General features: G+C 71.7%; 102 protein-coding genes and 1 tRNA gene (1 of these 103 only partly in view). 43 read left to right on the top strand and 60 right to left on the bottom strand.

The window, feature by feature from the left end:
- Positions 1-111 precede the first annotated feature (111 nt).
- From ACFY0D_RS24805 to ACFY0D_RS24815, 3 genes are all read right to left on the bottom strand, one after another.
- The gene (locus ACFY0D_RS24805) at positions 112-1,203 is read right to left on the bottom strand and encodes an amidohydrolase (protein WP_390800260.1); all 1,092 of its coding nucleotides are present in this window, start codon (positions 1,201-1,203) and stop codon (positions 112-114) included.
- 127 nt (positions 1,204-1,330) lie between these two features.
- Positions 1,331-1,690, bottom strand: a complete 360-nt coding sequence (locus tag ACFY0D_RS24810; protein ID WP_390800261.1) for a hypothetical protein — start codon at positions 1,688-1,690, stop codon at positions 1,331-1,333.
- A 24-nt stretch (positions 1,691-1,714) separates the two neighbouring features.
- Positions 1,715-2,662, bottom strand: a complete 948-nt coding sequence (locus ACFY0D_RS24815; RefSeq protein WP_390800394.1) for a heme o synthase — start codon at positions 2,660-2,662, stop codon at positions 1,715-1,717.
- A 327-nt stretch (positions 2,663-2,989) separates the two neighbouring features.
- Between ACFY0D_RS24815 and tkt the strand changes: the two genes are divergently transcribed.
- The 5 genes from tkt (at position 2,990) to pgl (ending at position 9,776) form a co-directional block, all read left to right on the top strand.
- On the top strand, positions 2,990-5,077 hold the full coding sequence (gene tkt, locus ACFY0D_RS24820; protein ID WP_390800262.1) for a transketolase: 2,088 nt from the start codon (positions 2,990-2,992) through the stop codon (positions 5,075-5,077).
- Positions 5,078-5,112: 35 nt separating this feature from the next.
- Entirely contained in the window at positions 5,113-6,231 is a 1,119-nt protein-coding gene (gene tal, locus ACFY0D_RS24825; RefSeq protein ID WP_390800263.1) for a transaldolase, read from the top strand.
- A gap of 5 nt (positions 6,232-6,236) precedes the next feature.
- Entirely contained in the window at positions 6,237-7,763 is a 1,527-nt protein-coding gene (gene zwf / locus ACFY0D_RS24830; RefSeq protein WP_030720386.1) for a glucose-6-phosphate dehydrogenase, read from the top strand.
- Positions 7,760-8,782 (top strand): glucose-6-phosphate dehydrogenase assembly protein OpcA, encoded by a 1,023-nt coding sequence (opcA, locus tag ACFY0D_RS24835; protein WP_390800264.1) that lies wholly within the window; start codon positions 7,760-7,762, stop codon positions 8,780-8,782. The genes zwf and opcA overlap by 4 nt, the downstream gene beginning before the upstream one ends.
- Positions 8,783-8,993: 211 nt before the next feature.
- On the top strand, positions 8,994-9,776 hold the full coding sequence (gene pgl, locus ACFY0D_RS24840) for a 6-phosphogluconolactonase (RefSeq protein WP_373043064.1): 783 nt from the start codon (positions 8,994-8,996) through the stop codon (positions 9,774-9,776).
- Positions 9,777-9,839: 63 nt separating this feature from the next.
- Here pgl and pgi read toward each other — a convergent pair whose 3' ends face one another.
- The 13 genes from pgi to ACFY0D_RS24905 all read right to left on the bottom strand — a co-directional run bounded on the left by pgi (position 9,840) and on the right by ACFY0D_RS24905 (position 25,633).
- The gene (gene pgi / locus ACFY0D_RS24845; RefSeq protein ID WP_390800395.1) at positions 9,840-11,495 is read right to left on the bottom strand and encodes a glucose-6-phosphate isomerase; all 1,656 of its coding nucleotides are present in this window, start codon (positions 11,493-11,495) and stop codon (positions 9,840-9,842) included.
- A gap of 149 nt (positions 11,496-11,644) precedes the next feature.
- Entirely contained in the window at positions 11,645-11,980 is a 336-nt protein-coding gene (locus tag ACFY0D_RS24850; RefSeq protein ID WP_010352468.1) for an RNA polymerase-binding protein RbpA, read from the bottom strand.
- Between the two features lie 181 nt (positions 11,981-12,161).
- Positions 12,162-12,392: a preprotein translocase subunit SecG gene (gene secG, locus ACFY0D_RS24855; RefSeq protein WP_030009080.1), complete on the bottom strand. Its 231-nt coding sequence runs from the start codon at positions 12,390-12,392 to the stop codon at positions 12,162-12,164.
- 130 nt (positions 12,393-12,522) lie between these two features.
- Positions 12,523-13,299 carry a triose-phosphate isomerase gene (gene tpiA, locus ACFY0D_RS24860; protein ID WP_390800265.1) on the bottom strand — a complete coding sequence of 259 codons (777 nt, stop codon included), beginning with the start codon at positions 13,297-13,299 and terminating at the stop codon, positions 12,523-12,525.
- 6 nt (positions 13,300-13,305) lie between these two features.
- Positions 13,306-14,520 (bottom strand): phosphoglycerate kinase, encoded by a 1,215-nt coding sequence (locus tag ACFY0D_RS24865; protein WP_390800266.1) that lies wholly within the window; start codon positions 14,518-14,520, stop codon positions 13,306-13,308.
- A 131-nt stretch (positions 14,521-14,651) separates the two neighbouring features.
- On the bottom strand, positions 14,652-15,659 hold the full coding sequence (gene gap / locus ACFY0D_RS24870; protein ID WP_081523838.1) for a type I glyceraldehyde-3-phosphate dehydrogenase: 1,008 nt from the start codon (positions 15,657-15,659) through the stop codon (positions 14,652-14,654).
- 232 nt (positions 15,660-15,891) lie between these two features.
- A complete protein-coding gene (locus ACFY0D_RS24875; RefSeq protein ID WP_390800267.1) occupies positions 15,892-18,852 on the bottom strand; it encodes a M14 family zinc carboxypeptidase in 2,961 nt (986 codons plus the stop codon).
- 149 nt (positions 18,853-19,001) lie between these two features.
- Positions 19,002-19,997, bottom strand: a complete 996-nt coding sequence (gene whiA / locus ACFY0D_RS24880; protein ID WP_030009075.1) for a DNA-binding protein WhiA — start codon at positions 19,995-19,997, stop codon at positions 19,002-19,004.
- Positions 19,988-21,052 (bottom strand): uridine diphosphate-N-acetylglucosamine-binding protein YvcK, encoded by a 1,065-nt coding sequence (gene yvcK / locus ACFY0D_RS24885; RefSeq protein WP_390800268.1) that lies wholly within the window; start codon positions 21,050-21,052, stop codon positions 19,988-19,990. Before yvcK ends, whiA begins: the two co-directional genes overlap by 10 nt.
- Positions 21,049-21,996, bottom strand: coding sequence for an RNase adapter RapZ (gene rapZ / locus ACFY0D_RS24890; protein ID WP_351154171.1), 948 nt, complete (start codon positions 21,994-21,996; stop codon positions 21,049-21,051). The genes yvcK and rapZ overlap by 4 nt, the downstream gene beginning before the upstream one ends.
- Positions 21,993-24,002, bottom strand: a complete 2,010-nt coding sequence (gene uvrC, locus ACFY0D_RS24895) for an excinuclease ABC subunit UvrC (RefSeq protein WP_390800269.1) — start codon at positions 24,000-24,002, stop codon at positions 21,993-21,995. Before uvrC ends, rapZ begins: the two co-directional genes overlap by 4 nt.
- A gap of 231 nt (positions 24,003-24,233) precedes the next feature.
- Positions 24,234-25,031: a hypothetical protein gene (locus ACFY0D_RS24900; RefSeq protein ID WP_390800396.1), complete on the bottom strand. Its 798-nt coding sequence runs from the start codon at positions 25,029-25,031 to the stop codon at positions 24,234-24,236.
- 5 nt (positions 25,032-25,036) lie between these two features.
- Entirely contained in the window at positions 25,037-25,633 is a 597-nt protein-coding gene (locus ACFY0D_RS24905; protein WP_390800270.1) for a papain-like cysteine protease family protein, read from the bottom strand.
- A 228-nt stretch (positions 25,634-25,861) separates the two neighbouring features.
- On the opposite strand from ACFY0D_RS24905, the gene ACFY0D_RS24910 reads away from it, so the two are divergent.
- Complete coding sequence (locus tag ACFY0D_RS24910) at positions 25,862-26,794, top strand: hypothetical protein (RefSeq protein ID WP_390800271.1); 933 nt, start codon at positions 25,862-25,864, stop codon at positions 26,792-26,794.
- A 78-nt stretch (positions 26,795-26,872) separates the two neighbouring features.
- On the opposite strand, the gene ACFY0D_RS24915 is transcribed toward ACFY0D_RS24910, so the two are convergent.
- The gene (locus tag ACFY0D_RS24915) at positions 26,873-27,304 is read right to left on the bottom strand and encodes a Rieske (2Fe-2S) protein (protein ID WP_390800272.1); all 432 of its coding nucleotides are present in this window, start codon (positions 27,302-27,304) and stop codon (positions 26,873-26,875) included.
- Between the two features lie 127 nt (positions 27,305-27,431).
- Between ACFY0D_RS24915 and ACFY0D_RS24920 the strand changes: the two genes are divergently transcribed.
- Positions 27,432-28,313, top strand: coding sequence for a carbohydrate kinase (locus ACFY0D_RS24920; RefSeq protein ID WP_390800273.1), 882 nt, complete (start codon positions 27,432-27,434; stop codon positions 28,311-28,313).
- On the opposite strand, the gene ACFY0D_RS24925 is transcribed toward ACFY0D_RS24920, so the two are convergent.
- On the bottom strand, positions 28,303-28,908 hold the full coding sequence (locus ACFY0D_RS24925) for a TetR/AcrR family transcriptional regulator (protein WP_390800274.1): 606 nt from the start codon (positions 28,906-28,908) through the stop codon (positions 28,303-28,305). The genes ACFY0D_RS24920 and ACFY0D_RS24925 overlap by 11 nt on opposite strands.
- Positions 28,909-28,974: 66 nt before the next feature.
- Here ACFY0D_RS24925 and ACFY0D_RS24930 point away from each other — a divergent pair, with 66 nt between their 5' ends.
- Complete coding sequence (locus ACFY0D_RS24930; protein WP_390800275.1) at positions 28,975-29,625, top strand: NAD(P)-dependent oxidoreductase; 651 nt, start codon at positions 28,975-28,977, stop codon at positions 29,623-29,625.
- 104 nt (positions 29,626-29,729) lie between these two features.
- Here the strand turns inward: ACFY0D_RS24930 and uvrA are convergent, their stop codons facing one another.
- The gene (gene uvrA / locus ACFY0D_RS24935) at positions 29,730-32,723 is read right to left on the bottom strand and encodes an excinuclease ABC subunit UvrA (protein WP_390800276.1); all 2,994 of its coding nucleotides are present in this window, start codon (positions 32,721-32,723) and stop codon (positions 29,730-29,732) included.
- A gap of 187 nt (positions 32,724-32,910) precedes the next feature.
- Between uvrA and ACFY0D_RS24940 the strand changes: the two genes are divergently transcribed.
- From ACFY0D_RS24940 to ACFY0D_RS24950, 3 genes are all read left to right on the top strand, one after another.
- Positions 32,911-33,600, top strand: coding sequence for a maleylpyruvate isomerase family mycothiol-dependent enzyme (locus ACFY0D_RS24940; RefSeq protein ID WP_390800277.1), 690 nt, complete (start codon positions 32,911-32,913; stop codon positions 33,598-33,600).
- Positions 33,601-33,609: 9 nt separating this feature from the next.
- Positions 33,610-34,266, top strand: coding sequence for an MBL fold metallo-hydrolase (locus tag ACFY0D_RS24945; protein ID WP_390800278.1), 657 nt, complete (start codon positions 33,610-33,612; stop codon positions 34,264-34,266).
- Between the two features lie 243 nt (positions 34,267-34,509).
- Positions 34,510-35,826, top strand: coding sequence for an MFS transporter (locus ACFY0D_RS24950; RefSeq protein WP_390800397.1), 1,317 nt, complete (start codon positions 34,510-34,512; stop codon positions 35,824-35,826).
- 28 nt (positions 35,827-35,854) lie between these two features.
- Here the strand turns inward: ACFY0D_RS24950 and ACFY0D_RS24955 are convergent, their stop codons facing one another.
- The 4 genes from ACFY0D_RS24955 to uvrB all read right to left on the bottom strand — a co-directional run bounded on the left by ACFY0D_RS24955 (position 35,855) and on the right by uvrB (position 41,903).
- Entirely contained in the window at positions 35,855-36,838 is a 984-nt protein-coding gene (locus ACFY0D_RS24955) for a TerC family protein (RefSeq protein ID WP_390800279.1), read from the bottom strand.
- A gap of 239 nt (positions 36,839-37,077) precedes the next feature.
- The gene (locus ACFY0D_RS24960; RefSeq protein ID WP_390800280.1) at positions 37,078-39,036 is read right to left on the bottom strand and encodes a TerD family protein; all 1,959 of its coding nucleotides are present in this window, start codon (positions 39,034-39,036) and stop codon (positions 37,078-37,080) included.
- Positions 39,037-39,079: 43 nt separating this feature from the next.
- On the bottom strand, positions 39,080-39,658 hold the full coding sequence (locus tag ACFY0D_RS24965) for a TerD family protein (RefSeq protein WP_030762430.1): 579 nt from the start codon (positions 39,656-39,658) through the stop codon (positions 39,080-39,082).
- 88 nt (positions 39,659-39,746) lie between these two features.
- Entirely contained in the window at positions 39,747-41,903 is a 2,157-nt protein-coding gene (uvrB, locus tag ACFY0D_RS24970) for an excinuclease ABC subunit UvrB (protein ID WP_390800281.1), read from the bottom strand.
- A gap of 234 nt (positions 41,904-42,137) precedes the next feature.
- On the opposite strand from uvrB, the gene ACFY0D_RS24975 reads away from it, so the two are divergent.
- The 3 genes from ACFY0D_RS24975 (at position 42,138) to ACFY0D_RS24985 (ending at position 45,271) form a co-directional block, all read left to right on the top strand.
- On the top strand, positions 42,138-43,070 hold the full coding sequence (locus ACFY0D_RS24975; RefSeq protein ID WP_390800282.1) for a glycerophosphodiester phosphodiesterase: 933 nt from the start codon (positions 42,138-42,140) through the stop codon (positions 43,068-43,070).
- A gap of 95 nt (positions 43,071-43,165) precedes the next feature.
- Positions 43,166-43,738 (top strand): methylated-DNA--[protein]-cysteine S-methyltransferase, encoded by a 573-nt coding sequence (locus ACFY0D_RS24980; protein ID WP_390800283.1) that lies wholly within the window; start codon positions 43,166-43,168, stop codon positions 43,736-43,738.
- A gap of 315 nt (positions 43,739-44,053) precedes the next feature.
- Positions 44,054-45,271: an MFS transporter gene (locus ACFY0D_RS24985; protein WP_390800398.1), complete on the top strand. Its 1,218-nt coding sequence runs from the start codon at positions 44,054-44,056 to the stop codon at positions 45,269-45,271.
- On the opposite strand, the gene ACFY0D_RS24990 is transcribed toward ACFY0D_RS24985, so the two are convergent.
- Both ACFY0D_RS24990 and ACFY0D_RS24995 read right to left on the bottom strand, forming a co-directional pair.
- A complete protein-coding gene (locus ACFY0D_RS24990) occupies positions 45,261-45,629 on the bottom strand; it encodes a cupin domain-containing protein (protein ID WP_390800284.1) in 369 nt (122 codons plus the stop codon). The genes ACFY0D_RS24985 and ACFY0D_RS24990 overlap by 11 nt on opposite strands.
- Before the next feature lie 65 nt (positions 45,630-45,694).
- Entirely contained in the window at positions 45,695-46,480 is a 786-nt protein-coding gene (locus tag ACFY0D_RS24995) for a class I SAM-dependent methyltransferase (protein ID WP_390800285.1), read from the bottom strand.
- Positions 46,481-46,562: 82 nt separating this feature from the next.
- Here ACFY0D_RS24995 and ACFY0D_RS25000 point away from each other — a divergent pair, with 82 nt between their 5' ends.
- The gene (locus ACFY0D_RS25000) at positions 46,563-47,495 is read left to right on the top strand and encodes a pseudouridine-5'-phosphate glycosidase (protein ID WP_301371836.1); all 933 of its coding nucleotides are present in this window, start codon (positions 46,563-46,565) and stop codon (positions 47,493-47,495) included.
- A complete protein-coding gene (locus ACFY0D_RS25005; protein WP_390800286.1) occupies positions 47,492-48,391 on the top strand; it encodes a carbohydrate kinase family protein in 900 nt (299 codons plus the stop codon). Before ACFY0D_RS25000 ends, ACFY0D_RS25005 begins: the two co-directional genes overlap by 4 nt.
- A gap of 128 nt (positions 48,392-48,519) precedes the next feature.
- On the opposite strand, the gene ACFY0D_RS25010 is transcribed toward ACFY0D_RS25005, so the two are convergent.
- Positions 48,520-49,167, bottom strand: coding sequence for a uridine kinase (locus ACFY0D_RS25010; protein ID WP_390800287.1), 648 nt, complete (start codon positions 49,165-49,167; stop codon positions 48,520-48,522).
- 93 nt (positions 49,168-49,260) lie between these two features.
- Between ACFY0D_RS25010 and ACFY0D_RS25015 the strand changes: the two genes are divergently transcribed.
- The gene (locus ACFY0D_RS25015) at positions 49,261-50,706 is read left to right on the top strand and encodes a WGR domain-containing protein (protein ID WP_390800288.1); all 1,446 of its coding nucleotides are present in this window, start codon (positions 49,261-49,263) and stop codon (positions 50,704-50,706) included.
- Here the strand turns inward: ACFY0D_RS25015 and ACFY0D_RS25020 are convergent.
- Positions 50,659-50,931, bottom strand: coding sequence for a hypothetical protein (locus ACFY0D_RS25020; RefSeq protein WP_390800289.1), 273 nt, complete (start codon positions 50,929-50,931; stop codon positions 50,659-50,661). The genes ACFY0D_RS25015 and ACFY0D_RS25020 overlap by 48 nt on opposite strands.
- A 271-nt stretch (positions 50,932-51,202) precedes the next feature.
- Here ACFY0D_RS25020 and ACFY0D_RS25025 point away from each other — a divergent pair, with 271 nt between their 5' ends.
- The gene (locus ACFY0D_RS25025; RefSeq protein ID WP_390800290.1) at positions 51,203-51,895 is read left to right on the top strand and encodes a DUF2293 domain-containing protein; all 693 of its coding nucleotides are present in this window, start codon (positions 51,203-51,205) and stop codon (positions 51,893-51,895) included.
- Positions 51,896-51,901: 6 nt separating this feature from the next.
- Here the strand turns inward: ACFY0D_RS25025 and ACFY0D_RS25030 are convergent, their stop codons facing one another.
- Complete coding sequence (locus ACFY0D_RS25030) at positions 51,902-52,744, bottom strand: chaplin (RefSeq protein WP_390800291.1); 843 nt, start codon at positions 52,742-52,744, stop codon at positions 51,902-51,904.
- Between ACFY0D_RS25030 and ACFY0D_RS25035 the strand changes: the two genes are divergently transcribed.
- On the top strand, positions 52,743-53,291 hold the full coding sequence (locus ACFY0D_RS25035; RefSeq protein ID WP_390800292.1) for a hypothetical protein: 549 nt from the start codon (positions 52,743-52,745) through the stop codon (positions 53,289-53,291). The genes ACFY0D_RS25030 and ACFY0D_RS25035 overlap by 2 nt on opposite strands.
- Here the strand turns inward: ACFY0D_RS25035 and ACFY0D_RS25040 are convergent.
- The 3 genes from ACFY0D_RS25040 to ACFY0D_RS25050 form a co-directional block, all read right to left on the bottom strand.
- Entirely contained in the window at positions 53,272-54,477 is a 1,206-nt protein-coding gene (locus ACFY0D_RS25040) for an SWIM zinc finger family protein (protein WP_390800293.1), read from the bottom strand. The two genes, ACFY0D_RS25035 and ACFY0D_RS25040, sit on opposite strands and share 20 nt — an antisense overlap.
- Positions 54,474-57,302 (bottom strand): SNF2-related protein, encoded by a 2,829-nt coding sequence (locus tag ACFY0D_RS25045; RefSeq protein ID WP_390800294.1) that lies wholly within the window; start codon positions 57,300-57,302, stop codon positions 54,474-54,476. The genes ACFY0D_RS25040 and ACFY0D_RS25045 overlap by 4 nt, the downstream gene beginning before the upstream one ends.
- 114 nt (positions 57,303-57,416) lie before the next feature.
- Positions 57,417-58,754, bottom strand: coding sequence for a helix-turn-helix domain-containing protein (locus ACFY0D_RS25050; protein WP_390800295.1), 1,338 nt, complete (start codon positions 58,752-58,754; stop codon positions 57,417-57,419).
- Between the two features lie 176 nt (positions 58,755-58,930).
- Here ACFY0D_RS25050 and ACFY0D_RS25055 point away from each other — a divergent pair, with 176 nt between their 5' ends.
- Both ACFY0D_RS25055 and ACFY0D_RS25060 read left to right on the top strand, forming a co-directional pair.
- Entirely contained in the window at positions 58,931-59,554 is a 624-nt protein-coding gene (locus ACFY0D_RS25055) for a hypothetical protein (RefSeq protein ID WP_390800296.1), read from the top strand.
- A gap of 41 nt (positions 59,555-59,595) precedes the next feature.
- Positions 59,596-59,856, top strand: coding sequence for a DUF6343 family protein (locus ACFY0D_RS25060; RefSeq protein ID WP_390800297.1), 261 nt, complete (start codon positions 59,596-59,598; stop codon positions 59,854-59,856).
- 1 nt (position 59,857) lies between these two features.
- Here the strand turns inward: ACFY0D_RS25060 and ACFY0D_RS25065 are convergent, their stop codons facing one another.
- The 4 genes from ACFY0D_RS25065 to rpsA form a co-directional block, all read right to left on the bottom strand.
- A complete protein-coding gene (locus ACFY0D_RS25065; RefSeq protein ID WP_390800298.1) occupies positions 59,858-60,274 on the bottom strand; it encodes a tetratricopeptide repeat protein in 417 nt (138 codons plus the stop codon).
- A 66-nt stretch (positions 60,275-60,340) separates the two neighbouring features.
- Entirely contained in the window at positions 60,341-60,949 is a 609-nt protein-coding gene (coaE, locus tag ACFY0D_RS25070) for a dephospho-CoA kinase (RefSeq protein ID WP_390800299.1), read from the bottom strand.
- 31 nt (positions 60,950-60,980) lie between these two features.
- Positions 60,981-61,919 (bottom strand): PAC2 family protein, encoded by a 939-nt coding sequence (locus ACFY0D_RS25075; RefSeq protein ID WP_030010960.1) that lies wholly within the window; start codon positions 61,917-61,919, stop codon positions 60,981-60,983.
- A 278-nt stretch (positions 61,920-62,197) separates the two neighbouring features.
- Positions 62,198-63,706 (bottom strand): 30S ribosomal protein S1, encoded by a 1,509-nt coding sequence (gene rpsA / locus ACFY0D_RS25080; protein WP_390800300.1) that lies wholly within the window; start codon positions 63,704-63,706, stop codon positions 62,198-62,200.
- A gap of 353 nt (positions 63,707-64,059) precedes the next feature.
- On the opposite strand from rpsA, the gene ACFY0D_RS25085 reads away from it, so the two are divergent.
- Entirely contained in the window at positions 64,060-64,908 is an 849-nt protein-coding gene (locus ACFY0D_RS25085; protein WP_390800301.1) for a class I SAM-dependent methyltransferase, read from the top strand.
- Between the two features lies 1 nt (position 64,909).
- On the top strand, positions 64,910-67,672 hold the full coding sequence (locus ACFY0D_RS25090; RefSeq protein ID WP_390800302.1) for an ATP-dependent RNA helicase: 2,763 nt from the start codon (positions 64,910-64,912) through the stop codon (positions 67,670-67,672).
- Here ACFY0D_RS25090 and ACFY0D_RS25095 read toward each other — a convergent pair.
- Together ACFY0D_RS25095 and ACFY0D_RS25100 are read right to left on the bottom strand one after the other, a co-directional pair.
- Positions 67,662-68,621, bottom strand: coding sequence for a DUF3068 domain-containing protein (locus tag ACFY0D_RS25095; RefSeq protein WP_390800303.1), 960 nt, complete (start codon positions 68,619-68,621; stop codon positions 67,662-67,664). The two genes, ACFY0D_RS25090 and ACFY0D_RS25095, sit on opposite strands and share 11 nt — an antisense overlap.
- 14 nt (positions 68,622-68,635) lie before the next feature.
- Complete coding sequence (locus tag ACFY0D_RS25100) at positions 68,636-68,776, bottom strand: SPW_0924 family protein (RefSeq protein WP_106971437.1); 141 nt, start codon at positions 68,774-68,776, stop codon at positions 68,636-68,638.
- A 225-nt stretch (positions 68,777-69,001) separates the two neighbouring features.
- Between ACFY0D_RS25100 and ACFY0D_RS25105 the strand changes: the two genes are divergently transcribed.
- Positions 69,002-69,988, top strand: a complete 987-nt coding sequence (locus tag ACFY0D_RS25105) for a hypothetical protein (protein WP_390800304.1) — start codon at positions 69,002-69,004, stop codon at positions 69,986-69,988.
- A gap of 44 nt (positions 69,989-70,032) precedes the next feature.
- On the opposite strand, the gene ACFY0D_RS25110 is transcribed toward ACFY0D_RS25105, so the two are convergent.
- Complete coding sequence (locus ACFY0D_RS25110) at positions 70,033-71,319, bottom strand: lytic transglycosylase domain-containing protein (protein ID WP_390800305.1); 1,287 nt, start codon at positions 71,317-71,319, stop codon at positions 70,033-70,035.
- A gap of 184 nt (positions 71,320-71,503) precedes the next feature.
- On the opposite strand from ACFY0D_RS25110, the gene ACFY0D_RS25115 reads away from it, so the two are divergent.
- Positions 71,504-72,364, top strand: a complete 861-nt coding sequence (locus ACFY0D_RS25115) for a DUF4184 family protein (RefSeq protein WP_390800306.1) — start codon at positions 71,504-71,506, stop codon at positions 72,362-72,364.
- 36 nt (positions 72,365-72,400) lie between these two features.
- Here ACFY0D_RS25115 and polA read toward each other — a convergent pair whose 3' ends face one another.
- Complete coding sequence (gene polA, locus ACFY0D_RS25120; protein WP_390800399.1) at positions 72,401-75,055, bottom strand: DNA polymerase I; 2,655 nt, start codon at positions 75,053-75,055, stop codon at positions 72,401-72,403.
- A gap of 265 nt (positions 75,056-75,320) precedes the next feature.
- Between polA and ACFY0D_RS25125 the strand changes: the two genes are divergently transcribed.
- Entirely contained in the window at positions 75,321-77,606 is a 2,286-nt protein-coding gene (locus ACFY0D_RS25125) for an FdhF/YdeP family oxidoreductase (protein WP_390800307.1), read from the top strand.
- Between the two features lie 54 nt (positions 77,607-77,660).
- Complete coding sequence (locus ACFY0D_RS25130; protein ID WP_390800308.1) at positions 77,661-78,134, top strand: PaaI family thioesterase; 474 nt, start codon at positions 77,661-77,663, stop codon at positions 78,132-78,134.
- A 48-nt stretch (positions 78,135-78,182) separates the two neighbouring features.
- Here the strand turns inward: ACFY0D_RS25130 and ACFY0D_RS25135 are convergent, their stop codons facing one another.
- Positions 78,183-78,428, bottom strand: coding sequence for a HEAT repeat domain-containing protein (locus ACFY0D_RS25135; RefSeq protein ID WP_390800309.1), 246 nt, complete (start codon positions 78,426-78,428; stop codon positions 78,183-78,185).
- A gap of 422 nt (positions 78,429-78,850) precedes the next feature.
- On the opposite strand from ACFY0D_RS25135, the gene ACFY0D_RS25140 reads away from it, so the two are divergent.
- From ACFY0D_RS25140 to ACFY0D_RS25165, 6 genes are all read left to right on the top strand, one after another.
- Positions 78,851-79,261, top strand: coding sequence for a hypothetical protein (locus tag ACFY0D_RS25140; protein WP_390800310.1), 411 nt, complete (start codon positions 78,851-78,853; stop codon positions 79,259-79,261).
- A 541-nt stretch (positions 79,262-79,802) separates the two neighbouring features.
- On the top strand, positions 79,803-81,035 hold the full coding sequence (locus ACFY0D_RS25145; RefSeq protein ID WP_351159632.1) for a branched-chain amino acid ABC transporter substrate-binding protein: 1,233 nt from the start codon (positions 79,803-79,805) through the stop codon (positions 81,033-81,035).
- Between the two features lie 108 nt (positions 81,036-81,143).
- A complete protein-coding gene (locus tag ACFY0D_RS25150; protein ID WP_390800311.1) occupies positions 81,144-82,076 on the top strand; it encodes a branched-chain amino acid ABC transporter permease in 933 nt (310 codons plus the stop codon).
- 5 nt (positions 82,077-82,081) lie between these two features.
- On the top strand, positions 82,082-83,806 hold the full coding sequence (locus tag ACFY0D_RS25155; protein ID WP_390800400.1) for a branched-chain amino acid ABC transporter permease: 1,725 nt from the start codon (positions 82,082-82,084) through the stop codon (positions 83,804-83,806).
- A gap of 5 nt (positions 83,807-83,811) precedes the next feature.
- Positions 83,812-84,870: an ABC transporter ATP-binding protein gene (locus ACFY0D_RS25160; RefSeq protein WP_390800401.1), complete on the top strand. Its 1,059-nt coding sequence runs from the start codon at positions 83,812-83,814 to the stop codon at positions 84,868-84,870.
- Entirely contained in the window at positions 84,867-85,583 is a 717-nt protein-coding gene (locus ACFY0D_RS25165) for an ABC transporter ATP-binding protein (RefSeq protein ID WP_351159636.1), read from the top strand. The genes ACFY0D_RS25160 and ACFY0D_RS25165 overlap by 4 nt, the downstream gene beginning before the upstream one ends.
- A 65-nt stretch (positions 85,584-85,648) precedes the next feature.
- Here the strand turns inward: ACFY0D_RS25165 and ACFY0D_RS25170 are convergent, their stop codons facing one another.
- Entirely contained in the window at positions 85,649-86,302 is a 654-nt protein-coding gene (locus tag ACFY0D_RS25170; protein ID WP_301371781.1) for an ANTAR domain-containing response regulator, read from the bottom strand.
- Positions 86,303-86,401: 99 nt separating this feature from the next.
- Here ACFY0D_RS25170 and ACFY0D_RS25175 point away from each other — a divergent pair.
- From ACFY0D_RS25175 to ACFY0D_RS25185, 3 genes are all read left to right on the top strand, one after another.
- A tRNA-Leu gene (locus tag ACFY0D_RS25175) sits at positions 86,402-86,476 on the top strand.
- A 111-nt stretch (positions 86,477-86,587) separates the two neighbouring features.
- Complete coding sequence (locus ACFY0D_RS25180; RefSeq protein WP_390800402.1) at positions 86,588-87,334, top strand: transcriptional regulator; 747 nt, start codon at positions 86,588-86,590, stop codon at positions 87,332-87,334.
- Between the two features lie 36 nt (positions 87,335-87,370).
- Complete coding sequence (locus ACFY0D_RS25185; RefSeq protein ID WP_390800312.1) at positions 87,371-87,733, top strand: hypothetical protein; 363 nt, start codon at positions 87,371-87,373, stop codon at positions 87,731-87,733.
- A 78-nt stretch (positions 87,734-87,811) separates the two neighbouring features.
- Here the strand turns inward: ACFY0D_RS25185 and ACFY0D_RS25190 are convergent, their stop codons facing one another.
- Both ACFY0D_RS25190 and ACFY0D_RS25195 read right to left on the bottom strand, forming a co-directional pair.
- Complete coding sequence (locus tag ACFY0D_RS25190) at positions 87,812-88,330, bottom strand: hypothetical protein (protein WP_390800313.1); 519 nt, start codon at positions 88,328-88,330, stop codon at positions 87,812-87,814.
- Positions 88,331-88,376: 46 nt separating this feature from the next.
- Entirely contained in the window at positions 88,377-88,832 is a 456-nt protein-coding gene (locus ACFY0D_RS25195) for a MarR family transcriptional regulator (protein ID WP_390800314.1), read from the bottom strand.
- A gap of 63 nt (positions 88,833-88,895) precedes the next feature.
- Between ACFY0D_RS25195 and ACFY0D_RS25200 the strand changes: the two genes are divergently transcribed.
- On the top strand, positions 88,896-89,147 hold the full coding sequence (locus ACFY0D_RS25200) for an EF-hand domain-containing protein (RefSeq protein WP_390800315.1): 252 nt from the start codon (positions 88,896-88,898) through the stop codon (positions 89,145-89,147).
- Positions 89,148-89,209: 62 nt separating this feature from the next.
- Here the strand turns inward: ACFY0D_RS25200 and pyk are convergent, their stop codons facing one another.
- Positions 89,210-90,637, bottom strand: coding sequence for a pyruvate kinase (pyk, locus tag ACFY0D_RS25205; protein ID WP_390800316.1), 1,428 nt, complete (start codon positions 90,635-90,637; stop codon positions 89,210-89,212).
- Between the two features lie 146 nt (positions 90,638-90,783).
- A complete protein-coding gene (locus ACFY0D_RS25210) occupies positions 90,784-91,485 on the bottom strand; it encodes an SIMPL domain-containing protein (protein ID WP_314248932.1) in 702 nt (233 codons plus the stop codon).
- Between the two features lie 127 nt (positions 91,486-91,612).
- Here ACFY0D_RS25210 and ACFY0D_RS25215 point away from each other — a divergent pair, with 127 nt between their 5' ends.
- Entirely contained in the window at positions 91,613-93,421 is a 1,809-nt protein-coding gene (locus ACFY0D_RS25215; RefSeq protein ID WP_390800317.1) for a bifunctional metallophosphatase/5'-nucleotidase, read from the top strand.
- Positions 93,422-93,488: 67 nt separating this feature from the next.
- Here the strand turns inward: ACFY0D_RS25215 and ACFY0D_RS25220 are convergent, their stop codons facing one another.
- The 5 genes from ACFY0D_RS25220 to ACFY0D_RS25240 all read right to left on the bottom strand — a co-directional run bounded on the left by ACFY0D_RS25220 (position 93,489) and on the right by ACFY0D_RS25240 (position 101,201).
- Positions 93,489-94,961: a hypothetical protein gene (locus ACFY0D_RS25220; protein WP_390800318.1), complete on the bottom strand. Its 1,473-nt coding sequence runs from the start codon at positions 94,959-94,961 to the stop codon at positions 93,489-93,491.
- A gap of 89 nt (positions 94,962-95,050) precedes the next feature.
- Positions 95,051-96,460, bottom strand: a complete 1,410-nt coding sequence (locus ACFY0D_RS25225) for a lysine N(6)-hydroxylase/L-ornithine N(5)-oxygenase family protein (protein WP_390800319.1) — start codon at positions 96,458-96,460, stop codon at positions 95,051-95,053.
- Complete coding sequence (locus tag ACFY0D_RS25230) at positions 96,457-97,857, bottom strand: pyridoxal phosphate-dependent decarboxylase family protein (RefSeq protein ID WP_390800320.1); 1,401 nt, start codon at positions 97,855-97,857, stop codon at positions 96,457-96,459. The genes ACFY0D_RS25225 and ACFY0D_RS25230 overlap by 4 nt, the downstream gene beginning before the upstream one ends.
- A gap of 402 nt (positions 97,858-98,259) precedes the next feature.
- On the bottom strand, positions 98,260-100,797 hold the full coding sequence (pepN, locus tag ACFY0D_RS25235; protein ID WP_390800321.1) for an aminopeptidase N: 2,538 nt from the start codon (positions 100,795-100,797) through the stop codon (positions 98,260-98,262).
- Between the two features lie 41 nt (positions 100,798-100,838).
- Positions 100,839-101,201 carry a chorismate mutase gene (locus ACFY0D_RS25240; protein WP_030731629.1) on the bottom strand — a complete coding sequence of 121 codons (363 nt, stop codon included), beginning with the start codon at positions 101,199-101,201 and terminating at the stop codon, positions 100,839-100,841.
- 146 nt (positions 101,202-101,347) lie between these two features.
- Between ACFY0D_RS25240 and ACFY0D_RS25245 the strand changes: the two genes are divergently transcribed.
- Both ACFY0D_RS25245 and ACFY0D_RS25250 read left to right on the top strand, forming a co-directional pair.
- The gene (locus tag ACFY0D_RS25245; RefSeq protein ID WP_390800322.1) at positions 101,348-101,767 is read left to right on the top strand and encodes a hypothetical protein; all 420 of its coding nucleotides are present in this window, start codon (positions 101,348-101,350) and stop codon (positions 101,765-101,767) included.
- Positions 101,764-102,102, top strand: a complete 339-nt coding sequence (locus ACFY0D_RS25250) for a winged helix-turn-helix domain-containing protein (protein ID WP_390800323.1) — start codon at positions 101,764-101,766, stop codon at positions 102,100-102,102. The genes ACFY0D_RS25245 and ACFY0D_RS25250 overlap by 4 nt, the downstream gene beginning before the upstream one ends.
- A 76-nt stretch (positions 102,103-102,178) precedes the next feature.
- Here the strand turns inward: ACFY0D_RS25250 and ACFY0D_RS25255 are convergent, their stop codons facing one another.
- From ACFY0D_RS25255 to ACFY0D_RS25275, 5 genes are all read right to left on the bottom strand, one after another.
- On the bottom strand, positions 102,179-102,556 hold the full coding sequence (locus ACFY0D_RS25255; protein ID WP_390800324.1) for a hypothetical protein: 378 nt from the start codon (positions 102,554-102,556) through the stop codon (positions 102,179-102,181).
- A 62-nt stretch (positions 102,557-102,618) separates the two neighbouring features.
- The gene (locus ACFY0D_RS25260) at positions 102,619-102,870 is read right to left on the bottom strand and encodes a response regulator transcription factor (RefSeq protein WP_390800403.1); all 252 of its coding nucleotides are present in this window, start codon (positions 102,868-102,870) and stop codon (positions 102,619-102,621) included.
- Positions 102,867-102,998 carry a hypothetical protein gene (locus tag ACFY0D_RS25265; protein ID WP_390800325.1) on the bottom strand — a complete coding sequence of 44 codons (132 nt, stop codon included), beginning with the start codon at positions 102,996-102,998 and terminating at the stop codon, positions 102,867-102,869. The genes ACFY0D_RS25260 and ACFY0D_RS25265 overlap by 4 nt, the downstream gene beginning before the upstream one ends.
- A gap of 17 nt (positions 102,999-103,015) precedes the next feature.
- Complete coding sequence (locus ACFY0D_RS25270) at positions 103,016-103,174, bottom strand: hypothetical protein (RefSeq protein ID WP_390800404.1); 159 nt, start codon at positions 103,172-103,174, stop codon at positions 103,016-103,018.
- A 93-nt stretch (positions 103,175-103,267) separates the two neighbouring features.
- On the bottom strand, positions 103,268-104,020 hold the full coding sequence (locus ACFY0D_RS25275; protein WP_390800405.1) for a S1 family peptidase: 753 nt from the start codon (positions 104,018-104,020) through the stop codon (positions 103,268-103,270).
- A 176-nt stretch (positions 104,021-104,196) separates the two neighbouring features.
- Here ACFY0D_RS25275 and ACFY0D_RS25280 point away from each other — a divergent pair, with 176 nt between their 5' ends.
- Together ACFY0D_RS25280 and ACFY0D_RS25285 are read left to right on the top strand one after the other, a co-directional pair.
- Entirely contained in the window at positions 104,197-105,093 is an 897-nt protein-coding gene (locus ACFY0D_RS25280) for a hypothetical protein (RefSeq protein WP_390800326.1), read from the top strand.
- A 111-nt stretch (positions 105,094-105,204) separates the two neighbouring features.
- On the top strand, positions 105,205-105,894 hold the full coding sequence (locus ACFY0D_RS25285; protein ID WP_390800327.1) for an HAD family acid phosphatase: 690 nt from the start codon (positions 105,205-105,207) through the stop codon (positions 105,892-105,894).
- Between the two features lie 96 nt (positions 105,895-105,990).
- Here ACFY0D_RS25285 and ACFY0D_RS25290 read toward each other — a convergent pair whose 3' ends face one another.
- From ACFY0D_RS25290 to hsaA, 5 genes are all read right to left on the bottom strand, one after another.
- Positions 105,991-107,682, bottom strand: coding sequence for an FAD-dependent oxidoreductase (locus ACFY0D_RS25290; RefSeq protein WP_390800328.1), 1,692 nt, complete (start codon positions 107,680-107,682; stop codon positions 105,991-105,993).
- Positions 107,679-108,227: a flavin reductase family protein gene (locus ACFY0D_RS25295; protein WP_390800329.1), complete on the bottom strand. Its 549-nt coding sequence runs from the start codon at positions 108,225-108,227 to the stop codon at positions 107,679-107,681. The genes ACFY0D_RS25290 and ACFY0D_RS25295 overlap by 4 nt, the downstream gene beginning before the upstream one ends.
- Positions 108,215-109,129 carry a VOC family protein gene (locus ACFY0D_RS25300; RefSeq protein WP_390800330.1) on the bottom strand — a complete coding sequence of 305 codons (915 nt, stop codon included), beginning with the start codon at positions 109,127-109,129 and terminating at the stop codon, positions 108,215-108,217. Before ACFY0D_RS25300 ends, ACFY0D_RS25295 begins: the two co-directional genes overlap by 13 nt.
- Before the next feature lie 67 nt (positions 109,130-109,196).
- Positions 109,197-110,057 carry a 4,5:9,10-diseco-3-hydroxy-5,9,17-trioxoandrosta-1(10),2-diene-4-oate hydrolase gene (hsaD, locus tag ACFY0D_RS25305; protein ID WP_390800331.1) on the bottom strand — a complete coding sequence of 287 codons (861 nt, stop codon included), beginning with the start codon at positions 110,055-110,057 and terminating at the stop codon, positions 109,197-109,199.
- On the bottom strand, positions 110,057-111,226 hold the full coding sequence (gene hsaA, locus ACFY0D_RS25310; RefSeq protein WP_390800332.1) for a 3-hydroxy-9,10-secoandrosta-1,3,5(10)-triene-9,17-dione monooxygenase oxygenase subunit: 1,170 nt from the start codon (positions 111,224-111,226) through the stop codon (positions 110,057-110,059). The genes hsaD and hsaA overlap by 1 nt, the downstream gene beginning before the upstream one ends.
- Before the next feature lie 242 nt (positions 111,227-111,468).
- Between hsaA and ACFY0D_RS25315 the strand changes: the two genes are divergently transcribed.
- Positions 111,469-111,753, top strand: partial view of an IclR family transcriptional regulator gene (locus tag ACFY0D_RS25315; protein ID WP_390800333.1) — the beginning only. 585 nt of this gene lie beyond the right edge of the window; 285 of the gene's 870 nt are visible here — the first part of the coding sequence; it begins with the start codon at positions 111,469-111,471; the stop codon falls past the right edge of the window.

Genomic DNA, 111,753 nt, shown 5'->3' on the forward strand with positions numbered 1-111,753 from the left:
TTCCTAGACAGCTCCCACCACACCGGAGGTCTTCGCCATGTTCAAGACCTGCCGAGTGTCAACAACGCTCGTGATCAATACACCTAGGCCGTCTCGCCCGGCCCCTGGCCCCTACCCCCGGTCCAGGCGGTAGACGCGGCGGGCGTTGCCCGCCGCGACCAGGGCGGCCACCCGTTCCGCGTCCCGCCAGGACCAGGAACCCTCGGCGGCCCAGCCGCCCAGCACCCGGCCCAGCGCCTCGCGGAACACCAGGGCGCCCACCGCGTGCAGTTCGGGCAGCTGCCGCCCGCCGCTGGAGAACAGCACCTTCCCGAACGGCGCGATCTCCAGCAGCTCCGCCAGGACCGCCGAGGCCCGCGCCCCGGTCTGTCCGAGGGCCGCGCCCGTATCGGCGTAGACGTGCGGGAAGGCCGCCGCGAGCTGCGCGGTGCGGCGGTGGTGCGGATATCCGCCGAGCAGTACCAGTCGTGTCCCGAGCCCCGCGGTGGCCCGTACGAACCCGGTCAGCGCGGCCGGGTCGGCCTCGCCCGTGTGCAGCTGGAGCGGCAGCCCCGACGCCACCGCGCTCCACAGCAGGTGGGCCAGGAGTACGGGGTCCCGTACGGCTCCGCCCCGCGGCCGCCGGGCCAGCCACCGCCCGGCCGCCCCGCGCACCGCGCCGGGACCGGGCGGCTCGGGTGCGACCGCCGGGGTGTCCGTGCGGGCGAAGGCCGTGGCGCAGGTGAAGGCCGCGGCCCCGGTGGCGGCGTGGTGGACGGCCTCGGCGAGATTGGCGAGGAAGGCGCCCACCGTCCCGGAGGTGTCGGCGACCTGCTCGGCCAGTAACTCCAGCCGGACCGACTCGAAGGCCTCGGCGTCCCCTGCGAGCGCCAGTTCCTTGGGCCCGGTGAGATCACCGGGCACCCCGGTGTCGACCAGGTAGGCGGCGACGCCCGATCCCCTCAGCAGCCGCCGGGCGGTCTCGGCCGCGCCCAGCTCGCGCCGCCGCGCCAGATAGCGGGCGGGGGTGGCGTGCGGCTCCAGCCCCAGCAGCGGCGGGCACCAGCGGCGCACCGCGAAGCCGGTCTGTGTGTCGAAGAAGGTGGTGCCCGCGGCGGGCGGGCCGGCCGAGCGCATCAGCTGGGCCTCGAAAGTGCCCAGGCCCAGCTCCGTACGGAGTACTCCGTGGCAGTACTGGTCCACCAGGCGCGGCGTTTCGATCATCCGGGCATCCCGTTGCGGACGTGAGGAAGGGGCTTCCACACGTCCTAACGGGTGAGCGGGGTGTGAGGTGTTGCTCGGGCTGTTGACCGAGACGGCACTCCCGGGTCCCCGGGACGTTCTCCGGGGCTCAGGCCGGCGGGTTCTCGGGTCCGCCGATCTGGATTCCGGCCATCCGCGTCCACTCGTACGGGCCCGTGCGCACGCGCGCGGCGAACTCCCCGTCGAACTCGTCGTGGAGGGTCAGCGCCGCCTTCTCCGCGGCCAGCTGGGCCACCTCGAAGGTGGGGGCCACCAGGTCGCCCCAGCCGCCGTCCGTCCCCACGAGCACGATCCGGGTGCCGGCCTGGCCGATGTGGGCGAGCTGGCCCTCGGCGCCGCCGTGCTGCCTGGCGAACGCGCCGATCTGCTTGGCCAGCTTCGCGGCCTTACGGTCCTGCTTCTTGTCCGCGGCGCCTGCGGCGGCCGCCGTGTCTGCGGTGTCTCCCATGGAAGCCATGCTACCGGCGAGTAATCAGCGGAGGAAGGGATCCACGGCCACCGCCACGAACAGCAGCGACACGTAGGTGATGGACCAGTGGAACAGGCGCATCTCCTTGAGCTTCGCGCCCGTGATGCCCGCCTTGGCCCGCGCGTGGAGCGCGTGCGCCTCCCAGAGCCACCAGCCGCCCGAGACCAGCGCGACCGCGGTGTAGAACCAGCCGGTGTAGCCCAGCGGGGTCAGCAGCAGCGAGACCGCCACCATCACCCAGCTGTAGAGGACGATCTGGCGCGCCACGGCCCGGTTGCCCGCGACCACCGGGAGCATCGGCACGCCGGCCCGCGCGTAGTCGTCCTTGACCTTCATCGACAGCGGCCAGTAGTGCGGCGGCGTCCAGAAGAAGATGACGAGGAAGAGGATGACCGCGGCCCAGGAGACCTCGTTCCTGACGGCCGACCAGCCGATGAGCACCGGCATGCAGCCCGCGATGCCGCCCCAGACGATGTTCTGGGCGGTGCGCCGCTTCAGCAGCATCGTGTAGACCACGACATAGAAGAGGAGCGCGCCGAGCGACAGCGCCGCCGACAGCCAGTTGACGAGCAGGCCGAAGAAGAGGGTGGAGACGACCGCCAGGGTGAGGCCGAAGGCCAGGCACTCCCGCGGGCTGACCATGCCGGTCACGAGCGGGCGCTGCGAGGTCCTGTCCATCAGTGCGTCGATGTCGCGGTCGATGTACATGTTCAGCGCGTTGGCGCCGCCCGCGGACAAGTAGCCGCCGAGGCAGGTCACGAGGACCAGCCGCAGCGACGGAACGCCCTGCTCGGCAAGGAACATCACCGGCACTGTGGTGATCAGCAGAAGTTCGATGATCCGCGGCTTGGTCAATGCCACGAAAGCCATGACGCGGGTCCCGAGCGGCCGGTGACCGGGGCTCGTCCCGAGCACCCCCGCTGGACGGGATTCGACGGCCGTCACGCACACCCCTGAGAGAGAATCCAGCAAGCTCCGACTCGGACCATTCACAACATGAAGGCCCGGTTAAGGCTTGCGCGTACCACGCCACTGTAGACGTTGCGCTTACGTCGCCCCGCGCCGGGGTCGCCTCGTGTTGAGCCGATCGGACCGTGCATACATACGGGGGACGGGCCTCGCCGGACGCCGGTGCGCGGGTGAACGTGGACCGGCGGCGCGGTGACGGACTGCCTGCACTCGAATAGCTGCACGCCGTTGCGGGGGTAGGCTCGGAATCGCGCCGGTGCACCGTTCGTCACCGGGATTCATACATGTGGAGAGGAGCCCTGACCCACGGTGAGCACCAAGCCGACCACCACAGAGCTCGAGTGGACCGAACTGGACCAGCGGGCCGTCGACACCGCCCGCATCCTGGCCGCTGACGCGGTCCAGAAGGTCGGAAACGGCCACCCCGGTACGGCGATGAGCCTGGCCCCCGCCGCGTACACCCTCTTCCAGAAGGTGATGCGGCACGACCCGGCGGACCCCGAGTGGGTTGGCCGCGACCGCTTCGTGCTCTCCGCGGGGCACTCCTCCCTGACGCTCTACACCCAGCTCTACCTCGGCGGGTTCGGGCTTGAGCTGGACGACCTGAAGGCGTTCCGCACCTGGGGCTCGAAGACCCCCGGCCACCCGGAGTACGGCCACACGGCCGGCGTGGAGACCACCACCGGCCCTCTCGGCCAGGGCATCGCCAACGCGGTGGGCATGGCCATGGCCGCCCGCTACGAGCGCGGTCTGTTCGACCCGGAGGCCGCCCAGGGCGCCTCCCCGTTCGACCACATGGTCTACGCGATCGCGGGCGACGGCTGCCTCCAGGAGGGCATCTCGCACGAGGCGTCCGCGCTGGCCGGCCACCAGAAGCTCGGCAACCTCGTCCTGCTGTGGGACGACAACCACATCTCCATCGAGGGTGACACGGAGACGGCCGTCTCCGAGGACACCCTGAAGCGCTACGAGGCGTACGGCTGGCACGTCCAGCGCGTCGAGCAGCAGGAGAACGGCGACCTCGACCCGAAGGCGCTCTTCGCCGCCCTCCAGGCCGCCAAGGCCGAGACCGGCCGCCCGTCCTTCATCGCGGCCCGCTCGATCATCGCCTGGCCCGCCCCGCACGCCCAGAACACCGAGGCCGCCCACGGCTCGGCGCTCGGCGACGACGAGGTCGCGGCCACCAAGCGCGTCCTCGGCTTCGACCCGGAGCAGACCTTCGAGGTCTCCGACGAGGTCATCGCCCACACCCGCAAGGCCCTCGACCGCGGCCGCGAGGCCAAGGCCGAGTGGGAGAAGGAGTTCTCCGCCTGGCGCACCGCCAACCCGGAGCGCGCCGCCGAGTTCGACCGCATCAACGCCAACGAACTGCCCGCGGGCTGGGAGGACAAGCTCCCCGTCTTCGAGACCGGCAAGGGCGTCGCCACCCGCGCAGCCTCCGGCAAGGTGCTCGGTGCGCTCGGCGCGGTCATCCCGGAGCTGTGGGGCGGCTCGGCCGACCTGGCCGGCTCCAACAACACCACCATCGACAAGGACTCCTCGTTCCTGCCGGTGGGGAACCCGCTGCCGGAGGCCGACCCGTACGGCCGCACCATCCACTTCGGCATCCGCGAGCACGCCATGGCCGCGTCCATGAACGGCATCGCGCTGCACGGCCACACCCGCATCTACGGCGGCACCTTCCTGGTGTTCTCCGACTACATGCGCAACGCCGTCCGCCTGTCCGCGCTGATGCACCTGCCGGTGACGTACGTGTGGACGCACGACTCCATCGGTCTGGGCGAGGACGGCCCGACCCACCAGCCGGTCGAGCACCTCGCCTCGCTGCGCGCCATCCCGGGCCTGAACATCGTCCGCCCGGCCGACGCCAACGAGACCGCCATCGCCTGGCGCGAGATCCTGCGCCGCCACACCAAGGTCTTCGGCAAGGGTGCCCCGCACGGCCTCGCGCTGACCCGCCAGGGTGTGCCGACCTACGAGCGCAACGAGGCCGCCGCCAAGGGCGGGTACGTCCTGTTCGAGGCCGAGGGCGGCCCCGCGCAGGTCCTCCTCATCGGTACCGGCTCCGAGGTGCACCTGGCCGTCGAGGCCCGCGAGCAGCTGCAGGCCCAGGGCGTCCCCACCCGGGTCGTCTCGATGCCGTCCGTCGAGTGGTTCGAGGAGCAGGACCAGGAGTACAAGGACAGCGTCCTGCCGCCGTCGGTGAAGGCCCGCGTCGCGGTCGAGGCGGGCATCGGCCTGACCTGGCACCGCTACGTCGGTGACGCCGGCCGGATCGTCTCGCTGGAGCACTTCGGTGCCTCGGCCGACGCGAAGGTGCTCTTCCGCGAGTTCGGCTTCACGGCCGAGAACGTGGCGGCCGCCGCCCACGAATCCCTCGCCGCCGCCGCGCGCTGACGCCGGTCCGGAACCAAAGTAGGAGATGTAATCCCATGACAGACGCACTCAAGCGCCTCTCCGACGAAGGCGTCGCGATCTGGCTGGACGACCTGTCCCGCAAGCGCATCACGTCCGGCAACCTGGCCGAGCTCATCGACCAGTCGCACGTGGTCGGTGTCACCACCAACCCGGCGATCTTCCAGAAGGCCATCAGCGGCGGCGAGGGCTACGAGCAGCAGCTCACCGACCTCGCGACCCGCAAGGTCACCGTGGAAGAGGCCCTGCGCATGATCACGACGGCGGACGTCAGGGACGCCGCCGACATCCTGCGCCCGGTCTACGACCGCACCGACGGCCAGGACGGCCGCGTGTCGATCGAGGTCGACCCGCGCCTGGCGCACAACACCCCGGCGACCATCGCCGAGGCCAAGCAGCTCGCCTGGCTGGTGGACCGCCCGAACACGCTCATCAAGATCCCGGCGACCAAGGCCGGCCTGCCGGCGATCACCGAGGTCATCGGCAAGGGCATCAGCGTCAACGTCACGCTGATCTTCTCGCTGGAGCGCTACCGCGAGGTCATGGACGCGTACCTGGCGGGTCTGGAGAAGGCCAAGGCCGCCGGCCTGGACATCTCCCTGATCCACTCGGTCGCCTCCTTCTTCGTGTCCCGCGTGGACTCGGAGATCGACAAGCGTCTGGACGCGGTCGGCACCGACGAGGCGAAGGCCCTCAAGGGCAAGGCGGCGCTCGCCAACGCCCGTCTGGCCTACGAGGCCTACGAAGAGGTCTTCGCCACGGACCGCTGGGCCGCCCTGGAGCGTGTCGGCGCCAACAAGCAGCGTGCGCTGTGGGCCTCGACGGGCGTCAAGGACCCGGCGTACAAGGACACCCTGTACGTGGACGACCTTGTCGCCCCGAACACGGTGAACACCATGCCGGAGGCCACCCTGGAGGCCACCGCCGACCACGGGCAGATCACGGGTGACACCGTGCGCGGCACCTACGAGCAGGCGCGCGCCGAGCTCGACGCGGTCGCGAAGCTGGGCATCTCGTACGACGATGTGGTGCAGCTGCTCGAGGACGAGGGCGTCGAGAAGTTCGAGGCGTCCTGGAACGACCTGCTGAAGTCGACCGAGGCGGAGCTTGAGCGCCTCGCCCCCACGGAGGCCTGAACACCTTGTCTGTAAACGGAGCGAACCCGCTTCGTGACGCACAGGACCGGCGGCTCCCGCGCATCGCGGGGCCGTCCGGCCTGGTCATTTTCGGCGTTACGGGTGACCTGTCGCGCAAGAAGCTGATGCCTGCCGTCTACGACCTGGCCAACAGAGGCCTGCTTCCGCCGGGCTTCTCGCTGATCGGGTTCGCCCGCCGCGAGTGGCAGGACGAGGACTTCGCCCAGGTGGTCCACGACGCGGTCAAGGAGCACTCCCGGACGCCCTTCCGCGAGGAGGTGTGGCAGCAGCTCGTGCAGGGCTGCCGTTTCGTCTCGGGCGACTTCGACGACGACGCCGCCTTCGAGACGCTGAAGGCGACCATAGAGGAGCTGGACAAGGCACAGGGCACGGGCGGCAACTTCGCCTTCTACCTGTCCGTCCCGCCGAAGTTCTTCCCCAAGGTGGTCCAGCAGCTCAAGGACCACGGGCTGGCGCAGAAGGAGGGCTCCTGGCGGCGTGCCGTCATCGAGAAGCCCTTCGGACACGACCTGAAGAGCGCCGAGGAACTCAACAAGGTCGTCCACGAGGTCTTCCCGCGCGACGAGGTCTTCCGGATCGACCACTACCTCGGCAAGGAGACCGTCCAGAACATCCTGGCGCTCCGCTTCGCCAACACGATGTTCGAGCCGATCTGGAACCGGTCGTACGTCGACCACGTGCAGATCACCATGGCCGAGGACATCGGCATCGGCGGCCGGGCCGGGTACTACGACGGCATCGGCGCCGCCCGTGACGTCATCCAGAACCACCTGCTCCAGCTGCTCGCGCTGACCGCGATGGAGGAGCCCGGCTCCTTCCACCCCAAGGCGCTGGTGGCCGAGAAGCTCAAGGTGCTGACCGCCGTGGAGCTGCCGGAGGACCTGGGCAAGCACACCGTGCGCGGCCAGTACTCGGCGGCCTGGCAGGGCGGCGAGAAGGTCGTCGGGTACCTCGAAGAGGACGGCATCGACCCCAAGTCGAAGACCGACACCTACGCGGCCATCCGCCTGGAGATCAACAACCGCCGCTGGGCGGGCGTCCCGTTCTACCTGCGGACGGGCAAGCGCCTGGGCCGCCGGGTGACCGAGATCGCGGTCGTCTTCAAGCGGGCCCCGTACCTGCCGTTCGAGTCGGGCGCGACCGAGGAGCTGGGGCAGAACGCCCTGGTCATCCGGGTCCAGCCGGACGAGGGCGTGACGGTCCGCTTCGGCTCCAAGGTCCCGGGCACCTCCATGGAGGTCCGGGACGTCACGATGGACTTCGCCTACGGCGAGTCCTTCACGGAGTCGAGCCCCGAGGCGTACGAGCGGCTCATCCTCGACGTGCTCCTCGGCGACGCGAACCTCTTCCCGCGTCACCAGGAAGTCGAACTGTCCTGGAACATCCTCGACCCGATCGAGGAGTACTGGGACAAGCACGGCAAGCCCGCGCAGTACCCGTCGGGCACCTGGGGGCCGGTCGAGGCGGACGAGATGCTCGCACGAGACGGACGGAGCTGGCGCCGGCCATGAAGATCGACCTCACGGAGACCAACTCCAGCAAGATCAATGCCGCGATGGTGCAGGCGCGCCGGGACATCGGCACGCCGGCCATCGGCATGGTCCTCACGCTGGTGATCGTGACCGACGAGGAGAACGCGTACGACGCGCTCAAGTCGGCGAACGACGCGTCCCACGAACACCCCTCGCGGATCGTCGTCGTCATCAAGCGGGCCAGCCGCTCGCCACGCAGCCGCCGCGACGCCCGGCTCGACGCGGAAGTCCGCGTCGGGGCGGACTCCGGCAGCGGTGAAACGGTTGTGCTCCGCCTTCACGGCGAACTGGTCGACCACGCCCAGTCGGTGGTTCTCCCGCTGCTCCTGCCGGACGCCCCCGTGGTCGTCTGGTGGCCGGACGGTGCCCCCGCGGACCTGGCGGGCGATCCGCTGGGTGCGCTGGGACAGCGCCGGATCACGGACACGTACTCCTGCGAGGACCCGATCAGGGCGCTCAGCGGCCGTGCGGGGGCGTACGCCCCCGGGGACACGGACCTGTCGTGGACCCGGATCACCCCGTGGCGCTCGATGCTGGCGGCCGCGCTGGACCAGCAGGCCCTGTCGGTCGTCTCGGCGACCGTCGAGGGCGAGGACGAGAACCCGAGCTGCGAACTGCTGGCCATGTGGCTGGCGGACCGGCTCCAGGTCCCCGTCAGGCGCACGCTGTCGTCGGGCCCGGGCCTGACGGCCGTACGCCTGTCCACCAAGGACGGCGACATCGTCCTGGACCGGGCGGACGGCGCGCTGGCCACGCTGTGCATGCCGGGGCAGCCCGACCGTGCGGTGGCGCTCAAGCGCCGCGACACGGCCGAGCTCCTGGCGGAGGAGCTGCGCAGGCTGGATCCGGACAACACGTACGAGGCCTCGCTGAAGTTCGGCGTGGCGAGGCTGGAGGCGTCGGCAACCCCGGCGGAGCCCGCCCCGGCCGACCCTCCGACGGAGCAGGCCCCGGATCCGGTTCCGGCTCCGAAGCCCAAGAGGGCCAGGGCCAAGTAGAAGCCCCTGCGGGTCCGTGCTGGGGCTCCGCCCCAGACCCCGCGCCTCAAACGCCGGCGAGGCTGGATGTCCAGCCCGTCCGGCGTTTGAGGACCGGGTCCGGGCAGAGCCCGGGAAACGGCGAAAGGGCGGGGCGGGGACGGCTCCGCGCAGCGGTACCCGCACCCGCATCCGCACCCCCGATCTACCGACAAGGCGGCAGCACATGGGTATGACGACTCCCCAGGTCGTCGTCCACCGGGACAAGGAACTGATGGCCCAGGCCACCGCGGCCCGGCTCATCACGAAGATCGTGGACGCGCAGACGGCCCGCGGCACCGCGTCCGTCGTCCTCACCGGCGGACGCAACGGCAACGGCCTGCTCGCGGCACTGGCCGCCGCCCCGGCGCGGGACGCGATCGACTGGTCCCGGCTGGACCTGTGGTGGGGCGACGAGCGGTACGTCCCCGCCGACGACCCCGAGCGCAACCACACCCAGGCCCGCGAGGCACTGCTGGACGCGGTCCCGGTGGACCCCGCCCGTGTGCACGTGATGCCCGCCTCGGACGGCCCGTACGGGGGCGACGTGGACGCCGCGGCGGCCTCCTACGCGGCCGAGCTGGCGAAGGCGGCCGGTCCGGAGGACCACGGTCCGGTCCCCCGGTTCGACGTGCTGATGCTGGGCGTGGGCCCGGACACGCACGTGGCCTCGCTTTTCCCGGAGCACCCGGCGGCCCGCGAGACCGAGCGCACGGTGGTCGGCGTGCACGGCGCCCCGAAGCCCCCGCCCACCCGGATCTCGCTCACGCTCCCGGCGATCCGGGCGGCCCGTGAGGTCTGGCTGCTGGCCGCGGGTGAGGACAAGGCCGGGGCCGTCTCCCTGGCCCTCGGCGGCGCGGGCGAGGTCCAGGCCCCGGCCGCGGCGGCGTACGGCCGCTCCCGCACCCTGTGGCTCCTGGACCGCGCGGCGGCGGCGAAGCTCCCGGCCGGCATGTACCCCCCGGCCTCTTCCTGACGACGGCCGACGCAGATGGGCCCGCCTCCCGGCACCGGGAGGCGGGCCCTTCTCGTACCTGGGTCAGCTACGGCCGCGCAGCGTGCGGTACGTGGCCACCAGCGCCTTCGTCGAGGCGTCCAGACCCGGCACGTCGGCGCCCTCGCTCAGCGCGGGCTCGATCCGCTTGGCGAGCACCTTGCCCAGTTCGACGCCCCACTGGTCGAAGGAGTCGATGTTCCACACCGCGCCCTGGACGAACACCTTGTGCTCGTAGAGCGCGATCAGCTGGCCCAGCACCGCCGGGGAGAGCTCTCCCGCCAGGATGGTGGTCGTCGGGTGGTTCCCGTGGAAGGTCTTGTGCGGGACCAGCGACTCCGGGGCGCCCTCGGCACGCACCTCGTCCGCCGTCTTGCCGAAGGCCAGCGCCTGGGTCTGCGCGAAGAAGTTCGCCATCAGCAGGTCGTGCTGGGCCGCCGGGGCCGCCTCCAGCTCCGCCACCGGCCGGGCGAAGCCGATGAAGTCCGCGGGGATCACCTTCGTCCCCTGGTGGATCAGCTGGTAGTAGGCGTGCTGTCCGTTGGTGCCGGGCGTGCCCCAGACCACCGGGCCCGTCTGCCACTCCACCGGATTGCCGTCGCGGTCCACGGACTTGCCGTTGGACTCCATGTCGAGCTGCTGCAAGTACGCCGTGAAGCGCGAGAGGTAGTGGCTGTACGGCAGCACCGCGTGCGACTGGGCGTCGAAGAAGGCGCCGTACCAGATCCCCAACAGGCCCATCAGCAGCGGGGCGTTCTCGTGCGCGGGCGCCGTGCGGAAGTGCTCGTCCATGGCGTGGAAGCCGCCGAGCATCTCGCGGAAGGCGTCCGGGCCGATCGCGATCATCAGCGAGAGGCCGATGGCGGAGTCGAAGGAGTAGCGTCCGCCGACCCAGTCCCAGAACCCGAACATGTTGGCCGGATCGATGCCGAAGCCGGTGACCTTCTCGGCATTGGTCGACAGCGCCACGAAGTGCCGGGCCACGGCGGCCTGGTCCCCGCCCAGCCCGGCGAGCAGCCAGCCGCGCGCCGAGGTGGCGTTGGTGATGGTCTCGATGGTGGTGAAGGTCTTGGAGGCGATGATGAACAGCGTCTCGGCCGGGTCCAGGTCCCGCACGGCCTCGTGCAGGTCCGCGCCGTCGACGTTGGAGACGAAGCGCACCGTCAGATCGCGGTCGGTGAAGGCGCGCAGGGCCTCGTACGCCATGGCGGGGCCGAGGTCGGAGCCGCCGATGCCGATGTTGACGACGTTCTTGATGCGCTTGCCGGTGAAGCCGGTCCACGCTCCCGACCTGATCCGGTCGCAGAAGTCCGCCATCTTGTCGAGGACGGCGTGCACGCCCGGGACGACGTCCTCGCCGTCCACCTCGACGACCGCGTCCGCGGGTGCGCGCAGGGCGGTGTGCAGCACCGCCCGGTCCTCGGTCGTGTTGATCTTCTCGCCGCGGAACATCGCCTCGCGCAGCCCGGCCACGCCGGTGGCCTCGGCCAGCTCGCGGAGCAGTGCGAGCGTCTCGTCGGTGACGAGGTGCTTCGAGTAGTCGATGTGCAGGTCACCGACCTGCAGGGTGTAGCCGGAGCCGCGGCCGGGGTTCTCCTCGAACAGCTCGCGCAGATGCGTCTGGCCGAACTCCTCCCGGTGCTTGCCGAGTGCCAACCACTCCGGCGTCCGGTTCAGCTTCGTACGCGTGCCTGCGTTCATCTCGGACATCAACCCACTTCTTCCGTCCTGTCGTGCCCCGCCGACTCCAACTTAAGGGATCACAAGCGGCAGAACGCACACAAAGAGGGCCGGTGACACAGGAGAAGTTCCTGTGTCACCGGGCCTCGTGTCACATGCTTCGGGCCGTCTCAGATCTCGCCGCGGAGCTTGGCGAGCGCCTCGGCCAGGATCGCCTCGCCGTCGGCGTCCGAGCGCCGTTCCCGTACGTACGCCAGGTGCGTCTTGTACGGCTCGGTGCGCGGCGGCGCGGGCGGGTTGTCCCGGTCCTGGCCGGCCGGGAACCCGCAGCGCGGGCAGTCCCAGGTGTCCGGCACCTGCGCGTCGCTGGCGAAGCTCGGCTGCGTCTCGTGCCCGTTCGAGCACCAGAAGGAGATGCGCAGACGGGGCGCGGACTCGCCGCGCTCCGCCTCACCCATCGGCCCCGCTCCGACCCGGCTACCACGGATCGCGTTGCCACTTGCCACGGTCGTAACTCCCTGCGTGATGGTGCCGCGGAAGGTGAGTGGAATTCCGCCGCGGAGCGCCCAAGTCTACGTAAGGCCCAACGCACGTCCACTGAGCGGAGTTACTGATTCCACGCGATGAACGCCGGCCCTCATGATAGGCCGGGCGGTGCCGACCGGACTGCCGGAATGGCCAGAACGGTCAGCTGCTCGACTTCGTCAGCAGGCCGAGCGCGACGATGCACGCGAACCACAGCAGACCGACGACCACGGTGATGCGGTCCAGGTTGCGCTCCGCGACGGAGGAACCGCCGACCGACGACTGCATACCGCCGCCGAACATGTCGGAGAGGCCGCCGCCCTTGCCCTTGTGCATCAGCACGAGCAGCATCAGCAGGGCGCTGAAGACGATCAGGGCGATCGAGAACCCCATAATCACGGCTGATTCCTACTTTCTGGCTTTTTCGGGCTTTCCGGCTTTGCGAGATGTGCACGGGGGCCAGGGGCTGATGCATCAGCCTCTGGCCCCCGCAAGGGTACGACGGATCCGCCCTACCGCATACTCACTGGTCGCGGAAGCGGACGATCTTGACGAACTCGTCCGCGTCCAGTGCCGCGCCGCCGATCAGGGCGCCGTCGACGTCGGGCTGGGCCATGATCGCCGCGATGTTTCCGGACTTCACGGAGCCGCCGTACTGGATGCGGACCTGGTCGGCCAGCTCCTGCGAGTACAGCTCGGCGAGGCGGCCGCGGATCGCCCCGCAGACCTCCTGGGCGTCGTCGGGGGTGGCGACCTCGCCGGTCCCGATGGCCCAGACGGGCTCGTAGGCGATCACGATGGACTCGACCTGGTCGGCCGGGACGCCTTCCAGGCCGCCGTCGAGCTGGCTCAGCGTGTAGGGGACCTGCTGGCCGGCCTTGCGGACGTCCAGGCCCTCTCCGACGCACAGGATCGGGGTGATCCCGTGCCGGAAGGCGGCCTTGACCTTGGCGTTGCAGATCTCGTCGCTCTCGCCGTGGTACTGGCGGCGCTCGCTGTGGCCGACGGCCACGTACGTGCACTTCAGCTTCGCCAGCATCGGGCCGGAGATCTCTCCGGTGTAGGCACCGGAGTCGTGCGCGGAGATGTCCTGGGCGCCGTACTTGATCTTCAGCTTGTCGCCGTCGACCAGGGTCTGGACCGAGCGCATGTCGACGAAGGGCGGCAGGACCGCGACCTCGACGGCGTCGTAGTCCTTGTCGGTGAGGGCGAAGGCGAGCTTCTGGACGTGGGCGATGGCCTCAAGGTGGTTGAGGTTCATCTTCCAGTTGCCCGCCATGAGCGGGGTGCGCGTGGTCATACGGGTTCAGCCCTCCAGGGCGGCGAGGCCGGGGAGCGTCTTGCCCTCAAGGTATTCGAGGGAGGCGCCGCCACCGGTCGAGATGTGGCCGAATGCATTCTCGTCGAAGCCCAGGATGCGGACCGCGGCGGCGCTGTCGCCACCGCCGACGACGGTGAAGGCGCTGCTGTCGAGCAGGGCCTGGGCGATGGCCGAGGTGCCCCCGGCGTAGTCGGGGTGCTCGAAGACGCCCACCGGGCCGTTCCAGAAGACGGTCTTGGCATCGGCGATCTTCGACGCGTACAGCTCGCGCGTCTTGGGGCCGATGTCCAGGCCCTCCTTGTCGGCGGGGATCTTGTCCGCGTCGACGGTCTCGAAGGTGGCCGGGGTCTTGCCCTTGAGGTCCGGGAACTCCGCGGAGACCAGTACGTCGACCGGGAGGACCAGCTCGACCCCGGTGTCCTCGGCGCGCTGCATGTACTCCTTGACGACCTCCACCTGGTCCTTCTGGAGCAGGGAGATGCCGACCTCGTAGCCCTTGGCGTAGAGGAAGGTGTAGGCCATGCCGCCGCCGATGAGGATGCGGTCGGCCTTGCCGAGCAGCTGGTCGATGACGGCGAGCTTGTCGGAGACCTTGGCGCCGCCGAGGACCACCACGTACGGGCGCTCGACCTCGGCGGTCAGCTTCTTCAGGACGCCGACCTCGGTGGCGATGAGGTAGCCGGCGGCCTGCGGGAGGCGGGCCGGGAGGTCGAAGACCGAGGCGTGCTTGCGGTGCACGGCGCCGAAGCCGTCACCGACGTAGACGTCGGCGAGCTCGGCGAGCCGGTCCGCGAAGGCGCCGCGCTCGGCGTCGTCCTTCGAGGTCTCACCGGCGTTGAAGCGCAGGTTCTCGATGACGGCGACCTGGCCGTCGGTCAGGGCCGCGACGGTCTCCTTGGCGGAGGCGCCGACGGTGTCGGTGGCGAACGCGACGTCCGCACCGAGCAGTTCGCCCAGGCGCGCGGCGGCCGGGGCGAGCGAGAACGCCGGCTCGACGCCGGCGCCCTTGGGGCGGCCCAGGTGCGAGGCCACGATGACGCGGGCGCCGGCTTCGGCGAGCTTCGCGATCGTGGGCTGGACGGCGCGGATGCGGCCGTCGTCGGTGATGGTGCCCTCGGCCAGCGGGACGTTCAGGTCCGCGCGGACGAAGACCCGCTTGCCCTTGACGCCTTCGGCGAGCAGTTCATCGATCGTCTTCATGTATTTCTACTCCTTTGAGCCTTCACTCGAAGGGCGAGGAAGGATAACGAGGCAAGCAACAGGGCCCGTGCGGCGCTTCGTCGCGCTGCTCGGACCCTGTGCTTCACATCGTGGTGCCTTGCCCTACGTTTTTAGAGCTGACCGCCGACGAAGACGGTGAGGTCGACGAGACGGTTGGAGTAGCCCCACTCGTTGTCGTACCAGCCGACGACCTTGACCTGCGTACCGTCCTGAACCATGGTCAGGGAGGAGTCGAAGGTGCAGGACGCGGGCCAGTTCACGATGTCGGAAGAGACGATCGCGTCCTCGGTGTAGTCGAGGATGCCCTTGAGCTGCCCCTCCGAAGCCTTCTGGAAGGCCGCGTTGATCTCTTCCACCGTGGTCTCGCGGGCGAGCTCCAGCACCAGGTCGGTCACCGAGCCGGTCGGGACCGGGACGCGCATGGCGATGCCGTCCAGCTTGCCCTTGAGCTGCGGGAGGACCAGCGCGGTGGCCTTGGCGGCACCGGTGGAGGTCGGGATGATGTTCTCGGCGGCGGCGCGGGCGCGACGCAGGTCCGAGTGCGGGAAGTCCAGGATGCGCTGGTCGTTCGTGTACGCGTGGACCGTCGTCATCATGCCCTTGACGATGCCGAAGTTCTCGTCGAGGACCTTGGCCATCGGCGCCACACAGTTGGTGGTGCAGGAGGCGTTGGAGATGACGTGGTGGTTGGCCGCGTCGTACTTGTCGTGGTTGACGCCCATCACGATGGTGATGTCCTCGTCCTTGGCCGGAGCCGAGATGAGGACCTTCTTCGCACCCGCGGCGATGTGCTTGGCGGCGTCGGCCTTCTTCGTGAAGATGCCGGTCGACTCGATGACGATGTCGGCGCCCAGCTCGCCCCAGGGGAGGTTGGCGGGGTCACGCTCGGCGAAGGTCTTGAAGGTCTGGCCGCCGACGGTGATGCTGTCGTCGGTGTGGGAGACCTCGGCCTTGAGGCGGCCCAGGATGGTGTCGTACTTGAGCAGATGCACCAGGGTCGCGTTGTCAGTCAGGTCGTTGACACCGACGATCTCGATGTCCGCTCCCTGCTCCAGGAGCGCCCGGAAATAGTTACGGCCAATTCGGCCAAAACCGTTGATGCCTACGCGGATCGTCACGAACCGATCTCCTCGTTGGTGCGCCGGTAAGAGCGCCGGCGAGCTGTATGGGATGTCCCCGACCGCTTACGACCCTACCTCTCCGTGAGCTTTTGGGTGACATCGGTCGGGGCCTGACACTCCCCCTACTTCCCGGGGGTACTCCCGCGAGGGTCCCGTTCCGGACACGCCGGAACGGGACCTCCGGACTTGGGCCCCCGTCACTCAGGGTGAGTGACGGGCGGGCCTGCGATCAGCGGTGCAGTGTGCGCAGTGCCTTACCGACGAGTAGGGCACGGTCCGCCGCGGTGGGCATGTGCTCCAGGCCGAAGCCCAGCAACACCGTGTCACGCGTGGTGACCGCAGCGTAGGACTTGAACAGTTCCCCGGACTGGGCCCAGTCACCGGGGACTTCGGGACTTCCGGCCGGTGCGGCCTGCGCCGTCCAGGCCCCGAGGGACGTCTCGAATCCCTCGACGGGCTGGTCCGCGCCCTTGACGGAGAGGCGCGCCTCGTCCGCGAAGACGCCGCGGCCGCCCGAGCCCGGGTCCGTGATGGAGGAGAGCGAGAGCTCAACGGTCTTGCCGGCGTAGGCGCTCAGGTCGAAGGAGACCTGCTTCCAGCCGCCGGAGGAACCGGTGAAGCTGTTCCACGTGCCGCTGGTGCCCTGCGGGGTGCAGCCGCCGGCGTCGAGCGTGAGGTAGCGGCGCAGGAACGGGTGTCCGTTCATGAAGAACCCGGCGGCGCACTCCTCCGGGACGGTGGAGCTGCTCAGGCCGCCCGTGTCCGGCAGGGTGGTCCAGTCGTCGCCGCCGGCGGTCCGGGCCTCCAGCGCGGCGTGGTCGTAGCCCTCCTCGACGTTCCAGTTGAGCGCCAGCTTCAGCTGCGGCTGGTCGGCCGCGGTGACCCCGGTGAGGTCGATCGTACGGACGAGGCGCTTCCAGTCGTCGTCGGCGTGCAGGGCCGCGGCCATGCCGGTGCCGGCGTAGGGGGCGTACGGGTTCACGACCCCGGTGAAGGCTCCCGCCTGGGCGCTCTTGAACTGCGGGAACTGCGCGGGCGCCAGGGACTCGGAGGTCACGGTGTACCCGCCGGGGGCGTTCAGCGGGTTGCCCGCGGCGTCCCCGACGTTGCCCCGCGCGCCGTTCAGGGCGCCGGCGCCGGCGAAGCCGGTGGCTCCGGGGGTGCTCGTCCGGCTGTACGCGCCGAGCCAGTACTGGCTGAAGTCGTTGGTCACGGCGCGGCCGACCTGGGCGTTGCCGCCCGCCAGCTCACCGGCCTCGATCAGCCTGCCGCCCTCGTTCAGGAAGTCGCGCACCGCCAGCTGGGTGTCGCCGCCGGGGGTCTTGGCCCCCGTGTAGTGGACGGCCGTACCGAAGTGGGAGAGGACGCCGAGGTGGTGCGGGGCGCCCTGGACGGCGACGTCCCAGACCGCAGCGGATTTGCCGTTGGCGCGCAGGGCGTCGACGTAGGTCTGGGCGTGCTGGGCCTTGGCCCCCTCTTCCGCGATCACCAGGACGTCCGCGCGCGGCCGCTCGGCCACCGTGTACGTGAAGTGCTCGCTGGAGACCTGCTTGCCGGAGCGGTCGCGGCCGGTGAACCAGACCTCGACCTTGTCGCCGGGCTTCGCGCCGTCGACTTCGGCCCGGTACTCGTCGAACCAGTTGTTGTCGTCGCCGCCGTAGACCTCGCCGCCCTTCCAGGGCCCCAGGTCCTCGTCGTGCGTGCGGCCGCCGTTGATCCGGAAGTTGACTTCCTTGTCCTTCAGCGCCTTGCGGGCGGTGACGGAGACCGTCTGGTCCTCGCCGCGGGCGGCGTAGGAGGTGGCGAAGGCGTCCACGGTGAAGTCGGCGGCGCTCAGGCCCAGCGAGGACTTCGGCCGGTCCGGGGTCGCGGCGCTCTCGCCGACGGAGAGGGCGAAGGGGATGTTCTTGGCGAACTCCGCCTGGATGAGTTTCTCGTCGTCCGGGAAGTTGAAGCCGGAGGCGCAGTCCTCCGGCTTCCACTGGTCGTTCGGGTCGCTCGCCGAGGCGGTCTGGCAGGTGGTCATCTCCGGCGTGAACATCATGATGCCGTTGACGTTGGAGGCGTGGCCGTCGGCCTCGCCGTTGGTGGTGTAGAGCTCGGAGGAGACCTGCGGGTAGTAGCCCGGGACGGCGGGGTTCTCCGGGGTGCCGGCGAGCGCCTTGTAGGCGACGTCGTCGGGGGTGGGGGTGGCGACCTGCCAGCCCACGCCGTAGAGGATCAGCTCGGCGGCGGAGTGGTAGTTGACGGCGTACTCGAAGCCGATGCGCTTCTCGAAGCGGTCGAGGGCGACGGTTTCGGGCTCGGAGGAGGCGCTCGGGCCGCGGTAGGTCTCGTTCGACTGGGTCGGCGAGGAGCCCTCGTTGTCGTAACCCCACTTGAAGGCGAAGTTCCGGTTGAGGTCGACCCCGTCGCCGGGGCCGGTCTTCCCGTCGCCGTTGTTGTCGCGCAGGTTCTTGCGCCACAGCCGCTGGCCGTCGGCCGCGTGCGTGTAGTCGTACCCGTCCGGGTTGGCGGAGAGCAGGAACCACAGCTCGCTGGAGTCCACCAGCTTGGTGATCCTGGGGTCCTTGCCGTAGTTGTCGAGGGTGTGGTGCATCAGCCGCCGGGTCATCTCGGGGGTGATCCACTCACGGGCGTGCTGGTTGGACATGTAGAGGACCGACGGCTTGTCGCCGTCCTTGGTCTTCTTGGCGTTCTTGCTGACCTTCAGGGCGAGGATGTCCTTGCCCTGGACGGTCTTGCCGATGGAGACGACCTTGGTGAGCCCCGGGTTCTCCTGCGCGGTCCGCAGGATCTCCTCCTGGAGTCCGCCCTTGCCGCTGTACGGGCGGAACACCCCGTCCCCTGCGGCCTTGGCACGGGCGAGGCCCTGGGCGGGGACCTTTCGCTCGGCCAGCTTGACGCCCTGGGCCGCGAGTTCCTTGGCCTGGCCGCCGCTGAGGAAGAGCTCGACCCGGGCGGTTCCGGTCTCCGGGGCCCGCTCGGTGAGCTCGTGCGCGTCCTGCCCCGCGGCAAGGACGAGCGGGACCTGTTCCCGGGTGATGTCGGCGTCGTAGACCCGTACCTCGTCGGCGCCGGACGCGGCGCCGGGTCCCGGCTGGGCCTGTGCCGCGGCGGGCAGCACGGCGAGTGTGGTTCCGAAGACGAGTGCGCTTGCGGCGAGGATCGATCTCGCGCGGTGACTCATGTGCCCCCCTGGGCGTCGTCTGCCACGAAAGCGTTCGGACGCCAGACTCAAGACCGGCCCATGCTCATGTCAATGGGGCGTGCGGCAAAGGGGCCCGCACGAGTGATCGCGCGAGCCCCTTCAGCCGTACGGGACGGCCTGGGCCGTCTCTAACCGGCCATGTTGTCGGCCATCTCCTCGCTGAGGTCGAGGTTCGACTCGGTGCCCGGGATGCCGAGGTCCTGGGCCCGCTTGTCGGCCATCGCCAGCAGGCGGCGGATCCGGCCGGCGACCGCGTCCTTGGTCAGCGGCGGGTCGGCGAGCGCGCCCAGCTCCTCCAGGGAGGCCTGCTTGTGCTCCATGCGCAGCCGGCCGGCCGCGGCCAGGTGCTCGGGGACCTCCTCGCCGAGGATCTCCAGCGCGCGCTGCACGCGGGCTCCGGCGGCCACCGCGGCCCGCGCCGAGCGGCGCAGGTTGGCGTCGTCGAAGTTGGCCAGGCGGTTGGCGGTGGCGCGGACCTCGCGCCGCATCCGCCGCTCCTCCCAGGCCAGCACCGACTCGTGCGCGCCGAGCCGGGTCAGCAGGGCGCCGATCGCGTCGCCGTCGCGGACCACGACCCGGTCCACTCCGCGCACCTCGCGCGCCTTGGCGGCGATGGACAGCCTGCGGGCGGCGCCCACCAGGGCCAGGGCGGCCTCCGGGCCGGGGCAGGTGACTTCCAGGGAGGAGGACCGGCCCGGCTCGGTGAGCGAGCCGTGGGCCAGGAAGGCGCCGCGCCAGGCCGCCTCCGCGTCACAGGTGGCCCCGGAGACCACCTGCGGGGGAAGACCCCGGATGGGGCGGCCGCGGCCGTCCACGAGGCCCGTCTGGCGCGCCAGCTGGTCACCGCCGGCCACGACACGGACCACGTAGCGGCTGCCGCGGCGCAGTCCGCCCGGGGCCATCACCACCAGGTCCGAGGAATGGCCGAAGATCTCCAGGATGTCCTTGCGCAGGCGTCTGGCGGCGATCCCCGTGTCCAGCTCCGCCTCGATGACGATGCGGCCGCTCACCAGGTGCAGCCCGCCCGCGAACCGAAGGATCGCCGAAACCTCCGCCTTCCTGCAGCAGGTCCGGGTGACGGGCAGGCGGGAGATCTCATCCTTCACCGCAGGCGTCATCGCCATGGGCCGATCCTTCCATGCATCCGAAAAATACGGTCGTACGCGGCGGCCAGCAGCTCCGGGTCGTGCTTCGGAGAGCCGTCCTGCCTGGCCACGGGCGCCAGCTCGACCGCGGCACCGAACCGTTTCGCGGCATCGGTTAGGGACTCGCGGTCGGGCACGGCGGCCTCGTCGGCCAGCACCACGTCCAGGGCGAGTTTAGGGGCGTGTCGGGCCAAAACCTCCAAATGACGCTGCGGAGAGAAGCCCTCTGTTTCGCCGGGCTGCGGCGCGAGGTTCAGCGAGAGGACCCGCCGGGCCTTCGTCTCCATCAGCGCGTCCAGCAGTTCCGGCACCAGCAGGTGCGGAATGACCGAGGAGAACCAGGACCCCGGACCGAGCACCACCCAGTCGGCGTCCAGGACGGCCGCGACGGCCTCCGGCACGGCCGGCGGGTCGCTCGGCACCACCTGTACGGAGAGCACCTCGCCCGGGGTCAGCGCCACCGTGGCCTGCCCGCGGACGGTGTCCACGTCCTCGGGGCGGGCCGGGTCGTGCCCCCTGACCAGGGCCTGCAGCTCCAGCGGCACCGCCGACATGGGCAGCACCCGGCCCTGCGCCCCGAGCAGCTTCCCGACCAGGTCGAGGGCCTGGACGGGGTCGCCGAGCTGTTCCCACAGGGCGACGATCAGCAGGTTGCCGACCGCGTGCCCGTGCAGATCGCCCTCGGACTGGAAGCGGTGCTGGATGACCCGGGCCCAGGTCTGGCCCCAGTCGTCGTCACCGCACAGCGCGGCCAGCGCCTTGCGCAGGTCGCCGGGCGGGAGCACGCCGAGCTCCTCCCGGAGCCGGCCGCTGGAACCGCCGTCGTCGGCGACGGTGACCACGGCGGTGAGGTCACCGGTGATCCGGCGCAGGGCGGCGAGCGAGGCCGACAGGCCCTGGCCGCCGCCGAGCGCCACCACCTTGGGCGTGGCGCCGCGCCGGCGGCCGGAGCGGCCGACGCGGCCCGCGCCGTCCTCGCCCCGGCCCGGGGTGAGGCGGCGCAGGCGGCTCAGCCGCGGGGTCCGTGCGGTCACTCGCGCCCCATGTCCCGGTGGACTACGACGGTCTCGACTCCCTCGGAGGCGAGGCGGGCGGCGAGCTTCTCGGACATGGCCACACTGCGGTGCTTGCCGCCCGTGCAGCCGACCGCGATGGTCACGTACCGCTTGCCCTCGCGGCGGTAGCCGGTGGCGATGAGCTGGAGCAGCTCGGTGTAGCGGTCGAGGAACTCCTTGGCGCCGGGCTGGCTGAAGACGTACCCCGACACCTCCTCGTTGAGCCCGGTGAAGGGGCGCAGCTCCGGGACCCAGTGCGGGTTGGGGATGAAGCGGCAGTCGACGACGAGGTCGGCGTCGACGGGGAGGCCGTACTTGTAGCCGAAGGACATGACGGTGGCCCGCAGCTCGGGCTCCTCGTCCCCGGCGAACTGGGCGTCCATCTTCGCGCGCAGCTCGTGCACGTTCAGGCTGGAGGTGTCGATCACCAGGTCGGCGTCGCCGCGCAGCTCGCGCAGCAGGTCGCGCTCGGCGGCGATGCCGTCGGTGATGCGCCCGTCGCCCTGGAGCGGGTGCGGGCGGCGGACCGACTCGAAGCGGCGGACCAGCGCGTCGTCGGAGGACTCCAGGAAGACGATGCGGCGGGTGACGCCCTTGCTGTCGAGGTCGGCGAGGGACTCGCGCAGGGCGTCGAAGAACTGGCGGCCGCGGACGTCGACGACGACGGCGATGCGGGCCACGTTGCCCTGGGAGCGGGCGCCGAGCTCGACCATGGTCGGGATCAGGGCCGGCGGGAGGTTGTCGACGACGAACCAGCCGAGGTCCTCCAGACACTTCGCCGCCGTACTGCGGCCGGCCCCGGACATGCCGGAGATGATCACCAGCTCGGGGATGGCCGCCTCGGCGGTCTCGCCGGGCTCCGCTGTCGTGCCCGTACTCACCTGTGCTCCGTCTCGGTCGTGCGCGGTCTCGTGCTCGGTCATTGCTCGGTCCCCCGTTCGGACGATGCTCCCGCGGGCGCGGGGGTCTCATCCTCAATGATCTCTCCTGTGGCCGTGTTGACGGCAGGACCAGCGGGAACCGCCTGGGCGAGGGCCGCGGCCACGGTCTCGGCCGTCTTACGGCCTATGCCCGGGACCTCGCAGATCTGGTCGATTGTCGCCTGTCTCAGCTTCTTCACCGAACCGAAGTGCTTGATCAAGGCATGCTTGCGGCTCTCGCCGAGGCCGGGCACCTCGTCCAGCGGGCCGGATTTCAGGCGCTTGCCGCGCTTGCTGCGCTGGTACTGGATGGCGAACCGGTGGGCTTCGTCACGGACCCGCTGGAGCAGGTAGAGGCCCTCGCTGGTGCGCGGGAGCACGACGGGGTCGTCGTCGCCGGGCAACCAGATCTCCTCCAGCCGCTTGGCCAGACCGCACACGGCGACGTCGTCGATCCCGAGCTCCTCCAGGGCCCGCTTGGCGGCGGCGACCTGCGGCTGCCCGCCGTCGACCACGACGAGCTGGGGCGGGTACGCGAACCGCTTGGGCCGACCGTCGTCCTCGGGAACCGCTCCCTCGCCCTCCTCCGCCTCCCACTCGCCGGTCTTCAGCTTCTCCTGGAGGTAGCGGCGGAAGCGCCGCGAGACCACCTCGTGCATGGAGCGGACGTCGTCCTGCCCCAGATGCGATTTGATCTGGAAGCGCCGGTACTCGCTCTTGCGGGCCAGCCCGTCCTCGAAGACGACCATCGACGCGACGACGTCGTCACCCTGCAGGTGGGAGATGTCGAAGCATTCGATGCGCAGCGGGGCGCTGTCGAGGTCCAGTGCCTCGGCGATCTCCTCCAGGGCCCGGGAGCGGGTGGTGAGGTCGCCGGCGCGCTTGGTCTTGTGCAGGGCGAGGGACTGCAGCGCGTTGCGGTGGACGGTCTCCATCAGGGCCTTCTTGTCGCCGCGCTGCGGTATCCGCAGGCTGACCTGGGACCCCCGGCGCTCGGCGAGCCACTGGTTCAGTGTCGGCGTGTCCTCGGGGAGGGCCGGGACCAGCACCTCCTTGGGCACGGCCTCGCCCTTCTCCTCGCCGTACAGCTGCTGGAGGGCGTGCTCGACGAGCCCGGCCGTGTCGACGGCCTCGACCTTGTCGGTGATCCAGCCGCGCTGCCCGCGGACCCGGCCGCCGCGGACGTGGAAGATCTGCACCGCGGCTTCGAGCTCGTCCTCGGCCACGGCGATCAGGTCGGCGTCGGTGGCGTCGGCGAGCACCACGGCGTTCTTCTCCATCGCCCGGCGCAGCGCCCCGATGTCGTCGCGCAGGCGGGCGGCCTTCTCGTACTCCATCTCCTCGGCCGCCGCGTGCATCTCCTTCTCCAGCCGGGAGAGGTAGGTGCCGGTGCGGCCGGCCATGAAGTCGCAGAAGTCCTCGGCCAGTTCGCGGTGCTCCTCGGGGGTGACCTTGCCGACGCAGGGGGCCGAGCACTTGCCGATGTAGCCGAGCAGGCAGGGCCGGCCGATCTGGGCGGAGCGCTTGAACACGCCCGCGGAGCAGGTCCGGACCGGGAACACCCGGAGCATCAGGTCGACGGTCTCGCGGATGGCCCAGGCGTGCCCGTACGGACCGAAGTAGCGCACGCCCTTCTTCTTGGGCCCGCGCATGACCTGGACCCGCGGGTACTCCTCATTGAGGGTGACGGCGAGGGAGGGGTAGCTCTTGTCGTCCCGGTACTTGACGTTGAACCGGGGGTCGAACTCCTTGATCCACGAGTACTCCAGCTGGAGCGCCTCGACCTCGGTGGACACCACGGTCCACTCGACGGAGGCGGCCGTGGTCACCATGGTGGCGGTACGGGGATGCAGGCCGGCGATGTCCTGGAAGTAGCTGCCCAGGCGCTGGCGCAGGCTCTTGGCCTTCCCGACGTAGATCACCCGGCGGTGCTCGTCGCGGAACTTGTAGACCCCCGGGGAGTCCGGGATCTGTCCGGGCTCGGGGCGGTAACTGGAAGGGTCGGCCATGCCAACCACCCTACTTGCGCGGTCCGACAACGCGCCGTAGCCCTCCGGGCTCGGTGTCCGGCTCCGGGCGGTCCGCCGCGCGCGCCTCGCCGGGCTCCGCCCAGACCCGAAAGATCGGGGCTCCGCCCCGGACCCCGCGCCTCAAACGCCGGCGAGGCTGGATCTTTCAGCCCGTCCGGCGTTTGAGGCGCGGGGGTCCGGGGGCGGAGCCCCGTAGCCCCGCGGAGCGGGCTACACCCCCACGGCCCGGCGGCGCCGCAGGAGCAGCAGCCTGCACCCGCCCAGCGCGAGCGCCCCGGCGCCACCGGCCACAGCCGCGACCGGAGTCCCGTCACCCCCGGCCGGGGCCTCTGCGTAGCCGCCGGCCGCGCCGCGCCCGGCGTACGGGGAGCCGGGGAGCTTGTCCCCGTAGGCCCCGGCCACCCGGGCCCGGTAGGCGGCCAGGCTCGTCCCCCCGGCGCCCACGGCCCGCACCGCGTCCTCGTCCAGCGGCAGTACCCGGCTACCCCCGGCCACGTACCAGGCGTCGATCTGCGGCTCCCGGAACACCGTCCCGCCGGGCAGTTTCTCCGCACCGAGCCGGGCGTAGCGGAACTCGTCGTCGCCGGTGGCGATGTTCACGACCTCCCAGCCGGCCTCCGTCCGCGCGGTCCACAGCGCGGCCTGCTGCCCGTCGGAGGAGACGGCCTTGCTGGCAAGGAATTCCAGGCGGGCGACGGGGGCGCCCGCTCTGCCCGCGACGAACTCCGGGGAGAGGTGGTTGACCGGTATCGCCTCGCCCTCGATCCGGGGCTGCGCGGCCGTGAGGGAGACCCTGCCCTCCCGGGCGAAGAAGCGGGAGAGGGTGGCCAGGGTGTCGGGGGCGGTGGCCGCCTGCGCGGCGGCGGCCTTGTTCTCGGCGGTGGCGGCCTGGGGCTGCGGCGCCGGGCCCCCGGGAGCCGCGGCGGCCTGCGGGGCGAGGCCGAGGAGGGCGGTGGTGGCGAGGACCGCGGCTGCGGTGGCGGTGGCGGTGGCGGCGCGCAGGGTCATGGCGGTCACGCCCCGATCCGGTAGAGGGAGTGGGTCCAGGAGAAGGTGCTGTTGTTGACGTACCAGGAGTGCGAGGCCCAGTTGTAGCGGTCGCTGGAGGGCCAGGGGTCGCCCCAGTAGACCCAGTTGCTCGCGGTGTCGTAGCCGTAGACGACGTGCATGTGGCCGCCGCCGCTGGACCACTGGATGCGGGTCTCGACGGGCCGGTTGGCGTTGATCTCGGTCTGGACGGTGGAGTACTGGAGCCAGCCGCTGACGTACGAGCCGGGGTTGATGCCGGCCCAGCGCAGTCCGGTCTGGACGTTGCCGAGAGTGGCCTGGTTGTTGGGGCATTCGCTGCCTTGCTGGCGGTTGAAGGCGGCGTTGCAGAACTGGTTCTGGCTGTAGTTCCGGCCGAACCAGGTGGCGATCGTGTTGCCGCCGGCGGCCCAGCACCAGTTGGTCTTCGTCTGCGCCTGCATGGTGATGTTCAGGCGCTTGGTGGCGAGGGCGGAGTCCGTGCCGGCCTCGGCAGCGGCGGCGGTGCCGGCGCCGAGGGGCAGGGTGAACAGCAGGGCGGTGACACAGGCGGCTGGGGAGTGCCGCCGGTTTCGGTTGCGCATCGCGTTCCTCCCGATGTGGGGTGTGGGGGTGGAGGAGCGCGTCCGGACGCTGTTCAGGAGCATCAGGGAGTTGTCGCGATCAGGTCAACACGCTTCAATACGCGGTGACATTGCTGTGTGAACGGTGGGGCTGCGGTGTGAACGGTTGCTGCCGTGTCACCTGGTCCCCCGGAGCCGCCGCCGCGATCCCCCGCGCCGGCCCGTGTGAACGTTCACGAAGGAGTCGCCGTGCGACCGACCGAGGACACGGCGGAACTCGGCCAGTTGCTGCGCGGCGGCCCCTTCCACCTCGCCCTGCGCGCCGCCCTCGCCGCGCGTGGACTGCCCCTGCACCGGGTGCAGCACCGGCTCGCGGCACAGGGCATCAAGCTCGGCGTCACCAGCCTCAGTTACTGGCAGCAGGGCGCCCGGCGGCCGCGTCACCCGGAGTCGCTGCGGGCGGTCACCGCCCTGGAGCGGATCCTGGAACTGCCCGACGGCGCCCTCCTGCGCCTGCTGGCCGCCGAGGATCCCGGCCCCGGGTCCGCGCGCCCGCCCACCCGCTCGTACCGGGCCCTGTTCAGCCTGGGCGGGACGGTGGAGCGGCTGCTGGACGGGATGGACCTCCCGCCGGACGGCGGGCTGCACTCGGTCGGCCACCACGAGCGGGTCCGCATCGGAGCGGCAGGCGAGCTGCGGGTCCGCGAGTCGCAGCAGATCGTCCGGGCGCACCGCGACGGTGTCGACCGCTACCTGGCCGTCCACCACGGCGACCCCGGCTGCGACGTGTCCCGGATGCACGTGACGGCGTACGAGAACTGCCGCACGGGCCGGGTGCGGTGCCACCCGGAGTCCGGGCTGGTGGTCGCCGAGCTGCTCTTCGACGCGCGGCTGCGGCGCGGGGACACCCACGTCTTCGGCTACCGGATCGAGGACGGCACCGGAGCCCGCAGCGGCGAGTACGTACGCGGGTTCAGCTACGCCGGCGGCCAGTACATGCTCCAGGTCAGCTTCGACGAGGCCGCCCTGCCGGTGCGCTGCCGGCGCTTTGCCCGGGGCGGGCCCGAGGCCCCGCGCACCGGCCTCGTGGACCTGACGCCCAGCGGCCGGCACCGGGCGGTCCACCTGGTGGAGCAGTCGGTGCGGCGCGGAATCCTCGGGATCGCGTGGGACTGGGACTGAGGTCCGGGTGCGGTCCCGGGCGGGTGCGGATGCGGCGGCGCGGCGGGTGCGGGTGCGGCGGCGGGGTGCGGGTGCGGGTCAGCCCGCGACGAGCTTGCCGTTCTCGGCCCGGACCGGGACGGCGGGCAGCGGGGCGGAGGCCGGACCGCGCAGGACCTTGCCGGTCTTCACGTCGAAGCGGCTGCCGTGGCAGGGGCAGTTCCCCTCGCCCTCGACGATCTTGTCCAGGACGCAGCCGGCGTGTGTGCACTGCGCGCTGAAGGCCTTGTACTGGCCCTCCGCCGGGCAGCTGACGATCAGCTTGTTCTCCCGGTACAGCTTCGCGCCGCCCACCGGGACATCGGCCGCGGCGCCGAGGTCCACCGGCGCGGTGGGGGTGGCGGGGGTGCTGCCTCCGCTGTCGGTCTCGGTGGAGCAGGCCGCGAGGGTCGCTCCGGCGCCCGCGGCCCCGGCGAGCGCGGCGGCGCCCTTGAGGACGGTACGGCGGGCGGGCGACTGCGGCGCGGGCATGCGGTTCTCCTGAGGTGCGGGCACGTGGGGAAGGGGTGCGGGGGCGGGGGCGGGGCGCGGGCCGGAACCCGGCCGGGGCACCGGCCCACCCGACGATACCTCCGTCCCATGAGGTAGCTTCCCCCGCGTGATCGTCGTCGGCGGAGAAGCCCTCATCGACCTGGTGCCCGTGGCGCGGCCGCCCGGGGCGCTGCTGCCCCGGCCGGGCGGCGGACCGTACAACACCGCGCTGGCGCTCGGCCGGCTCGGCGCCGAGGTGGCCTTCTGTTCCCGGGTCTCCTCGGACGGCTTCGGGGAGAGCCTGCTGGCCGGGCTGCGGGCCGCCGGGGTGGACCTGTCGCTGGTCCAGCGCGGACCGGAGCCGACCACGCTCGCCGTGCCCTCGCTGGCCCCGGACGGTTCGGCCTCGTACGGCTTCTACGTCGAGGGCACGGCGGACCGGCTGTTCACGCTGCCGCCCGCCCTCCCGGACGGGGTACGGGCCCTCGCGCTCGGCACCTGCTCGCTGGTCCTGGAGCCGGGCGCGAGCGCGTACGAGGCCCTGCTGCGCCGGGAGTCCCGGCGCGGGGTGCTGACCCTGCTGGACCCCAACATCCGGCCGGCGCTGATCGCGGACCCGGCGGCGTACCGCGCACGCTTCCTGGAACGGCTGCTGCCGCACACGAGCGTCCTCAAGCTGTCGGAGGAGGACGCGGCCTGGCTGGGCGGCCGGGTCGGGGACTGGCTGGCGGCCGGACCGTCGGCGGTGGTGCTGACCCGGGGCGCGGCGGGCCTGACGGCCTGGACCCGCGAGGGCGGGGAGTACGCGGCGGCGGCCCGTCCGGTGTCGGTGGTGGACACGATCGGCGCGGGCGACACCGTCAACGCCGCCCTGCTGCACCGGCTCACCCTCGCGCCGGGCGACCCGGTGGACTGGCCGCAGGTCCTGGCCCACGCCGCCCACGCGGCGGCCCTGACCTGCACACGGGCGGGCGCGGAGCCGCCGTACGCGGCGGAGCTCAGCGAATAGCGGCCCAGACGGTGCGGGCCATGGCCGGGGCGAACTCCTCGACGGGCTGGACCACGTGGGCCCCGGAGAAGTGCAGGAAGAAGGCCCGCTGGAAGCAGGCGCCGAGCAGCAGGGCCGCGGCGGCCCGCGGATCGGCGTCGGGCCGCAGCCGGCCGGCGTCGAGCTCGCGCCGCAGCCGGCCGGCCAGCGCGTCCAGCACCACGTGCGGTCCGGCCCCGATCTCCTGGACGCCCTCGCGGTGGCGGGTGAGCAGCGCGGGGTCGGCGAAGAGCGAGGCGGCCAGCGGCATGGCGTCGGCGTAGAAGAGCGAGGCGTGCCGGGCGATCCCGGCGAGCGTCTCCTCGACGCCGCGCTCCCCCGGACCGGCCTGCAGGGCGGCCATGAGCGGGCCGGCGTTGGGAGTGCGTTCCATCAGCACGCGCACGAACAGCTCTTCCTTGTTCGCGAAGTACTTGTAGAGCGCGGCCTCCGAGCACCCGGCCTCCCTGGCGATGGCCTTCGTGGTGGCGCTCGCCAGCCCGACGGTGCGCATCAGCTTCTCGGCGGCGTCCAGCAGCCGCTCGGGGGTGGGGCGGCTTGACTTCGGGGTGAGCATTCACTCACCCTAGCGGAACCAGGGGTGAGTAAATACTCACCCACCTCTCGTCGCGGGGGTATGACGATGAAGATCACAGTGTTCGGGGCCACGGGCGGCGTGGGCCGCGAGGTCGTCCGGCAGGCCCTCGACGCGGGACACGAGGTGACCGCGGTCGTGCGGGACCCGTCGCGGCTTCCCGTTCCCGCCCATGAGCGGCTCCACGTGGCCACGGTGACCGATGTGACCGACGTCGAGGCGGTGCTGCCCGTGGTGAGCGGGCAGGACGCGGTGGTCTCGGCACTGGGCGCGGCGAACAACAAGCAGGCGAAGGCGAAGCCCATCGCGGGCCCGGCCCTGAGCGCGATCACCTCGGCCATGGACCGGGCGGGGGTGCGGCCGCTGTCGGCCGTGAGCGCCGCGCCCGTCGGCCCGCTGCCGGAAGGCGCGGGGATCTTCACCCGCGCCGTGGTCTTCCCGTTGCTGCACCGACTGCTGCGGGACGTCTACGCGGACCTCGCGGACATGGAGGCGGCGATGGCCGCGAGCGGGACGCGGTGGACGGTCGTCAGGCCGCCGATGCTGCGGGACAAGCCCCGCACCGGCACCTACCGGCGCGCGATCGACGCCAACGTGCCCGGCGGCCGGGCCATCCCCCGCGCGGACGTCGCGGACGCCCTCCTGGCCACCCTGACGGACCCGGCCTGCGCGGGCCACGCGGTGGGCGTCGCCTCCTGAGCGGAGCGGACGCGTGAGGGCCCGGCCATGGGCCGGACCCTCCCGTCGTGCGCGAACCCCTACGCGAACCCGTACGCGAACCGAACGCGTACGCGGCTCGGCGGCTACGCCTTGCGCGCCGCGGCCGTCCCCTTCTTGGCCGGAGCCGCCTTCTTCGCGGCGACGGCCTTGGTGGCCGTCTTCTTTGCCGGGGCCTTCTTCGCAGGGGCCTTCTTCGCCGTGGCCCGTACCGGAGACGCCGCCGCGTCCGACACCCGGTCAGCGCCCAGGATGTCCCGCAGGAACTTGCCCGTGTGGCTGGCGCCCACCGAGGCCACCGCCTCCGGCGTGCCCTCGGCCACCACCAGACCGCCGCCGTAGCCGCCCTCCGGGCCCATGTCGATGACCCAGTCCGCGGTCTTGATGACGTCCAGGTTGTGCTCGATGACGATCACCGAGTTCCCCTTGTCCACCAGCCCCGACAGCACCTTGATCAGCTTCGAGATGTCCTCGAAGTGCAGACCCGTGGTCGGCTCGTCCAGCACGTAGACCGTCCGGCCCGTGGAGCGCTTCTGGAGCTCGGAGGCCAGCTTCACGCGCTGCGCCTCACCGCCCGACAGGGTCGGCGCGGACTGGCCGAGGCGGACGTAGCCCAGCCCGACCTCGTTGAGCGTCTTGAGGTGACGCGCGATCGTCGGCACCGCCTCGAAGAAGCCCAGCGCCTCCTCGATCGGCATGTTCAGGACTTCCGCGATGGACTTGCCCTTGTAGTGGACCTCCAGCGTCTCCCGGTTGTAGCGGTCGCCGTGGCAGACCTCGCACGGGACGTAGACGTCCGGCAGGAAGTTCATCTCGATCTTGATCGTGCCGTCACCGGCGCAGTTCTCGCACCGGCCGCCCTTCACGTTGAAGGAGAAGCGGCCCGGCAGATAGCCGCGCACCTTCGCCTCCATCGTCTCCGCGAACAGCTTGCGGACATGGTCGAAGACACCGGTGTACGTGGCCGGGTTGGACCGCGGGGTGCGGCCGATCGGCGACTGGTCGACGTGCACGACCTTGTCGACGAGGTCGTCGCCGTCGACCCGCGTGTGCCGGCCCGGCACCGAGCGGGCGCCGTTCAGCTCACGCGCCAGGTGCGTGTAGAGGATGTCGTTGACCAGCGTGGACTTGCCCGAACCCGACACACCGGTCACGGCCGTCAGCACACCCAGCGGGAAGGACACGTCGATGTCCCGCAGGTTGTTCTCCTTGGCGCCGTGGACGGTCAGCTTGCGCTCCCCGTTCACGGGCCGGCGGATCTCCGGGATCTCGATGGACCTCTTGCCCGAGAGGTACTGCCCGGTCATCGACTCGGTGTTCTTCAGCAGGTCCTTCAGCGACCCGCTGTGCACCACCTTGCCGCCGTGCTCGCCCGCGCCCGGACCGATGTCCACGACCCAGTCGGCCACCTTGATGGTGTCCTCGTCGTGCTCGACCACGATGAGCGTGTTGCCCATGTCCCGCAGCCGCACCAGGGTCTCGATCAGCCGGTGGTTGTCCCGCTGGTGCAGACCGATGGACGGCTCGTCCAGCACGTAGAGCACGCCGACCAGACCGGAGCCGATCTGGGTGGCGAGCCGGATGCGCTGGGCCTCGCCGCCCGACAGCGTGCCGGCGGCCCGGTTGAGCGAGAGGTAGTCGAGACCGACGTCCACGAGGAAGCGGAGCCGCTCGTTGACCTCCTTGAGGACCCGCTCGGCGATCTTCTTGTCGCGGGCGTCGAGGCGCATCCGCCCCAGGAAGTCCGCGCACTCGCTGATCGACATGGCGGCGACCTCGGCGATGGACTTCTCCATCACCGTCACGGCGAGCACGATCGGCTTGAGGCGGGTGCCCTCACAGGTCGGGCAGGGCACCTCGCGCATGTAGCCCTCGAAGCGCTCGCGGCTGGCGTCGCTCTCCGACTCCGCGTGCCGCCGCTTGACGAAGGGCACGGCGCCCTCGAAGGCCGTCGTGTACGCCCGCTCCCGCCCGTACCGGTTGCGGTAGCGGACCTCGATCTGCGTCTTGTGCCCGTACAGCAGGGCCTTCTTCGCGCGGGCCGGCAGTCCGGCCCACGCGATGTCGGTACGGAAGCCCAGCTCCTGGGCGAGCGCGCCGATCAGCCGCTGGAAGTAGTCCTTGGTGTGGCCGAGCGACCACGGCGAGACCGCGCCCTCGTCCAGGGACTTGTCCTCGTCCGGAACGATCAGCTCCGGGTCCACCTCCATGCGGGTACCGATACCCGTGCACTCGGGACAGGCGCCGAAGGGCGAGTTGAAGGAGAAGGAGCGCGGCTCCAGCTCCTCGAAGGACAGGTCGTCGTAGGGGCAGTAGAGGTGCTCGGAGTACATCCGCTCACGCTCGGGGTCGTCCTCGGCGAGGTCGACGAAGTCCAGGATCACCATGCCGCCGGAGAGGCCGAGGGCGGTCTCCACGGAGTCGGTGAGCCGGCGCTTGGCGCTCTCCTTGACGGTGAGGCGGTCGATGACCACCTCGATGGTGTGCTTCTCCTGCTTCTTCAGCGTGGGCGGCTCGGAGAGCTGGATGGTCTCCCCGTCCACCCGCGCCCGGCTGTAGCCCTTGGTCTGGAGATCGGAGAAGAGGTCGACGAACTCGCCCTTGCGCTCGCGCACCAGTGGCGAGAGCACCTGGAAGCGGCTGCCCTCGGGGAGCGCGAGCACCTTGTCGACGATCGCCTGCGGCGACTGGCGCGAGATGGGACGGCGGCACTCGGGGCAGTGCGGCTTGCCGATGCGGGCGAAGAGGAGGCGGAGGTAGTCGTAGACCTCGGTGATGGTGCCCACGGTCGAGCGCGGGTTGCGCGAGGTCGACTTCTGGTCGATCGAGACGGCCGGGGAGAGACCCTCGATGAAGTCGACGTCGGGCTTGTCCATCTGCCCGAGGAACTGGCGGGCGTACGACGAGAGCGACTCGACGTAGCGGCGCTGGCCCTCGGCGAAGATCGTGTCGAAGGCCAGGGAGGACTTGCCCGACCCGGAGAGTCCGGTGAAGACGATGAGTGAGTCGCGGGGCAGGTCGAGCGAGACGTTCTTCAGGTTGTGCTCGCGAGCGCCACGAACGATGAGACGGTCGGTCACGCCGGTCCGCACCTTTCTTGAGAGAGCGGGGGCACGGGCCCCCGTCCCAGGGTATGGGGGGCGCCTCTGCGATGGACTGGGTCCTTGGACTTCCGAGCGTATAGCACGCACATTCGATTTACGGCACTCCGCAGACCGCTTCACCCAATCGTGTGGCCGTGCCCGGTGAGCCACTAGGCTCGCCGTCATGACTGATCATGTGCACGACCTGCGATCTGTACGTGAAGCCACGGACCGGCTGCTGACCGCTGTCGCGAAACTGGACAACGCAGCCCTCGCCGAGGAGTCACACCTCCCGGGCTGGACCCGCGGCCACATCCTGGCCCACCTCGCACGCAACGCGGACGCGCTCGTCAACGTCTTCGAGGGACGCCCGATGTACGAGAGCGCCGCCGCCCGCGACGCGGACATCGAGCGCGACGCCGGCCGGCCCCTGGAAGAACACCTGACGGACCTCCGTGATTCCGCGGCCCGCTTCATGGCCACCACCGAGCCCGACCAGGACTGGACGCGCACGGTCGAGCTGCGCAACGGCATCACCGACCTCGCCGCCAACGTGCCCTTCCGGCGCTGGGTCGAGGCCGATCTGCACCACGTCGACCTGAACATCGGCTACGAGCTCACCGACCTCCCGGACGAGTTCACCGAGCGCGAGATCGTCTTCCTCGCCGACCGCTGGTCCGGGCGCCCCGAGGTGCCGCCGGTGGCCCTCGTCGCCACCGACGGCCGGAGCTGGCGCACCGGCTCCGCCGGGGATCCGGCCGTGACCGTGTCCGGCACCGCCGCGGGGCTGCTGGCCTGGCTGGCCGGCCGCGGCGACAAGGGCGCCTCCCTGACCACCTCGGGCGGCCCCCTCCCCGGGCTCCCCCCGCTCTAGGATCAAGGCATGACGTACACCGGAGAGGTCAAGGTCGGCGGTCCCGCCGACGTGCACGAACTTGCGGACCTGATGATTTCCAAGGTCGCGGTGGGCCCGATGAACAACAACGCCTACCTGCTGCGCTGCCGCGCCACCGACGAGCAGCTGCTCATCGACGCGGCCGCCGAGGCGGGCACCCTGCTCAGCCTGATCGGCGACGACGGCATCACGTCCGTGGTCACCACGCACCGGCACGGCGACCACTGGGGCGCGCTCGCCGAGGTCGTCGCGGCGACCGGCGCGCGCACCCTCGCGGGCGCGCTCGACGCCGAGGGCATCCCGGTGGCGACGGACGTGCCGGTCGCCGACGGGGACACGATCACGGTCGGACGGGTCACCCTGACCGCCCGCCACCTGGTCGGACACACCCCCGGCTCGATCGCGCTGGTCTACGACGACCCGCACGGCCACCCGCACGTGTTCACCGGCGACTGCCTCTTCCCGGGCGGCGTCGGCAACACCCAGGGCGACCCGAAGGCCTTCGCCAGCCTGATCGACGACGTGCAGCACAAGATCTTCGGGCAGCTGCCGGACGAGACCTGGGTCTACCCGGGCCACGGCAACGACACCACCCTCGGCGCCGAACGTCCGCACCTCGCCGAATGGCGCGAGCGCGGCTGGTAGGCACCGCAACGCGTCAACTTCCGGGCGCGACGCACTCCTTCCGGTCGCTTACGGCCGAACCCACGTCCTGAGGGGCGGGGAACGGGTATCTGGTGCGGCATGCCACACGACCCGTCCCCGCCCCTGGCCTCCTCCGCCCCCGAGGCCTCCCCCGGCGCTTCCCCCGCCCCTTTCCCCGCCCCCTCCTGCGCCACGCCGCCCGAGACCCCGCCCGCCGAAGCCGACGGCCCCGCCGGGCCCGGCATGCTGCGGCTGGCCACGGCCTCGCTCGCCGGGACCGCGATCGAGTTCTACGACTTCTTCGTGTACGGGACGGCCGCAGCCCTCGTGCTCGGCCCGCTCTTCTTCCCCTCCTTCTCCCCGCTCGCCGGAACCCTCGCCGCCTTCGGCACCTTCGGCGTCGGCTTCCTGGCCCGCCCGCTCGGTTCGGCGGTCTTCGGCCACATCGGCGACCGCTACGGCAGGCGCCCGGTGCTGCTCGCCTCCCTGCTGCTCACCGGCCTCGCCACCGTGGCCGTCGGCTGCGTGCCCTCGTACGGCTCGATCGGCATGGCCGCGCCCCTACTCCTGCTCCTGCTGCGCTTCCTGCAGGGCCTCGGGCTGGGCGGGGAGTGGGGCGGCGCCGTACTGCTGACCGCCGAGCACGCCCCCGAGCGGCGGCGCGGACTGTGGTCGAGCTTCCCGCAGATGGGCCCGGCGGTGGGCTTCCTGCTCGCCAACGGCCTGATGCTGGGGCTGTCCGCGTCGCTGACCGATGCCCAGTTCACCGCCTGGGGGTGGCGGGTGCCGTTCTGGGCGGCCGGGGTGCTGGCGCTGGCCGGTCTGTGGCTGCGCCGCTCGGTGGAGGAGACCCCGCAGTTCCGGGCGCTCGCCGCGACGGACCGGCGGGCCGAGGCCCCGCTGGCCGAGGTGTTCCGGGGCCACTGGCGGCTGCTCCTGCTGACCGGCGGGGCGCTCGCCGTCGGGTACGCCGTCTTCTACGCGGTCACCACCTGGTCCCTCGCGTACGCCGCCGAGCACCTCTCGGTGAGCCGCACGGCGATGCTGGCCTGCATCATGATCTCGGTCGCGATCAAGGGAATGGTGACCCCGCTGATCGCGATGCTCGGCGACCGCTACGGGCGGCGGCCGCTGTGCCTGATCGGGTGCGCGATCTGCGCGGTGTGGATGTTCCCGCTGGTGGCGCTGTTGCGGACGGCCGATCCGCTGCTGATGACGATCGGCTTCACCGGGGCGCTGCTGGGCATGGTGACGATGTTCTCGGTGGTGGCCGCGTACCTGCCCGAGCTGTACGCGCCGCGGATCCGCTGCACGGGCGCGGCCGTCGGCTACAACCTGGGCGGTGTGCTGGGCGGGGCGCTGACCCCGATCGTGGCGACGGCGCTGGCGGACGGTTCCGGTCCGCCGTGGGGTGTCGCGCTGTACCTGACCGGGATCGCCCTGGTCAGCCTGGTCTGCTTCGCGCTGCTGCCGGAGACCGTTGCGGCGGTCGTGTCGAAGCGGGCGGCCGCGGGCCGGGCGACGGAAACGGGGGCGGCCGAAGCGGCCGCCCCCGTGTAGATCCTTCGATCCGGATCCTTCGATCCGGTTACGCGTCGATGTTCTCCGGGCGGGCGGCGGCCTCGGCCGCCGCCTGCTTCTTCGAGGCCATCAGGCTGGTGATCGTGGTGATGACCAGGACACCGCAGATGACGCCGAGGGAGACCGGGATCGAGATCACCGGGACGTGGACGCCGTTCTCGTGCAGGGCGTGGAGCACCAGCTTGACGCCGATGAAGCCCAGGATGATCGACAGGCCGTAGCTGAGGTGGACCAGCTTCTTCAGCAGACCGCCGATGAGGAAGTACAGCTGGCGCAGACCCATCAGCGCGAAGGCGTTGGCCGTGAAGACGATGTACGGGTCCTGGGTGAGGCCGAAGATCGCGGGGATGGAGTCCAGGGCGAACAGCACGTCGGTGGTGCCGATGGCGAGCATGACGACCATCAGCGGGGTCAGCACGCGCTTGCCGTTGTCGACGATGAAGAGCTTGGTGCCGTGGTAGCGGTCCGCGACGCCGAACTTCTTCTCGACGGACTTCAGGAGACGGTTCTCCTCGAACTCCTCGTCGTCCTCGTCCTTGCGGGCCTCCTGGATCAGCTTCCACGCGGTGTAGATCAGGAACGCGCCGAAGATGTAGAAGACCCAGGAGAAGCTGGCGATGATCGCGGCGCCGGCGGCGATGAAGACCGCGCGCAGGACCAGGGCGATCAGTACGCCGATGAGCAGCACGCGCTGCTGGAGGTGGGACGGCACCGCGAACTTCGCCATGATCAGGACGAAGACGAAGAGGTTGTCGACGCTCAGCGACTTCTCGGTGATGAAGCCCGCGAAGAACTCCTGTGACGCCTGGGGGTTGCCGAAGAACCACAGGCCGAGGCCGAAGAGTCCGGCGAGGACGATCCAGACGACCGTCCAGGTGCCGGCTTCCTTGATCGACACATCGTGCGGTTTGCGGCCGATGAAGAAATCGGCACCGATGAGGAGGGACAGACCGAGAATGGTCGCAGCCCAAAGGGCCCAGGAAACTTCCATGGTGAACACGCCTCCGGCGGATGGCTCAGCACTTCGTCAGCGTCATCGCTGCCGGAGGTCTCTTCCACCCGGGCGGCCTGGAGGCCGTGGGCCGACGCCCCGGGACCGACTGCGTGCATCAAAACCGCAGTGGTCCGTATTGACGGGTACGCCGTAGCAGGAAAGCAGGAATACTCCCCTCCGCACGGACGAGCTTACCCGCCGAAGGCGGTAAAGGTAAAGGGAAGACCAAAGAATGGTCACGGACGGGTAGTGCGCCGGGCCTCCGCCACCCGGTCCAGTGCCTGGTCGAGGACCCTGCTCCCCTGCGGGGGCAGGTCCGGTTCGAAGGTCCAGGCGTGATGGACCCAGGGGTCCGCGAGGTGGTTGTCGGGCACCGGCGAGAGCCGCATCAGGGAGCGCCACAGCGGGTCGAGCAGCGGCCCGTAGGCCGAGGCCTCGTCGCGGTCGGCGACCATCAGCAGGTGTACGCCGACCGCCGCGCCCTCGTCGGCGAGATAGCGCACCTGGGTGACGGCGCGGTCGTCGAAGCCGTGCGGGAAGTCGTGCACGATCAGCAGCTGGTCGGCCGTGTCCACGTCCGGCGGCAGGTCCTCGGGGGCACCGGCCCGCAGCGCCATCTGTACGAGGTCCACCCGCCGGGTCAGCCGTGCCAGGGTCTGGGTGACCCCGGTGGCCCCGGCGGCGGGCGGGCCGGCCAGCACCCCGGCGCGTACGAGCGGCGCCAGGGAGGCGGATCCGGCCCCGGCCGCGTCGATGACGTGCACGGAGAACCGGTCGGCGGGGTGGGCGGCGAGCAGCCGGACCGCCAGGGCGACGGCCATGTCCATGGCGGCGCGGCGCAGCCGGTCGGTGTCCATGGTCATCGCGGCCTCGGAGCCGGTGCGGCCGTTGTCGATCCAGAGTCCGCGCTCCAGCGGGACCCGGCTCAGCATGGGGATGCGCAGGTCGGGCCGCTCGGGCAGGTGCAGGTCCCCCAGGCGCAGGGCCAGCGGGTTCTCCTCGGGCGTGCGGTGACCGTGCCAGACGGGGTTGTCCCAGCGGGCGTACGCGGCCGGCAGCGCGGGCTCGACCACCTCCGACTCGGCGATCAGCTGGGCCAGGTCCCGGTCGAGGACGGCCTGGGCCTGGGCGACGAGTTCCTCGCGGCGGGCCCGCGCGGTGTCGCGGGCGGCGTTCCCGGAGCCGCCGAGGCGGTGGCGCGGGTCGGACAGGGCCTCGTCGAGCTCGCGGTCCATGCGGGAGTCGGCGAACTCGACGGCACTGCGGTAGGCGGCGACCGTGCGGGCCAGGTCCTCGAACATCCCCCAGACCTGGTTGTAGAGCCGCTCCTCCATGGACCAGCCGCTGGCGTCCCCGGCGACGGGCCGCGGGTGCTGTCCGGGTTCCTGCGGCGCGGCGGCCCTCGGCGCGGGCTCGGGGGGCTCGGTGCTGGTGCGGCGGCGCCGCGGGTGGGCGTAGCTGATGGTGGGCGGGGAGCCCGCACTGTCGCCACCGGGCGCGGGGCCGGGCGTACCGGTGTACGGGTGCCCGGAGACGGGGACCGGGTCCGGCGGTTCGGGGGCGGGCGCGGGGGCCTGCGGGGTCTGCGGGGCGCGCAGGTCGCCGACGAGGGTCGGCATGGTCGCGAGGGTGGCGTCGGCCCCCGCGGTACGGGAGGTCGTGCCGAGCGCGGCGGCGGCCAGCTTTGCGGCGGCAGGTGCGGGCAGCCCGCCGTCGGCGAGCAGGGCGCCGAGGCCGTCGGCGTAGCCCTGGCCCACGGCGCGGACCTTCCAGGTGCCCTGGCGCCGGTACAGCTCCAGGGCGACGACGGCCGTCTCGGCGTCGAGCCCCGTCAGGGTGTAACCGGCGAGCTCGGCGCCTCCCGGGTCGGCCACGGCCACGTAGGAGGCCGGTACCGCACCGAAGCGGACCGGGCCGCCGGGCGGGAGGACGAGCAGCACACCGAGCCGGTGGACGTCCGCCGCGACCTCGTCGAGGTCGACGGTGAAGGTGTGCCGCTCGGCGAGCTCGCCTGGCGACTCGATGCCGGGGAGGGACCTGGCGCCCGGGTGGGCGAGGATCCCGTTGCCGGCGAACCGGCCCTGTTCGTCGGCGAGCGAGGCCAGGGTGAGCACGGGCGTGCCCGCCGAAACCCTGATCTCCACCCGGCTCTGGGACACGGGGTGGTTCTGCCCCCGGACCAGTTCGGCCGTCATCGTGCAGCCCCTCCCCCGTGCCTTCTTCTCTTGTCCGGTACTGCTACAGGTGCGGCAGGATCGCCGGCATGAGGTCCTGGAAGGTGCGGCCGTTGGCCGGGTTCCCGAGGGCCGTCATCTGCCAGCCGGCGCCCGCGCGGGACACCTTGGCCATGATCTGCGCGGTGTACTGACCGCCGCCGTCGAGGGTGTAGCGGGCCAGCTCCTGGCCGTTGGTCTCGTCGACGATGCGGCAGAACGCGTTCTGCACTTCCTGGAACGTCTGGCCGGTGAAGGAGTTCACCGTGAAGACGATCTGGTCGATGTGCACCGGCACGCGCTGGAGGTCGACGAGGATCGCCTCGTCGTCCCCGCCCTGGCCGACGCCACCGACGAGGTTGTCACCGGTGTGGCGCACCGAGCCGTCGTCGCTCTGCAGGTGCCGGAAGAAGACCACGTCGACGGGCTGCTTGTCGGCGAAGAGCACCGCCGAGGCGTCGAGGTCGATCTCCCGGGTCCGCGAGCCGAACAGTCCGCGGCGCTTCGCCGCCTGCCAGCCGAGGCCCATACGGACCGCGGTCAGCGTGCCTCCGTCCGCCTTCTGCAGACTGATGGCCTGACCCTTGGTCATGTTGACCGTCACGTACTGTCCCCTCTCCCTGGCCCGCCCCATGACGGGGCGTGCAGCATGTACCTGCGGCTGAGACCCAACCCTACTGACCGGCTCCCGGTCAGGCGAGGCCCGCTTCCTTCATCTGCCGCAACTCCTTCTTCAGCTCGCCCACCTCGTCCCGGATCCGGGCCGCGACCTCGAACTGGAGCTCGGCGGCCGCTCCGCGCATGCGCTCGGTCATCTGCTCGATGAGCGCGGCCAGTTCGGCTGCGGGCCGGTCGGTGAGCACCTCGGCACCCACCGCCCCCTTCGCACCCTTCGCGCCCTTTCCGCCGGTCTTGCCCACGGCTGCCCGGCCGCCGAGCGCCGGGACCGGGGCCTTGGCGCCCTTGCCGTCCTTCGCCTGCCGGTATCCGGTGCCGAGGAGCTCCTCGGTGTCCAGTTCCTCGCGGGCGATGGTGGCGACGATGTCGTTGATCTTCTTGCGCAGCGGCTGCGGGTCGATCCCGTTCGCCGTGTTGTAGGCGATCTGCTTCTCGCGGCGCCGGTTGGTCTCGTCGATGGCCTTCTCCATCGCCGGGGTCATCTTGTCCGCGTACATGTGGACCTGGCCGGACACGTTGCGCGCGGCGCGGCCGATGGTCTGGATCAGGGAGGTCCCGGAGCGCAGGAAGCCCTCCTTGTCGGCGTCGAGGATCGCCACCAGGGACACCTCGGGCAGGTCGAGGCCCTCGCGGAGCAGGTTGATGCCGACCAGGACGTCGTACTCACCGGCCCGCAGCTCGCGCAGCAGCTCGATGCGGCGCAGGGTGTCCACGTCGCTGTGCAGGTACCGCACCTGGATGCCGAGCTCCAGGAAGTAGTCCGTGAGGTCCTCGGCCATCTTCTTGGTGAGGGTGGTGACGAGGATCCGCTCGTCCTTCTCGACCCGCTGCCGGATCTCGTGGACCAGGTCGTCGATCTGCCCCTCGGTGGGCTTGACCACGACCTCGGGGTCGATGAGGCCGGTGGGGCGGATGATCTGTTCGACGAAGCCGTCGCCGCGGGAGAGCTCGTACTTTCCGGGGGTCGCCGACAGGTAGACGGTCTGGCCGATGCGCTCCTGGAACTCCTCCCACTTCAGCGGCCGGTTGTCCAGGGCGGACGGCAGCCGGAACCCGTGGTCGACCAGGGTGCGCTTGCGGGAGGCGTCGCCCTCGTACATGGCGCCGATCTGCGGCACGGTGACGTGCGACTCGTCGATGACCAGGAGGAAGTCCTCCGGGAAGTAGTCGATGAGGGTGTTGGGCGCGGAGCCGCGCTCGCGGTCGTCCATGTGCAGCGAGTAGTTCTCGATGCCGGAGCAGGACCCGATCTGGCGCATCATCTCCAGGTCGTACGTGGTGCGCATGCGCAGCCGCTGCGCCTCCAGCATCTTGCCCTGCTTCTCCAGCTCGGCGAGGCGCTCGGCCAGCTCCGCCTCGATGCCGCGGACCGCCTTCTCCATGCGCTCGGGGCCGGCGACGTAGTGGCTGGCGGGGAAGACGTACAGCTCGCGGTCCTCGCTGATGACCTCGCCGGTCAGCGGGTGCAGGGTGGAGAGGGCCTCGATCTCGTCGCCGAACATTTCGATGCGGACGGCCAGTTCCTCGTAGACCGGGAAGATCTCGATCGTGTCCCCGCGCACCCGGAAGGTGCCGCGGGTGAAGGCGACGTCGTTGCGCGTGTACTGGATGTCCACGAAGCGGCGCAGCAGCTGGTCCCGGTCCGTCTCCTCGCCCACCTTGAGGGAGACCATCCGGTCGACGTACTCCTGCGGGGTACCGAGGCCGTAGATGCAGGACACGGAGGCGACGACGATCACGTCGCGCCGGGTCAGCAGCGAGTTGGTGGCGGAGTGGCGCAGCCGCTCCACCTCCTCGTTGATCGAGGAGTCCTTCTCGATGTACGTGTCCGACTGCGGTACGTAGGCCTCGGGCTGGTAGTAGTCGTAGTACGAGACGAAGTACTCGACGGCGTTGTTCGGCAGGAGCTCGCGGAACTCGTTCGCCAGCTGGGCGGCGAGCGTCTTGTTCGGCGCCATGACCAGGGTGGGGCGCTGGAGCTTCTCGATCATCCAGGCGGTCGTCGCCGACTTGCCGGTGCCGGTCGCACCCAGCAGGACGACATCCTTCTCACCTGCACGGATGCGCTTCTCCAGCTCGGCGATGGCCGCCGGCTGGTCGCCGCTGGGCTGGTAGGGGCTGACGACCTCGAAAGGCGCCACCGTGCGTTCGATCTTCGATACGGGCCGCATGGGTCAACCGTACGACCCCCCACTGACACTCACGCGCCCCCGCGGGCCGGCGGCGCGCTCCGGACGCTCCCGGCCGCCCGGGCCGCCGTCATTCGTTCTGGTCCGTTTGTCGTAGTTCGGTGGCGGCTCAGTGATCTTCAACCCCATGATCGCGGTGAAGTGCATCGCCACAACGTCTGCCGCTCCGCACCCGTCTGACGCAGGAACAGGGCTCACGACCCGAGGAGAACGCACATGTACGTCCGACCCGCCGCCGCGGCCGCCGCCGCATTCCTGGGCTTCACTCTCACCCTGCTGGGCGGGACGGCCTCGTACGCCGCCACCGGTCCCGGATCCGCCACCGGCACGGGCACCGGCACCGGCACCGGCACCGGCCGGGCCGCGCTGGGGGGCCCTGTCGTGTACGCCCACCGAGGGGCCTCCGCCTACGCCCCGGAGAACACCCTCGACGCGATCGACCTGGCGATGCAGATGGGCTTCGACTGGGTCGAGAACGACGTGCAGCGCACCAGGGACGGCGTGCTGGTGGTGATCCACGACGACACCCTGGCCCGGACCACCGACGTCGAGCAGCGGTTCCCGAACCGCGCGCCCTGGAAGGTCCAGGACTTCACGGCGGCCGAGATCGCGCAGCTGGACGCGGGCAGCTGGTTCGGCGCCGAGTACGCGGGCGCCTCCGTGCCGACCCTGCGGCAGTACCTCGACCGGGTACAGCGCAACCGGCAGCGCCTGCTGCTGGAGATCAAGAAGCCGGAGCTCTACCCCGGGATCGAGGAGCAGACCCTGAAGGTGCTGGACGAGGCCGGCTGGCTCGACACGCGCCACGTCGCACAGCGCCTGGTGGTGCAGAGCTTCAGCGCCGACTCCGTGCGCATCGTGCACGGGCTGCGCCCGGACCTGGTGACGGCCTTCCTGGGCACCCCCACCGTGGCGGACCTGCCGCGCTACGCGGAGTTCACCGACCGCATCAACCCGTGGCACACGACGATCTCGGCCGACTGGGTCTCCGCCGTGCACGGCCTGCGCGGCGCCCACGGCAAGGCCATGGAGGTGGACACCTGGATCGTGGACGACGCGGCCACCGCCCGGAAGGTGCAGGCCATGGGAGTGGACGGGATCATCACCAACGCCCCGGACGTGGTCCAGGACGCGGTCGGCGGGTTCTGATCCGCGCCTGCGTCAGGGCGGGCGGGCAGGCGGGCGATGTGGCCGAGATCCACAACCGTGACCGCTGTGTCGGCGGATGGTCGTACCGTGGACGAGTGGACAGCACCGAGCGGCCCCGCGGGCCGCACCTCGAATGGACCGTCGTCGCCGGCGACGGCGTCCTCGGCGGGCCCCTGCTCCTGGCCGCGACCCCGGAAGGTCTGGTCCGGGTCGAGTTCCATGCCGAGCCGGACCGGGTCGACAGGATGATCGGCCCGCTCGTCTCCCGGCTCGGCGCCGACGCCCGGCGCCCCGCGCCGGGCGAGGAAGCGCTGCTGGCCGAGCCGATACGCCAGCTCACCGCGTACTTCGGGGGGTCGCTGCGCCGCTTCGAGCTGCCGCTGGACTGGCGCCTGAGCTCCGGCTTCAACCGCCAGGTGCTCCAGGAGCTGGACCGCTCCGTGCCCTACGGATCGGTCGTCGGCTACGGGGAGCTGGCAGCCCGCGCCGGACAGCCCGGCGCCGCCCAGGCCGTGGGCAACGCCATGGGCTCGAACCCGCTGCCGCTGGTGGTGGCATGCCACCGGGTCGTGGAGAACGACGGCGGCATCGGCGGATTCGGCGGCGGGGTGGAGACCAAGCGGCAGCTGCTCGCGCTGGAGGGAGTGCTTCCGCAGCCGCTGTTCTGAACGGGGCCCTGACCTGCGGACCCGTCCCGCGGACCGGACTGCGACCGGACTGCGACCGGGCTGCGAACCGGGCTGCGGACCGGCCGCGGACCGGCCGGGCTCCGGCACGGTTCCGCCGGGCGGTAAGGGCTGGCACACTGCGGCGGTGACTACTCCTGCCGCCGCTCCCGGCCTCCCCGCGTCCTCCGCGCCCCGTGTCACGCACCCGCGAAGCCGGTGTACGCCGTGACCGCCTCGCCCGGTACCGCCCGGCCCGTGCGGCCCCTCGGCCCGCCCGAGCTGGCCCGGCTGCAGCGCCGCACCTCCCGGGTCCTCATGGCCGGGCAGGCCCTCGGCGGCCTCGGCGTGCCGATCAGCATCGCCCTGGCCCCCGTACTCGCCACCGAGGTCAGCGGCACCGAGGCGCTGTCCGGCGTCGCCTCCACCGCCGCGGTGATCGGCACCGCCCTCGTCTCGCTGCCGCTCGCCGCGCTGATGAACGCGCGCGGCCGTCGCCCCGGACTGGTCCTGGCCTACGGGATCGGCGCCGCCGGAGCGGGCCTGGTCGTCCTCGCCGCCACGATCAAGAGCTTCCCGCTGCTGCTGCTCGGCATGGCCGCCTTCGGCGCCGCCTCCTCCGCCAACCTGCAGGCCCGGTTCGCCGCCGCGGACCTCGCGGCCCCGGACCACCGTGCCCGGGCCATCTCGGTCGTGGTCTGGGCGTCGACCGTAGGCGCGGTCCTCGGGCCCAACCTGTCCGCACCGGCCAGCCGCAGCTTCGCCGGCACCGCGATACCCGAGACGGCCGGCCCGTTCGTATGGGCCGCCGCCGTCTTCCTGCTCACCGGCACACTGATCGCCGTGTTCCTGCGACCCGACCCGCTGCTGACGGCCCGGGCGCTCGCCGCGCCCGAGGAGCAGACCCGCGAAGGGCGCTCGCTGCGGGCCGGCTTCGCCGCCGTGAAGGCCTCGCCGCGGGCCCGGCTCGCCCTGCTCACCGTCGCCGTGTCGCACACCACCATGGTCTCGATCATGGTGATGACCCCGATGGACCTGGGCCACCACGGCGCCGGCCTGGAGCTCATCGGGCTGGTGATCAGCGGTCACATCGCGGGCATGTTCGCCTTCTCCCCCGTGATGGGCTGGCTCGCGGACCGGCTCGGCCGGCTCTCCGTGATCGGCCTGGCCGCCGGGCTCCTGTCCCTCGCCGCGCTGCTCGCCGGAACGGCCGGGCCCAGCCACGGCCGGAGCGCGCTCGGCCTCTTCCTGCTCGGACTCGGCTGGTCCGCCGGGATGGTGTCCGGCTCGGCCCTGCTGACGGACTCGGTGCCGCAGCCCGCGCGGGCCGCCGTACAGGGGCTGAGCGACCTCACCATGAACGCGGCCGCCGGCGTGGGCGGAGCGGCCGCCGGGCTGATCATGTCCGGGGTGGGCTACGGCTGGCTGAACGCCGTCGGCGCCGCGCTGCTGCTGCCGATGGCGGCGCTCGCGCTGTTCACGGCGCGCCGCCACCCCGTACCCGTACCCACGGCCGCGAAGGGTGTCAGTAGCTGATGTGGTAGGCCTTGCGCAGCGTCTCGTGCACGGTCCAGGTGGTGCGGTCGCCCTCCCGGAGCACGCAGGCGGAGCCGGGGCCGACCTCCAGGGTCTCGCCGCCCTCGACCTCGACGGTGGCGCGGCCGCTGACCACCACGAAGAGCTCGTTCGCCTCGACGTCGGTGACCACGCCGGGGGTGATCTGCCAGATCCCGCGCACCTGCTTGCCGTCCGCCGACTCCCACAGGACCTTGCCCGTCACGACGGGCTCGCCGGAGACGATCTGCCCGGGGTCGAGGTCGTCCGCCTCCAGTTCTACGTCCGCGACGGAGACGGAGAAGGAGGCGGGGGCGGCGGGGTGATCACTGGTGCTCATGGCCCGCCAGCCTAGTGCGGCCCGCCCCGCGGCGCGGTGACCACAGCGTCCAGGAAGGGCCCGGCCTACGAGTCACCCTGTCCAGTCGGACCGGGGCTCCGGGCGGTGAGCACCGGCTGGAGGAACCCGGTGTCCGCCGGCGCGTGCCAGACCGTCTCGCGCAGGCCGGCGTCCCTGGCGAACCCGGCGGTCCGCTCCTGCGGCAGTGCCCAGTACGTGGCCGTCGACGTCCGTGTGGTCCAGGTGGCACCGGTCGGCAGCAGCTGGAACAGGTCCACGTCGTACCGCTCCCCGTCGGCGTGCCAGTGCCACAGCTGGAAGGTGATGGTCCGCCCGTCGGGGCCGGTGCGGACGCGCGGGGCCTCGCTCTGCGGGCGGGTCCGGAGCAGTTCGCCGTACGGGCGGGTGGAGAGCAGCAGCAGTCCGCCGGGGCGCAGCACCCGCCGGGTTTCGGCCAGCGCGGCGCCGACGTCCTCGGCGGTCAGCAGGTGCGGCAGCGCGTTGTCGGCGCAGACCACGGCGTCGAAGGAGGCGTCCGCGAAGGGCAGATCCCGCATGTCGGCGACGGCGACGGGCAGGGCGAGCGAGCGCTGTGCGGCCTCGCGGGCTGCGCGGGCCACGGAGGCGGGGCTCAGGTCGGTCCCGGTGACCCGGTGGCCCAGTGCCGCGAGGCCCAGCGCCTGGGTTCCGATGCCGCAGGCGTTGTCGAGCACCGTGTGCGGCCCCGGGCCCAGCGCGGCGGTGAGCAGGGCGTCGAGGGCCCGGCCCTGCCGGGTCACGGACGCGTCCCAGTCCGCGTAGATGAGGTCGTAACGGTCGGCCAGCTCGTCGTAGAAGCCGCGCGTGTCCATGGGGGAACGCTACTCGGACAGGTTGGGACGGGTGTGGCGGGAGGGTGTTTGGGGGCGTCAATCCCGTGCCATGGATGGGGACATGTCACAGCACAGAGCATCTGAGATCCCGGTCCTGTCGGCAGAGGTACGCGAGGCACTCGCCCGGGGAAAGCCCGTGGTGGCCCTGGAGTCGACGATCATCGCGCACGGTCTGCCCCGCCCCCGCAACTTGGCGGTGGGCCTCGAACTGGAGGCCCTGGTCCGCGCGGAGGGCGCGGTTCCGGCGACGATCGCGGTCATGGACGGGGTGGCGTACGCGGGCCTGGACAAGGCGCAGCTGGAGCGGATCGCGGGCGGCGAGGGCGTGCGCAAGCTCGGCCACCGGGATCTGGCGCCCGCGCTGGCGACGGGGGCGACCGGCGCGACGACGGTGTCCGCGACGGCCTTCCTCGCCGCCCGGGCGGGCCTGCGGGTCTTCGCCACGGGCGGGCTGGGCGGCGTGCACCGGGAGTGGGCGCAGACGCAGGACGAGTCGGCGGACCTGTCGCTGCTGGCGCGGACGCGGATCACCGTGGTGTGCGCGGGGGTGAAGTCGATCCTGGACGTACCGGGCACGCTGCAGCGGCTGGAGACGCTGGGGGTGGGGGTGCTCGGCTACGGGACGGACCGCTTCCCCGGGTTCTACCTGGCCGACTCGGGCGAGCCGGTGGACTGGACCGTGCACGGTCCCGAGGAGGTCGCCGCGGTGATGGCGGCGCAGGACGCGCTGGGCGGTGCGGACTCGGCGCTGCTGGTGGCCAATCCGGTGGCGCGGGAGGAGCAGCTCGATCCCGAGCTGCACGACCGGGTACTGGCGCAGGCGCTCGCCGAGTGCCGCGAGCGCGGGATCACGGGGCAGGCGGTGACGCCGTTCCTGCTGGGGTTCCTGGCGCGGGCGACGGACGGGGCCTCGCTGGAGGCGAACCTGGCTGCGGTACGAGGCAACGTACGGCTCGGCGCCCGGATCGCGGGGGCCTGGGCGGCGCGGGCATGACCGGGCCGGGGGCGCTGCTCGTCGTCGGTGACGTGGTGACGGACGTGGTGGCCATACATCCGGAGCCGCTGGCTCCGGCCACCGACACGGCGGCCCGCATCCGGACCCTGCCGGGCGGGGCCGGGGCCAACGCGGCTTGCTGGGCGGCCCGTACGGGGACCGCGGAGGTACGGCTCCTGGCGCGGGTGGGCGCCGAGTCGGCGCGCTGGCACGAGCGGGCTCTGGTGGACGCGGGGGTGCGGCCGCGGCTGGTGATCGACACGCAGGAGCCGACCGGGACGGTGGTCGCGCTGGTCGGCAAGGACGCGGAGCGGACGTTCCTGACCGACAGCGGGGCCTCGCTGCGGCTGTGCCCCGCCGACTGGAACCCCTCCCTGCTGGACGGGGCGGCCCATCTGCACCTGTCCGGTTATCTGTTCTTCGCCGACAGCAGCCGGGAGCTGGCCGTGGTCGCGCTGCGGGCGGCCCGGACCCGGGGGGTGCAGGTGAGCGTGGACCCCGCCTCGGCGGGATTCCTGGCCGGCCTCGGGCCGCAGCGCTTCCTGGACGCCGTGGCGGGGGCGGACGTGCTGCTGCCGAACGAGGACGAGGCCCGGCTGCTGGCCGGGCTGCCGGAGCCGGCGGGGGTGGCCCGGGCGGCGGCGGAGCTCAGCCTGCGGGTGCCGCTGGTGGTGGTGACCCGCGGCGCGGCCGGGGCGCTGATCGCCGAACGCGGCCGGATCACCGCCGAGGTCGAGGCGGAGCCGGTCGAGGCGGTGGACTCCACGGGCGCCGGGGACGCCTTCACCGGGGGCTTCCTCGCGGCCCGGCTGGAGGGCGCGGACCCGGCCGAGGCCGCCCGCGCCGGGTGCCGGGCCGCGGCCCTGGCGGTGACCCGGCCGGGCGGCCGGCCGTAGGGGGGTGTTCTTGCCGGTCAGGCCGGAGGCGGCCCCTGACCGGGGGCGGCTCTGCCCGGGGGCGGCCGTGACCGGGGGCGGCCCTGCCCGGAGGCGGCCCCTGACCGGGGGCTGCCCTGCCCGGCCCGTCAGCGGCTCCGGATGCCGGTCCAGGCGGGGTGGCGGGGGTCGTCGGCCCGGACCACCGCGTCGGCGGCCGACGCCGGGTCGGTGTCGGCCTCGTAGCGCGCGAAGGCGGGCAGTGTCCAGCGCGCGGACTCCTCGGTGCGGCGGGCGAGCGCGCCGGCGGAGAGCCGGATGTGGACGCTCAGGTCGAAGGGGAACCAGTGGCCCAGCAGCAGTGGGCCGTGCACGAGCAGCACGCCGCCGGGCGGGAGTTCGGCGTACGGACTGCGGGTCGCCCGGTCGGTCACCGGGTCCCAGAGGTCAGGCAGCACCCGCCCGCTTCCGCCGGGGTCGGTCGGGCCGAAGACCTCCCGCCAGAGCGCGGCCGTGTCGTACCAGCCGCCGAGGTAGGAGTCCACGTCCTGCCGGCCGAACTCGAAGCGGAGGGAGGCCGGCCGCAGGAATCCGTCGGCCGGCACCACCAGGCACGGGCGGCCGCGCAGCCGCAGCGCTTCGGCGAGTTCACCGGCGAGCACGCCGGTCCCGGCGGCGGGGGCGCCGTCGATGCCCACCCGCTGCCAACTGCCCGGCCCGGGGGCATGGCCGGGGTCGTCGAGGTGACCGGCGAGCCGCTCGGCCATCCGCTGCCATGTGATCGCTTCCCACTGCACGAGCCCATTGTCAGTGGTGGGCCTTAGCGTTTTTCACGAGGGATCACCGGCCGAAAGGGAGCCGGCGGCGCTGCCTTTGGGGAGAGGTTTGTCATGGCTCGGGAGACGACGTATCTGGAGCTGTCGCAGGACGACGGCGCGGCGCACAAGTTCTACGAGGTGACCGTCGACGGCACGGCCGTGTCGGTGCGGTACGGGCGCATCGGCGCGGACGGCCAGCTGCAGACCTCCGCCTTCCCGAGCGCCGAGAAGGCCCGCGCGGCCGCCGCGAAGAAGATCGGGGAGAAGGTGCGCAAGGGGTACGCCCCGGCCGTGCAGGGGCAGCGCGCCGCCCGGTCGGTGACCCGCCGCCAGGTGACCTCGGCGCCCTCGACGGCGCGCGCGGTGGCTCCGGTGCTGTGGCGCTTCCGGACCGGTTCCTCGGCCTTCGGCATTCACGTGGACGAGGACCGGTGCTGGGTCGGCAACCAGGCGGGCGATGTGTACACGCTGAGCCACGGCGGCGAGGTGCTCGCCCGGTATTCGCTGCCGGACGGGGTGAAGTGCCTGGTCGCGGACGAGTTCTGGATATACGCGGGCTGTGACGACGGCACGGTGTACGACCTGTCGTCGAAGGTGCCGTTCGGGGCCTACGCGATCGCGGCGGACGTGGACATCTACTGGCTCGACATCCACGAGGGCGTGCTGAACGTCTCCGACGCGAACGGCGGCCTGACCGTCATCGACCACGAGGACGAGCACCAGTGGTCGCGGAAGTCCGGCGGGACGGGCGCCTGGATGGTCCGGGCGGACGAGCGGGCGGTCTTCCACGGGCACAGCGGCGGTGTGACGGCGTACGCGGCCGACGGCAGCGGGCAGTTGTGGCACACCAAGACCCCCGGCGGGGTGCTGTTCGGCTGGCAGGAGGACCACGCGGTGTACGCGGGCACGGTCCGCAACACCGTGCAGCGGCTCTCGAAGGCGACGGGGGCGGTGGAGGCCTCCTACGCGTGCGACGCCGCGGTGTACTCGTGCGCGACCTCGCCCGACGGGCGGCACGTCTTCGCCGGCGACTCCTCCTCCTCGGTCTACTGCTTCGACGCCGACGGCCGGCGACTGTGGAAGCTGGGGACGGGCGGCGGGTCGGCCCTGTCCATGCAGTACCTGGACGAGCGGCTGTACCTCGTCACCACGGACGGGTCGCTGGTCTGCGTGGACGCGACCGAGCTTGCGATCGCGGCTGCCCAGCAGGGCTCGGTGCCCGCGCCCATGGACGTGAAGTCGGCGGCTGCGCTCCCGGTGTTCACACCGGCCGCGTCGGCCTCGGCGGTGGCGACGGTCTCGGTGGCCACGGCGCCGGCCGGCGGTGTGGTGGTGGAGTGCGTCCAGCAGGGCGGCCGGATGCGGGTGCAGGTGGTGTCGGACGGCTTCGAGCCCTCGTGGAACGTCCAGTTCCCGCGCGGGATACGGGAGCCCGGCGCCCGGTACGTGGTCGAGGGGCTGCACGCCGCCTCAGGAGGCTTCTACCGGGTCCGCGGAGAGATACGACGGCTTGTGTGAGCGGCAGGCCGCCTGCGTGGCGCCGGCCGGGGCCGGCGCGGGTATCGCGAAGGGGGTTCCCGCGGGGAGCGCGGGGGTCACGTAGAGCACGACCGGCTCGGTGCCGAGGTTGTGGCCCAGGTGGATGTGCCCTATGCCCGCGGGCTCCACGAAGGTGGTCCCGGTCGTGTGCACCTCGATGGTGCGGTCGTGCAGGACCCGGGTCAGGGTGCCTGCCAGGACCACCGCGTCGAGTCTGACCCGGTGGAAGTGCCATCCCGTGCAACCGCCCGGCGGTATGACTATCTCCCGGCCAGTCGGGGCCGTGGCGACGCATGCTCCGCCCGGCCGTGCCGTCATCGTCCGCAGCCCACCCATGTGCCCCTCCTCGACGGACCCCCTGCGGTCCACCGCTCCACGGTAAAAGGCCCGCGGGTCATCCAGGAACAGTCGACGAAACATCAGCATGCCTTCTTCACCAGGTGATATGAGGGTCATACAGCGGTATCACATGTCCATGAGCCTGGTGGTTTTTGAGTCGCTGAAGCAGATCCACTGCGCCGACTGCCGGCAGGGCCCGCTCCGGCATCTCGTCCGCGAGTCCGGCGTGCCCCGCTGCCTGGACTGTACGGATCTCGGCCATCTCGTCTATCTCCCTCGGGGGGACACGGCGCTCACCCGCCGCTCCCGCGAGGCCAGTTCGCTCTGCGCCGTCGTCGTCCGCTTCAACAGGCGCCGGCACCGCTACGAGCGCCTGGGCCTCCTCGTCGAGGAGGCCGCGCTGGCGCGCGCGGAGCGCGCCTGCCTCGCGGACTCCGAGGCGCGGGCGCGCCGCCGGGAGCGCGACCGGCGGCGGCGTACGGCCGAGGACACCCGGTTCACGGCGGCCTTCGCCGCCGAGATCGTGCGGCTGTTCCCCGGGTGTCCGGCCGACCGGGCCGTGGCGATCGCCACGCACGCCTCGGTGCGTGGCAGCGGCCGGGTGGGCCGTACCGCGGCCGGCCGGGCCCTCGACGAACTGGCGGTCTCCGTCGCGGTCCGGGCGGCGGTGCGGCATACCGACACCGAGTACGACGCCCTGCTGATGGCGGGTGTCCCCCGCTTCGCGGCCCGCGCCCGGCTGGCCCCGCGGATCGACGCCATCCTGGACGGGTGGCGTACGCCGCCTCCGGGGCAGGCGTCCACGCCCGCTCCGGATCTTTCGGCCTGAGCCCGCTCAGTTGAGGCGGAAGCGGCGGTAGAGGAGCACCCCGCCGAGGAGGAGCGCGCCGCCGCCGGGCAGCAGGTAGCCGACGCCGTCCGACCCGGTGTGGGCGAGCGCCTCGCTGTGCCGCGGCGGGGCGGGCGGTGCCGGGCGCGGGGCCGGGGGCGCGGGCGCGGGCGCGGCCACGGGCGGGGTCACCGGCTGTTCGACGACCGGCGGCTGGACGGGCTTGCCGCCCGTGGGTTCCTCGCCGTTGACGGACGTGTTGCCGTGGGAGGAGTTCCCGACGCCGACCACGCTCACCGCGTTGCCGCTGATGTTCACGGGGAGGTCGACCGGCAGCTGGAGCCCGTTGCCGGACAGCACTCCCGGAGAATCCTTTCCGCGTCCCTCCGCGACGGCCCCTCCGCCGCTCCCGCCTCCTGGTTTCGCGGAATCCGCGGCGCGCGTACCCGAATTCCCGCCGCCACCGCTCGGTGTCTCGTTGCTACAGCGGTTCCCGGCGGCCGAGTTGAGCACGCCGACTACGCTCACGGTGTTCCCGCACGCGTTCACCGGGATGTGCACCGGCAGTTGGACGAGGTTTCCGGACAGCAGCCCCGGCGAGCGCTCGGCCCGGCCACCCGCGTCCGCGTCGGCGTAGGCGAATCCGCCCACACCCGCGACCGCCAGTCCGCCTCCCGCAACCACCGCCGCGATCACGCCATTCCGACGACTGTGACGCATCAGTTTCCCTGCCTTCCGGAGAAGTTCGCGGGTAATGTCCCCGCACCGGAAACAACGCTCTGACCCCATTCGGGTTATAGCGGCGGTAGGCATTTCACTCAATCGTGTACTGGGTAGTGGGTACTTCATGACCGATCGCCCGCTGCTCCTCCTCGACGTGGACGGCCCCCTCAACCCGTTCCGCTCCCCCCTGGCCGGTTTGCGTGGATACCGGAGCCACCGGATGTGGCCCGACGTCTGGCTCTCCTACCGCGACCCGGAGTCCCGCAAGGCCAGGCGCGGCGCCCGGGTCCGCCTCCACCCCTCCCACGGCGCCCGGCTGCTGGCCCTGCCCTTCGAGCTCACCTGGGCCACCGCCTGGACGCACCAGGCCAACACGATGATCTCCCCGCACATCGGGCTGCCGGGCGACCTCACGGTCGTCGAGTGGCCCGAACTCTTCGCCGATGACCCCGACGGCCTCTCCTGGAAGACCCGCCACCTCCGCGACTGGGCAGCCGGCCGGCCCTTCGCCTGGGTCGACGACATGATCACCCCGCGCGACCGCGCCTGGGTCGCCGAACACCATCCGGCCCCGGCCCTCCTGCTGCGCATCCACCCACGCCGCGGCCTCCGCGACCGCGACTTCACCACCCTGACGCGCTGGGCGGAGGGCATCAGCCCAGCAGAGCGCTGACCGGGTCCGGGGAGGGGCGGCCGGTCGGCCACCAGTCCTGGTCGCCGTGGCGGTCCTCGTAGGCGTACCAGAGGCCCTCTCGGCCGAGGCGGAGCTGGCGGGTACGGATCGTCAGGCGGTTGCGGTCGGGGCGGAAGGAGCCCTGGCCGGCGGCGAGCAGGGCCGGGCGGGCCCGGTCGAAGGGGCCCGCGGGCGGGTCCCAGGGCTCTTCGAGGGCGTCGAGGGCCGGGCGCCCGCCCTGGCGCCAGGCCGCGGCGGCCCGGGCGAGATCGGTGGTGGTGCGGCCGGTGGCACGGGCCAGGTCCCGGTACAGGGTGCGGGCCGCGCCCGTCAGCCCCGCCGTGGGGTGCGCGGACGCCAGCCGGACGGCGTCCTGCCACACGGTGAGCCCGGCGATCGGGTCCTCGCCGGTGGTGAGGAGGGCCAGGGCGCGGGCGGCCGCGTCGGAGGCGAGCTGGTCGAGGGCCAGCGGGTCCGGAGCCGCCGGGTCGGCCGGGTAGGCGGGCGGAAGGCCCGCGGCGGCGGGCACGGGAAGCGGCGCGGGCAGCAGGGGCAGGCTGGTGCGGGCGAGCGCCGCCCGGGCCGGAACACCGGGGAAGTCGGGTGCCGTGTCCGGCTGTTCGCGCGCGGCGTGGGCGGCGTTGCGGCGGGTCAGCTCGTCGAGCAGCTCCCGCTCGCCCCGGCCGCGCAGGAGCAGCAGGACGAAGGGGTCCTCGTCCAGGAGGCGGGCAGCGCGGTAGCAGAGGGCCGCCGCGTGCTTGCACGGCGGCTGCCCGAAGTCCGGGCAGGAGCAGTGCGGGACCAGCTCGCCCGCGCCGGGCAGGACGGCGCCCGCGAGCGACTGCGGAACCTCCCGTTCCAGCAGGGCGGCGAGCGCCGACGGGTCGGCCGCGACCGTCTCCAGCAGTTCGTCCCACTCCGGGTCCGCGAAGGCGGGCAGGGTCAGCTCGGTGCGGTACGGGCGGGGCCGGCTGCCCCGCACGTACGCCACGATCCGGCCGGGGGTGACGGTGACCGCGCTGACGTGTCCCCCGTCCGCGTACGTACGCCCCCGGGCCAGGCGGGCCGCGTCGCGGGAGACCTCCTCCAGCGCCGACACCCAGGCCCGGCCCCACCAGCTCACCGCCTCGGCCCCGGCGGGCACGGTCTCGAAGGTGCGGCGGCGGTCGTCCCGCGCAGTGATCATCCGGGCCTCCGCAGGGAGACGAGGTCGGCCAGCTCGCGGTCGGTCAGCTCGGTCAGCGCCGACTCGCCGGAGCCCAGGACGGCGTCCGCCAGGGCCCGCTTCGCCTCCAGCATCTCGGCGATCCGGTCCTCGACGGTGCCCTCGGCGATGATCCGGTGGACCTGTACGGGCTGGGTCTGGCCGATGCGGTAGGCGCGGTCGGTGGCCTGTTCCTCGACGGCCGGGTTCCACCAGCGGTCGAAGTGGATGACGTGCCCGGCCCGGGTGAGGTTCAGCCCGGTGCCCGCCGCCTTCAGGGACAGCAGGAACACCGGGACCTCGCCCGCCTGGAAACGGTCGACGAGCTCCTCACGGCGCGGCACCGGCGTCCCGCCGTGCAGCAGCTGCGAGCTGATCCCGCGGGCCTGCAGGTGCCGTTCGATCAGGCGGGCCATCGTCACGTACTGGGTGAAGACCAGCACCGAGCCGCCCTCGGCCAGGATCGTGTCCAGCAGCTCGTCCAGCAGGGCGAGTTTGCCCGAGCGGTGCGGGATCCGGGGCTGCTCCTCCTTCAGGTACTGGGCGGGGTGGTTGCAGATCTGCTTGAGCGAGGCCAGCAGCTTCATGATCATGCCGCGCCGTTCCATGCCCTCGCTCGACTCGATCACGGCCATCGCCTCGTCCACTGCCGCCTGGTAGAGCGAGGCCTGCTCCCGGGTGAGGGAGACCGGATGATCGGTCTCCGTCTTCGGCGGCAGCTCGGGCGCGATGCCGGGGTCGGACTTCTTGCGGCGCAGCAGGAACGGCCGCACGAGCGCGGACAGCCGGGCGACCGCCGCCTCGTTGCCGCCGTCCTCCTCCTGCTGGTGCTCCACCGGGCGCGCGTGGCGGGCCCGGAAGGCGGTGAGCGGGCCCAGCAGCCCGGGCGTGGTCCAGTCGAGCAGTGCCCACAGCTCGGAGAGGTTGTTCTCCACCGGGGTACCGGTCAGCGCCACCCGGGCCGGCGCCGGCACCGTGCGCAGCGCCTTCGCGGTCGCCGAATGCGGGTTCTTGACGTGCTGTGCCTCATCGGCGACGACCATGCCCCAGCTCTGTTCGGCGAGCAGGGCGGCGCTGGCGCGCATCGTCCCGTACGTGGTGAGGACGAACCCGCCCGCGCAGGACGTCAGGTCCTCGGTGCTGCGGCTGTTGCCGTGGAAGCGGCGCACGGGCGTGCCGGGGGCGAACCTCTCGATCTCCCGCTGCCAGTTGCCGAGGAGGGACGCGGGACACACCACGAGGGTGGGCTCCGGCCGGTCCCGGTGCAGGTGCAGCGCGATCAGCGTGACGGTCTTGCCGAGGCCCATGTCGTCGGCGAGACAGCCGCCGAGGCCGAGGGAGGTCATCAGGTCCAGCCAGGCCAGGCCGCGCGCCTGGTAGTCGCGCAGGGTGGCCTTGAGGGCGGCGGGCTGCGGCAGCGGTGCCTGCTCCCGCGTCAGCCGGTCCCGCAGGGCCGCCAGGGCCCCCACCGGCACCGCCTCGACCGTCACGCCGTCGACCTCGGCCGTCCCCGACAGTACGGTGGCCAGCGCGTCGACCGGGTCCAGCACGCCCAGCTCCCGCTTGCGCGCCTTGCGCACCAGCTCCGGATCGACCCGCACCCACCGGTCGCGCAGCCGGACGACGGGCCGGTGCGCCTGGGCCAGCGCGTCCATCTCCCCCGGGGTGAGCCGGTCGCCGCCCAGCGCCAGCTCCCAGGAGAAGGCGAAGAGGTGCTCGGCGTCGAAGAAGGCGGTCCCGTCGGTCGCCGAACCGGGCGCGGTGGACCGTACGACGGCGGTCGCCGACAGCGTGCGGGCCAGCTCGCGCGGCCAGTGGACCAGGACCTCGGCGGCGGCCAGCCGGCTCGCGGCCACCCCCAGCAGGTCCTCCAGCTCCGGGTCGGACAGAGCCAGGGCATCGGGCACGGGCTGGTCCAGCAGGCGCAGGAGCGGCGGCCAGATCCGGGCGGCCCGGCGCAGCGCGAGCACGGCGTCGATCCGGGCGCGCGGGCCGAACCCGGTCGCCGCCGTGCCCGCCCACAGCTGCCCGGCGTCGGTGACCAGGGTCGGGTCGGCGAGGCTGTGCACCTGGACGACGGCGGCTCCGGCGCGCCGGGTGTCGGCGTCCTCGGCCTCGTCGAAGAGCCGGAACGAGGACAGGTCGAGCCGGAGCGAGATCCCGACGCCGGTGTCGGAGCCGGCCGCGACCTGCGCGGCCCAGTCCTGTATCCCGGGCACCCGCTGCGGCTCGCGTGCGGCGAACGGCCGCCCGGCGGCCACGGCCGCGGCCGGGGTGCGGGGCAGGCCGTCGGCGACGGCGTCGAGGAACGCGCGGACCAGTGCCTCCGGTTCGGGCAGTTGGAGCGGGCGGCGCCCGGCCAGGGGCGTCGCGTACCCCTCGTACGGCAGCGCGGCGGCGACCGCGCGGAGGTGGTCGATGTCGGCGGCGTCGAGCGGCCCGGCCCGCCAGGCGTCGACGCCCTCGGGGGTGAGCCCGGGGAGGAGCCGGCCACGGGCGGCGAGGGTGAGGGCCTGCCGGGCGGCGGTGCCCCAGGCGCGGGTGGCGGGATGCGCGGCGGGGCTGTGGGGCGCCCGCGCGAGCAGGGGCAGGGCGGATGCGACGGAGAAGGTCACCGCGGGCACGGTCCGGCTGCGGACCCCGTCGCCGTGCGGGCGTACGACGGTGAGCGGCGTCGGCGTGCCCGCCTCGGGCAGGGGCTCCCCGTCGGGCGCCCAGAAGGCGACCCGCCCCTCGCGGGGGACGGCTGCGGGCAGGAAGACCGCGGCGTGCCGCAGCAGCGCGGTGGCCTGCGGCTGCGTACTCATCACTGTCCCCCTCCCCCTCGGTCCCCGGTGGTGCCCGTCGGTGCGCTCCTGTGCCGACGAGTCTAGGCGCGACCACTGACAACCCACTCTGACCTGCGGTTCGGCACCCGCGGATCAGCGGGCCCAGCGGCCCTGCTCCGGCGCGTACCCGTATACGGGCCGGCCGGCGGCGGCGCTCGTGCGCAGCGGCCGTCCGCCATCGTCGATGCGCAGGGTGCCCGACCCGGACGGGCCGGTCCACCGGAGGTCGAGGGACCAGTCGCAGTCGCATCCCGTGGTGGCCGCCTCCACCCGCAGGACGGCCGGTTCGGCCGCCGAGACACGCAGGGGGAAGGCGGGGGCGGGCAGCGTGCTGCCGCCGTCGTTCCCGGCGACGGGCCGGGCCAGCGGGCGCGGCGCGTCCAGATTGACGGCGAACGCGGCAGGGGTGAGCCCGCCGCCGCAGCCCTGCGACATCTGGTAGACGTTCCACGCCGGCGGCTTGCGGCGGGCGGCCACCCGTACTTCCAGGTCCTCAAGGACCACGGCGCCCCCGCCCGTGCCGTGCAGGGTGACCTCCACGATCTGCGTCCCGGCGTGCACGGCGCGCTGCGCCGACGCCCAGGCGGGCGCGTCCGCCTCCACGGGCGGCGGGGGCACGGATCCCGGACCGCGCTCGGACAGGTAGGCGTGATCGCAGCCCGCGGTCCACACGTGTGACCGCACCGCCGCCTTGAGGGGCGCGACCGGGTCCCGGCCCGGGGCCGTCGCGGGCGGTGACGCGGAGGGCTGGGCGGGAGCCGGGACCGTCGCCCCGGCCGATCCGGCCGATCCGGCCGGTGGCGTCGGTTCCGATGCGCCCGTCGCCGCCGGTGCCGAGGCGGACCCCGATCCCGCGGACGTCGGCGCACTCGTACCCGCATCCGTCCCCGTCCCCGTCCGTGTCCCCGTACTCCCGCCCGCGTGCGGCGCGCCCGGCCCGGGGCCGGTCGCCGCCAGCAGCGCCACGGCCACCGCCCCGGCCGTCACGCCCGCGGCGGCGACCACGGCTGCCCGCCGCCGGTACCAGGCCCTCCGGGCCACCGGCTCCGGCACGGGCTCCGGCGCCACGACCACAGTCGGCTCGGGCTCGGGCTCGGGCTCCGGCTCCGGCTCCGGCTCCGGCACGGGCATGGGCTCCGGCACGGGCACGGGCACGGGCTCCGGGGCCGGCACCGCCGCGGCCCCCGCGCGCCGCCGCGCGTCCGCCAGCAGCCAGGCCCGGTGCAGGTCCACCGCCTCCCCCTGCGTCGCCCCGCAGGCCCGGGCGAAGCGGTCCACCACCGCGAACTCCGCCGGCAGCGCCTCCCCGTTGCAGTACCGGTGCAGCGTCGACGTACTCGTGTGCAACCGGCGCGCCAAGGCTCCGTAACTGAGCCCGGCACGCTCCTTCAGCTCCCGCATCAGCCGTGCGAAATTCTCGGCCTCGCTCACGCTCTCCCCCGTTCCGCGTCCCGCGACCGCGTTCCATGCATGAGGTGTTCCCCCAGGTGACGGCGCGTACGGCCGTTCCAGCGTCCCGGATTCGCCGCGATCCGTCGCCCGCCACGCCGTCCGGGGAACAGGCTCGTCAGGCAACACCACCACGACACCCACGGGGAGAACCGACCATGTTCCGACGTTCCGGCACCGCCACCACGCTCACCACCGCACTCGTCGCGGCGGCGGCCGCCCTCCTCCTGACCGCCTCCGCCGGCGCCTCCGCCGCGGCCGCCACCGCGCCCGGCTTCCTGGCCGGCACCGACCTTCCGCCGCACCCCACCTCGCCCTGGTACGCCGGCGCCGTCACCAAGGGGCTGCCCGAGTCCGCGCCGTTCTGCCTGGAGGGCGTGCTTCCGGCTGCGGGCAGCTGGCACCGCGTCTTCGGCACCGAGTACGACACCGGCGCCGTGCAGGTCTCCGTACGGTCCGCCTCGCCCGCCGCGGCGGCCAAGCTCGTCGGCGCCCTGGAGCGCAAGGTCGCCGCCTGCGCCGCCGACTGGCTGCGGACGACCCCGGGCGGCACCGCCTCCTGGCAGGACTACGGCACGCTCCCCGTCGAGGAGGGCGCGCACGTCTACGGGGTCCACACCTCCATCCCCGACTCCGAGCCCGGGGTGCACCTGTACGGGATCGGGCGCGACGGCTCCACCGTGACCGTCGTGCGGTGGGGCGAGATGGGCAACCTGTCCCACGCCCCGGTCGCCGACTTCAAGAAGACGACCACGAAGGCCGTGAACAAGCTCAACCCCTGACCGCAGGGGGGGTGGGACCATGGACATGAGAGGCGATGGCCATGCGTTCCGGGAATGAGCCGGTGACCGCGCGCAGTCCGCTGCGGCTGCGGTTCTGGCTGGGTGTCTGGGGGCTGGTCTGGGCTGCCGCCGGCACGGCCTTGTTCTCGCTGGTGGGCCGTCCCGGATGGGCGGCCGCCTGCGGGGTGCTGGCGGTGATCGTGGCCGTCGACCTGTTCATGATCGTGCGCCACATCCACCAGGGGCCCCACTACCAGCCCGGCCCGGACATCCCTCCGTACGAGCCGCCCCGAAGCCGGTGAGTCAGGCGGGGCCGGCTCCGGCCTGGCCCTCCGCGGCCGGGCCCTCGAAACGGGCCGCCGCCAGGTAGTCGGGCTGCGGGTCGAGGGCCGCGGCAAGGCGGAAGTGCTTGCGCGCCTGCTCGGGCCGGCCCGAGCGCTCGAACGTACGGGCCAGCGCGAAGTGGGCGAAGGCGTTGTCCGGCTCCCGCTCCAGCACCAGCTCGAACTCCAGCTCGGCCGGTCGCAGTTGCGCCGCCGCGAAGAAGGCCCGGGCGCGCAGCAGCCGCGCCGCCGTGTTCTCCGGGTGGGCGGCTATGACCGAGTCGAGCAGCTTGACCGCGCCGCGCGGGTCCCGGGCGGCGAGCAGCTGCTCGGCGGCCCGGTAGTCGATGACGTGGGTTTCCGGGCTGGCCGGTGTGGGGCGCGTGGTCTCGGACACGTTCGAAATCCTTCCCTCTCCGAGCGCGTTCAACGCCCCCGCCCCACCCGCTATTCCATGCACACGTCAGGCGGCCCCGCCCGCCGCCCGCGCCGTGAGTTCGTCCCACACCTTGCGCACCTGCGGCTCCAGCGCCGCCAGCGGTCCGTCGTTGTCGATCACGAGGGTCGCCACCGCGAGCCGCTGCTCCCGGGTCGCCTGCGCGGCCATCCGGGCCCGCGCCTCCTCCTCGGCCATCCCGCGCAGCGCGGTCAGCCGCGCCAGCTGCGTCTGCGGCGCGGCGTCCACCACGACGACCAGGTCGTAGAGGGGCGCCAGGCCGTTCTCGGCGAGCAGCGGTACGTCGTGCACCACGATCGCGTCGGCCCCCGCGGCGGCTTCCAGCTCCGCCGACCGGGCCCCCACCAGGGGGTGAACGATCGCGTTGAGGGTCTGGAGCTTCGCCGGGTCCGCGAACACGATGGACCCCAGCTTCGGCCGGTCCAGCGTCCCCTCCGCGGTCAGCACCGACTCCCCGAAGGCCGCCACGACGGCCGCGAGCCCCGGCGTACCGGGCTCCACGACCTCGCGCGCGATCCGATCGGCGTCGACGACGATCGCCCCGTACCCCGCCAGCAGTCGCGAGACCTCGCTCTTGCCGGCACCGATTCCGCCCGTCAGGCCTACTTTCAGCATGCCCCGCAGCATAGGGGGCGCCGCCCGTACGTCAGTTCTCGCCCTCGCGCTCCGCCAGGAACCGCTCGAACTCGCGGCCGATCTCGTCCGCCGACGGCAGCTCCGCCGGCTCGGCGATCATGTTGCCCCGGGTCTCGGCCCCGGCGGCCGCGTCGTACTGGTGCTCCAGCCCCTGCACCAGGCTGACCAGCTCCTCGTCGCCCTCGCGGATCTGGCGGTCGATCTCCGTCTGGGTGCGGTGCGCCTCGGTGCGCAGGGCGTGCGCCACGGCCGGCAGGACCAGCCCGGTCGCCGCCGTGATCGCCTCCAGCACCGTCAGCGCGGCGTCCGGGTACGCGGAGCGCGCGACGTAGTGCGGTACGTGCGCGGCGACGCCCAGCACGTCGTGCCCGGCCTGGGCCAGGCGGAACTCCACCAGGGACTCCGCGCTGCCCGGCACCTGGGCCTCGTCGAAGGGGCTGCGGTGGCCCGGCATGAGGTCGGTGCGGTTGCCGTGCGGGGTGATGCCCACGGGACGGGTGTGCGGGACGCCCATCGGGATGCCGTGGAAGTTGACCGAGAGGCGGACGCCGAGACGCTCGACGATCTGCCGGACGGCGACGGAGAAGCGCTCCCACTCCACGTCCGGCTCCGGGCCGGACAGCAGCAGGAAGGGCGCTCCGGTGGCGTCCTGGACGAGCCGGACCTCCAGCCGGGGCTCCTCGAACTCCGTCCAGCGGTCGCGCTGGAAGGTCAGCAGCGGGCGCCGGGCCCGGTAGTCCACCAGCCGGTCCGCGTCGAAGCGGGCGACCACCTGGTGCGGCAGCGTGTCCAGGAGCCGCTCGACGATCTGCTCCCCGGCCTCACCCGCGTCGATGTACCCCTCGAAGTGGTACAGCATGACCAGCCCGGCCGAGTCCTGGGCGACCGCCAGGTCGGCCACCGCCAGGCCCTTGGCGTCCCATTCGTACAAACCCTGTGGATCAAGCACCGTCACCACTCCTCCTCGCCTCGTTCTCAGCCAAGAACGTCCAAGGCGGCCCGGCCATTCCCCAGTTGGCCGCATTCACAGGAACGCAACGGATCACACCACGGATCACACCACGGCTCACGCGGCGGATCACGCAGCAGATCACGCAGCGGACGCAGCGGATCGCGAGGGGGAGACCGGACGGGGAAACGCGGTAAGGCCCGCCCCCCGAAGGGGACGGGCCTTACCGTTCAACGCAGTTCAGCTCGGCTCACACCGGAGTGTGATGCGCGCTGCGATCAGCTCTGGCCGCCGGCCAGCTTCTCGCGGAGCGCGGCCAGGGCCTCGTCCGACGCCAGGGCGCCGGAGGTCTCGTCCGACTCCGAGGAGTACGAACCACCCGAGATGCCCGCACCGGCGTTGCCACTGGCGGCCGGGGCGGCAGCACCCTCGGCGGCAGCGGCCTCGTCGGCCTCGCGGCTCTTGATGACCTGAGCCTGGTGCTGCTCGAAGCGCTGCTGCGCCTCGGCGTACTGGGTCTCCCAGGCCTCGCGCTGCTTGTCGAAGCCCTCGAGCCAGTCGTTGGTCTCGGGGTCGAAGCCCTCGGGGTAGATGTAGTTGCCCTGGTCGTCGTAAGACGCGGCCATGCCGTACAGGGTCGGGTCGAACTCGACCGACGCCGGGTCGGCACCGAAGGACTCGTTGGCCTGCTTCAGCGACAGCGAGATCCGGCGACGCTCAAGGTCGATGTCGATGACCTTGACGAAGATCTCGTCGTTGACCTGGACGACCTGCTCCGGGATCTCCACGTGGCGCTCGGCCAGCTCGGAGATGTGGACCAGACCCTCGATGCCCTCGTCCACGCGGACGAACGCACCGAACGGAACCAGCTTGGTGACCTTACCCGGGACGACCTGACCGATCTGGTGGGTCCGGGCGAACTGCTGCCACGGGTCCTCCTGCGTCGCCTTCAGCGACAGGGAGACACGCTCGCGGTCCATGTCCACGTCGAGAACCTCGACGGTGACCTCCTGGCCGACCTCGACAACCTCGGACGGGTGGTCGATGTGCTTCCAGGACAGCTCGGAGACGTGGACGAGACCGTCGACGCCACCCAGGTCCACGAAGGCACCGAAGTTGACGATCGAGGAAACGACGCCGGAGCGGACCTGACCCTTCTGCAGGGTGGTGAGGAACGTCTGGCGGACCTCGGACTGGGTCTGCTCCAGCCAGGCGCGGCGGGACAGGACCACGTTGTTGCGGTTCTTGTCCAGCTCGATGATCTTCGCCTCGAGCTCCTTGCCCACGTAGGGCTGGAGGTCGCGGACACGACGCATCTCGACGAGAGAGGCCGGCAGGAAGCCGCGGAGGCCGATGTCGAGGATGAGACCACCCTTGACGACCTCGATGACGGTACCGGTGACGATGCCGTCTTCTTCCTTGATCTTCTCGATCGTGCCCCAGGCACGCTCGTACTGAGCGCGCTTCTTGGACAGGATCAGACGGCCTTCCTTGTCCTCCTTCTGGAGAACCAGGGCCTCGATCTCGTCGCCGACCTTGACGACCTCGTTCGGGTCGACGTCGTGCTTGATCGAGAGCTCACGGCTCGGGATCACGCCTTCGGTCTTGTAACCGATGTCGAGCAGGACCTCGTCCCGGTCGACCTTCACGATGACGCCGTCGACGATGTCGCCGTCGTTGAAGTACTTGATCGTCTCGTCGATCGCGGCGAGGAAGGCTTCCTCGTTACCGATGTCGTTGACCGCTACCTGCGGAGTGGTAGAGGTGGTCTCGGTGCTGCTCGTCATGTGGGAAAGGGCTCCGGTTACGGACAGAAAGTCGTAGGTACTGCTACGCCGGGAGCCCTTATCGGCATCTGCCGAAGAAGCCGGACAGCCAAGGAGACCCCCTTCCGCGAAGAGCGGCGGGGCCTCGAAAACCGAGGGGACATCAACAGATGCAAGCGCAGCCTGCTAGGTCTGAGGAGCACAGGCTCGCAGCGCAACTTGTAGCATACGGGGGCAGCCGGACAGGGTCAATGCGCGAAGGCGCACACCCCGGGCGGATCGCCGCACAACCGGCACAATTCATGGGCGGGAAGCCGTTCCTGGCGCTTCCTGCCACATTCAGAAGACATTCGCAGACTACGACGACGGGCCCCATGAACCAAGAGGACTACGCCTCCGAAGTAGCGTCCGAAGCCGATCCGGTCTCCGTGGAAGACCCCGAGGCCACACGGCGTGACGCGGGGGAAGCGGAGAGCAGCCGGGCGAGCCGCAGCTGGTGGGACCGCAACGCCGACGAGTACCAGAGCGACCACGGCGCCTTCCTCGGCGACGACCGCTTCGTGTGGGGTCCCGAAGGCCTGGACGAGGCGGAGGCGGCCCTCCTCGGCCCCACCGCCTCCCTCAGGGGCAAGGACATCCTGGAGATCGGCGCCGGCGCCGCCCAGTGCTCGCGCTGGCTGGCCGCCCAGGGCGCCCGCCCGGTCGCCCTCGACCTCTCCCACCGCCAGCTCCAGCACGCCCTGCGCATCGGCGACGACCTCCCCCTCGTCGAGGCCGACGCCGGACGGCTCCCCTTCCGCGCCGGCTCCTTCGACCTGGCCTGCTCCGCCTACGGCGCCGTCCCCTTCGTCGCCGACCCCGTCAACGTCATGCGCGAGGTGCACCGCGTCCTGCGCCCCGGCGGCCGCTGGGTCTTCTCCGTGACCCACCCCGTCCGCTGGGCCTTCCCCGACGAGCCCGGACCCGAGGGGCTGTCCGTCGCCGCCTCCTACTTCGACCGCACCGCGTACGTGGAACAGGACGAGCAGGGCCGCGCCGTATATGTGGAGCACCACCGCACGATCGGCGACCGGGTGCGCGACGTGGTCGCGGGCGGCTTCCGCCTGCTCGACCTGGTCGAGCCCGAGTGGCCGGAGTGGAACAGCCAGGAGTGGGGCGGCTGGTCCCCGCTGCGCGGCAACCTGATCCCGGGCACCGCGATCTTCGTCTGCGAGCGCGACTGACGTGATCCGTACCGCCGCCCTCGACGCCCTGCCCGTACGTGAGGCCGTGCCCGCGCTCGTCTCGGCGCTGGACGGCCACGGCACGGCGGTGCTCTGCGCCCCGCCCGGCACCGGCAAGACCACGCTGGTGCCGCTGGTGCTGGCCGGGCTGGTGGGCGGCGGGCCGCGGCGCCGGGTGGTCGTCGCCGAGCCCCGGCGGATCGCCGCCCGGGCCGCGGCGCGCCGGATGGCCTGGCTGCTGGGCGGGCAGGTGGGCGGCGCGGTCGGCTTCACCGTGCGCGGGGAACGGGTGGCGGGTCCGGACACCGTGGTGGAGGTGGTGACCACGGGGGTGCTGCTCCAGCGCCTCCAGCGTGACCAGGAGCTGGCCGGGGTGGACGTGGTGGTCCTGGACGAGTGCCACGAGCGGCACCTGGACGCCGACACGGTCGCCGCCTTCCTCCTCGACGTACGGGAGACCCTGCGCCCGGAGCTGCGGCTGGTGGCGGCCTCGGCGACGACGGACTCCGCCGGCTGGGCGCGGGTGCTGGGCGGCGCGCCGGTGGTGGAGGCCGCCGGGGTCTCGTACCCCGTGGAGACGGTCTGGGCCCCGCCGGTCCGGCCGGTGCGGCCCCCGCACGGGATGCGGGTGGATCCGGCGCAGCTGACGCACGTGGCCTCGGTGGTGCGACGGGCACTGGCCGAACGCGACGGCGACGTCCTGTGCTTCCTGCCCGGCGTCGGCGAGATCGCCCGGGTCGCCGGGCAGCTGGCCGGGGTGGACGCGGAGGTGCTCCAGATCCACGGCCGGGCCCCGGCGGCCGTCCAGGACGCGGTGCTCTCCGTCGCGGGGCACCGCAGGGTGATCCTGTCCACCGCCGTGGCGGAGTCGAGCCTGACCGTCCCCGGGGTACGCGTGGTGGTGGACTCCGGGCTGGCCCGCGAGCCCCGGACGGACCACGCGCGGGGGCTGGGCGCCCTGGCGACCGTACGGGCGTCCCGCGCGGCCGGGCGCCAGCGGGCGGGCCGCGCCGGGCGCGAGGCACCGGGCGTGGTGTACCGCTGCTGGGCCGAGGCGGAGGACGGCCGCCTGGCCGCGTTCCCCTCGCCGGAGATCCGCATCGCCGACCTGGCGCAGTTCGCCCTGCAGGCCGCCTGCTGGGGCGACCCGGACGCGGCCGGGCTGGCCCTGCTGGATCCGCCCCCGGCGGGGGCCATGGCCGCGGCGCGCGAGGTGCTGGTGGCCGTCGGCGCGGTGTCCGCGGCCGGTGCGGTCACCGCGCGCGGGCAGCGGATGGCCCGGCTCGGGCTGCACCCGCGGCTGGCCCGGGCCCTGCTGGACGGCTCCTCGGTCTTCGGTGCCCGCCGGGCGGCGGAGGTGGTGGCCCTGCTGAGCGAGGAGCCGCCGCGCGAGTACGGGGACGACCTGGCCGCGGCCTGGCGGCGGGCCCGCGCGGGCGGTGACCCGTACGCGTCGCGGTGGCGCACGGAGGTCGCCCGCCTGGACCGTGCCGTCCGGGGCCCTGCGGGGCTCTCCCCCACCCCGCCCCTTCCCGAAACTGTGGGCTCCGCCCCCAGCCCCCTGCCCCAGGGCTCCGCCCCGGACCCCCGCGCCTCAAACTCCCCCGGCTACCGCGGGGACGTGCCCCCTGGCGAGGCTGGAATTTCAGCCCCTCCGGCGTCTGACTCTTCAGCCTCGCCGGCGTTCGACGCGCGAGGTTCGGGGCTGAGCCCCGGTAATTCAGCCTCGCCGGCGTTTGAGGCGCGGGGTCTGGGGCGGAGCCCCAGCAGCGGCGCCGCACCCGACGACAGCGCCGCCGGGCTCATCGCCGCCCTCGCGTTCCCCGAGCGGGTGGCGAAAGCCAAGGGTTCGGGGGCCTTTCTCATGGCCAACGGCACCGCGGCCGAGGTCGGCGACGGATCGGGCCTGCGCCAAGCACCCTGGCTGGCGGTCGCCGTCGCCGACAGGCCCCCGCATTCCGCGTCCGCCCGGGTCCGGCTCGGCGCCGTCATCGACGAGGACACCGCCCGGGCCGCCGCCGCCCACCTGTGGACCGAAGGCGAAGAGGTGCGCTGGGAGGACGGCGACCTCGTCGCCCGCGCCGCCGAGCGGCTCGGGGCGATCGAGCTCGCCGTACGCCCCCTGCGCACCCCGGACCCGGCGCTCGTACGGGCCGCCCTCCTCGACGGGCTGCGCACCGAGGGGCTCGGCTTGCTGCGCTGGTCCCCGGACGCGCTGATCCTCCGGGACCGCCTCGGTTTCCTGCACCGCACGCTCGGCGGCGCCTGGCCCGACGTGGCCGACGACCGGGCCCTGCTGGAGCGGGCCGACGACTGGCTGGAGCCCGAGCTGTCGCGGGCCCGGCGCCGCGCCGACCTCGGGCGGATCGACGCCGGGCAGGCCCTGAACCGGCTGCTGCCGTGGGCCACCGGGGAGGCCGTCCGGCTGGACGAGCTGGCTCCGGAACGCCTGGAGGTGCCCAGCGGATCCCGGATCCGGGTGGACTACTCCGCCGAGCACGGCCAGCCGGTGCTCGCGGTGAAGCTGCAGGAGCTGTTCGGGCTGGCCGAGACCCCTCGGGTGGCGGGCGTACCGGTGCTGGTGCACCTGCTGTCGCCCGCCGGCCGGCCCGCCGCCGTCACCGCCGACCTCGCCTCCTTCTGGCAGGGCGGCTACCGGGCCGTGCGCGCGGAGCTGCGCGGGCGCTACCCCAAGCACCCCTGGCCGGAGGACCCGGCCACCGCCGAGCCCACCCGGCACACCAACGCCCGGCTCAGGCGCTGACGCGGCGGCCGCGGGCCTCCAGCCACAGGGCCAGCCCGAGCAGCGCGAGCCCGCCGGCGGCCAGGCCGATCGGCGCGTAGGTGTGCAGCGCGAGGACCTTCGTACGGTTCGACTTGACCAGGTCGACGGTGTAGTCGGAGTAGTCCTCGCGCATCGTGACGTGCCCGGCGAAGGCGGTGAGCTTGCCGTCGGGGCCGCCGGCGGCGATGCCGCCGCGCATCTCCTGCTGGATGTCCTGCTCGGCGTTGACCGGCGCGCCGGTCACCGGGTCGACCCAGAACCTCGCCTTGGCCGTGTACCAGAGGGTGGTTCCGGTGGCCGCCTCGATCGTCGACGGGTCGATGCCCTCGATCGGCATCTTCTTGGGCATGGCGACCTTGGTCCACGGGACGGTCTGCTCGAAGTAGTAGACGTCCATGCCCTTGAACGTGCGCGGTCCGACGTAATGGATCGGCGAGGAGGTGCGGGTCTGCGCGTCGAAGTACAGGTAGTCGCGCGGCTCGGTGAAGAAGGGCCACTTGAACTCGATGCCCTCGCGCTTGACGGGGTCCCCGTCGACCATCTCCCCGGTGGCGTGGACCGGGTCCTGGGTGTGCGCGTCGAAGATGTAGCGCTCGGGGATCTGGGAGACCATCTTGCCGTCCGGGCCGATGATGTAGGACAGCGTGTCCCAGACGACGACGTCCTTGCCCGCGCTCGCCTCTATCTCCTTGGACGCCTCGACGTTGCCCTTGAGGGTCTGGACGATGGTGACCTTGTCGACCTTCTTCGGCTGCATGCCGCCGGTGTAGTCGAGGAGCGTGGCGTCCTTGGCCTCCAGGACCATCTCCTGGTACTGGTTCGGCGGGATCTTGGCGAGGCGGGGGTAGGCGTACCAGCGCAGCAGCGGCGCGAGGGCTGCGCAGAACACTGCAAGGGCCAGCAGGACAAGGCTCGCTCTGCGTCGCACGGCCGGGCCCTCCTCTACTTTCCGGGCGCGGGGGGCGCGGTGGTGAGCAGGGGCTTGGGTGAGGTCTCGCCTTCGGGCACCCCGAACGCGGTGATGGCGAACACGAGGGCCAGCGCGGCCGCGAGGCCGATGACGGCGGCGACGAATGCGCGCATGCCGGGCTCCGAAATCTGATGAGGCGTCAGAGATGGGGCACCGTAGCAACGCGGGGACGAGATGAGAACCGTTCGAGCCGCAGATGACCACTGGGCCACCCGAGGGACGCCGATGCCCGCCGACGCACCCGCCCCCGCGTTGCGCACGGCGGGGCACCCGCCCCGTGGCACGCTGATCATCAGCGGAATGCAATCACATGATTACATGTGGCGATCGGAGAAGTGATGCACAGACGTCAGCTCAAGGCCATGGCTCTGGCGGTGCCGTTCGTGGCTGCGCTCGGTATCGGCAGCCCCGCGGACGCGACCTCCCTGGCGGCCATTCCGTGCGACGTCACCGCCCTCAACAACGCGATCATCGCCGCGAACAACAACACCGGACCGCACACCATCCGGCTCGCACCCAAATGCGTCTACAACGTCCTCACTCCCGCGTCGACCGGCGGTCTCGGCCCCAACGCCCTGCCCCTGATCTCGGGCACCGTCACGCTGCTGGGGAACAAGACCACCATCCGACGGGATCCCGACGCGACCGAGGGCTTCCGCATCGCGCAGATCGACGGCCCCGGCGGGCGCCTGACCGTCGAGGGTGTCACCGCGACCGGCGGCGGCTATCTCGACTACGCCGGCACCTACCTGCCCACGGACGGAGGGACGCTCATCCTCAAGCACAGCACCGTGACCAACAGCACGGCGAACCAGGGGGGCGCCATCTACGTGAACCAGAGCAGCACCCTTGAGATGTACGACAGCGTCGTGCGGGACAGTGCTGCCCAGCGGGGTGGTGCCATCTACAACGGGCCGGGAAGCACCACCCTGCTGCAGAAGACCAAAGTGGTGCGGAACCAGGCCACGGAGCTGGGGGGCGGCCTCTTCACCGCCGGGGTCTCCATGACCATCAAGAACTCGCACATCGAGGGCAACCGCGCCTACCAGCAGGGCGGCGGAATCTACAACGACCGCTCTCCGCTGGACATCTTCTCGACGACCATCGCGGACAACCGCGCGGGCCAAACGGGTGGCGGTATCACCAATGACGGCACCACCACGCTGACGGACACAAAGGTGCGGCGCAACATCGCGCTCAACGGCGGCGGCGTCTGGCAAGGAACCTCCGCCGGCACCGCCCTGACCCTCGTCAGGAGCCGGATCTTCGAGAACACGCCCAACAACTGCCGGCCCGTAGGGTCGATCCCCGGCTGCACGAACTGATCCCGACTCGATCCGCGGGCCCGGCTTGATCCACAAGACACGGCCTAGGTGTGTTGCCCCGGGGTCGTCCGGGGCACCGCCGGAGTGGAGGACGGCGACGCGGTGGGCTTCGGCGTGCGTGACGAGCCAGGGGTCGGGCTGGACGTCGGGGTCGGCGTGGGGGTCGGGGTCGGGGTCGGCGTCGGCGAGGGCTTCGGCGTAGGCGTGGGCTTCGGGTCCGGCGTCGGCGTCGGCTTCGGTGTCGGCGTCGGCGTCGGCGTCGGCGTCGGCGTCGGTGTCGGGGTGGGCTTCGGAGTCGGCGTCGGGCTCGGGGGCGGCGTCGGGTCCGGCGTCGGAGTGGGCGTCGGCGAAGGCGTCGGAGTGGGCTTCGGGTCCGGCGTCGGCGTCGGGGTGGGCTTCGGAGTGGGAATCGGCTTCGGGGTGGGGCTCGGGGGCGGCGTCGTGGGTGTGCTCGGTCCCGTACCGGGCCGGTCCGGGATCTCGTGCGTCCCCTTCAGGTAGTACGTGAACCAGGACCGCACCGTGCGCAGGTACTCCGTGGACCGGTTGTAGGAGAGCACGGCCCGGTCCAGGTCCGCGTCCACCCGCAGGTCGCGGCTGCCCGCGCACAGGTACCGCCCGGCCGCGAGGGCCGCGTCGTGCACGTTGTTCGGGTTGCGCCGGCCGTCGCCGTCCGCGTCCTGGCCCCATGACGCCCACGTGGAGGGGATGAACTGCATCGGCCCGACCGCCCGGTCGTACCGGGCGTCCCCGTCGTAGGCCCCGCCGTCCGTGTCCGAGATGTTCGCGAAGCCGTTGCCGTCGAGCACGGGCCCCAGGATCGGCCGCAGTGTGGTTCCGGCCGTGTCGACCTGCCCGCCGCGCGCCTGCCCGGACTCCACCTTGCCGATCGCCGCGAGGAGTTGCCAGCGCAGCCCGCAGCCCGGGTCGCTCTGTCCCACCGTCTTCTCCGCGCGCAGGTACGCGGCGAGCACGCTCGCCGGTATCCCCTGCCCGCCTTCTGCGGGCCCGGTCGCGGCCGGCACCGCGGCGGCGGCCTCAGGGACCGCCTGCGCCTGCGGCTGCGTCGGCCCCTCGTCCGGCGGCAGCACGTCCGGTGGCTGCGGGCTCACCGGCGGCGGGAGTTCGGTGAAGTAGGCGGAGTCGCCGCCGGCCGTGTCCGCGGCCGGCTGCGGCAGCGGCGGCGCGGCGGACTCCCCGGCGGCGGAGAGCCGGTCGGTGCTCCCGCCCGCCGGGCCCTGGGAGGCCGTCACCGCGGCCACCACCAGAGCGGAGACCAGGGCGGCCGTCGTTCCCCTGCGCAGCCTGCGTCCGATTATTCGAGCCGACATGAGCCGGACCCCTCCCCCTCGACGTCCGCGTGACCCTACGTCAACTCCCTGCACACAGCACGCAAGGTCGCCGGGAATTCACCACATCCCCACGTCCCGAGGCAGGTCACGCATACTGTCTGGACCCTTCGGGAGCATTGGCCCGAAGTAAGGAACGCCCACAGGAAGTCCCAGGAGAGATGCCATGCCGTTCACTCTCAGCCACGCGGCCGCCGTACTTCCGGCCATCCGTCGGACCGGGCGTGCGCGGGGCCCCCTCGTCGCCTCGGCGCTCGTCCTCGGGTCGTTCGCACCGGACACCTTCTACTTCACGGACGCGGTCGTCGAGGGTGTCCTGACGTACGGGGCCTTCACGCACTCGCTGCCGGGCGTCCTCACACTGGACGCCGTGCTGACGGCCGTCCTGGTGGGCTGCTGGCTTCTGCTGCGCGAGCCGCTGATCGCGCTCCTGCCGCGTGGCCGGCGGGGCAGGGTGTACGCCTTCGTGCGGGGCGAGGCATGGCGCGAGCGTCCCCGGCCGGCCGCGCTCGTCGGCTGGTTCTACGTCTCGGCGGCGCTCGGGTCCCTCACCCACGTGGCGTGGGACAGCTTCACGCACAACGACCGCTGGGGCACGAACGCGCTGCCCGATCTCGCCGAGCCGCTCGCCTACGGCCTGCCGGGCTACTCCTTCCTCCAGTACGGCACTTCGGCCGTCGCCGCATGCGCCCTGCTCTGGTTCACGGTGACCGCCCTGCGCCGGATTCCCGCCCTCCCGGCGCCCACGGCCGTGCCGGTGCTCTCCCGCGCGGAGCTCTGGGGTGCGCTCGCCCTGCTCGTGGTGTGCGTGGCGGCCGGGGTCACCCGGCGCCTGCTGCGCTTCTTCGACTTCTACGACCGGATCCGTACGCCGCTCGACATCATCCCGACCGTCTGCTTCGGCGCGGGCGGCGGACTGACCGTCGCGCTGCTGATCTACGGAGTCCTCGTGCGGCTGCGGCACCGCCGCGACCGGACCGGGCGCCCCGCGGACGAGGAAACACGGACGCCCGTCCCCACCGCCTGAGCGGCGGGGACGGGCGCCGGGCCGGCCGTACGGCGATCAGTGCGCGGCGGACTCCCAGTCCGGGCCGACGCCCACCGACACGTCCAGCGGGGCCCGGAGCTCGACGGCGGCGCCCATCTCGCGGCGCACCAGCTCCTCGACCTGCTCGCGCTCGCCCGGGGCGATCTCCAGCACGATTTCGTCGTGGACCTGGAGCAGCATCCGCGACCGCAGACCGGCCCCGGCGATCGCCTTGTCCACGCGCAGCATCGCGACCTTGACGATGTCGGCGGCGGTGCCCTGGATGGGGGCGTTGAGCGCCATCCGCTCGGCGGCCTCGCGGCGCTGGCGGTTGTCGCTGTTGAGGTCGGGCAGGTACCGGCGGCGGCCGAAGATCGTCGCCGTGTATCCGGTGGCGCGGGCCTCGTCGACGACCCGGCCGAGGTAGTCGCGGACCCCGCCGAACCGCTCGAAGAAGGTCTCCATCAGGCCGCGCGCCTCGGCGGGCTCGATGTTCAGCTGCTGGGCGAGACCGAAGGCGGAGAGCCCGTAGGCGAGTCCGTACGACATGGCCTTGATCTTGCGGCGCATCTCGGCGTCGACCGCGGACCGCTCCACGCCGAACACCTGGGAGGCGACGGTGGTGTGCAGGTCCTCGCCGGTCGCGAACGCCTCGATCAGGCCCTCGTCCTCGGAGAGGTGGGCCATGACGCGCAGCTCGATCTGGCTGTAGTCGGCCGTCATGAGGGACTCGAAGCCCTCGCCGACGACGAAGCCGCGGCGGATGGCGCGGCCCTCGTCGGTGCGCACCGGCACGTTCTGCAGGTTGGGGTCGGTGGAGGACAGCCGGCCGGTCGCGGCGACGGTCTGGCTGAAGCTGGTGTGCACCCGGCCGTCGGCGGCGATGGTCTTGACCAGGCCCTCGACGGTGACGCGCAGCTTGGCCTGCTCCCGGTGGCGCAGCATGATCACGGGGAGTTCGTGGTCGGTCTGCGTGGCCAGCCAGGCCAGTGCGTCCGCGTCCGTGGTGTAACCGGTCTTGGTCTTCTTCGTCTTCGGCAGGTCCAGCTCGCCGAAGAAGACCTCCTGGAGCTGCTTGGGCGAGCCGAGGTTGAACTCGTGGCCGACGGTGGCGTGCGCCTCCTTGACGGCCTGCTGCACGGCTCCCGCGAACTGCTGCTCCATGGCCTCCAGGTGGTCGCGGTCGGCGGCGATGCCGGAGCGCTCCATCCGGGCGAGGAGTTCGGAGGTGGGCAGCTCCATGTCGTGGAGCAGCTCCGCTGCGCCGACCTCGGCGAGCTTGTCCGTGAAGGCGTCGCCCAGGTCCAGGACCGCGCGGGCCTGCGCCATCAGGGCCTCGGCCTCGGCGGTCTCGTCGGCGCCGAAGGCCAGCTGCCCGTCGGCGGCTGCGGGCGCCAGCTCACGGTGCAGGTACTCCATGGACAGGGCGTCCAGGGCGAAGGACCGGCGGCCCGGCTTGACCAGGTAGGCGGCGAGCGCGGTGTCCATGGCGACCCCGGCGAGGGTCCAGCCGTGCTCGGGGAAGACCCGCATCAGGCCCTTGGCGTTGTGCACGACCTTGGGCTTGGCCGCGTCGGCGGCCCAGGCCGCGAAGGCCCGCTCGTCCGCCTCGTCCAGCTCGGCGGGCGTGAACCAGGCGGCGGCGCCGCCGGCCGCGGCCAGCGCGATCTCGGTGACATTGCCCTGGCCCAGCGCCCAGCTGTCGACGCTCGCGAGGCCCAGCGGGCCGCCCGCGTGGCTCTCCAGCCACGGCGCCAGCTCGCCCGTGCCCAGCACGGACGCGTCCAGCTCCACGCCGGCCGCCGGAGCCGGGGCCTCCTCCACGGCCGCGCCCGGGTCCACGGCGAGCAGCCGCTCGCGCAGCGAGGCGTTGCGGATCTCCAGCACGTCCAGCACGCCGAGCATGGCGGTCCGGTCGTAGGGGGCGCGGACCAGGTCGGCCGGGGTCTTGGGCAGCTCCACGTCCTTGACCATCTCGGTCAGGACCCGGTTGAGCTTGACGGCTTCCAGGTGGTCCCGGAAGTTCTGCCCGGCCTTGCCCTTGACCTCGTCGGCGCGGTCCACGAGCTCCGCGAACGACCCGAACTGGGTGATCCACTTGGCCGCGGTCTTCTCACCGACGCCCGGGATGCCCGGCAGGTTGTCGGACGGGTCGCCGCGCAGCGCCGCGAAGTCCGGGTACTGCTGCGGGGTGAGGCCGTACTTCTCCACGACCTTCTCCGGGGTGAACCGGGTGAGCTCGGAGACGCCCTTCGTCGGGTAGAGCACGGTGGTGTGCTCGGAGACGAGCTGGAAGGAGTCCCGGTCGCCGGTGACGATCAGCACGTCGAAGCCGGCCGCCTCGGCCTGCGTCGCCAGCGTCGCGATCACGTCGTCGGCCTCGAAGCCGTCGACCGCGAACCGCGGCACGTGCATCGTGTCGAGCAGCTCGCCGATCAGCTCGACCTGCCCCTTGAACTCGTCGGGGGTCTTGGAGCGGTTCGCCTTGTACTCGGGGAACTCCGTCGAGCGCCACGTCTTGCGGGAGACGTCGAACGCCACCGCGAAGTGCGTGGGGGCCTCGTCGCGCAGCGTGTTCGCCAGCATCGACGCGAAACCGTAGATGGCGTTGGTCGGCTGCCCCGTCGCGGTCGTGAAATTCTCCGCGGGCAGCGCGAAGAACGCCCGGTAGGCCAGGGAGTGCCCGTCCATGAGCATCAGGCGGGGGCGGTCCGCTGCGGGCGGCTGGTCGGTCTTCTTCGCTGATGAATCTGCCACGCCCCGATCCTAGGCGCCCCCACCGACAATTCCGGCCGGTCGCCTCCCCCGGCGCATCCTCCCCACCGGACGCCCCCGGCGCACCCGGCCGGAGCGCGGTGAGCACCGGACCGCCCTCCCCTCGTTCCGTGGTCCGTGCAAGGATCGAAGGACGCGGCCACACGTGCTGCATACGTACGTACGCTCGAAGGGGAGCGCGATGGCGACCAAGCCGCCCACAGGCGATCCGGTACAGGACGCACCGCAGGTCACACCGCCCAAGCACGCGGCCGCGGGCCTTCCGGCGATCGGGCACACGCTGCGGATCGCCCAGCAGCAGATGGGCGTGGCCCGCACCGCCCGCACGCTCCTCAAGGTCAACCAGAAGGGCGGCTTCGACTGCCCGGGCTGCGCCTGGCCCGAGGGCGACAAGCGGCACACGGCCGAGTTCTGCGAGAACGGCGCCAAGGCCGTCGCGGAAGAGGCCACGCTGCGCCGGGTCACCCCCGAGTTCTTCGCCGCGCACCCGCTGGCCGACCTCGCCACGCGTTCCGGCTACTGGCTGGGCCAGCAGGGCCGCATCACGCAGCCCATGCTCCTGGAGACCGGGTCCGCGCCCGGCGGCGACGACCGGTACGAGCCGGTCAGCTGGGAGCGTGCCTTCGCGGTCATCGCCGAGGAGCTGACGGCCCTCGGCTCCCCCGACGAGGCCCTCTTCTACACCTCGGGCCGCACGAGCAACGAGGCCGCGTTCCTCTTCCAGCTCTTCGCCCGCGAGTTCGGCACCAACAACCTGCCCGACTGCTCCAACATGTGCCACGAGTCCTCGGGCTCCGCACTGACCGAGACCATCGGCATCGGCAAGGGCAGCGTCTCCCTCGAAGACCTCCACCAGGCCGACCTGATCATCGTCGCCGGCCAGAACCCGGGCACCAACCACCCGCGCATGCTCTCCGCTCTGGAGAAGGCCAAGTCCGCCGGCGCGAAGATCATCTCGGTGAATCCGCTGCCCGAGGCCGGCATGGAGCGGTTCAAGAACCCGCAGACCCCCATCGGCATGCTGAAGGGCACCGCCCTCAACGACCTCTTCCTGCAGATCCGCATCGGCGGCGACCAGGCCCTCTTCCGCCTCCTCAACAAGCTCGTCATGGAGACGGAGGGCGCCACCGACGAGGCCTTCATCCGCGAGCACACCCACGGCTACGAGGAGCTCGCGGCCGCCGCGAAGGAAGCCGACTGGGACGAGACCCTCACCGCGACCGGCCTGACCCGCCCCGAGATCGAGCGGGCGCTGGCCATGGTCCTGGCCTCGAAGCGCACCATCGTCTGCTGGGCCATGGGCCTCACCCAGCACAAGCACGCCGTCGCCACCATCCGCGAGGTCGTCAACCTCCTCCTGCTGCGCGGCAACATCGGCCGCCCCGGCGCCGGCGTCTGCCCCGTCCGCGGCCACTCCAACGTGCAGGGCGACCGCACCATGGGGATCTTCGAGCGCCCCGCACCCGCCTTCCTCGACGCCCTCGACAAGGAATTCGGCATCAGCTCGCCGCGCGGGCACGGCTACGACGTGGTCCGCTCCATCCAGGCCCTGCGCGACGGCAAGGCCAAGGTCCTCTTCGCGATGGGCGGCAACTTCGTCGGCGCCACCCCCGACACCGAGGTCACCGAGGCCGCCATCCGCAGGGCCTCCCTGACCGTGCACGTCTCCACCAAGCTCAACCGCTCCCACGCGGTCACCGGCCGGCGGGCCCTGATCCTGCCCACCCTCGGCCGTACCGACAAGGACGTACAGGCGAGCGGCAAGCAGTTCGTGACCGTCGAGGACTCCATGGGCATGGTCCACGCCTCCCGCGGCAACCTCGCCCCCGCCTCCCCGCACCTGCTCTCCGAGCCCGCGATCGTGGCCCGCATGGCCCGCGCGGTCCTCGGCGCGGCCTCCGCCACCCCCTGGGAGGAGTTCGAGCGCGACTACGCCTCGATCCGCGAGCGCATCTCCCGCGTGATCCCCGGCTTCGAGGACTTCAACGCCCGCGTCGCCCGCCCCGCCGGCTTCCAGCTCCCGCACGCCCCGCGCGACGAGCGCCGCTTCCCGACGAAGACCGGCAAGGCCAATTTCACCGCCGCGCCCGTGGAGTACCCGCGCGTCCCGGCGGGACGGCTGCTCCTGCAGACCCTGCGCAGCCACGACCAGTACAACACCACGATCTACGGCCTCGACGACCGCTACCGCGGCATCACCGGCGGCCGCCGCGTGGTCATGGTGAACCCGGCCGACGCCGCCGAGCTGGGGCTGGCCGACGGTTCGTACACGGACCTGGTGAGCGAGTGGAAGGACGGCGTCGAGCGGCGCGCGCCCGGCTTCCGCGTCGTGCACTACCCGACCGCCCGCGGCTGCGCGGCCGCGTACTACCCGGAGACCAACGTGCTGGTCCCGCTGGACTCGACCGCGGACACCAGCAACACCCCGGCCAGCAAGTCCGTCGTCGTGCGCTTCGAACCGGCCTGATAGAACGACCTCAGGACAAGATGGTTAACGATCGTTGACGAACGGAGCCTGACCATGGGCGAGCAGCACGCAGTGAAGTTCCCGCAGGAGGTGCTCGACGAGTACGCGGCCCTGGGCATCGACCTGCCCTCGCTGTTCTCGGCGGGACACCTGGGCGAGCGGATGGACATCCGCGTCCTGGAGGCCTCGGCCGACCGCGTCGTGGGCACCATGCCCGTCGAGGGCAACACCCAGCCGTACGGGCTGCTGCACGGCGGGGCCTCGGCCGTGCTGGCCGAGACCCTCGGCTCGGTCGGCGCCATGATGCACGGCGGCATCACCAAGATCGCCGTCGGCGTGGACCTGAACTGCACCCACCACCGGGGCGCCCGCTCCGGCATCGTCACCGGCGTCGCCACCCCGGTGCACCGCGGCCGCTCGACCACCACCTTCGAGATCGTCATCACCGACGAGCAGGACAAGCGGATCTGCACCGCCCGCCTGACCTGCCTGCTGCGCGACGCCGACCCGGCCGCCGCGGGGGCCTGACCCGGCCGGCCCGGGTGCCGTGACGCAGGACCGCCCGGGCCGCGGGGCTCAGGCGGTCCCTTCCCGGGCGGGACGCAGGCGCCAGTGCAGTTCCTTCACCGCGTCCGCCGCCTCCCGGCGCACCCCCGGGTGGGGGTGGCGCAGGAATCGCTCGACGGCCGGGAGCGCCGCCCGGTCACCCGTGGAACCGAGGACGCCCAGGACGTACTCCAGCAGGAGGGGTTCCATGCCGTCCGCCGCGGCGAGCGGCGCGACCATCCGATAGGGGAGCTCGTAGGGCGCGGTGGCCTGCATAGTGCGTGCAGCGCGGACTCCCGCAGCTCGTAGCTCTCGTCGGAGAGCGCGACCGCGACGAGGCGCTCGACGACCCGTACCGCGTCGTCCTGCGCCAGCAGACCCGTCCCCAGAACGTCACTGACGACTTCGAGGCAGCTGTCCCGACGCCCCGCGTCGGGGGCGTCCAGCTCCTGCCAGGCCGATTCGATCCATGCCGTCGGGCTCTTGGGTCCGGTCACGGCCAGAGCATAGGAGACGATGGCCGGCGGACCCGGGCCCCGCCCCGGCTCGTCCCCGCCCCGGCTCGTCCCCGCACCACCGGCCCGCCCCTGGCCCGTTCCCGGACGGCCCGCGCCCGCCAACCGCCCGGAATCCGCCAGTCCGCGCGCTTCACGGTGACATCTGTTGTGTCACCGATGGTCACCGCCTACCGTCCCCCCATGGGGACCATGCCACGCACGGCCCGGTACGCCGCCCACACCCTCCTCGCGGCGCTCGCCCTGACCGGATGCACATCCTCCGCGCCCACCCCCGCGGCGGGTTCCGCGAGCCCTTCCGCAGCCCCCGCCTCCGCTCCCCCCTCGCCCGTACAGGTGTGCACGAGCCTCGTGTCCTACTGGGCGAAGGAGACCCTCCTGGGCACCAAATGGTCCGGTCTCGACTGGGAGCAGAAGGGCCTGTCCAACGACCAGTACGCGATCCACGAGGACGCGGTGGCCGCAGGGCGCGCCGAGGAGCGAACTGCCGGACAGGACAAAGCACTTGAGCTGATCGACCGGTTCGTTGCGCAGCGCTGCTCCGACGAGGGCGGCGCGATGCGGAGTTCGGAGAACTGGCGCCCGCCGACGTGACCGAGGTCACCGCATTCCCGAGCGCGGTGTCCGCCTTCCGGTGAGCCACCCCCGCAGGAGCGAACCGCAGGTGGGGGGCCGTACCGCCACTCGAACAAGATCCATTCGGTTTCGAAACTGCCCTCTTGACCGTCACTCTGCGTAATGCACATGAGGGCCGGAATCCGCCTTTTCCCTTAAGAAAGCCCACTCGGAGGATTCCTTTGGACACGCGCAGCCACATTCGGCCGAAAATGATCTAAGACAGGTGCATGAAGGCCTCAAGCCCCTTAGGAGAACTGGTAATTCTCAGGATGCGGACACCCCCCAAGGTAAGAAAACGTCCGATTTGTCCACACTCCCGCTACACATTCTTGGCCTTGGCATAACAAGAGCGTCACATCCTCCTTTCCCTGCTCCCCGTGCTCGCCACCTCGGGCCTAGAGTCACGGCCAGTCACCGCGCCGCAGGGCGCAATCAGCACGGCCGTGGACCTCCCAGTGCGGCCCGGCGACCTAACGGCACCTCTCACGAGAGAGCCGCGCCAGGGAAAGGAAGAATCGTGCGACACCGTTCTTTGCTCGTCCTCACCACCGTGATCACCACGGGAGCACTGACCCTCACCGCTTGCGGATCGCGCGACGGAGACTCCAAGGACAACGGCGGCGGCAAGAAGACCACCGTCGTCATCGGTGTGGACGCCCCGCTCACCGGCTCGCTCTCCGCGCTCGGCCAGGGCATCAAGAACTCCGTCGACCTCGCGGCCAAGACGGCCAACAAGAACAACGAGGTCCCGGGCATCGAGTTCAAGGTCGAGGCCCTCGACGACCAGGCCGTCCCCGCCTCCGGCCAGGCCAACGCCACCAAGCTCGTCGGCAACAAGGACGTCCTCGGCGTCGTCGGCCCGCTGAACTCCGGCGTCGCCCAGCAGATGCAGGGCGTCTTCGCCTCCGCCAACCTGGCGCAGGTCTCCCCCGCCAACACCAACCCCGCGCTCAGCCAGGGCGACAACTGGGGCAAGGGCGAGTTCAAGCGCGGCTTCAAGACCTACTTCCGCACCGCCGCCACCGACGTGGTCCAGGGCAAGTTCGCCGCCCAGTACCTCTTCAAGGACGCCGGCAAGAAGAAGGTCTTCATCGTCGACGACAAGCAGACCTACGGCGCCGGCCTCGCCGCGATCTTCGCCGACGAGTTCAAGAAGCTCGGCGGCGAGGTCGTCGGCACCGACCACGTCACCGTGAAGGAGACCGACTTCTCCTCCACCGCCGACAAGGTCAAGACCTCCGGCGCCGACTCCGTCTACTTCGGCGGCCAGTACCCCGAGGGCGGCCTGCTCGCCGACCAGATCAAGAAGACCGGCGCCAACGTCCCCCTCATGGGCGGCGACGGCATCCAGGACCCGGCCTTCATCAGCGCCTCCGGTGAGGCCAACGAGGGCGACCTCGCCACCTCCATCGGCTACCCGGTCGAGAAGCTGGACACCGCCAAGAAGTTCATCGAGGACTACAAGGCCGAGGGTTACAAGGACCCGTACGCCGCCTACGGTGGCTACTCCTACGACGCCGGCTGGGCCGTCATCCAGGCCGTCAAGGCCGCCGTCGCCGCCAACAGCGGCAAGCTGCCCACCGACGCCCGCGCCAAGGTCGTCGAGGCGCTCGGCAAGGTCTCCTTCGAAGGCGTGACCGGCAAGGTCGCCTTCGACGAGTACGGCGACACCACCAACAAGCAGCTCACCGTCTACAAGGTCGAGGGCGGCAAGTGGGTCGACGTCAAGAGCGACACCTTCAACCAGTAAGCCCGTAGTCCCCAGCACCACCCGCACCACCTGAACCAACGCCGCGCGAGGGCGCAAACAGCGCCCTCGCGCGGAGTCTTATCCGACACGCTCATCGGAGGCCCTGCGGTGCACGAACTGCCGCAACAGCTGGCCAACGGCCTGGCCCTCGGTGCTCTCTATGGCCTCATCGCCATCGGGTACACCATGGTCTACGGCATCGTCCAGCTCATCAACTTCGCCCACGGCGAGATCTTCATGATCGGCGGCTTCGGCGCGCTCAGCGCCTACGCCATCCTCCCGACCGGCACCACACTGCTGATCGCGATACCCGTCATGATCATCGGAGGTGCCGCCACCTCCGTCGCCGTGGCATGCGCAGCCGAACGCTTCGCCTACCGCCCACTGCGCAGCGCCCCCCGGCTCGCACCCCTCATCACCGCAATCGGCCTCTCGATCGCGCTCCAGCAGCTCGTCTGGCAGTTCTACCCGGACGCCAAGAAGGCCGTCAGCTTCCCTGAATTCAAGGGCGCCGCCTTCAAGATCACCGACAGCCTGGCGATCCAGCGCGCGGACCTCTTCGTCCTCATCCTCGCCCCGCTCTGCATGCTCGCCCTCGGCATCTTCGTCCAGAAGAGCCGCAGCGGCCGCGCCATGCAGGCCACCGCGCAGGACCCCGACACCGCGAAGCTGATGGGCATCAACACCGACCGCATCATCGTCATGGCCTTCGCCATCGGTGCCGCGTTCGCCGCCGTCGCCGCCGTCGCCTACGGCCTCGACAAGGGCCAGATCAACTTCGAGATGGGCTTCATCCTCGGCCTCAAGGCCTTCACCGCAGCCGTCCTCGGCGGCATCGGCAACATCTACGGAGCCATGGTCGGCGGCGTCGTCCTCGGACTCGCCGAAGCCCTCTCGATCGCCTACATCGAAGACATCCCCGGCATGTCGCAGCTCGGCGGTGGCGCCTGGTCCAACGTCTGGGCCTTCGTACTCCTCATCGTCGTCCTCCTCGTGCGGCCACAAGGCCTGCTCGGTGAGCGCGTCGCGGATCGGGCGTGAGAACCATGACCACCAACACCACCCCGCAGACCGCCGACACGGTGAAGCAGGGCCCCGCGCCCACCACCCTCCTCTACGCGGTCATCGCCGGCAGCCTCCTCGCCATCGTCAGCGCCTTCCTCGCGTGGACCTGGACCGCCGAATTCCCCGGCGACCTGACCTACTACGGCAGCCCCGCCGACCTCCAGTACGTCACCCTCGCCGGCGCAGCCCTCACCCTCGCCTTCGCGCTCTCCGCGCTCGGCGTCAAGGGCTTCCGCTGGCTCGCCCCCAACGGCACCCGCAAGGCCCTCTTCTTCCTCACCCTCGGCAACCTCGCCGCCACCTGGTTCGCGGTCATCTCCATCACCGTCGTCCTCGGCGGAGTCGTCAACCTGGAACCCGGCGCCTACGTCGCCCTCCTCGGCACGTTCATCCCGGTCCTCGCCGTGAACAAGCTCGCCGACGACACCCGCAAGGCGGCCCCCGCCAAGCAGCTGCCCTCCTGGGCCGAGATCCTCATCATCACCGGCGTCTTCGCCATCGGCCTCTTCGTCATCACCTTCGGCATCGACACCGATGACAAGGAACCGCAGCTCTTCGTCGCCTACCTGATCACCGTCGGCCTCGCCGCCTTCGCGCTGAACAAGTCCGGCCTCTTCGCCCGCCTCGGCGGCCTCACCGCCAAGTACCGCCAGGTCACCCTGCTCGGCTCCGCGGCCGCCGCCATCGCCTTCCCCTTCATCCAGCAGAGCGGCGACACCTACACGCTCATCGCGGTCAACATCCTGATCTTCGCGACCGTCGCCCTCGGCCTCAACGTCGTCGTCGGCCTCGCCGGCCTCCTCGACCTCGGCTACGTCGCCTTCCTCGGCGTCGGCGCCTACGCCGCAGCCCTGGTCTCCGGAAGCACCGCATCCGCCTTCGGCATCCACCTGCCCTTCTGGGCAGCGGTCATCGTCGGCGCCCTCGCCTCGCTCATCTTCGGCGTGGTCATCGGAGCCCCGACCCTGCGCCTGCGCGGCGACTACCTCGCCATCGTCACCCTCGGCTTCGGAGAAATCTTCCGCATCGCCATGGGCAACCTCGACGGCACCTCCGGCCCCGACATCACCAACGGCCCCAACGGCATCCCCAACATCCCCCACCTCGAAATCTTCGGGTGGAACTTCGGGGAATCCCACGTGGTCGGCGGCATCACCCTCGGCGCCTACGCCAACTACTACTTCCTGATGCTGCTCGTCATGGCCCTCGTCGTCGTGGTCTTCGCCCGCGCCGGCAGCAGCCGCATCGGCCGCGCCTGGGTCGCCATCCGCGAAGACGAGACCGCCGCAGAAGCCATGGGCATCAACGGCTTCAAGGTCAAGCTCATCGCCTTCGCCCTCGGCGCCACCCTCGCCGGCCTCGCCGGCACCGTCCAGGCACACGTCAACAGCACGGTCGTCCCCGAGAACTACGTCTTCGCCGGGCCCGTCCCGCCGAACTCCGCGTTCCTCCTCGCCGCCGTCATCCTCGGCGGCATGGGCACCATCCGCGGCCCCATCCTCGGCGCCGCACTCCTCTTCCTGATCCCGGCGAAGCTGGCCTTCCTCCAGGACTACCAGCTCCTCGCCTTCGGCATCGCCCTCATCCTGCTCATGCGCTTCCGCCCCGAAGGCCTCATCGCCAACAAGCGCGCGCAGCTCGAGTTCCACGACGACACCGCTGACCAGGCCCCCACGGACCTGGCCACCGCCAAGGCGGGGGCGTGAACACCATGACGACCACCACGGACACCACCACCAAGACCACGGTTCTCGAAGCCAAGGGCGTCACGATGCGCTTCGGCGGCCTCACCGCCGTCAAGAACGTCGACCTCCAGGTCAACTCGGGCGAGATCGTCGGACTCATCGGCCCCAACGGCGCCGGCAAGACCACCTTCTTCAACTGCCTCACCGGGCTGTACGTCCCCACCGAGGGATCCGTCAGCTACAAGGGCACCGTCCTGCCTCCCAAGCCCCACAAGGTCACCGAGGCCGGCATCGCCCGCACCTTCCAGAACATCCGGCTCTTCCACAACATGACCGTGCTGGAGAACGTCCTCGTCGGACGCCACACCCGCACCAAGGAAGGCCTCTGGTCCGCCCTGCTCCGCGGCCCCGGCTTCAAGAAGGCCGAAGCCGCCAGCGAAGCGCGCGCCATGGAACTCCTCGAGTTCATCGGCCTGGAGAACAAGGCCCAGCACCTGGCCAAGAACCTCCCCTACGGCGAACAGCGCAAGCTGGAAATCGCCCGCGCCCTCGCCAGCGACCCCGGCCTCATCCTCCTGGACGAGCCCACCGCCGGCATGAACCCGCAGGAAACCCGCGCTGCCGAAGAACTCATCTTCGCCATCCGCGACATGGGCATCGCCGTCCTCGTCATCGAGCACGACATGCGCTTCATCTTCAACCTCTGCGACCGCGTCGCCTGCCTCGTCCAGGGCGAAAAGCTCATCGAAGGCACCGCAGCCGAGGTCCAGGGCGACGAGCGCGTCATCGCCGCCTACCTCGGCGAGCCCTTCGAAGGCGACCCGGGCGCCGCCGAGGACGCCGTCGTCGAGGCAGCGGAAGCCGCCGCCGAAGCCGCAGCACCGGCCGAGGTCGAGACGGAGACCGAGACGGAGGCCGAGGCTGAGGTCGAGGCTGACGCCGAAGCCACCGCCGAAGCCACCGAGACCGACGCCGAAGCCGAAGCGGAGACCGACGCCGACACCGACGGCGACACCGACGCCCCGGCCGACGCCGACTCGGACAGCACCACCAGCACCACCAGCACGGAAGGAGAGGCCAAGTGACCGCACTGCTCAAGGTCGAAGACCTCAAGGTCGCCTACGGCAAGATCGAAGCCGTCAAGGGAATCTCCTTCGAAGTCAACGAAGGCGAAATCGTCTGCCTCGTCGGCACCAACGGCGCCGGCAAGACGACCACCCTGCGCACCCTCTCCGGGCTCATCAAGCCCAAGAGCGGCAGCATCACCTTCGACGGCCAGCCCCTGGCCGCCGTCCCCGCCCACAAGATCGTCTCCCTGGGCCTCGCCCACTCCCCCGAGGGACGCCACATCTTCCCCCGGCTGACGATCGCCGAAAACCTCCAGCTCGGCGCGTTCCTGCGCACCGACAAGGAGGGCATCGAGAAGGACGTCCAGCGCGCCTACGAGATGTTCCCCATCCTGGGCGAGCGTCGCAAGCAGGCCGCCGGCACCCTCTCGGGCGGCGAGCAGCAGATGCTCGCCATGGGCCGCGCGCTCATGTCCCGCCCCAAGCTCCTGATGCTGGACGAGCCCTCCATGGGCCTGTCCCCGCTGATGATGCAGAAGATCATGGCGACCATCAAGGAACTCAAGGCCACCGGCATGACCATCCTGCTCGTCGAGCAGAACGCCCAGGCGGCGCTCTCGCTCTCCGACAGCGCGCACGTGATGGAGATCGGCAAGATCGTTCTCTCCGGCACCGGCCGCGACCTCCTCCACAACGAGGACGTCCGCAAGGCCTACCTCGGCGAGGACTGACACAACGTGTGAGGCCCGCCTCCCCTCGGGGGGAGGCGGGCCTCACGCATGTCCGGGAGCAGGCGCTACGCGCCGCTCTCCTTCTTCTTCGCCTCGGCGTCCTCGATGACCACCTCGGCGACCTGCTGCATCGACATCCGGCGGTCCATGGACGACTTCTGGATCCACCGGAAGGCGGCCGGCTCCGTCAGCCCGTACTGCGTCTGCAGGATGCTCTTCGCACGGTCCACCAGCTTGCGCGTCTCCAGCCGCTGCGAGAGGTCCGCGACCTCCTGCTCCAGCGCCCGCAGCTCCGCGAAGCGGGAGACGGCCATCTCGATGGCCGGCACCACGTCGCTCTTGCTGAACGGCTTCACGAGGTACGCCATCGCACCGGCGTCCCGGGCCCGCTCGACGAGGTCGCGCTGCGAGAACGCGGTGAGCATGAGCACGGGCGCGATGGACTCCTCCGCGATCTTCTCGGCCGCGGAGATCCCGTCCAGAACGGGCATCTTCACATCGAGGATCACCAGGTCGGGGCGGTGCTCGCGCGCGAGCTCGACGGCCGTCTGGCCGTCGCCGGCCTCGCCGACTACGGAGTAGCCCTCTTCTTCGAGCATCTCTTTGAGATCGAGACGGATGAGCGCCTCGTCCTCGGCGATGACGACGCGGGTCGTCAGCGGCGGAACGTGCGACTGGTCGGCGTCGGGCGTGGGCGTCGACTCGTGCTCGGCGGTCACGAAGGCTCCTCGTTGCGGGGCATAACAAGCTGCCCTGAGCCTACCTAGCTACGGTATGGTGGACACGCAGCGGGTCGAGGGAAACCTTCGATTCACTGGGCCCCGGTAGCCCAATTGGCAGCAGGCGATGGATTCAAAACCCATTCAGTGTCGGTTCGAGTCCGACCCGGGGCACTTTTCCTTCCTTTCCAAGGTCACGCGACAATCGCGTGACCTTCACTCGTTTCAGCGAAGCTCGCCGAAATGCGCCACGTGAGCGATTTTGCGCGCAGCAGTGTCGACCGCATGTACGACGCGACCACCCGCAAGCACGCCCTCCGCTTACTCGCCGACGGGCGCAGCATGAACTCCGTCAGCAAGGAAACGGGAATATCCCGAGCCGCCATTCGCTCATGGACGGTGCGGATCGAACCACTCCCTCGCATGAACCAGGCACTCCCCTGCACGGCACCGGCCGACCAAGCCGCCTACGCCTATCTCCTCGGCCTCTACCTCGGCGACGGCTGCATCAGCGCCCACCCCCGAGGCGGCCAGTATCTCCGCATCGCCTGTGCGGACGCATGGCCCGGCCTCATCGAGCTGTGCCGTGCAGCGATCCTGGCGGTCCGCCCGTCCGACAAGGTCTACGTCCTGCAGCGCCAAGGCTGTGTCAACGTCACCAGCTACGGTCGGCACTGGACATGCCTGTTTCCGCAGCACGGGTCCGGCCGGAAACACGAGCGGCGGATCGTTCTCGAAGGGTGGCAGCAGGAGATCGTCGATGCCCATCCTTGGGCGTTCCTGCGGGGGCTGATCCATTCCGACGGGTGCCGGGTCACCAACTGGACCGTCCGGAACGGCAAGCGCTACGAGTACCCGCGGTACTTCTTCACCAACAAGTCCGACGACATCCGGAAACTGTGCACCGACACGCTGACCAAGGTCGGGGTCCGGTGGACGGTGCTGGCCCGCGGTAGCGATCCGTTCAACGTGTCCGTCGCGCGGAAGGACTGCGTCGCCCTCATGCACGCCCACATCGGGCCGAAGTACTAGTGCCGCATCAGGCAACGTCTGCTCTGTGGTGCTGGGGTGGCCACCGCCATACTCGGCGTCATGGGGAGAGCTTCGAGTCGAACCCGACCGTGGGGGCAGGGTGATCTGACCGGTGGGCCGGTCGATCAGGTTTTCGCGCAGGTGCGTCAGGCCGTGCCGGGTGTGGCCATCGAGCGTCTGGCGGTCACGCGCGCCAGTGACGACGACAACGCGTACTTCCTGGGCGTCGGGGCGGTCCTGGACCGCGTCCAGTTCGATACCGGCCCGGGCGGTCAGCCGCCGTTCTTGGTCGAGACCGATTCTTGTCGGGTGGGGACCTCGGAAGTCGCTGAGGCGGTAGCGGCTGTTTCCGCGGGGCTGGGGTCAGGCGGCGTTGGTTCCGGCGACGGTCTGCCGTAGGTGGTTGTCGTTGGCGTGGCGGTTTCGCCGGTTGATGGAGCGGCGGATCATGCCGCCCTGCCGGCCACCCGCACGGGGTCAGAGGTGGGTGGTGGTTCCGGTGGACGGGTCGTAGGTGATCAGGGGCGGGAGCTGGTGGTGGCCGGTGACGGTCTCGGCGGTGAGGACGGCGGGGCGGTCGCACGCCGTGCCCAGTTCGGTCAGGAAGCGCAGCACGTCGGCGACGTGGGCGCCGTCCTCGATGCCGTCGGGCCAGAGGGAGAATTCGATGCCGTCGACCGGCAGATGGCCCGAGAACCAGGTGTGGCCGTATCGGACGGCGAGGGTTGCGGTGTAGCCGTCCTGGATGGTGGCGAACGGGTCGCTGGTGTCGTTCGGGTCGAGGTCCTGGCCCTCGGCGCCGTCGTACCAGGTGAGCTGGTCGGCGGTGCTGCGGAGGTGGCGTAGGACCTGCTGCCAGTCCGTGTCGTCGGTGTCGGCAACGGTGATGTCGCGGAGGCTTCCGTCGACGTAGAACACGTCGCACATCCACGGGTCGGGGAGGTGGCAGGTGCCCGGGCGGGGTTCGCAGTCGTTGTGCGGTCGCTGCGTGGTCATCCGTTCGGTCCCCCGTGTGTGTCCGTCGTGAGGGGCCAGTATGGCGTTACGGCAGGTCGCCGTTGCCGCCGAGGTTGGCGACCATGCGGCGGAGGGTGTCGATCGTGGCCGCGTAGGCGGTGTCGTCGATGCCCTGCCGCATTGCTGCGTGGACCTTCGCGTTGCGGTCGTGGGCGCGGAGGCGGGCTGCTTCGCCGGCTTCGGTGAGGGTGAGGCGGTGGTCGGTCTCGGTGAGCCAGCCGCGGGTGGTGAGGTCGGTGTAGACGGCTTCGAAGTCGGTGTGCTGGTCGTCGTAGGGGGTGAGTTTGGTGGTGAGGGCCTCGCGGGTCCATTCGCCGGGGGCGCCGGCTACGTGGCCCAGGGTCCACCAGTGGGGTTGGGTGAGGTGTTCTTCGGCGAGGGCGGTGCGGAGGCCGCCGATGACGTGGTTCGCGGCTTCGCGGGCCCAGTGGCCGATGGGCTGGGCGGCGAGCTGCTGCTGGGAGTACTCGTTGGTCGTCATGTCGCGAACGTATGACCTCAGGTTAGGTTGAGGTCAAGCGTTGGTTCGACGAGGGAATGCGTGATGAGTGAGAAGGCCCGGAAGCTGTTCGACGCGCTCGACCTGGATGAGGACGGGGAGCTGACGCGGGCGGAGGTGATTTCGGCGCTGCGGTCGAAGGGGCCGACTCTGGCTGCGCGGGGTGATCTGCCGTTCTGGGGTGTGGGGGATGCGGTGGCGTCGTCGGCGTTGTTCGATGCGGCTGATGCGAACGGGGACGCGGTGTTGACGTTCGAGGAGTTCGCGGTGGTGGTGGATCGGCGGTTCGGCTGGTAGGCGCGGGTGGTGGGTGACCGCGTCGGGTGGGTGGTGTGGCCCGACGCGGTGCGTCGCGTGCGTCAGCGGACGGCGTCGCCGATGTGGTGGATGCGGACGAGGTTGGTGGAGCCGGTGACGCCGGGGGGTGAGCCGGCGGTGATGACGACGATGTCGCCGGGTACGCAGCGGCCGATGCGCAGGAGTTCTTCTTCGACTTGGGCGACCATGGCGTCGGTGGAGTCGACGTGGGGTCCGAGGAAGGTTTCGACGCCCCAGGTGAGGTTGAGCTGGGAGCGGGTGGCGGGGTCGGGGGTGAAGGCGAGGAGGGGGATGGGTGAGCGGTAGCGGGAGAGTCGGCGGACGGTGTCGCCGCTCTGGGTGAAGGCGACGAGGAATTTGGCGTCGAGGAAGTCGCCCATTTCGGCGGCTGCGCGGGCGACGGCTCCGCCTTGGGTGCGGGGTTTGTTGCGGTCGGTGAGTGGGGGGAGGCCCTTGGCGAGGATGTCTTCTTCGGCGGCTTCGACGATGCGGGACATGGTGCGGACGGTTTCGATGGGGTATTTGCCGACGCTGGTTTCGCCGGAGAGCATGACGGCGTCGGTGCCGTCGATGACGGCGTTGGCGACGTCGCTGGCTTCGGCGCGGGTGGGGCGGCTGTTGTCGATCATCGAGTCGAGCATTTGGGTGGCGACGATGACGGGTTTGGCGTTGCGCTTGGCGAGTTTGATGGCGCGCTTTTGGACGATGGGGACTTGTTCGAGGGGCATTTCGACGCCGAGGTCGCCGCGGGCGACCATGATGCCGTCGAAGGCGGCGACGATGTCGTCGATGTTTTCGACGGCTTGGGGCTTTTCGATCTTGGCGATGACGGGGAGGCGTCGGCCTTCTTCGTCCATGATGCGGTGGACGTCTTCGATGTCGCGGCCGCTGCGGACGAAGGAGAGGGCGATGACGTCGGCGCCGGTGCGCAGGGCCCAGCGGAGGTCTTCGATGTCTTTTTCGGAGAGGGCGGGGACGGAGACGGCTACGCCGGGGAGGTTGAGGCCTTTGTGGTCGGAGACCATGCCGCCTTCGATGACGCGGGTGTGGACGCGGGGGCCGTCGACTGCGGTGACTTCGAGGGTGACGCGGCCGTCGTCGACGAGGATGAGTTCGCCGGTGGTGACGTCGGTGGCGAGGCCTTTGTAGGTGGTGCCGCAGGTGTGGCGGTCGCCTTCGTGGTCTTCGACGGTGATGGTGAATTCGTCGCCGCGTTCAAGGAGTACGGGTCCTTCGCGGAAGCGGCCGAGGCGGATCTTCGGGCCTTGAAGGTCGGCGAGGATGCCGACGCTGTGGCCGGTCTCGTCGGAGGCCTTGCGTACGCGCTGGTAGCGCTCCTCGTGTTCGGCTGTGGTGCCGTGGCTGAGGTTGAGGCGGGCGATGTCCATTCCGGCTTCGACCAGTGCTTTGATCTGGTCGTATGAGTCGGTTGCGGGGCCCAGGGTACATACGATTTTCGCTCGGCGCATGAGGCGAGCGTATTCCCCTACCTGTGGGTAGGTAATCGCTTCCGGGTGTCCAATCAACAACCGTTGGGCAAAAGGTTGTTGACAAGTGTTGAATGTGCATGGGGGTGCTCTGATGAGCACCCCCGGGGGCGTCTTTTGTGGGTTCTTCAGAGTTGTGGCGGGGTCATGGTGAAGCGGGCGTTCACCTGTGCGTAGACGGTCTGGCGCTGGGGTTCGAGGTCGAGGGGCGGGGGGCCGGCGTCCTCGGCGGCGCTGAAGGCCATGGTGCGCATGCCGGCGCCGGGGGCGGCGGCGAAGGGGGCCGCGTTCTCGGCGCCGAGGTCGGCGAGTTCGACGAGGGCGGCGAGGTTGGCGCCGAGGGCTTCGGCGTATTCGCGGGCGCGCTGGACGGCTTCGAGTACGGCTTGGCGGCGGGCTTGGCCGTGGGCGGGTGAGGTGGGTCGCAGGGCCCACCAGGGGCCGTCGACCTGGGTGAGTTCGAGGTCGGCGAGGCGGGTGGTGAGTTCGCCGAGGGTGGTGAAGTCGCTGAGTTCGGCGGTGATGTGGACGCGGCCGTGGTAGGCGCGGATGCGTTCGGCGCGGCCGTGGCGGGTGAGTTCGGGGGTGATGGAGAAGGCGCCGGTTTCGAGCTTTTCGACGGGGTCGCCGTAGCTCTTGATGAGGTCGAGGGCGGTGTTGTTGCGGCGGGTGAGGTCTTCGAGTGCGGTGCGGCGGTCGGTGCCGCGGGCGCTGACGGTGATTCCGATGCGGGCGATTTCGGGGTCGACTTCGATGCGGGCTTCGCCGCGGACCGCTACGCGGGGTACTTCGGGGGTTCCGTAGGGCTGGTGCGATGCGTCCTGGGTCATGGTTTCACTGTCGCACTGTCGCTCGTTCGGGTGTGGTCACCGGATCGAAACCTGGTGGGGGTGTTGCGGCTTGTTACTGCTGGGTCAGAATCTACGCGCGTTGTTCAGGCCTCAAAAGGGAGATGGTATGGCGTTCGACCGTAGGACTTTCCTGGGTAGTACGGCTGCGACGGGTGCGGCTGTGGCGTTGGCGGGGGCTGCGAGCACTCCGGCCGCGGCGGCTCCGCAGGGTGTGGAGGGGTCCGGGTCCCTGGCGCGGACGTACGCGTTCACGGTGATGGGTACGACCGACTTGCACGGGAACGTCTTCAACTGGGACTACTTCACGGACAAGGAGTTCGACGACAAGGCGCACAACGACGTCGGTCTGGCGAAGATCTCCACCCTGGTCAACCAGGTGCGGGCGGAGAAGGGGCGGCGCAACACGCTGCTGATCGATGCCGGTGACACGATCCAGGGCACGCAGCTGTCGTACTACTACGCGAAGGTGGATCCGATCACCGCGCGGCGGGGTCCGGTGCACCCGATGGCGCAGGCGATGAACGCGATCGGTTATGACGCGGCGGCGCTGGGGAACCACGAGTTCAATTACGGGATACCGGTGCTGCGGAAGTTCGAGGAGCAGTGCGACTTCCCGCTCCTGGGGGCGAACGCCCTGGACGCGAAGACGCTGCGGCCGGCGTTCGCGCCGTACAGCATGCACAAGCTGCGGACCCCCTGCGGGCGGGACGTGAAGGTGGCGGTGCTGGGGCTGACGAACCCGGGCATCGCGATCTGGGACAAGGCCAACGTGCAGGGCAAGATGACGTTCCCGGGGCTGGAGGAGCAGGCGGCTAAGTACGTGCCGAAGCTCCGTTCCATGGGCGCCGACGTGGTGATCGTGTCGGCGCACTCGGGGTCGAGCGGGACGTCGTCGTACGGGGACCAGCTGCCGCACATCGAGAACGCGGCGGCGTTGGTGGCGGAGCAGGTGCCGGGGATCGACGCGATCCTGGTGGGGCATGCGCACACGGAGATTCCCGAGTACCGGGTGAAGAACAAGGCGACCGGCAAGGACGTGGTGCTGTCGGAGCCGCTGAAGTGGGGGCAGCGGCTGACGCTGTTCGACTTCGAGCTGACGTGGGCGAAGGGCCGCTGGTCGGTGGCGAAGGTCGTGGCGAAGGTGCTGAACTCGAACACGGTGGCGGAGGACCCGAAGATCACGCGGCTGCTGTCGGACGAGCACCGCAAGGTCGTGGCGTACGTGAACCAGGTGATCGGTACGTCGACGCAGGCGATGTCCTCGGCGGACGGGCCGGTCAAGGACGTGGCGATCATCGATCTGATCAACCACGTGCAGGCGGAGACGGTGAAGGCGGCGCTGGCGGGTACGGAGTGGGCGGCGCTGCCGGTGCTGTCGCAGGCTTCGTGCTTCTCGCGGACGGCGGCGATCCCGGCCGGTCAGGTGACGATCAAGGATGCGGCGGGGCTGTATCCGTTCGAGAACACGATGGAGGCGCGGCTGCTGACGGGTGCGCAGCTGAAGGACTACCTGGAGTACTCGGCGCGGTATTTCGTGCGGACGGCGCCGGGTGACGCGGTGGATCCGGCGAAGCTGACGAATGCCGAGAGCATTCCGGACTACAACTACGACGCGGTGTACGGGCTGGCGTACGACATCGACATCGCGCAGCCGGCGGGTTCGCGGATCACGGGGCTGACCTTCCAGGGGAAGGCGGTGGATCCGGCGGCGCAGTTCGTGTTCGCGGTGAACAATTACCGGGCTTCGGGTGGTGGGAACTTCCCGCACGTGCCGCAGGCGAAGCAGCTGTGGTCGAACTCGGACGAGATCCGTAACACGATCATCCAGTGGGTGAAGGCGAAGGGGACCGTCGACCCGGCGCAGTTCGCGTCGGTGGACTGGCGTCTGACGCGGGCGGGCGTGCCGGTGTTCTAGGCGCTGGTCGCAAGACACTCCTCAAGGGGCCGGGGTCCGCGGTGGCGGGTCCCGGCCCCGTGTGCGTTCAGGGGGTGGTGGTGCGGGCGAGGTGGGCGGGGACGGCGGCGTCGAGGGTGGCGACGAGTCGGTCGCCGCGGGCGACCTGGTGGGGGTGGACGTGCATGTCGCAGCCGCAGCCGGTGAGGACGATGCGGCCGGGGCCGTCGTGGGTGAGGAGGGCGACCTGGTCGAAGCGGATGTCGTGTTCGTCGCCGTTGGCGTCGCGGGTGACCAGGCCCCAGGGGGTGAGGACGTAGCTGCCCTGTTCGTGGCGGGGGGTCCTGGCGCGGCGGAGGCGGTGCATGCGGAAGTGGGTGCCGGGGGTCGGGGGGTGCTGGTCGGCCAGGCGCCAGCAGTCGGAGTTGGGCAGGGGGGTCGCCTGGAGGGTTCTGAGCTGGAGGAAGACCTGGTGGGGCACGACGAGCACGGCGTCGGTGAGGGCGCGTTCGAGGTGGGTGCTGACGTCGTGGGGGGTGATGGCGGCGTAGCGCTCCAGGAGGGTGCGGTCGTCGAGGTGGGGGATGCCGAAGTGTTCGGCGGTGATGGCCCGTTCGAGTGAGTGCCAGTGGCCGTTCGTGCGGTTGAGGGTGGCGCGGTGGTGTGCGGTGAACGCGTCGAGTTCGTCTTGTGCGGGTCCTTCGCGGGTGAGGCGGAGGGTTTCGTGCCAGAGGATCTCGGCCGCTGTCGCGGCGCTGTCGTCGAGGAGGTCGAGGAGGAGGACGCGGTCGAAGGTGAGGCGGTCGCGGATGAAGCGGTGGGTGGTGACGTGGTCGCTGATGCCTCTGAGGTCGCGGGCGGTGTGTTCGACGCGGCGGCGCAGGATGTGGTGGGCGGCGTCGGCGGTGGGGTCGCCGGTTCCGGAGGTGAGGAGGAGGGAGGCGGTGGTGACGGGGCGGTGCTGCCAGGAGGCGGGGGTGCGGTTGGGGGGTGCGGTGCGCCGGGGTGGGGGTCCGTCGGGCAGGGGGAGGGTGAGTCCCGGGGGCGGGGGGCCGTCGAGGGCGAGGACGGCGTTGCCGCGGGTGAAGTGGGCGGCGGCGTGGGCGGCGACGGTGTCGGGGGTGATGTGGTGGTACATGGCGGGGTGGTGGTGCGTGACCAGGCCGGTGGCGTGGGGGCCGTAGCGGGCGCTGAGGGGTTCTGCTGCCTGGTGTTGCGGTATGCGGGCGCCGTGGATGCCGAGGAGGCGGGCGGTGTGTTCGGTGCGGTGCAGCGGGAGTTCGGAGAGGACCGCGCAGACGGTGTGCAGGAAGTCGGTGATGTCCTGGGGGGTGCCCTTGGCGTGGAAGGACGTCGTCTCGGTGTCGACCGCGCTGGTGAACTCGTGGAGTCGGCTGCCGGTGGTGGACATCACGAGGGCTTCGATGACGCGGGTGACGCCCATGGTGGGGGCGGTTTCGTCGCGGACCCCGGTCCCGAAGGAGAGCTGGGCGGTGAGGGGGCCGGGGGTGGGCGCGGAGGTCCACAGGACGGTGACCCCGTCGGCACTGGTTCGCTGCATGCGGCGACCCTAATGCCGGTGGTGGGGGCGGTTTCGGGTGACCCCTAGGGGGTGTCTTGTCGCGAGCCGGTCTGATCGGCGAGACACCCCTACGGGTGCTCGACGAGGGGGAGGAGTTCGCCGGCGGGGCGGGGGCGGGAGGGTTCGCGCTGGTCGAGGCCGAAGGTGGTGAAGGCGGTGCGGGCCGGCTGGGGGTAGGGCTCTTTGTCGGTGAGGGTGTTGAGGATGGCGGCGCTGCGCCAGGCGGCGAGGCCGAGGTCGGGGGCGCCGACGCCGTGGGTGTGGCGTTCGCCGTTCTGGACGAAGATGCTGCCGGTGACGGTGGGGTCGAGGATCATCCGGTAGCGGTCGTCGATGCGGGGGCGGCCGGAGGAGTCCTTGCGCAGGTACGGGTCGAGGCCTGCGAGGAGGTTGCCGAGGGGGCGTTCCTGGTAGCCGGTGGCGAGGATGACGGCGTCGGTGGTGAGGCGGGAGCGGGTGCCCTGCTCGATGTGTTCGAGGTGGAGTTCGACCTTGGTGGTGGCGACGCGGCCGGCGGTGCGGACGCTGACTCCGGGGGTGAGGACGGTGTCGGGCCAGCCTCCGTGGAGGGTGCGGCGGTAGAGCTCGGCGTGGATGGCGGCGATGGTGTCGGCGTCGATGCCCTTGTGGAGTTGCCATTGGGCGGGAACGAGCTGGTCGCGTACGGGTTCGGGGAGGGAGTGGAAGTAGCGGGTGTAGTCGGGGGTGAAGTGTTCGAGGCCGAGCTTGGAGTACTCCATGGGGGCGAAGGAGGGGGTGCGGGCGAGCCAGGTGAGGCGTTCGCGGCCGGCGGGGCGGGCGCGGAGGAGGTCGAGGAAGACTTCGGCGCCGGACTGGCCTGATCCGATGACGGTGACGTGGTCGGCGCCGAGGATGCGTGGGCGGTTGTCGAGGTAGTCGGCGGAGTGGATGACGGGGACGGTGGGGGCGTCGGCGAGGGGGCGCAGGGGTTCGGGGACGTAGGGGGCGGTGCCGATGCCGAGGGCGAGGTTGCGGGTGTAGGTGCGGCCGAGGGCTTCGGCTTCGCCGGTGGCGTCGAGTTGGGTGAAGTCGACTTCGAAGAGGTCGCGTTCGGGGTTCCAGCGGACGGCGTCGACCTGGTGGCCGAAGTGGAGTCCGGGGACGCGGTCGGCGACCCAGCGGCAGTAGGCGTCGTATTCGGCGCGGTGGATGTGGAACTGCTCGGCGAAGTAGAAGGGGAAGAGCCGTTCCTTGTGCTTGAGGTAGCTGAGGAAGCTCCAGGGGCTGGCCGGGTCGGCGAGGGTGACGAGGTCGGCGAGGAAGGGGACCTGGAGGGTGGCGCCTTCGATGAGGAGGCCGGGGTGCCAGCGGAAGTCGCGGCGCTGGTCGTAGAAGGCGGTGGCGAGTTCGCCGGCTCCTTGTCGGGGCAGGCCGTGGGCGAGGGCTGCGAGGGACAGGTTGAACGGGCCGATCCCGATTCCGACGAGGTCGTGGGGGGCGTCGAGCTGGGCGGTCATCGGTGGGTGCTGCCTTCCAGGAGGGAGATGAGCTGGTCCAGGTCCCCCGCTGTGGTGTGCGGGTTGAGCAGGGTGGCTTTGAGCCACAGGCGGCCGTCGGCGTGGGTGCGGCCGAGGACGGCGCGGCCTTGGTGCAGGAGGGTGCGGCGCAGGGTGGCGAGGTGGTCGTCGTCGGCGTGGGTGGGCCGGAAGAGGACGGTGGTGAGGGTGGGGGGTGCGTGGAGTTCGAAGCCGGGGTGGGCGTCGAGGAGCCGGGCGAGGTGGTGTGCGGTGTCGATGGTGCGGTCGATGAGTGCGGCGAGGCCGTCGCGGCCGAGGGCGCGGAGGGTGGTGGCGATCTTGAGGGCGTCGGGGCGGCGGGTGGTGCGCAGGGAGCGGCCGAGGAGGTCGGGGAGGCCGGCTTCGGTGTCGTCGGTGGCGTTGAGGTAGTCGGCCTGGTGGGCGAGGGGGGTGAGGAGGGTGGTGTCGGGGACGGCGAGGAGGCCTGCGGCGACGGGCTGCCAGCCGAGTTTGTGCAGGTCGATGGTGAGGGAGTGGGCGCGGCCGAGTCCGGTGAGTTTGTGGCGGTGGCGGGGGCTGAGGGCGAGGAGGCCGCCGTAGGCGGCGTCGATGTGGAGGTCGGCGCCGTAGCGGTCGCAGAGGTCGGCGATGGGGTGGAGGGGGTCGATGAGTCCGGCGTCGGTGGTGCCGGCGGTGGCGGTGACGAGGGTGGGGCCGGGGGTGGTGGCGAGGGCTTCGGCGAGGCGGTCGGGGTCGAGGGTGCCGGCGGGGGTGGGGAGTTCGGTGGCCGGGGGCAGGCCGAGGAGCCAGGCGGCGCGGGGGACGGAGTGGTGGGCGTTGGCTCCGTGGAGGACGGTGAGGGCGGGGCCGTGGCGTTCGCGGGCGAGGAGGACGGCGAGTTGGTTGGCTTCGGTGCCGCCGGTGGTGACGAGGGCGTCGGGGTGGGGGGTGTCGTAGAACTCGGCGGCGAGGGTGCGGGTGAGGAGGGCTTCGAGGGCGGAGGCGGCGGGGGCCTGGTCCCAGGAGTCGAGGGAGGGGTTCAGGGCGCTGGCGGCGAGGTCTGCGGCGGCGGCGACGGCGAGCGGGGGGCAGTGCAGGTGGGCGGCGCAGAGGGGGTCGGCGGGGTCGGCGGCGCCGGCGGCGAGGGTGTGTACGAGGGTGCGGAGGGCTTCGTGGGGGCCGGTGCCGTGGGCGGGGAGTACGCCGGCGTCGCCGAGGGCGGCGTGGACGCGGGCGGTGACGGTGTCGGGGCCGCCGGCGGGGAGGGGGCCGCCGCGGTCGTGGGCGCCGGTGGTGAGGGCGTCGAGGACGGTGTCGAGGAGGGGGCGCAGGGCGGTGGGGCCGTGGGGGCCGCCGGCGAGTGGGGGCGGTGTGCGGGTGCCGGGCTGCGCGGTCATCGGGGTCCCTCCGGGGCTGGCCGGGTGCGGTGGGAGGCACCCGGCCAGTACAACGATCAGACCCGAATGGGGTAACCGCCGGGGTTTGTCCGAATCGACCGGGACCAGTCCCTGCCGGGGGCGGGGCGGGGGCTGCCGGTGCCAGGGCGCGGCGCCGGGGCAGCCTGCCCGTGCCAGGGCGGGGGCGCCTGCCCGTGCCAGGGCGGGGCGCCGGGGCGGGTGGGGGCCGGTGCCGGGGCCGGGGCGGGGTGTCGTCCGGGACTGCATGATTTATGGCGCCCTGGGCTGCGTGGTGCGTACGGGCCGCTGCCGCGCCAACAAATCACGTTCTACGTCCCGGACAACACCCCACCCCGTCCCCGTCCCCGGCCCTGGCCTCGGCTCCGCGCTTTCGGCCTTCGGCTAGTTCTCGTCAGAGGACCGGACCCGGAGCGCGCGGGTGAGGTCGTCGAGTTGGTCGACCAGTTTGCGGCGCAGGAGGGGGAGGATGTCCGGGTTCGTGAGGCAGGTGTGGCCGGCCTGGAGGTTGGACTCGTCGATGGCGTACGCGGGGAACGCCCAGCGGCCGGCGGCCTCGCCGATGGCGGGGCCTCGGCGGGCGCCGAGGGCGACGGCCTCCGGGTAGTAGCGGGTGACGTACGGCGTGAGCAGTTCGGCCTGTTCGGGCTGCCAGAAGCCCTGGGCGGTGGCGCTGAAGAGGTAGTTGGACAGGCTGTCGTCGTGGAAGAGGCGGTCCCAGGCGGCGGCCTTGGCCTCGGTGGTGGGGAGGGCGGCGCGGCAGCGGGCGGCGCCTTCCTGGCCGGTGGCGCTGGTGTCGGCGGCGAGGGCGGCGTCGATCTCGGGCTCCCCGACGGCGCCGAGGACGGCGAGGCGGCCGAGGATGCGCCAGCGCAGTTCGGGGTCGAGTGCGGGGCCGCCGGGGACGGTGTCGTCGGTGAGCCAGGCGGCGATGGTGTCGGGCTGGGTGGCGCTGTCGACGAGGGTGCGTACGGCGGTCAGCCGCATGCCGGGCTCGGAGCCGTCCTCGGTGCGCCGCAGGAGGTCGCGGGCGATGGTGGTGAGGGTGGCGAGCGCGGCGGCGTGCTCTTCGGGGGCGAGGTAGCGGACGGCGACCTGGGTGCGGGCGAAGGCGAGGACGCCCTGGACGATGGCCAGGTCGTTCTCTTCGGGCAGGTGCGCGGAGGCGGTGGCCAGGTAGTCGTGGGGGTCGAGTTCGCCGTCGCGGACCATGTCGCGCAGGGCGTTCCAGACGACGGCGCGGGTGAGGGCGTCGGGGATGCCGGAGAGGCCGCGCAGGACCGTTTCGACGGAGGTTTCGTCGAGCCGGACCTTGGCGTAGGTGAGGTCGACGTCGTTGAGGACGAGGAGGGCGGGGCGGGCTCCGGTGACCGAGATGATCTCGTCGGAGGGGATGTCGAGGTCGAGGAGTTCGCGCAGTTCGAGGAAGCGGTCGTCGGCGGGGTCGCGGTCGTAGACGCCGACGGCGATGTGGTGGGGGCGGCTGCCGCGGCGGTCGACGGTGAGGGTCCAGCCGGCGGGGGTGTCGGGGCGGCCTTCGGACTCCTCGATGCGGGGGGTGAGGGTGTCGATGCCGGTGGTGCGCAGCCAGATGTCGGCCCAGGCGCGGACGTCGCGTTCGGTGTGGGCGGCGAGGGAGTCGATGAAGTCGGCGAGGGAGGCGTTGGCGAACTTGTGGCGGGCGAAGTGGGTGTTGATGCCGGCCAGGAAGTCCTTCTCGCCGAGCCAGGCGACGAGTTGGCGCAGGGCGGAGGCGCCCTTGGCGTAGGAGATGCCGTCGAAGTTGAGGAGGGCGGAGGCGGTGTCGGGGACGTCTTCGGGGGCGGGGGCGACGGGGTGGGTGGAGGGGCGCTGGTCGGCGTCGTAGCCCCAGGGCTTGCGGGTGACGCCGAAGTCGGTCCAGGTGTCGGTGAAGCGGGTGGCTTCGGTGAGGGTCTGGTAGCCCATGTATTCGGCGAAGGATTCGTTGAGCCAGATGTCGTCGAACCAGGCGAGGGTGACGAGGTCGCCGAACCACATGTGGGCCATCTCGTGGGCGATGACCATGGCGCGGGACTGGCGTTCGGTGTCGGTGACGGCGGAGCGGAAGATGAACTCGTCGCGGAAGGTGACGAGTCCGGGGTTCTCCATGGCGCCGGCGTTGAACTCGGGTACGAAGGCCTGGTCGTAGGAGTCGAAGGGGTAGGGCTCGGTGAACTTCTCCTGGTACCGGTCGAAGCAGGCCTTGGTGATGGAGAGGATTTCTTGGGCGTCGACGTCCATGTGGGGTGCGAGGGACTGGCGGCAGTGGATGCCGAAGGGCAGTCCGGCGTGTTCGGTGCGGATGCTGTGCCAGGGGCCGGCGGCGACGGCGGCGAGGTAGGTGGAGATGAGGGGGGTGGGGGCGGACTGCCAGATGGCTGCGCCGCTGTTGTCGGGGGCGGCGGCGGTGCGGGTGGTGATGCCGTTGGCGAGGACGGTCCAGTGGGCGGGGGCGGTGACGGTGAATTCGAAGACGGCCTTGAGGTCGGGCTGGTCGAAGGCGGGGAAGACCCGCTGGACGTCGTCCAGGAACATCTGGCTGTAGACGTAGGTGTGGCCGTCGGCGGGGTCGGTGAAGCGGTGCAGGCCCTCGCCGGTGCGGGAGTAGCGCATGCGGGTGTCGAGGTGCAGCTCGTGGGGGCCTTCGGTGAGGCCTTCGAGGGGGAGGCGGTCGTCGGCGAGGGTGGCCGGGTCGAGGGGGTTGCCGTCGAGGGTGGCCGAGCGCAGCTCGACGGGCTTCAGCTCGATGAAGGTGTCTGCGGCGGTGCGGGCGGTGAACCGGACGACGGTGGTGGAGTCGAAGGTCTCGTCGTCGCCGGTGAGGTCGAGGGTGACGGCGTAGTGCTGGACGTCGAGGAGCTGGGCTCGGAGCTGCGCTTCGTTGCGCGTCAGTGCGGACATGGGGCCCATGCTGCCCCAGTGGGCGGCCGGACCCCGGTCTTCTACTCTTCGCCCGCGGCGATCGTCTCGTGGTGGCGGATGACCTCGGCGATGATGAAGTTGAGGAGCTTCTCGGCGAAGGCGGGGTCGAGTTTGGCGTTCTCGGCGAGCTGGCGCAGGCGGGCGATCTGGCTGGCTTCGCGGCCCGGGTCGGCGGGGGGCAGCTGGTGCCTGGCCTTGAGGTGGCCGACCTGCTGGGTGCACTTGAAGCGTTCGGCGAGCATGTGGACGACGGCGGCGTCGATGTTGTCGATGCTGTCGCGCAGGCGCGCGAGTTCGGCGGTGACGCTCTCGTCGATGCCTGCGGCGTCGTCGGCCGCGCCCGTGCCGGTGCCGGTGCCGTTGTCGAGGTCGCTGATGTTCATGGTTCCCGAGAATACGTGGCGGCGGCCGTCGGTTCCTCGGGCAGTCGGCCTGTGAGACGGCAACCTGATACTTGCCAGAGTGGAAAGTACTCGCCATAGTGGAAATCGACTGGGGACGGTCATCCATGCGCGAACGAGGGGGAACCATGCAGGATGCGGCGAAGGCGGTCGGGGCGTTGGGCCGGGCGGCCGGTCTGGAGCAGGCGGCGCGGCGGCGCAGTGGCTGGTACGCGCGCTATCTGTGGGCGTTCGCGGGCGGGCAGCTGGTGCTCGTACCGATCGCCGTGCTGTGGCACGGGCCGGTCTCGGCGGCGGTGTTCGCGGTGACCAACGCGCTGCTGGTGACCGGGCTGAGCGTGTACGCGGCGCGGCAGCGCGTGGTGCGGCGGGGGTTCGGTGTGAAGCACGGGGTGCTGGTGGGGTCCTGGGCGGTGGTGTTCGCCCTGTCGATCACGCTCGGCACCGCGGCGTTCGGCCACGGCGTGCCGTTCGCGGCGGTGGCCGCGCTGGCGTGTGCGCTGCCGCTGGCCGTCGGCGCCTGGACCGAGACGAGGAGTGCGGTATGACGGACGTACCGGCCGCGGACACCGGAGCGGAGGCGAAGCGGGGCGGGCATCCGCGGCACGACCTCGCGCCGCTGCTCAACGCGCCGGTTCGGCTGTCGGTGGTGGCGGCGCTGGCTCCGCTGGACAAGGCCGAGTTCGGTTTCGTACGGGACCTGGTCGAGGTCTCGGACTCGGTGCTGTCCAAGCAGGTCGCGGCGCTGGAGGAGGCGGGCTGGGTGGAGGTCGGCAAGGGCCGGGTCGGGCGGCGTCCGCGTACCTGGCTCTCGCTGACCGCCGAGGGCCGGGCGGTCTACCAGCGGCATCTGGCCGCCCTGCGGGCCATCGCGCTGGGTTAGGACGTGTCGTGTCGATCAGGCCGGATCAGGGAGCGCCGCGAGCCCGGCCTGATCGGCACGACACCCCCAAGGCCGTTCAGAGCGGCAGGGTGGCGGTGACGAGCCGGCCGCCGTCGGGGGTGGGGCCGGCGGTGAGGGAGCCGCCGAGGGCCTCGGCGCGTTCGGTCACGTCGGCGAGGCCGTAGCCGCCGCCGCGGGCTTTCTCGGAGAGTGTGGCGGGGCGGCCGGCGTCGTCGGCGATGCCGGTGACGTGGTGGGCGGCGAGGTCGTGGAGCTCGCGGGCGAGCTCCAGGCGTTCGGCGGTGCGGACGGCGCGGTCACGTACGCACTGGGCGGCCTGCTGGCGCAGGACTGCGGCGGCGGCGGTACGGGGGCACGTGCGGGTACGGGTGCACGGGCGCGGGCCGGCTGCGCCGGAGCCTCCCGGGGCTCCGCCCCGGACCCCGCGCCTCAAACGCCGGCGGGGCTGGGATTGGGGCTGGACGGACCTCGGGCGTGGGGCCGGCAGGGCTGGGATCAGGGCCGGACCGACCTCGGCCTCGGGGCCGGCAGGGCTGGGATTGGGGCCGGACGGGCCTCGGGCGTCGGCGGGGCTGGGATTGGGGCCGGACGGACCTCGGCCTCGGGGCCGGAGCGGCGGGGTCGCGCCGAGGTGGCGGCCAGGTGGGTCTTGACCGTGGACAGGGAGACGAAGAGCTCCCGGGCGATCTCCGCGCTGGTCAGCCCGCGCGCGAGGCAGCGTGCGACGTCGCGTTCCCGCTCGGTCAGCGGCTCCGTGGGGCGGCGGCCCGGGAGGCCGGGGTGCGCGGGGCCGTTTCGCGCAGGCGGCGGACCGTGATGGCGGGTGAGACGAGGGAGTCGCGGACGGCTGCCGCCCGGACCGCTTCAACCAGCATGGCCGGGCTTGCGTCCTTCAGGAGGAAGCCGGACGCTCCGCCGTGGAGCGCCGCGTGGACGTACTCGTCGAGGTCGAAGGTGGTGACGATGCGATGTGCGGTGAGCCGGGGTGGCCGGGCAGGCGGCGGGTGACTTCGAGGCCGTCGAGTCCGGGCATGCGGATGTCGAGGAGCAGGAGGTCCGGCCGGTGTTCGGCGACGGCGGCGAGGGCCGCCCTTCCGGCCGGTGCGTGACCGGCCGGAAGGGCGGGCGGGTCGAGCGGGAGGAGCTACATGCCTGCCGCGGCGCTCTTGATCGCGGCGGCGAAGGTGGAGACCTCGGTGTAGACGCCGGGGTAGTTCGGCCGGGCGCAGCCTTCGCCCCAGCTGACGATGCCGACCTGGATCCAGGCGTTGGTGTTGTCGCGGCGGAACATGGGGCCGCCGGAGTCACCCTGGCAGGTGTCGACGCCGCCCTGGGGCAGGCCGGCACAGATCTCCTCGCCGGGGACGAGGTCGCTGCCGTACGAGCTCTGGCAGCTGGCGTCGGAGACGAAGGGGACGTTGGCCTTCAGGAGGTAGCGCTGCTGGCCGCCGCCTTCGCGGGCGGCTCCCCAGCCGGCGACGGTGAAGGTGCCGTTGTCGTAGGCCTTGGTGTCGGCGATCTTGAGGGTGGGCAGGTTGATGGGCTTGGCGAGCTTGATGAGGGCCCAGTCCTTGCCCTTGCCGTTGTAGCCGGGGGCCTGGAGGACCTTGGTGGACTTGACCTTGATGGCGCTGGAGCTGTTGAGGTCGACGACTCCGGCGGTGGCGGTGATGGAGGTGTTGTTGCCGGAGCCGCTCACACAGTGGGCGGCGGTGAGGACGATCTGCTGGGTGTAGAGGGCGCCGCCGCAGCCCATGGAGAGGCGCACCATGAAGGGGAACTCGCCCTGGGCGGCGCGGGTGCCGCCGACGACGGGTGCCGGGCCGGCGGTGGCGGTGCCGGGCTGGAGGCTGACGGCGGCGAGGGCGACCGCACCGACGGCGAGGGTGCGCTTCATCAACTGCACAAGGGTGGTCACAGTCAACACACTGCCTTTCGTGGGGGGTTGGGCCGTGCGTGCGCGTCATCGGGTGAATGACGGGTCCATGACACATCAGGCGTGTGGTGGACATCAAGAAGGCAATTTCGGCCAACTCCCGCCCCAGCGGCAGGGATTGCGGTAAGGAGGGCTCGATGACGGAGAACAGGGGGCCCGGCGGCCCCATCGAGCACGGATTTCCGCATCTGGCGACCGTGCGCGCCTCGATCACCGCGCTCTTCCGCCGGCTGTCGGCCGACGGGATCCGCGCCTACGACACGAGCTTCGCCCCCGCCGACGCCGCCTTCGACGCCACCGACGACCTGCATCTGGGCGCGCAGCGGGTGGCCGCCGCGACCGTGCGCGCGCTACGGCTGCCCGACGCGCGCATGGTGGTCTCCTTCCGGGCGATGGAGCAGGCCGCCACCGTGGAACTGGCCGCGGGTCCCGAGTACTTCGTCGAGGTCAACGACCGCTTCCGCACCCACCGCCGCGACCTGGCGGCCGCCCTCGCGCACGAGGTGGCCCACGTCCTGCTGCACCGCCTGGACCTGCGCTTCCCGGGCACCGCGGAGAACGAGATCCTCACCGACACCGCCGCCGCGTACCTGGGGGCGGGCTGGCTGCTCCTGGACGCCTACCGCGAGGACGCGCTGACCCACCAGAGGTTCGGCTACCTCACGCCGGAGGAGTTCGGCTACGTCCTGGCCAAGCGCGCCGCCCTGTTCGGCGAGGACCCCGCCCCCTGGTTCACCAGCCCCCAGGCGTACGAGGCCTACGTGCGCGGGCGCGCGCTGGCCGGGCGCGACCACCGCCGGGCGCCGCTGACGGCCGCCGGGCCGCTGGCGCGGCGGCGGTACGCGAAGGCGCGGCGCGCCGGGGGCGACCCCGCCGACGGCTCGGCGTACCGCTTCGAACAGCAGGTGGACGGCGCCGGGTTGCGGGTGAGCTTCCCGTGTCCGGTGTGCGCGCAGCGGCTGCGGGTGCCGGTGCGCGGGCGGCTGCGGGCCCGGTGCGGGCTGTGCCACACCGTCCTCGACTGCACCACGTAGATCATTCATCACGCGGCCACGAAAAGTTTCCTACCGGCCAGTAGACATGGGTTCGATTCTCGCCAACTCTGGTCACGTACATGCCAACTCGTGACCGAGGGAGCGCCCCCCATGCGCAGCACCCGCCGCACCCGTATGCCCCGTACCGCCGCCGCCGGCGTGGCCGCAGCCGCCGCCGTCCTGACGCTCGTTCCGGCCACCGCCGCCCAGGCCGCGCCCGTCCCGGCGCCCGCGCCCGTGTCCGCACCCGCGTCCGCTCCTGCGGCCGCCTCGGCGCCCGGCGGCAACGCCGCGATCCTCGGCATCGACTACGCCACCTGGCAGCGGGACGTCGCCGCCGTGATCGACGCGGCCCGGCCCGCCATCGAGGCGCGCATCGCCGCCTCGCCGGCCGGCGAGAAGCCCGCCCTCGTCCTCGACATCGACAACACCTCGCTGGAGACGGACTTCCACTGGTTCTGGACCTTCCCGACCCCCGCGATCACCAAGGTCCGCGCGCTGACCCAGTACGCGCACGAGCGCGGCGTGGCGATCTTCTTCGTCACCGCCCGCCCCGGGATCATCCACTCCCTCACCGAGCGCAACCTCAAGGCCGTGGGCTACCCGGTCTCGGGGCTCTACGTCCGTGACCTGCCCGACCTGTTCGAGGAGGTCAGCGCCTACAAGACGGGCAAGCGGGCGGAGATCGAGGCGCGCGGCTACACGATCATCGCCAACATCGGCAACAGCCCGACCGACCTCGTCGGCGGTCACGCGGAGCGCACCGTCAAGCTGCCGGACTACAACGGCAAGCTCTCCTGACCCGAGCGCGGTGACAGCGGGGCGGCGGGCCGTGCGAGCCCGCCACCCCGAAGCCCCGTCACCCCGAAGCCCCGCCGCCCCGCCGCCCGGGCGCCGTCAGCCGAGTTCGGCGGCGATGGCGTTGACGGCCGCCCAGCCGAAGGCCATGGCCGGGCCGACCGTCGCGCCCGGTCCGGGGTAGGTCTCGCCCATCACCGCCGCCGAGCAGTTGCCGGAGGCGTAGAGCCCGGCGATCGGCCCGCCGTCCTCGCGGAGCACCCGGCCGTCCCCGTCCGTGACCAGGCCGCCCTTGGTGCCGATGTCCCCCGGGTGCACGGGGACCGCGTAGAAGGGGCCCTTGCCGATCGGCGCGAGGTTCGGGTTGGCCAGGGTCGGGTCGCCGTAGTAGCGGTCGTAGACGCTGTTCCCGCGCCCGAAGTCCTCGTCCACGCCGCGCTCGGCGTGCCCGTTGAACCGGCGGATCGCGGCGGGCAGGCCGGGCGCCGCGATCGCGCGGGCCAGTTCCTCCACCGTGTCCGCCTTCTTCAGGAAGCCGCTCTCCAGCCACCGCTTCGGAAAGGGCTGTCCCGGGAAGAGCCCGGCGAAGAGGTACCGGGCCTTGGAGCGGGCGTCGAGGATCAGCCAGGACGGCACGGTCCGTGCCTCGGGCCGGTCGGCGGCGTACATCCGGTCCACGAACGCGTGGTACGGCAGGGCCTCGTTGGCGTACCGCTCCCCCGCCTCGTTCACGATGACCATCCCCGGGATGCCCCGGTCGGCGACGAGGAAGAACGGCCTCTCCCCCGGCGGACACACCGAGGGCGCGCCCCACACCCGGTCCAGCAGGTCGGTGGCGGCGCCCAGTTCCCCGCCGCACCGCAGCGCGTCGCCGGTCTGCCCCTCCGAGGCGTGCGTCCAGGCCGTGGACGTCGGGAGCGGCAGGTGCTTCTCGCGCAGGGCCTGGTCGTGCGAGAACCCGCCCGAGGCCAGCACCACCCCGCCCCGGGCCGCCACGCTCACCTCGCGGCCGGCCCGGGTGACCCGTACGCCCGTGACCCGGCCCGTCGCGTCCGTGACCAGCCCGGTCAGCGGCGCCGACAGCCACAGGTCCCCGCCGAGCCGGTCCAGCGAGAGCCGCATCCGGGCGATCAGCGCCTCGCCCAGGGAGAGCAGCGTGCGGCCGGTGACCAGCGCGCCCACGGCCCGTGCCCCGACCTTGAGGGATGCCTTCCGGCCCGCCCAGGTCCGGCCGACCATGTTCAGGAAGCGGAAGTCGTAGGAGGTCATGGTCAGTCCGTACGTGGGCAGGCCCGCCCGGCGCATGGTGTGGCGGGCCTGCCCCAGCCGCTTGAAGTCCACGATGCGCGGTTCGACGGAGCGGCCCTGCGCCATGCCGCCCTGGGCCTCGGGGAAGTAGTCCGGGTAGCCGGGGGTGTACATGAAGCGGATCTCGGTGCGTTCGTGGAACTCCTCGACCATGCGCGGCCCGTGGGCGAGGTACGCGTCCTTGCGGGCGGCGGGGACCCGGTCGCCGACGGTCGCGTCGAGGTAGGCGCGGGCCTTGTCGTAGGTGTCGGCGAGGCCGGCCCGGTCGAGGTGGACGTTGCCGGGGACCCATATCGCGCCGCCGGACAGGGCGGTGGAGCCGCCGTACTTGTCGGTCTTCTCGACCACGAGGACGGTCAGGCCGCGCAGGCGGGCGGTGACGGCCGCGGCCAGTCCGGCGGCGCCGGAGCCGACGACCACCACGTCGTAGGTGTGGTCACCGGTCACGGTCACGGTGTCGGTGTCGGTGTCGGTGTCGGTCACTCGAAGGCTCCGGTGGCGTAGTCGCTGCGGAAGTACAGCAGGGGCGATCCGCCGTCGCGGGCGGCCAGGGCGAGGACCCGGGCGGTGACCAGGTAGTGGTCCCCGGCCTCGTGGACGGTGTCGACGGCGCAGTCGAGGGTGGCGAGCGCCCCGCTGATGTGGACGGCGCCGCCCGGCGACGGCTCCCACGGCACCCCGTCGAACTTCTCCGCGCCCCGCCGCGGGCCGCGCCGCCCCAGGGCGTCGCACACCGCGCGCTGTTCCTCGGCGAGGATGCTGACCCCGAACCGGCCGCCGGCCTCGCGTACGGCGGGCCAGCTGGAGGAGGACCGGCCCACGCACAGCAGGACCAGCGGCGGGTCCAGGGAGAGGGAGGCGAAGGACTGGCAGGCCAGGCCCGCCGGGCGGCCGTCGGACCCGGCGGCGGCGATGACGGTGATGCCGGAGGCGAAGGCGCCGAGGACCTCCCGGAAGGCGGCCGGGTCGACGGGTGTCCCGATCGGGTCGGCGTCGGCTGCGGCTGCGGCTGCGCTCAGCCGTTCCACTGGTGGCCCCAGAAGCTGTCCGCGGTGATCTCCTTCGCGGTCCAGGTGGCGGGGTCGACGACGAGCCCGTCCCAGCCGTACTCGACCTGGAAGCCGCCGGGGGCCTGCGCGTAGAAGGAGACCATGCGGTCGTTGGAGTGCCGGCCGAGGGTGGAGGCGATGGGGATGCCCGCCCGGTTCATCCGGTCCAGGCAGTGGCCGACGTCGTCGAGGGTCTCCAGTTCGACCATGAAGTGGACGATGCCGGGCGGCAGCGCGCCGGGGTAGAGGCCGAGGCTGTGGTGGCGGCGGTTGGGGCTGAGGAAGTGCATCCAGTGGAAGTCCTGGCCGGGCCTGCCGCTGGGGACGGCCGCCGGGGGCAGTCGCATCGAGTCGCGCAGCTGGAAGCCGAGGAGGTTCTCGTAGAAGTCGAGGGTGGCCTCGGTGTCGGGGGCGGGCAGGACGACGTGGCCGAGGCCGAGGCCCTCGCCCGTGGGGGTGCCGGTCACGAACCGGTTCCCGTAGGGGGCGGCGAGCGGGCTGTGGTCCTGGGCCTGTCCCCAGTAGATCTCCAGCGGGTTGCCGCTGGGGTCCTCGCAGTGGATCAGGCCCTGGACGCGCCGGTCGGCGAGGGTGGCGGCGTCGCCGGGCTTGACGGGGTGTCCGGCGGCCTCCAGTTCGGCGGCCGCCTCCCGCAGGGCCTGGGCGCCGGCGACCTCGAAGCCGGCGGCGAGCAGCCGGTCCTGACTGCCGGAGACGAACTGGAAGCGGTGGATGCGGTCGTCGATCCGGACGTTCAGGCAGGTGTCCGTGCTGCCCTCGGCAGCGGTCATGCCGAGGATGTCCAGGACGTACGTGCGCCAGGCGGGGAGGTCGGCGGTCTCGATGCGGAGGTAGCCGAGTGCGCGGATGTCCGATGCCATGGGTGTCCTCAGTTCTGGAGGAGCTCCGGAGAGCTCTGGGGAGAGCTCTCCGGAGGCGGGGCGGGGTTCAGTGTGCGAAGAAGTCCGCGGCGAGGCGGTTGAAGTCGTCGAAGGCCTCGGTCTGCGCCCAGTGGCCGCAGCGCGGGAAGACGTGCAGGCGGGCGTCGGGGATGGCCTTGAGGGCGAGCAGCGCGCCGTCGAGGGGGTTGACCCGGTCCTCGCGGCCCCAGGTGAGCAGGGTGGGGTGGCTGATGCGGTGGGCCTCGCGCCAGAGCAGGGTGTCCTGCTGCCAGGCGGGGTTGGCGAAGGAGGCGCCCATGCGGGCGTTGCCGATCCGGGCGTCCGGGTCCATGGCCTGGGTGTAGCGCTCCTCGACGAGTTCGTCGGTGACGAGCGAGGGGTCGTGGACGAGCGTCGTGAGGAAGGCGCGCATCTGCTCGCGGGTGGGGTCGGCGGCCGCGGCGAATTCGAAGAGGCGCCGGATGCCTTCGGTGGGGTCGGCCGAGAAGAGGTTGACCGAAATTCCGCCGGGTCCCATGAGCAGCAGCCTGTCCACCTTGTCGGGGTGGTTCAGGGACATCCGGACGGCGGTGCCGCCGCCGAGGGAGTTGCCGATGAAGTGGGCTTTCGCGATGCCGAGTTCGTCCATGAGGGCGGCGGTCGCGGCGGCGCTGAAGCTGAAGTAGTCGCGGTCGGGTTCGGGTTTGTCGGAGCGGCCGTAGCAGGGCTGGTCGATGAGCAGGGTGCGGAACCGCTCGGCGAAGAAGGGCAGGTTGGGGCCGAAGTTGGACCAGGCGGAGGCGCCGGGTCCGCCGCCGTGGAGCAGGATGAGGACGGGGGCGTCGGCGTGGTCCGGGCCCGCCTCGTGGAAGTGGAGGTTGAGGTTTCCGGCCTTGGCCGTGCGCGAGGTGCTCTCGTAAGTGATCATCACAACATCGTGTCCTGGATGTCGAGGCCGAGCGCACCCTGGCCGAAAAGGACCAGGGCCCGCTCGGGGTCGTTGGCGGCGTGGCCGCGGCCGGTGTGCACGTCGCGCCAGGCCCGCTGGACGCGGTCGGGGCCGGTCCGCATGGCGCTGCCGCCGGCGTTCTCCATGAGGAGGTCGACGGCCGCGACGCAGCGTTCGGTGGCGAGGACCTGGTCGCGGCGGGCCCGGGTGCGCAGGGCCGTCGGGAGCTCGGCGCCGCGTTCGGCCAGCGCGTAGAGCTCGTCGATGTTGCGCCGGAGCTGGAGCCAGGAGGCGTCGATGTCGCTCGCGGCGCGGGCGATGCGGACCTGGGCGAAGGGGTCCTCGGCGACCTGCTGGCCGTAGGAGACGCGCAGCCGGTTCCGGGTCGCCTCGACGTAGCCCTCGTAGGCGCCCTCGGCGATCCCGACGATGGGCGTCGAGATGGTGGTGGTGAAGACGGAGGCGTACGGGAGCCGGTAGAGCGGTTCGGGGTTGACCTGGTGGCCGGGCACCTGGAGGGCGGTGACGGGGCCGAAGCTCAGGGCGCGGTGCCCGGGGACGAACACCTCGTCCAGGGTGATGTCGTTGGAGCCTGAGCCGCGCAGGCCGACGGTGTCCCAGACCTCCTCGACGCGGTACCGGGAGCGCGGGACGAGGAAGGTCCGCATGTCCACGGGCCGGCCCTCGGTGTCGGTGACGAGGCCGCCGAGGAGCGCCCAGTCGGTGTGGTCGCAGCCGGAGGAGAAGTGCCAGCGGCCGCTGAGGGTGAAGCCTCCGTCGACGGGGGTGACCTTGCCGGTGGGGGCGTAGGAGGAGCAGATGCGGGTGTCGTGGTCCTGGCCCCAGACCTCCTCCTGGGCGCGGGGGTCGAAGAGCGCGACGTGCCAGGGGTGGACGCCGACGACGGAGGCGACCCAGCCGGTGGAGCCGCAGGCCTTGGCCGTCTCCTTGACGGCGGCGTAGAAGAGCGCGGGGTGCGCGGCGTGCCCGCCGTACGCCCTGGGCTGGAGGAGGCGGAAGAACCCGGTGTCCGCCAGCTCCTTGATGCTCGCCTCGGGGACCTTGCGCTGGGCCTCCGCCTCGGCGGCCCGCTCGCGCAGGGCCGGGGCGAGGGCGCGGACTGCGTCGAGGACGTCTTCGTCGCTCATGGTGTCCCTTTCTCGGGGTCGGCGGCTTCGAGGTGCGGTGAACGTACGCCCGGGGGTCGGGGGCGTGGAACGCGCCGTTCCCGCTGAGTGGGAAGGCGGGGCGGGGCCCCGGTCCGGCCTCCCGGCCCACCCCCGCCCGACTGCTCGAAGTATTACTGATTGAAATACATGCTTCCCGGTGCTTCCCTCCGCGCGGGCGCCCGTGGCAGGGTCGCCCCAACGCCTCACGCAGGGGGTTTCCCGTGCTCGACCAGGTCATGGAGACCGAGCTCGCACCGCTGTCGCTGCTGGAGAAGGCCGCGCGGGTGCTGGGCGCCTTCGAGGGTCCGCAGCCGCGCCTGTCGCTCACCGAGGTCGTCCGCCGCTCCGGCATCCCGCGCTCCTCCGCCCACCGGATCCTCGACCAGCTGGTGCAGTTGCGCTGGCTGGACCGTGAGGGCCGGGACTACCGGATGGGCATGCGCATGCTGGAACTCGGCGCGCTGGCCTCCCACCACAACCGGCTGCGCCGGGCCGCCCTCCCCCTG

Source organism: Streptomyces sp. NPDC001502, from assembly GCF_042894785.1.
In the GTDB taxonomy this organism is placed as follows: Bacteria; Actinomycetota; Actinomycetes; order Streptomycetales; family Streptomycetaceae; genus Streptomyces; species Streptomyces kutzneri.

Excerpts from the sequence above, each read along its gene's own strand:
- ACFY0D_RS24805 (WP_390800260.1), bottom strand. The coding sequence starts at position 1,203 with ATGATCGAAACGCCGCGCCTGGTGGACCAGTACTGCCACGGAGTACTC.
- ACFY0D_RS24810 (WP_390800261.1), bottom strand. The coding sequence starts at position 1,690 with ATGGGAGACACCGCAGACACGGCGGCCGCCGCAGGCGCCGCGGACAAG.
- tal (WP_390800263.1), top strand. The coding sequence starts at position 5,113 with ATGACAGACGCACTCAAGCGCCTCTCCGACGAAGGCGTCGCGATCTGG.
- opcA (WP_390800264.1), top strand. The coding sequence starts at position 7,760 with ATGAAGATCGACCTCACGGAGACCAACTCCAGCAAGATCAATGCCGCG.
- pgl (WP_373043064.1), top strand. The coding sequence starts at position 8,994 with ATGACGACTCCCCAGGTCGTCGTCCACCGGGACAAGGAACTGATGGCC.
- pgi (WP_390800395.1), bottom strand. The coding sequence starts at position 11,495 with ATGAACGCAGGCACGCGTACGAAGCTGAACCGGACGCCGGAGTGGTTG.
- secG (WP_030009080.1), bottom strand. The coding sequence starts at position 12,392 with ATGGGGTTCTCGATCGCCCTGATCGTCTTCAGCGCCCTGCTGATGCTG.
- tpiA (WP_390800265.1), bottom strand. The coding sequence starts at position 13,299 with ATGACCACGCGCACCCCGCTCATGGCGGGCAACTGGAAGATGAACCTC.
- ACFY0D_RS24865 (WP_390800266.1), bottom strand. The coding sequence starts at position 14,520 with ATGAAGACGATCGATGAACTGCTCGCCGAAGGCGTCAAGGGCAAGCGG.
- ACFY0D_RS24875 (WP_390800267.1), bottom strand. The coding sequence starts at position 18,852 with ATGAGTCACCGCGCGAGATCGATCCTCGCCGCAAGCGCACTCGTCTTC.
- whiA (WP_030009075.1), bottom strand. The coding sequence starts at position 19,997 with ATGGCGATGACGCCTGCGGTGAAGGATGAGATCTCCCGCCTGCCCGTC.
- rapZ (WP_351154171.1), bottom strand. The coding sequence starts at position 21,996 with ATGACCGAGCACGAGACCGCGCACGACCGAGACGGAGCACAGGTGAGT.
- uvrC (WP_390800269.1), bottom strand. The coding sequence starts at position 24,002 with ATGGCCGACCCTTCCAGTTACCGCCCCGAGCCCGGACAGATCCCGGAC.
- ACFY0D_RS24900 (WP_390800396.1), bottom strand. The coding sequence starts at position 25,031 with ATGACCCTGCGCGCCGCCACCGCCACCGCCACCGCAGCCGCGGTCCTC.
- ACFY0D_RS24905 (WP_390800270.1), bottom strand. The coding sequence starts at position 25,633 with ATGCGCAACCGAAACCGGCGGCACTCCCCAGCCGCCTGTGTCACCGCC.
- ACFY0D_RS24915 (WP_390800272.1), bottom strand. The coding sequence starts at position 27,304 with ATGCCCGCGCCGCAGTCGCCCGCCCGCCGTACCGTCCTCAAGGGCGCC.
- ACFY0D_RS24925 (WP_390800274.1), bottom strand. The coding sequence starts at position 28,908 with ATGCTCACCCCGAAGTCAAGCCGCCCCACCCCCGAGCGGCTGCTGGAC.
- ACFY0D_RS24930 (WP_390800275.1), top strand. The coding sequence starts at position 28,975 with ATGAAGATCACAGTGTTCGGGGCCACGGGCGGCGTGGGCCGCGAGGTC.
- ACFY0D_RS24940 (WP_390800277.1), top strand. The coding sequence starts at position 32,911 with ATGACTGATCATGTGCACGACCTGCGATCTGTACGTGAAGCCACGGAC.
- ACFY0D_RS24945 (WP_390800278.1), top strand. The coding sequence starts at position 33,610 with ATGACGTACACCGGAGAGGTCAAGGTCGGCGGTCCCGCCGACGTGCAC.
- ACFY0D_RS24950 (WP_390800397.1), top strand. The coding sequence starts at position 34,510 with ATGCTGCGGCTGGCCACGGCCTCGCTCGCCGGGACCGCGATCGAGTTC.
- ACFY0D_RS24955 (WP_390800279.1), bottom strand. The coding sequence starts at position 36,838 with ATGGAAGTTTCCTGGGCCCTTTGGGCTGCGACCATTCTCGGTCTGTCC.
- ACFY0D_RS24960 (WP_390800280.1), bottom strand. The coding sequence starts at position 39,036 with ATGACGGCCGAACTGGTCCGGGGGCAGAACCACCCCGTGTCCCAGAGC.
- uvrB (WP_390800281.1), bottom strand. The coding sequence starts at position 41,903 with ATGCGGCCCGTATCGAAGATCGAACGCACGGTGGCGCCTTTCGAGGTC.
- ACFY0D_RS24975 (WP_390800282.1), top strand. The coding sequence starts at position 42,138 with ATGTACGTCCGACCCGCCGCCGCGGCCGCCGCCGCATTCCTGGGCTTC.
- ACFY0D_RS24985 (WP_390800398.1), top strand. The coding sequence starts at position 44,054 with ATGGCCGGGCAGGCCCTCGGCGGCCTCGGCGTGCCGATCAGCATCGCC.
- ACFY0D_RS24990 (WP_390800284.1), bottom strand. The coding sequence starts at position 45,629 with ATGAGCACCAGTGATCACCCCGCCGCCCCCGCCTCCTTCTCCGTCTCC.
- ACFY0D_RS24995 (WP_390800285.1), bottom strand. The coding sequence starts at position 46,480 with ATGGACACGCGCGGCTTCTACGACGAGCTGGCCGACCGTTACGACCTC.
- ACFY0D_RS25000 (WP_301371836.1), top strand. The coding sequence starts at position 46,563 with ATGTCACAGCACAGAGCATCTGAGATCCCGGTCCTGTCGGCAGAGGTA.
- ACFY0D_RS25005 (WP_390800286.1), top strand. The coding sequence starts at position 47,492 with ATGACCGGGCCGGGGGCGCTGCTCGTCGTCGGTGACGTGGTGACGGAC.
- ACFY0D_RS25015 (WP_390800288.1), top strand. The coding sequence starts at position 49,261 with ATGGCTCGGGAGACGACGTATCTGGAGCTGTCGCAGGACGACGGCGCG.
- ACFY0D_RS25025 (WP_390800290.1), top strand. The coding sequence starts at position 51,203 with ATGAGCCTGGTGGTTTTTGAGTCGCTGAAGCAGATCCACTGCGCCGAC.
- ACFY0D_RS25035 (WP_390800292.1), top strand. The coding sequence starts at position 52,743 with ATGACCGATCGCCCGCTGCTCCTCCTCGACGTGGACGGCCCCCTCAAC.
- ACFY0D_RS25030 (WP_390800291.1), bottom strand. The coding sequence starts at position 52,744 with ATGAAGTACCCACTACCCAGTACACGATTGAGTGAAATGCCTACCGCC.
- ACFY0D_RS25040 (WP_390800293.1), bottom strand. The coding sequence starts at position 54,477 with ATGATCACTGCGCGGGACGACCGCCGCCGCACCTTCGAGACCGTGCCC.
- ACFY0D_RS25045 (WP_390800294.1), bottom strand. The coding sequence starts at position 57,302 with ATGAGTACGCAGCCGCAGGCCACCGCGCTGCTGCGGCACGCCGCGGTC.
- ACFY0D_RS25055 (WP_390800296.1), top strand. The coding sequence starts at position 58,931 with ATGTTCCGACGTTCCGGCACCGCCACCACGCTCACCACCGCACTCGTC.
- ACFY0D_RS25060 (WP_390800297.1), top strand. The coding sequence starts at position 59,596 with ATGCGTTCCGGGAATGAGCCGGTGACCGCGCGCAGTCCGCTGCGGCTG.
- coaE (WP_390800299.1), bottom strand. The coding sequence starts at position 60,949 with ATGCTGAAAGTAGGCCTGACGGGCGGAATCGGTGCCGGCAAGAGCGAG.
- rpsA (WP_390800300.1), bottom strand. The coding sequence starts at position 63,706 with ATGACGAGCAGCACCGAGACCACCTCTACCACTCCGCAGGTAGCGGTC.
- ACFY0D_RS25085 (WP_390800301.1), top strand. The coding sequence starts at position 64,060 with ATGAACCAAGAGGACTACGCCTCCGAAGTAGCGTCCGAAGCCGATCCG.
- ACFY0D_RS25100 (WP_106971437.1), bottom strand. The coding sequence starts at position 68,776 with ATGCGCGCATTCGTCGCCGCCGTCATCGGCCTCGCGGCCGCGCTGGCC.
- ACFY0D_RS25105 (WP_390800304.1), top strand. The coding sequence starts at position 69,002 with ATGCACAGACGTCAGCTCAAGGCCATGGCTCTGGCGGTGCCGTTCGTG.
- ACFY0D_RS25110 (WP_390800305.1), bottom strand. The coding sequence starts at position 71,319 with ATGTCGGCTCGAATAATCGGACGCAGGCTGCGCAGGGGAACGACGGCC.
- ACFY0D_RS25115 (WP_390800306.1), top strand. The coding sequence starts at position 71,504 with ATGCCGTTCACTCTCAGCCACGCGGCCGCCGTACTTCCGGCCATCCGT.
- polA (WP_390800399.1), bottom strand. The coding sequence starts at position 75,055 with ATGGACGGGCACTCCCTGGCCTACCGGGCGTTCTTCGCGCTGCCCGCG.
- ACFY0D_RS25125 (WP_390800307.1), top strand. The coding sequence starts at position 75,321 with ATGGCGACCAAGCCGCCCACAGGCGATCCGGTACAGGACGCACCGCAG.
- ACFY0D_RS25130 (WP_390800308.1), top strand. The coding sequence starts at position 77,661 with ATGGGCGAGCAGCACGCAGTGAAGTTCCCGCAGGAGGTGCTCGACGAG.
- ACFY0D_RS25135 (WP_390800309.1), bottom strand. The coding sequence starts at position 78,428 with ATGCAGGCCACCGCGCCCTACGAGCTCCCCTATCGGATGGTCGCGCCG.
- ACFY0D_RS25140 (WP_390800310.1), top strand. The coding sequence starts at position 78,851 with ATGGGGACCATGCCACGCACGGCCCGGTACGCCGCCCACACCCTCCTC.
- ACFY0D_RS25155 (WP_390800400.1), top strand. The coding sequence starts at position 82,082 with ATGACCACCAACACCACCCCGCAGACCGCCGACACGGTGAAGCAGGGC.
- ACFY0D_RS25160 (WP_390800401.1), top strand. The coding sequence starts at position 83,812 with ATGACGACCACCACGGACACCACCACCAAGACCACGGTTCTCGAAGCC.
- ACFY0D_RS25180 (WP_390800402.1), top strand. The coding sequence starts at position 86,588 with ATGTACGACGCGACCACCCGCAAGCACGCCCTCCGCTTACTCGCCGAC.
- ACFY0D_RS25190 (WP_390800313.1), bottom strand. The coding sequence starts at position 88,330 with ATGACCACGCAGCGACCGCACAACGACTGCGAACCCCGCCCGGGCACC.
- ACFY0D_RS25195 (WP_390800314.1), bottom strand. The coding sequence starts at position 88,832 with ATGACGACCAACGAGTACTCCCAGCAGCAGCTCGCCGCCCAGCCCATC.
- ACFY0D_RS25200 (WP_390800315.1), top strand. The coding sequence starts at position 88,896 with ATGAGTGAGAAGGCCCGGAAGCTGTTCGACGCGCTCGACCTGGATGAG.
- pyk (WP_390800316.1), bottom strand. The coding sequence starts at position 90,637 with ATGCGCCGAGCGAAAATCGTATGTACCCTGGGCCCCGCAACCGACTCA.
- ACFY0D_RS25210 (WP_314248932.1), bottom strand. The coding sequence starts at position 91,485 with ATGACCCAGGACGCATCGCACCAGCCCTACGGAACCCCCGAAGTACCC.
- ACFY0D_RS25215 (WP_390800317.1), top strand. The coding sequence starts at position 91,613 with ATGGCGTTCGACCGTAGGACTTTCCTGGGTAGTACGGCTGCGACGGGT.
- ACFY0D_RS25220 (WP_390800318.1), bottom strand. The coding sequence starts at position 94,961 with ATGCAGCGAACCAGTGCCGACGGGGTCACCGTCCTGTGGACCTCCGCG.
- ACFY0D_RS25225 (WP_390800319.1), bottom strand. The coding sequence starts at position 96,460 with ATGACCGCCCAGCTCGACGCCCCCCACGACCTCGTCGGAATCGGGATC.
- ACFY0D_RS25230 (WP_390800320.1), bottom strand. The coding sequence starts at position 97,857 with ATGACCGCGCAGCCCGGCACCCGCACACCGCCCCCACTCGCCGGCGGC.
- pepN (WP_390800321.1), bottom strand. The coding sequence starts at position 100,797 with ATGTCCGCACTGACGCGCAACGAAGCGCAGCTCCGAGCCCAGCTCCTC.
- ACFY0D_RS25240 (WP_030731629.1), bottom strand. The coding sequence starts at position 101,201 with ATGAACATCAGCGACCTCGACAACGGCACCGGCACCGGCACGGGCGCG.
- ACFY0D_RS25245 (WP_390800322.1), top strand. The coding sequence starts at position 101,348 with ATGCAGGATGCGGCGAAGGCGGTCGGGGCGTTGGGCCGGGCGGCCGGT.
- ACFY0D_RS25250 (WP_390800323.1), top strand. The coding sequence starts at position 101,764 with ATGACGGACGTACCGGCCGCGGACACCGGAGCGGAGGCGAAGCGGGGC.
- ACFY0D_RS25265 (WP_390800325.1), bottom strand. The coding sequence starts at position 102,998 with ATGCTGGTTGAAGCGGTCCGGGCGGCAGCCGTCCGCGACTCCCTCGTC.
- ACFY0D_RS25275 (WP_390800405.1), bottom strand. The coding sequence starts at position 104,020 with ATGAAGCGCACCCTCGCCGTCGGTGCGGTCGCCCTCGCCGCCGTCAGC.
- ACFY0D_RS25280 (WP_390800326.1), top strand. The coding sequence starts at position 104,197 with ATGACGGAGAACAGGGGGCCCGGCGGCCCCATCGAGCACGGATTTCCG.
- ACFY0D_RS25285 (WP_390800327.1), top strand. The coding sequence starts at position 105,205 with ATGCGCAGCACCCGCCGCACCCGTATGCCCCGTACCGCCGCCGCCGGC.
- ACFY0D_RS25300 (WP_390800330.1), bottom strand. The coding sequence starts at position 109,129 with ATGGCATCGGACATCCGCGCACTCGGCTACCTCCGCATCGAGACCGCC.
- hsaD (WP_390800331.1), bottom strand. The coding sequence starts at position 110,057 with ATGATCACTTACGAGAGCACCTCGCGCACGGCCAAGGCCGGAAACCTC.
- hsaA (WP_390800332.1), bottom strand. The coding sequence starts at position 111,226 with ATGAGCGACGAAGACGTCCTCGACGCAGTCCGCGCCCTCGCCCCGGCC.